The following is a 115,343-nucleotide window of genomic DNA, read 5'->3' on the forward strand; positions in this document are numbered from 1 at the left end:
TGGCCAGTCCCCGAAGGCCGAAACGACGCTCTTCAAGACGCCGTCCCAGCTCTTCAAACCAGCAGTGATCACGGCGAAGAACCTCAAGGCGGAGGTCGTCGACAAGGGGTTCGCGAGCGCCAAGGATCTGTGCGCCGATCGCTATGCCGAAGGGTGCAAGAAACTTGGCATCACGAACTGATCCGGCGCGGCGCCGGACGGGATCTGACTCGTGCCGGGTCGCTCCATACATCATGAGGTGTCCCTCCCATGACTGACCACCCTACAACACGGTCCAGGCCAGGCGAGTTGGTCCTGAGCCTGCGCGGTGTCTCGAAGCACTTCGGAGCGGTCTCTGCCCTGACGGACATCGAACTCGACGTGCATGCCGGTGAAGTTGTCGCCCTGGTGGGCGACAACGGGGCCGGGAAATCAACACTGGTGAAGGTGCTCGCCGGTGTCCATCAACCGACCACGGGCACGATCACCTTCGACGGCCAGGAGGTCACGCTGCCCGATCCGGGCGCGGCGCTCGATCTCGGCATTGCCACCGTGTTCCAGGATCTCGCGCTGTGTGAAAACCTCGATGTCGTCGCGAACATCTATCTCGGACGCGAGCTGAATCCGCTGCGTCTCGACGAGGTCGCGATGGAGGTGAAGGCCTGGACGCTGCTGAACGAGCTGTCTGCCCGCATACCTAGCGTGCGCGACGTGGTCGCCTCGCTGTCCGGTGGCCAGCGCCAGACCGTGGCGATCGCACGCTCGCTGCTACTGGACCCGAAGCTGATCATGCTCGACGAGCCGACGGCGGCACTGGGCGTGGCCCAGACCGCTGAAGTGCTAAACCTGATCGAGCGGGTGCGCGACCGCGGCCACGCGGTGATCATGATCAGCCACAACATGGAAGACGTCCGCGCGGTAGCGGATCGGATCGTGGTGCTACGGCTCGGCCGCAACAACGGCGTCTTCTATCCCGACTCTTCGAACGAGGAACTTGTGGCCGCGATCACCGGCGCCACCGAGAACGCCGTGTCGCGCCGCGCCGGCCGCCGTCAGGCCGAGCAGGGCGCCTGGACAAAGGAACGATCATGAGTAACAAAATGCAAGGTGCCCCCCATGAAACGCCAGGCGCGCCGCAGCCCTCTCCGCTGCTCGATCGCGGCGATGTCCGCGTCAAGCATGCCGCCGGAGTCGGCGGTACCGTTGCCGCCTTCGTCGAACGGGTGCGCTCGGGCGATCTGGGATCGCTTCCGGTCATCGCGGGCCTGATCATCATCTGGACCGTGTTCACCAGCCTGAACCCGGTGTTCCTCTCGGCCAACAACATGGTGAACCTGCTGTTCGACTGCTCAACGGTGGGCGTGATCTCGCTGGGCATAGTTTGCGTGCTGATGGTGGGGCAGATAGACCTGTCGGTAGGCTCGATGAGCGGCTTCGCTTCGGCCCTCGTAGGGATGCTCTGGGTCAATCTCGGCTGGCCGGTGCTGCTGGCCATCGTCGCTGCCGTCGCTGCCGGCGCGCTGGTCGGCGTCGTGTACGCGCTGCTGCTCAACCGCTTCGGCATGCCGAGCTTCGTCGCGACACTGGCCGGGCTGCTCGCGATCCTCGGGTTGCAGCTCTACGTCCTCGGCGCCAGCGGTTCGATCAACCTGCCCTACGACTCGGCGATGGTGAACCTCGGGCAACTCATCATCATCCCCGCCGTCGTTTCGTACCTCCTTGCGCTGGTGCCGGGCGCCGTGATGCTGGCGCTTGGACTGCGCACACGTGAACGCCGCCGCGCATCCAATCTCTCTGCGCCTTCGGTGGGCAGCCTGCTCGTGCGCAGCCTCGCCATCACCGTGTTGCTGGAGATCGTGGTGGCCTACCTCAACCAGGGACGAGGTGTTCCGCTGATGTTTGGTATCTTCCTCGGCCTCGCGGTCGCGATGGACTATGCGCTTAAGAGGACGCGCTGGGGCCGCTCGATGAACGCAGTCGGCGGCAATCGCGAGGCCGCGAGGCGGGCAGGCATCAATGTCGGCGCCATCTACACCAGCGCCTTTGTGCTGTGCGGCAGTCTCGCCGCACTTGGCGGCGTGCTAACTGCGGCACGACTCGCCTCGGCAAGCACGCAGGCCGGCACCGGCGACGTGAACCTGAACGCCATCGCAGCCGCCGTGATCGGCGGCACCAGCCTGTTCGGCGGTCACGGCAGCGCGTATTCAGCAGTACTGGGCATTATTGTGATCCAGTCGATTGCCAGCGGTTTGACGCTGCTGAACCTGTCGTCCTCGTTGCGCTTCATGATCACCGGCGCGGTGCTGGCGATCGCGGTGATCGTCGACTCGCTCGCCCGGCAGTCTCGCGTCTCGCACGGTCGCGCGTAATTCCAGTAATCCAGCAACCATCTTGCATGAGACCGGAGAGCAGCAAATGACTGACTTGATGAAGGGAAAGGTTGCCGCTATCACAGGTGCTGCATCGGGAATCGGCCTCGAATGCGCGCGCACACTGATCGCGGAAGGTGCGAAGGTCGTGCTGATCGATCGTGCCAGGGAGAGGCTTGAGAAATTGTGCGCAGAGTTGGGGGAGAACGCGTTGCCGCTCGTCGTGGATCTGCTGCAGCCGTCGGAGGTTTCGGGGATGCTGCCGAGAATCCTTGACCTTGCCGGCGGACTCGACATTTTCCACGCCAACGCTGGTGCGTACGTTGGCGGCGAAGTGCTGAATGGAGATCCCGACGAGTGGGATCGCATGCTGAACCTGAACGTCAACGCCGCGTTCCGATCGGTCCACGCTGTGTTGCCGCACATGGTCGCGCAGAAATCCGGCGACATCATCTTCACCAGTTCTGTCGCGGGCTTCGTCCCGGTTGTGTGGGAACCGATCTACACCGCCTCCAAATTCGCGGTACAGGCCTTCGTCCACACGCTTCGACGTCAAGTCTCCAAACATGGCGTGCGGGTCGGCGCAGTGGCCCCGGGTCCGGTCGTCACGGCGCTGCTCGACGACTGGCCAAAGGAGAAGATGGACGAGGCGCTCGCGTTGGGCAGCCTGATGCAGCCCAAGGAGGTCGCCGACGCGGTGCTCTTCATGCTGACGCGGCCACGCAACGTGACTATCCGTGACCTTGTGATCCTTCCGAATAGCGTTGATATCTGAAACGCGTGGCAGGGGAGGGCCGGGTGCACCCGGTCCCTGCGCCGAAGGGCATTGTCAAACAGTCGATCTTCCAACCACTTCACGAGATTCACCATGACCCTTGAGAAATTCCGCCTCGACGGCAAGCTTGCTCTGATCACCGGCGGCACGCGCGGCATTGGCCTGGCCATCGCGCACACCTTCGGCGAAGCGGGCGCGCGCCTCGTCATCAGCAGTCGCAGCCCGGTACCCGAAGCTGAACGTAGTCTGCGAGAGGCGGGATACGACGTCGATTTCATCGCGGCTGACCTGGAGCAGGAGCAGGCGCCCCAGCAACTGGTCGACGAGGTGCTCAAGCGCCACGGGCGCATCGACGTGCTGGTCAACAACGCGGGTGTGGCGATTCACGGTGACAGTGGCGACTTCGACGAAGCGCGCTGGCGTCGCATTATGAGCCTGAACCTCGACGCGGTGTTCCGCGGTTGCCGGGCCGTGCTCGCACCGATGCGAGCGCAAGGCGGCGGCGTGATTCTCAACGTAGGCTCTATCTCCGGCATCGTCTCCAACATTCCGCAGAACCAGGTCGCTTACAACAGTTCAAAGGCGGCCGTTCACATGATGACGAAGAGTCTGGCCAGCGAACTGGCAGCCGAGCATATTCGGGTGAACGCGGTGGCGCCCGGCTACATCGAAACCGACATGTCGCGCGGCGGCATTGAGAATGACGAATGGTTTGCCATCTGGCGCAACATGACCCCGATGGCGCGGGTCGGCCAGCCTGAAGAAGTCGCCGCAGCCGCGCTGTTCCTCTGCTCGCCGGCCGCCAGTTATGTGACCGGCGAAGTACTGGTCGTCGACGGCGGATATACGACGCGCTGAAATCTGCCGCCCTCATGCAAATAGATAGATTTCGGTTGCGCTTGACGCGGCTACCGTGCCGCTCGACGGCAAGCTGTTCTAGCACCACCAATATGTCGATCCATTTTTATCCACTCATCGTGAAGGGCGTCGTGATTCTCGTCGCTGTCCGCATTGATGTTCAAATGAAAAAGCGTCATGGCTAATTCGGAACTGCACAAGGCCGGCAAGACCGGCTACATCCTGACGATGGGGGAAATCCTTGTCGAGATTATGGCGGCCGGGCGCGGACAGTCCTTTCGGCGGCCCGGCACGCTCATCGGTCCATATGCCAGCGGTGCGCCCGCGATCTTCATCGATCAGGTAGCCCGCATAGGCTGTCGCTGCGCGATGATCGGATGCGTCGGCGACGACGACTTCGGCATCCTTAATGTGGAACGCCTGCGCGCGGACGGCGTCGATGTATCGGGCATTGCGGTCATCAAAACCGCGACGACCGGTAGCGCTTTCGTGACCTACCGGGAGGACGGTGAGCGTGACTTCATCTTCAATATTGCGAACAGTGCGTCAGGTCAGCTATCGGTTGACGACATTCGCGAGGACTTCCTGAACGACTGCAGACACTTCCATGTGATGGGGTCGTCGCTATTTTCGTTTCGCATCATCGAAGCGATGAAAAAAGCGATCGAGACGGTGAAGGGCCATGGCGGGACAGTCAGCTTTGATCCGAATGTCCGTAAAGAAATGCTACGTATCCCGGAAATGCGTGAAGCGCTCGATTTCGTTCTCGACTACACGGATGTGTTCCTGCCAAGTGGCCACGAAGTGACGTTGCTTGTAACGGCGGGTTCCGAGGCGGGAGCGATCGACGAGCTGCTCAAACGTGGTGTGCGCGAGGTGGTCGTCAAGCGCGGGAAGGATGGTTGTAGTTTCTACGACGGCACCAGCGAGACACATCTTCCTGCTTTCTCCGTCGAAGAGATTGATCCGACCGGTGCCGGTGACTGCTTCGGCGCGACGTACATCGCATGTCGCTCGCAGGGCATGGAAGCCGGGCAGGCGCTGCGCTACGCCTGTGCCAGTGGAGCAATGGCGGTGACCGTCATGGGGCCAATGGAGGGAACGGCGACACTCGCAGAGCTTGATGCGTTCATCGCAAGAACATCGGAGCACAATCATGCATAACGTCGTTGCACGGCTGGCCGGCCTGTCCGTCGATAGCGCCGCGGGTCAAACGTTGAAAGGCATCTACTCGATCTGCTCCGCGCATCCGTGGGTGCTTGGCGCCGCCATGAAGCAGGCGCTGGACGACGGCACGCCGCTGCTGATCGAGTCGACCTCGAACCAGGTCGATCAGTTTGGCGGGTACACGGGAATGAAGCCTGCGGATTTTGTACGCTTTGTCCATCTGATCGCGGACCGTGTCGGCTTCTCACGCGACCGTCTGATCCTCGGCGGAGATCATCTCGGACCGAATGCGTGGCGAGGCTTTTCCGCCGAAGAAGCGATGCAGCGGGCAGAGGCGTTGATCGACGCGTATGTCTCGGCTGGTTTCTCCAAGATCCATCTGGACACCAGCATGAGCTGCGGCGGCGACCCAGCGCGACTGTCGGATAGTGTCGTCGCGGAGCGCGCCTCACGTCTATGCGCTGTTGCGGAAACGGCGGCCTTGCGCGAAGGGAAAGCGACGAAGCCAGTTTATGTTATTGGCACCGAAGTCCCTGTGCCGGGGGGCGCCAGCGAAGAGCTGGAGAGTGTAGAGGTCACGCGCTGGGAAGCGGCTCTCGACACGGTCGCGGTTCATCGCGACGCGTGGCGTGAGCGGGGGCTTGATGAAGCGTGGGAGCGGGTGATCGCGCTGGTCGTTCAACCGGGTGTCGAGTTCGATCACACGAAGGTGATCGATTACAAGCCTGATCTCGCTACGAAGCTTTCCGACGTTCTCACACAACTACCGGGCATGGTCTTCGAGGCCCACTCGACTGACTATCAGAAGCCAGAAGCGCTCCGGCAACTCGTTCGCGACGGGTTCGGGATTCTGAAGGTAGGTCCGGGCGTGACTTTCGCGCTACGCGAAGCATTGTATGCGCTGGCAGACATTGAAGCTGAGGTCGTCGCGGAGAGAGAACGCTCAAAACTGCACGAAGTTGTCGAGGCAGTCATGCTCGCCAAACCCGGGAATTGGGAAAAGTACTACCACGGCGATGACAACGAGAAACGTCTGCTCCGTACTTACAGTTATAGCGATCGAGTGCGGTACTACTGGGCCGACCCCGAAGTCGAGGCCTCGGCCCAAAAACTGATCAATAATCTCGCGGCAATTTCGATTCCGGAAAATCTGCTGAGCCGGTATCTTCCCGTCCAATATTGGGAGCTGCGCCGCGGCGTTATCGACGGCTCTCCCATGAGCATCATTCAAAGCAAGGTAAGAGAAATCGTCGGGACGTACGCGTCGGCATGTCGCATTTGAGCCTGGAAGCACCCGGGCTCGGGCGGCTTGTCATCCAACGATGGATTATTTCTTCTTGTATAAGTAGTAGTACATATAAAAATTACGGACTATTACGTTGTGAACCGAGGAAAGGTTTTAATCCGTTTCCTTTTCGGTACGATTTTTTGACAGGAGACGTACATGCAACTCAAAGACAAGATTGCGATTGTGACGGGTGCGGCGGTCGGAATTGGCGAAGCAGTTGTACGCCGCTATCTGGATGAGGGTGCAAGGGTCGTTGTCGTTGACGTAAAACCACAGGCCGAGCTTGAAAACACGTATAGCGATGTACCCGCGGAGCGGATCGTGCTTATCCAGGCCGACGTCACGAAGCGTGAAGGTATCGAGGGAATTGTCCGCACGACTGTTGAGCGATTCGGGCGCGTCGACATTCTCTTTAACAATGCAGCGATTTTTGACATGCGCCCATTGTTGGAGGAATCGTGGGAGATATTCGACCGTGTCTTTGCGGTAAATGTGAAGGGCATGTTCTTTCTGATGCAACGCGTTGCGCGGCAGATGGTAGAGCAGGGAGGCGGCGGAAAAATTATCAATATGGCCTCGCAGGCTGGCCGTCGCGGTGAGGCACTGGTATCGCATTACTGCGCGAGCAAGGCTGCGGTGATCAGTTACACCCAGTCAGCAGCTTTGGCGCTCGCGCCGCATCGAATCAACGTGAATGGTATTGCGCCGGGCGTAATTGACACGCCGATGTGGAAGGACGTCGACGCGCTTTTTGCACGCTACGAAAACCGGCCGGTCGGCGAAAAGAAACGTCTTGTCGGAGAGGCTGTGCCCCTGGGCCGTATGGGTCGTCCGTCTGAGTTGACGGGTGCCGCAGTGTTCCTCGCGTCGGCGGACGCGGATTACATCACCGCCCAGACGCTCAACGTCGACGGGGGAAACTGGATGAGTTAACGGTCCCCGTCTTACGCTGCAAGCGTGGTGCAAAGGGCGCTCTCAATCTTTGGAGCGTGACCCGTCGAATCTGATCGCTCAGGTAACCAGGTAAACGCACGATCAAGGAACAATCATGGTCTTTAAGTCGAACACTACTTATGACTTTACAGATGCTGTCGTCGTAGTCACTGGCGCGGCGGCCGGAATTGGACGCAAGACCGCGGAGCTCTTCGCAGAGGCGGGCGCGACGTTGGCGCTCATTGACCGCTCTCAATCAGTGACAGAAGTGGCGTCAGGCCTGGGCTCAAAACATGCCGGCTGGATTGTTGATGTAAGTGATGCTGAGTCTGTAACTGCAGCTGCAAACGAAATTCTGACGCGATTTGGTCATGTGGACGTATTGGTCAATAACGCCGGTATCGGACCCCTGGCACCGGCGGAAACTTTTCCCCTCGAGACCTGGGATAAAACGATCGCTATTAACTTGACGGGATCATTTCTGATTGCGCGAGCGTTCGCGCCAGACATGCTCGCGCGCAAGAGCGGCAGGATTATTAACCTGGCGTCCCAAGCCGCTGTGATCGGCATCGAGGGGCATCTTGCCTACTGCGCAAGCAAAGCCGGAATTATCGGAATGACCAATTGCATGGCGCTCGAATGGGCACCTATGGGAGTCACGGTGAATGCGATTTCACCAACCGTGGTTGAGACTGAGCTAGGGCTAAGCGGATGGGCGGGGGAGACGGGAGAGCGTGCCCGAGCTGCAATTCCAACCCGTCGGTTTGCGAAACCCGCCGAGATAACTTCTGCAATCATGTATTTGGCCAGCACGGAAGCCGCCATGATAAACGGAGCAAACGTGATGGTTGACGGCGGTTACACCATCACTTAAGCCGGGCGTTCTACATGAATTTCCGTTCGTTTGTCTGGTGAGCCGGCTGGGATACTTCATTCGTGATTGAAGCTCTCTGTCCGATTTATGTGCTTGATAAGTTTTAAGGAGACGAAAATGAAAGCAAAGCTCTATCGTGGAGAGGGAATCCTGCGCACGTTATGCCGTTGTTTCACAATGACGGCGGCGATGTGTAGCGTCATGGGGGCATGCAGCGTTGCATACGCGACTACCATCACGGTCGGCGTTCCCAACAATAACGACCAGATTGAACTGAAGAAGCTGTCATCGGCTTTCGAGAAGGCTAACCCGGACATTCAATTGAAATGGGTGGTGCTCGAGGAGAATGTATTGCGTCAGCGCTTGACGACGGACATAACAACCAACGGTGGGCAGTTTGACGTCCTGGCAATCGGAACCTACGAAGCCCCTCTGTGGGGAAAACGTGGCTGGCTCGTTCCGTTAAAAGACTTACCGGCGGACTATGACGTCAACGACCTGTTCAAGACTGTGCGAGATGGCTTGTCCTATGACGACAAACTCTATGCGCTTCCATTCAATGCAGAAAGTTCGATGACGTTCTACCGCAAGGATCTGTTCGTGGCAAAGGGCCTGAAGATGCCCGATCAACCGACCTACGAACAGATCAAGGGATTTGCCGACAAACTGACTGACAGGAGCAATGGCGTATATGGCATTTGCCTTCGCGGCAAGGCGGGGTGGGGAGAAAACATGGCCTACGTCGGTACGCTCGTCAACACGTTCGGCGGCCGGTGGTTTGACGAGAAATGGCATGCACAGATCAATTCTCCTGAATGGAAGAGCGCAATCGGTTTCTATGTGAACCTTCTACAGAAAGATGGCGCTCCCGGTGCCAGCTCGAATGGCTTCAACGAGAATCTTTCATTAATGTCTAGTGGCAAGTGCGCCATCTGGGTCGATGCGACCTCAGCTGCCGGCATTCTCTACAACAAGAACGAATCTTCGGTGGCAGACAAAGTGGGATTTGCGGCAGCGCCAGTCCAGGCGACGCCTAAGGGTTCTCACTGGTTGTGGTCTTGGGCGCTCGCGATCCCGAAGACGTCAAGATCGCAAGACGCAGCGAAAAGATTTATTGAGTGGGCGACTTCAAAGGAATACATCAAGCTTGTCGGCGCCGATATTGGCTGGGCATCGCTCCCACCCGGTACCCGGCTCTCAACTTACCAGTTGCCTGAATACAAACAGGCCGCTCCGTTTTCAGACTTTGTGCGCAACGCGATCGAGACTGCGGATCCGGGTCATCCGACCGCGAAGCCTGTACCGTACACCGGTGTGCAATACGTCAGTATTCCTGAGTTCCAGTCGTTCGGCACGGTGGTCGGTCAGAGTATCTCCGGCGCGGTTGCTGGACAGTTGACGGTCGACCAGGCATTGGCAGCCGGTCAGGCCGCCGCGGACCGTGCGGTGAAACAGGCCGGGTACCAGAAGTAAAACAGGGATCAGCCACTGGAGAAATGCGGCACGCGCCGGCTGATACCCGTCAGTCGGCCGCGAGCTTTGTGAGCGGCGAAGTGCCGGTCGTTGACGGTCGGTATACTACTCGCTGAAAAGCACCGCCCTCGTACTGCGCAAGATCGCGAAGGGCTCAACTGCAACGGAGCATATTCGCGTGCCGAACAAGCAATCCCGACATCAACATGGATTCAACGGGCCTCGCGTGCGCGATCTCAATCGGGCACTCGTGCTCGAAGCCATCCGGCAGGACCCGGGCATCGGGCGCGCCGAGATCGCAGCGTCCACACGTCTGACCGCAGCGACGATCACCAATATCGTCGCGGCGTTGATCGCGGATGGCGCCGTCGAAGAGTCGGCTGAGCGTGAGGCACGGACCACGGGGCAGCCGGTGCGCCGTCTGCGCATCATCCCCGGCTATGCGGCCACGATCGGCCTGCACTTCGACCACGAGTTCGCGACCGGCGTGCTGGTCGACGTGGCCGGCAACGTGATCCATGAAGCGCGCAAACAACTGTCAATCGAGGACCCTGCCAGTGCGGTGCGTGTGCTCGCACGGCTGTACGACGACCTGCACGACCATCCGCAACGTGTCGGTAAGCTCCTTGGCGTGGGGGTTTCGGTGATGGGCGCGATCGATAACGTGCGCGGCCTCGTCTGCCAGTCGGCCGAATACCCCGCCTGGCGCGATTTCGGGTTTCGTGAGGCGTTGTCCCAGCATGTTGAGCATGAAATCCATATCGAGAACAATGGCACGGCCGCGGGTTTGGGCGAGTACTGGTTCGGCGATGGCCGGCGATTGGGCAGCTACATCCATGTCTTTATCGGCAACGGTTTGGGTGGCGCGTTGCTAATGAATCGCCGGGCGGTGCGCGGCCTCACCGGCAACGGCTGCGAGATTGGCCACGTCAATGCTCATAGAGAGGGCAAGCCTTGCTTCTGCGGTGCGCGCGGCTGTCTCGAAACCGTCGTGTCCTTGCGTGGGCTGGCTCACGCTCTCGGGCATGACCGGGTCGCCGAATTCGATCTCACGGCCTTTTATGCAAAGCACAGCGATGCTTTCGATCCGTGGGTCGAGCAGGCCGGCACCGACCTGGGCCGGGTGCTAGCTGGAGTATCCAACGTAGTCGACGTGTCCGACATCATCATTAACGGACTGCTACCGCCTGAGTTACTGCAGCGTCTGATCGAGCGCACGCGCGAGGTGGCGGCCGAGTACGAGATGAACGGTCGCCCGGGGCGCCTCGCTTTCCACCAGGGCCGCGCAAATAGAGAGATTTCGGCTGCGCTTGGCGCGGCCACCGTGCCGCTCTACGAAAATCTGTTCTAGCACCGCCAACAGGTCGATCAGGCTGCTGGTTGAACAGCCAGACGGCGAAGTCTCTGTCACCATGCTCGCCGGCGTTTGCCAGAAGGTCGAGCCGCTTTAGGGCGGCCCAACTGTACGCAAGAGCTTTGCGAGATGGTTGTTGCGCAAGCGAATGATCCGGGCGTTCGCGGCTGATGAGTGACGAACGTCCGGTCGCAAGGTGGTGGCAGACTGAAACGAGAGCGGACAACGCCATTGACAGCAAAGTGCGGCGAAGCAACCGTTTGAAAGCGGCATACTCACGTCACGAAAGCAGGCTCAGAATATCAACGTTGAAGCTCGCATCGAAAACCATTCCACCTAAACTCAGCGCAGCCGTCTAACCTGACTCGGCGTGACATTTCCGGCAAATCGATTGCCGACGATATTTTTGCTATTCAGTGGCGATGGCGCCTGCATCCTCGCAGGTGTAGCCCAGTGCTTCGGCGACCTCGGGACAGGTTACTTTGCCGAACGCGACATTCAGGCCGCGGCGCAGATGTTCGTCATCGGTAAGCGCCTTGCGCCAGCCCTGGTCGGCGATTTGCAGGACAAAGGGAAGCGTCGCGTTATTCAACGCATAAGTGGACGTGCGCGGCACACCGCCAGGCATGTTTGCGACACAGTAGTGTACGACTTCGCCAACTTTGTACGTGGGGTCAGCATGAGTCGTAGGCCTCGCGGTTTCGCAGCATCCTCCCTGGTCGATCGCGACATCGACGATGACGGAGCCGGGGCTCATCGCATCAACCATCTTGCGCGTGACGAGTTTGGGCGCAGCGGCGCCGGGCACGAGCACGCCACCGATCACGAGGTCGGCATCGAGTATGTGTCGTTCGATGTTGTCCTGATTCGAATACACGGTGATCACGCGTGCGCCCAGCAGCCGGTCCATGCGTCGCAGCGCATCGACATTGCGGTCGATTACGACGACCTGCGCACCCGTGCCGACAGCCATCTGCGCGGCATTGGTGCCGACCACGCCGGCGCCGAGGACCACAATCTTCGCGGAGGGCACGCCCGCCACGCCGCCAAGCAGGATGCCCTTGCCACCGTGCGCGCGTTCCAGGCTGAACGCGCCCGCCTGAATCGACATGCGGCCCGCAACCTCGGACATGGGCGCGAGCAGAGGCAGTCCGCCGCCGCGTTGCGTGACGGTCTCATAGGCGATGCAGACCGCGTTGCTTCGGACGAGATCGGCGCACTGCTCGGGGTCCGGCGCGAGGTGCAAATAGGTGAAGAGAATCTGTCCTCGGCGCAGCATCGCACGCTCGGGCGCCTGAGGTTCTTTCACCTTGACGATCATGTCGGCAGCGGCAAACACCGCTTCTGCGCTGGGCGCAACCTGCGCGCCCGCGGCCCGGTACGCGTCGTCCGTTGCGCCGATGCCTGCGCCAGCGCCTGTCTCGACGTCTACGCTGTGTCCGTGCGCGACGATCTCGCGCACGGAAGACGGCGTGAGACCGACACGATACTCATGATTCTTGATTTCCTTCGGAACGCCTACGTGCATATTGCCTCCTGTATGAGACTGCCGGTCTGCCGCGAAATGATCTGATTTCTCACACGCCCAGCACGAGCGGCGAGCGTTGGCGAGGGAGGCGTCGACGACGCTAACGCCCGCAGCGGGATCGCAAGAAACGACCGCCACCGCCTTCCCGATTTCATCTGTTGGCCACGCCATCGCCGGGTGCCTGGCCAGTAGCACGTTGTGACGAGTAGCATCGGAGCGGGATGCATGCGGGAATCGAGCGTGACGTAGGTGCTATATCCGGCTACTAGTGGTGATTTCCACAATACTATCGACGGTGTGCTAGAGGGAATGGCACTTACTTAAGCCCGAGCCCGAGGAGCGTGCCCATATTTTCGGACGCGCTCGCGTGCGATGTGACGAGGCTCTTTCAGCCATGGATAAGACTTCGGTCTTCGTTTGCGCATTCGTGGTTCGATGCGACCGGGGCGGTTCCCAACACGAGACTGCGCGATCAGCTTGAACAGGACACTCTGGTCGTGAGTTGCCGTCAGACCCCTGGCCAGCCATTCAGTCCATAGCTGCACGGCGTGCTTGAAACTCAGTGTTCTCGGATCGGTGGCGCAGTGGCTGGCGGCTTGGGCCATCAGCAGCCGAATCACGTTGTAGGCCAGCAGATGGACCCACATCTCCTTCTCGTTCATGTGGGCAGTCTGGCAATGCAGCACATCCATGCCCATCGTCGTCTTGATGTTACGTAGATCCAGTTCCACGTTCCAGCGCCTGGCATACAACTGCGAGAGGTCCTGTTTGCTGGTCTTGTGTGCATCAAGCATCGTGGTGACCAGCACCCGGTGATGCAGCCTGCATTCGCGCACCATCAGTTCATCGGGGAAGGCCTGGTACTGCTCACGCGTCATCCAGGCGGGGCACTGCCGGGGTTTGGGCCACGTCACAATGTGATCGCGCGTGCCCTGCGACTTGCCTCGCCGAAAGTCGGTGCGGCGCGCCCCATGCTGTTCCATCACGACATCCACTCCGGCGGCGATCATTGAGGCCATCAGAAAGTAGTGGCAGTACAAGGCATCGGCGACAATCACGTCACCTCGACGAAACGTGTTTTCCAGCATGCGAAACGCCGTCAGCTCCCCGCTGCCTTTGCCCGCGTAAGTTCCGACAGCCGCCTCCAGCACTGCGCCGCTTGCCAGACAGATCACCGCAACCAGATAGGCTAACGGAAATCCCACGCCTTCGGCCTGAGCACTGGACTGTGGGAAGCGCGCCTGGTTCGACGGCGTATCGGGCATCGAGATCCCGGTGCCGTCAACCAGCTTGACCGGGCGCCCGCGCCACTTCCAGGCCGGCTCGGCCTGCTCGTGCAGTTGACGCCCCGTCTCGCGCGCCAACTCCCGGACCATTGTCAGCGGCAGTCTCTGGCGAGCGCGGCAGTAGCCTCCCGTGCGCACGCTCGTGGGCCGCAGCCCGTCGGCAACTCGCTGCGCGGCCCACCCGTTGACTGCCTTCTGACAGGAGGCATCCTCTTCCAGCGCCTGGCGCATGAACATCGACAGCGTCACCGTCGGCGGATACAGCCGTTCTCGATGCGCTGGCAAATACGCTTCGGTGGCGGCCAATAGCTGCGGGCTCGTCAGTATGTTGAAGTAGTCCACAGACTGTGTCCTGCGCGCCCGGCTTTGAACTGTGCTTCGTGTTTGCCTATGATGACTTCGTGAATTACGATCCATGGTGGCTGATCCTTGGAATGAGACGGTGTTTGCCTGGTAACAACCATCCTATCAATCCTTCGATCAGCCGCCTCCCTTTCTCTTCAAGCACTTACCCCCGTCTTCTCCTCCATGCAGGCTTAAGTAAGTGCCATTCGTGCTAGAGGTTGTTAATGTAATTGTGGTGAATTTTGGTTGAAACGCCTGAATGAGGCGACATGTGTCCATCATCTTACATCGCAGGCCTAAGGGTTTATAACTAGTCCTGTCTCTTCCATGTCTCCCCTTTCGCATGCAACCTTATTGTTGCCGCATGTGCAACGCCAACTTGTTGTTCGAACTCAATCCGCTGCAGCCGGAGCACTCGGATCAGGTTCGCCTGTATCAGGCCTCAAACATTTTTGACCCCGTCTCACCAGCTCATCCGGGTATGGACGAAGGCGATCGAGTTCGAACACGCCTATCCTTTGCTGGGCAGGAGCACTTATGTCTACGTGACCAAGGCGTTGCAAGCCAGGACGGTACCCGACCAACACGGCTACGCACAGCGTATCTAGCGCGGTCCGAGCAAATACGCACTCACCATCCCCACAAGCTCTCGCTTCAGGATCGGCGTTCCCAGCGTCCCTCTATGCGCGGCATCATGAATGACACCCGCAACTGCAGACGAAAGAACTTGCGCGGTCATTCCAACTGATTCCCGCCCACGCCGCTTCCCCGTTGACACAACCATCGCCGTGTAGCAACCGAGATACTCCGTCTCGAACTTGTCGTGAGCGGACCTCAAACCGTCGACGTAGGGCGTCTCCTCAAGAAGCACGCGATGGAGTGCCGGATTGATGCTATGGACCCCGATCATGCCGTCGACCAGTTGCTCGACACGCCGTGCGAGCGTCATCGTCCCGTCGTCGATTGCGCGTAGTACCGCGAGAATTTCGTCGAAGTGGCGAGCCATGATGGCCTCCACCAACACGTCCTTATTTGGAAAGTATTGGTACAAAGAGCCAATGCTCACGCCGGCGACTTCAGCGACTTCGTTGGTCGTGAATCTAGCCCAGCCCCTGCGCCCCAAAACCTGAGCGCCTGCCGTGAGAATAGCCTCGACCGTAGCGCGCGCACGCGCTTGCCGCGGGGCTTTGCGCATCGTTAAAGCACGCGCGGGAATGCGAGTAGCCAAATCGCTGCCCTCAAGTGAATATGAGCCATATGCTCACATTATTCGACGCGCTTGACAACGACATGCACGCCCATCTCGCGAGGACGCTCCGATGACCGCCATACCTGGCACCTGTCGCGAAGTTCGATTGAAGGTCAGACCCGACGGTCTGCCCAGCGCAGGCAACTTCGACATCGTTTCGGTTCCGTTGCCGATACCCGTGGACGGCGAGGTGCTTGTCCGCAACCGCTACTTTCTCGTGTCGGCTTCACTGCGCATGATGATCAGCAAAGGGGCCGAAGATGTGGACGGTGTGCCTTTTCGGGCCCTGCGCGCGGGCGAGACACTCGCAGGGGAAGCGCTGGGCGAAATCGTTTCAGCGCCCGCAGGCAGTGGGTTCTCGCCAGGCGACCTGATTCTGCATTTTCGGGGCTGGCGCGAATACGCGACCGTGCCCATCGCACAATGCCGGCCGGTAGAGCCTGGCTTGCCGGACCCGGTCGGCTACCTGGGGCATGGATGGACGGCTTATGCAGCGCTCACGCGCGGCGTGCAGATCCGGCCTGACGACACGGTATTCGTTTCCAGTGCTGCGGGCGCGATCGGTTCAATGGCTGGACAGATCGCGCGATTGCTCGGTGCGGGCCGCGTTATCGGCAGTACCAGCTCCAAAGAAAAGGCAGCCCGTCTCGTGTCCGAGTTGGGATATGAAGCAGCGGTGTTCCGCGGCGCCACACCGATCGTCGAACAGCTTGCCGAGGTCGCACCCCAAGGTATCGATGTCGTCATCGATAACGTCGGAGGCGAACAGTTGCAGGCAGCCGTCGCCAACGCACGCGTCGGTGCCCGTGTCGTGATTCTCGGCGCGTTGTCGGGGCAATTGGCGACTCACGGCTCCGGCCGAACCGCGCCGCTCGAGTTGGATTCGATCCAGCTTCTTCGAAAGAAGATTACGTTGCGCGGGTACAGCGCAGACGATGATCCTCACATGCATGCGGAGTGGATCAATCGATTCGCCGAGTGGTTAAGAGCCGGCAGCATTCGTTTTCCGCACGAAATCATCGTAGGACTCGAATGTGCGCCTCAGGCCTTGGAACGAGTGATCAAGGGGGAATACTTTGGGACGGTGGTCGTGAAGTCTTAAGCTGCAGCCTTTCCAGATAGCGGAGACCTTAAAGGACCCAGCTGCATTGCAAAGCGCTGCGCGCATTCCAGTCCGAACGCCGTCGGCGCGACGCCGCGATCGTGCTGTACGTCGAAGCCCATTCGCCACGCGGCGATCCGCTTGCCGTAGCACGTGAGAGCATCGAGCGATTGCATCACAAAGACGATAACCGGCAATGTCTGGGCATAGAGCGATTCGGCCTCCTGCTCAAGTCCGTTAGCGAACGCCTGTTGTATTGCAACCTGCCAGTCGAATGTGTCCGGAGCAACGATCAATCCGGCACATCCTGCCCGCAGATTGTCGACGAGTTCCTGTCCGCCCCTGCCATTGAAGACCGGTAGCGTATGACCGAGCGCGCGCAGCCGTTCGACCGTGCGCTGAATCGTGGTCGCAGGTCCCTCGCCTTTAAGCAGGCGGAAATTCGGACATCGACTCGCAAGCGCCACGATCGATTCCGCCGACAAGCCGACGCCGAGGTATTCCGGCGCGTTCTGGATACCGACCGGGACGCGTGTGCGCTGCATCACCGCTGCAAAGAAGTCGAAGTAGAACGATTCCGACTTGTCGCGCATTGACGGCGGCTGAAGGATCAGCCACGAAGCGCCGCGCCCGACGGCATAATCAACCATGGCGACTTGCGCATCCACGGTATCGCCTGTGATCGTGACGACGAGCGGTACGCGTGCGGCAATATCTTCGCTTGCCCAGTCGATCAGTTGATGTTTCTCATCAAGTGATAGCCGATTTACCTCGGTCGCAAGACCGAGTATGACGATGCTTCGAGCGCCAGCCGCGATCGTCGCATTGATCTGCGTCCGTAGTGCTTCGCGATCCAGTTGGTTGCGGGCGTCGAAGTAGGCATAGAGAACAGGCCAGATTCCGCTCGGCGCAGAATGGGTGTCAGGTGTCATCGATATCATCCGCTACCAGGTGGGGTTCAATGCGAGTCGCGCGGCACGGGCGCGCCGCTCGATCCGACCAGGAAATCGAGATCGGCGCCCTGGTCCGCTTGCAGCACATGGTCGACGTAAAGCTTGTAGTAGCCGCGCGTGGGCGGCGCAGGCGGCTGCCACGCGGCGCGCCGGCGCGCGAGTTCTTCATCGGTGACATCCAGATGCAGACGGCGGGCGTCGACGTCGAGTTCGATCATGTCGCCGGTTTGCACGAACGCGAGCGGGCCGCCCGCAGCCGCTTCCGGCGATACATGCAGCACCACCGAGCCGTACGCCGTGCCGCTCATGCGGCCGTCGGAAATGCGCACCATGTCCGTGATGCCTTTTTGCAGCACCTTCTTCGGCAGCGGCATGTTGCCGACTTCCGCAAAACCCGGATAACCCTTCGGCCCCGCGCCCTTGAGCACCATGACGCAGTGCTCGTCGATGTCGAGGGAGTCGTCGTCGATCTTGGCGTGCAATTCCTCGATGTTCTCGAATACCACCGCACGCCCACGATGCTTCAGCAGATGCGGCGTTGCCGCCGACGGCTTGATCACCGCACCGTTCGGCGCCAGGTTGCCCTTGAGCACCGCAATGCCGGCCTTGGGCTTGAACGGTTCGGCAAACGTCGTGATGACCTTCTCGTCGTGATTCGGCGCGTTGCGCACGTTGTCCCAGATCGTCTTGCCGTTCACCGTCAGCGCCTCGCGATGCAGCAGGCCCTGTTCGCCAAGTTGCTTCAGCACGGCGGGTAGGCCGCCCGCATAGTAAAAATCTTCCATCAGGTATTCGCCCGACGGCTGCAGATTCACCAGACACGGCACGTTCGAACCGAGCTTCCCAGTCTTCGAGCGACAGCTCCACGCCGATGCGTTTGGCCAGCGCGATCAGATGGACGACCGCATTGGTCGAACCGCCGATCGCCGCATTCGTGCGGATCGCGTTTTCGAAGGCCTGGCGCGTGAGGATCTTGTCCATCGTCAGATCCTCGCGGACCATATCGACAATGCGCCGGCCCGCCAGATGCGCAAGCACCTGCCGGCGTGCGTCGACGGCGGGAATCGCCGCGTTGTGCGGCAAGCCCATGCCCAGCGATTCGACCATCGAGGCCATCGTCGACGCGGTGCCCATCGTCATGCAGTGGCCGCGCGAGCGGTTCATGCACGACTCGGCTTCGGTGAATTCTTCCTGCGTCATTGTGCCGGCACGCACTTCCTCGGACATCTGCCAGACGCCCGTACCGGAGCCGATGTTCTTGCCTCGAAAGCGGCCGTTGAGCATGGGGCCGCCCGACACGGCAAGCGCGGGCAGATTGCACGACGCCGCGCCCATCAGCAGCGCCGGGGTGGTCTTGTCGCAGCCGACCAGCAGAATCACGCCGTCCATCGGATTCCCGCGGATCGATTCTTCGACGTCCATCGAGGCGAGATTGCGGAACAGCATCGCGGTCGGGCGCAGATTCGACTCGCCGAGCGACATCACCGGAAACTCGAGCGGCAAACCGCCCGCTTCGTGAACGCCTTTTTTTACGTACTCGGCAAGCTCGCGAAAATGTGCGTTGCATGGCGTCAGTTCGGACCACGTATTGCAGATGCCGATCACCGGACGTCCGTCGAATTCGTCGTGCGGAATACCCTGATTCTTCATCCACGAACGGTGAATGAAACTGTCCTTATCGTTTCTGCCGAACCAGCTCTGCGAGCGAAGTTTGCGCATGTCGTCTCCTTCGGTGTTTGTCGGGTACTTTTTGACAACCAGTTAATTGACTATCCCTGCGAGCGAAGTACTCCGCCGCGACCCATTGCGTCAAGGTCGCGCCGCGTAGAAAGGAGTAGCCAGGTCATGGCGGCATGCGCTTCCGCGGGTTGTCGCCGGCGAATCGCTTCAAAGACGTTCCGGTGTAGCTGCAAGGACTCTTTCGGGGAGGCCGCATACTGACCCGTCACCCGGATCTCGGCGGCAAGCGCTGCCCGGATCGTCACGATCAATTGTCGTAAAACCCAGTTCCCGGTTGCATCGATGATTGAGGTGTGAAAAGACAGATCTGCATCGTGCCAACCTGGGCCGCGCGTTCCTTCGGCCTGAGCTCCCATTGAAGTGAGCGCAGCTTCTATCCGTTCGATATCCTGATCGTTTGCGCGTTGTGCGGCGAGCTCCGCGGCGCGAGGTTCAATAAGCAGACGTGCCTCGATCAGAGCCTGAAAAAATTCTACGTCCGCCACATACTTGACGGCTACGTCGAGCACGGTCGGGTCCAGCAGATTCCAGGCACTACGGGGCAGCACGCTGGCTCCCTTGCGTCGCCGCACTTCGATCAGGCCAAGGGACTGCAGCTTTTGCATGGCTTCCCGCGCCGCGGTTCGGCTGACCCCTCTTGCCTGAGCCAGTTCGATCTCGTTCGACAGGGAAGTGCCCGGCGCATGACGCCCGGACACGATCGATTCGATCAAATCGGCGACGATCGACTCATGAAGCTTCAACATTCTCCCTCTCCGAATCGATCAATAATTTAGTCTGACATATTTTACTGATGCCGGCCAATATTCACGAGAATGTCCAATATTTGCGAAAATATGACGTACATATAGGCTCGACAAGCAAGAGTTTGTTATACGCACTCGTCACACGTAAGACGTATATCGGATAGGGAATAGGGGCCACGGGGGAGAAATTCTCACTTCAGTTGCCGGCAGGCGCGCGGCTGCGCATCGCCTAGCACGGAGTGCGGTTTGTCGATTGGCAACGCATCACGATGGCCGATGGCCGACCTGGGCTGTCAGCCGATCACCGCATCCCGCTTTTAAACGCCACGCTGCCGTTCCTAGCTCGCGGCAGCCTCAGCGTCCTTTTCGACCAACACCTGATTGACCACATCCAGGAAAGCCTGCACGAGCCGCGCGGCCTTGCGCTCGGCGAGGCAGGCGACATGCGCGTGAGTCAACACCTGCTCGCCCTGGATCGTCAGCTTGCGCAGCCGCGAGTCGTCGACATGCTCGCGCTCCGACACCGCTGCTATTCCGAGCCCAAATATGACTGCTTCGCGCACGGCCTCCCGGCTACCCACTTCCAGCGCAAAGTTTGGCTCGATGTCGTGCTGGCGTAGTGCGTCTTCCAGCGCCTTGCGGGTGGTGGAGCCCGGCTCGCGCATGATCATGGGCTCGTCACGAAGTTCTTCCAGGCGGACGCTGCGCCGACGCGCCAGCGGATGCTTCGCTGGCACGATGATGACCAGCGGGTGTTGACGATAGGGCACGTAATGAAGCAGGGGGTTGGCGCCGTATTGCGCCAACACGGCGACGTCCGTTTCATACGACAACAGACCGCGTACGGTTTCCTCCGAGTTGCCGAGCCGGATCGATACGCGCAATCCCGGATAGCGAAGATGAAACGCCGCGACGATTTCCATTGCATGGAGTGGCCCGACCGCACCCACGTGGATGATTCCGGTGCTCAGACCCGCCGATTCCTTCAGAAAGTCGATTGCCTCCTGTTCGTTACCGAACATCCGCTGGGCAATCGCAAACAAGGTTTCCCCGGCCGCCGTCAGGATGATTCGACGGCCGCTGCGATGAAACAGCTCCACCCCGTAGCTTTCCTCCAGATCCCGCACCTGCGTTGTGACAGTCGGCTGACTGACGTGCAGCGCCCGCGCGGCGGCCGTGACACTGCCGTGCTTGCCGACGGCGTAGAACGAGCGCAATTGAGTGAGTCGCATAGATTGGTTGAATACATCGACAGAAATATTTGTATTTTTACTATACATCGATATTTCCCATAATTCATCCGTAACGACAGTTCACAAAACGAGGGGAGACGATGAACGGTGTCTTTTGGAATCCTGTAGAGGTGAATTTCGGTCCTGGCTGTATCGCGCGGCTACCCGAGATTCTCAATGGCCGCCGCGCCGTTGTTGTGACGTTTGCGGAGGCGGCGCAGATCGGCCTCGTGCAACGTGTGAGCGAGTTGTGCGGCGACAGCGTGGTCGCGGTAATCGACGACGTACAACCGAATCCGGACGTCACCCACCTCGCCGGGATGTACCGCGATTTCTGGCGAAAGCACGAGGATTGTCCGGTCGTGGTCGCGATCGGCGGCGGCAGTGTGCTCGACACGGCGAAAGCGCTGATGGTCGGAACACAAAGCAATGAGTTTGACGAACTACTGGCCTTGCTCGACACGGGCAAGCCGTTCACACCGCCGCGCGTGAAGTCGCTGATCACCGTGCCGACTACCGCAGGCACCGGCAGCGAAGTGACACCGTGGGCGACGATCTGGGACCGCACGATCAAGCAGCGCAAGTATTCGCTGCAGCTCCCGCAGACGTGGCCGGAAGCCGCGATCGTCGATCCGGATCTCACGCTGTCGCTGCCGCACTCGGTCACGGTGCAGAGTGGTCTCGATGCGCTATCGCACGCGCTCGAAGCTATCTGGAACGTCAATGCGAATCCGATTTCCGATGAATTCGCCGTGTCCGCTGCGCGCGACATGCTGGCCACGCTGCCGGCGCTCGTCGGGAATCTGCAGGACCGGAAGCTACGCGAACAGGCTTCGCTCGCAGCGCTCAAAGCCGGACTCGCGTTCTCGAATACGAAGACCGCACTAGCCCATTCCATTTCGTATGAGATGACGATTCATCACGGTCTGCCTCACGGCATCGCGTGTTCGTTCACGCTGCCCATGGTGCTGGATCTCGCGCTTGGAAAAAGCGCTGCGCGCGACGCCGTGCTCGCGAAAGTCTTTCCGTGCCCGCTGGCAAATGCGCGGGACTACCTGACCGGTTTCCTCGAAGCGTTGGGTGTGCAAACATCGTTCTCGAGCTACGGCGTCAGTGTTGAGGAGTCGGACAGGATGATTGCGCACGCACTCAGTGGGCCGCGCGGACGCAATTTCATCGCCGCAGCGGCCTGACGTTTTCGCAGCAGCGCGGCAAGGGGATCAGCATCACGCGACGGTGATAGAGGAGGAAAAGAGACATCCGGTTTCGTACCGGCGTATCTTGCAGCACAACAAAAGCCGCATGAACGGCAAGTGCCGAGGCAGCGGACGTCACACGACGTCACGGGCCCGGCAACTATCAGGAGACAAGCAATGGAAGCAGTGGATATTGCAGGAGGCCCGGCAGTCAGCGTCGACGCCAGGTCTGTGAAGTCGGTTGCCCTCGCCAGTCTGATCGGCACGACGGTCGAATGGTATGACTTTTTCCTCTACGGCACGATCACCGGACTCGTATTCGACAAGCTTTTCTTTCCGACGGGGAACGCATTCGTTTCCACCATGCTGGCCTATACGGTGTATGCGGTCGGCTTTGTCACCCGGCCGCTCGGCGGTGTGATCTTCGGCCATTTCGGCGACCGGTTCGGCCGCAAGCCATTGCTGGTGCTCACGCTTTCCATCATGGGCGTGTCCACGTTTCTGATCGGGATACTGCCAACCTATGCGTCGATCGGTATCTGGGCGCCGGCCTGTTTGCTCTTGTTGCGGCTGCTGCAGGGCATTGGGCTGGGCGGCGAGTGGGGCGGTGCAGTGCTGATGGCTTTCGAGTATGCACCTCGCAAACACCGCGGCCTGTACGCATCCTATCCGCAGATCGGGCTCGCAATCGGCCTGTGCCTGAGCAGTGGCGTGGTGGCCGCACTGACGACCTGGCTGACGCCGGATGCTTTCCTGCAATGGGGATGGCGGGCCGCCTTCATGGCCAGCATCCTGCTCGTTGCCGTGGGCATGTTTATCCGGTTGCGCATCGTCGAGACGCCCGCATTCACGAAGATTCGCGACACGCACGCGGTTGCGAAAGTACCGGCGCGCGAGGTATTCACCGATTACCGCAAGAACGTGTTCCTGGGTTGGGGCGCGCGCTATATCGACGGTGTGATTTTCAACGTGTATGCAGTGTTCGCGCTGAGCTACCTGATCGGCATCCATCACTATGCGAAGTCGGCGATCCTCGTGGCCGTGACGCTTGCCGCACTGGTGCTGATGTTCATGATTCCGGTCGCGTCGCGCCTGTCGGACCGGATCGGCCGCCGCAAGGTGTTCGGCTGGGGTGCGCTGGCCTGCGGCCTGAGCGCGTGGCCAGCCTTTGCGGTCTTTCATTACTCGACCAGTCTCACTGCCGTGACGGCCACCATCGTGATCGTACTCGGTGTGATCTACGCGTTCGTGTACGGGCCCGAGGCCGCGATGTTCTGCGAACTGTTCGATACGCGGGTGCGCTATAGCGGCATCTCCATCGTGTACCAGGTATCGGGCATTGTCTCCAGCTCGATCACACCGCTCATCGCAACAGCGCTGCTGCACTACGGCAATTTGCAGCCGTGGTGGATTGCCCTCTATATCGCGTGTGTTGGGTTGCTCAGCTCGGTTTGTACGTACTTCATCCGGCGCACATTCTGAACATCTGATCTACAGGGGACTCGAAAATGAACCCAGTTTCAACCATAGCAGTCAACGGTCGACGCTATCGCTTGCCGCATCGGCCGACGGTGATCGTCTGTGTCGACGGATGCGAATACGACTATCTGAATCGGGCAGCAGAAGCGGGCGCCACACCGTTCCTGCGCGAGCTGCTCGAAAACGGCACGGCGCTGCACGCGAAATGCGTGATGCCATCTTTCACCAACCCGAATAACCTCTCGATCGTGTGCGGCGCACCGCCGGCCGTGCACGGCATCTGCGGTAACTATTTCTACGACCGCGATGCCGACGAAGGCCGTGGCCGCGAAGTGCTGATGAACGATCCGCGCTATTTGCGGGCCGGCACCCTGCTGGCCGCCGCCGCCGAAGCCGGCTCCCGTGTCGCTGTGGTCACTGCGAAAGACAAGTTGCGCGCGCTGCTCGGCCATGGCCTGCGTGGAATCTGCCTGTCCGCGGAAAAGGCAAACGAGGCCACCGTCGAGGCGAACGGCATCGATCAGGTGCTGGAGCGCGTCGGCAAGCCGCTGCCCGAGGTATACAGCGCAGACCTCTCCGAATTCGTCTTCGCGACCGGCGTGTGGCTGCTTGAAAACGATCGCGTGGATCTGATGTATCTGTCGACGACCGACTACGTCCAGCACAAGTTTGCCCCGGGCACCGACGGCGCGAACGCGTTTTACGCGATGATGGACCGGTATCTGTTGCGCCTGCATGAACTGGGAGCCGTAATTGGCATCACTGCGGATCACGGGATGAACGCCAAGCACGATCCGAAGACGGGCGAGCCGAACATCATCTATCTGCAGGACCTGCTCGACGACTGGCTCGGACGCGGCGTCGAAGCGGGCGGTGTGCGCGTGATCCTGCCGATCACGGATCCGTATGTCCGCCACCACGGAGCGCTCGGCTCGTACGCGACGGTGTATCTGCCGGCCAATGACGACGGCGTTGAGTTGCGTAGGCGGCTGGCTGGATTGCCGCACATCGAGGCGGTGTTGACTCGCGAGGAAGCGTGCGCGCGCTTCGAACTACCACCCGACCGTGTGGGTGACCTCGTGGTCATCAGTGACCAATCCTATGTGCTCGGCAGCAGTGCCGCGGCGCACGATCTCTCGGGGCTGACCGTGCCGTTGCGCTCGCATGGCGGCTTGTCTGAGCAGACCGTGCCGCTGCTGTTCAACCGCGCGCTTGCCGGGCCGCTCGAAGGCCGGACCTTGAGGAATTTCGACGTATTCGATATCGCGTTGAACGAGCTTCAGGAACAACCTGCCCTTGCATCGCGTCCGGAGCAGCACGCATGAACCATATCGATCGGAAACCGCCGCAGTTTCGCGAAGAGGCGCTGCGCATCGACGGCAACAAGCTGACGCGCGACCGCGTGATCGAAGTGACCAATCCCTACACCGGAGATGTGGTGGGCACCGTGCCGAAGGCGTCGGTCGACGACGTGCGCCTCGCTTACGAGGTCGCGCTCCGATACCGGCCGACGCTGACGCGCTTCGAGCGCGCATCGATCCTCAACCGCGCTGCGGAACTCCTGCGCAGCCGGACTGAAGAGGCGGCCGCGCTCATTACGCTCGAATCGGGTCTGTGCCTGAAAGACTCGCGCTACGAGATCGGGCGCGTGGCGGATGTGTTCAATTTCTCCGCGAACGAGGCGTTGCGCGACGACGGCCAGGTGTTTTCGTGCGACCTCACGCCCCACGGAAAGAAGCGCCGCGTGATCACGCAGCGCGAACCGCTCCTCGGCGTCATTACGGCGATCACGCCGTTCAATCACCCGATGAACCAGGTGGCGCACAAGATCGCGCCGGCAATCGCCACCAACAACCGTACCGTGTTGAAGCCGTCCGAAAAGGTGCCGCTATCCGCGTACTACCTGGCGGATCTGCTATATGAAGCCGGGTTGCCGCCGCCGATGCTACAGGTCGTGACAGGCGATCCGGCCGAGATTGCCGACGAGCTGATCACGAACCCGAACGTCGCGCTCGTGACGTTCACGGGCGGCGTTGCCATCGGCAAATACATCGCCGAGCGGGCTGGCTATCGGCGCGTCGTGCTGGAGCTTGGCGGCAACGATCCGCTGATCGTGATGGACGACGCCGATCTCGAGCGCGCTTCCGATCTTGCCGTGCTCGGTTCGTACAAAAACTCTGGGCAACGCTGCACCGCGATCAAGCGGATTCTGGTGCAACGGACGGTGGCTGACCGCTTCACCGAACTCGTGGTCGAGAAGACCCGGGCGTGGAAGTGCGGAGACCCTGGTGATGCCAATAACGACATGGGGACGGTCATCGACGAAGCGGCCGCCGCACTGTTCGAAGCACGCGTGAACCAGGCCGTCGCGCAGGGCGCACGCTTGTTGATCGGCAACGAGCGGCAGGGCGCGCTCTTTCCGCCGACGGTGCTGGATCGCGTCACGCCTGCGATGGAGCTCGTTGCTCAGGAGACGTTCGGCCCGGTCTCGCCGATCATTGCATTCAACGATCTCGACGACGCCATCCGGATCGCCAACGGCACAGCGTATGGCCTGTCTTCGGGCGTCTGCACGGACAGTCTCGAGAACGTCACGCGGTTCGCGAATGAGCTCAATGTGGGAACGGTCAACGTTTGGGAAGTGCCCGGCTACCGCATCGAGTTGACACCGTTCGGCGGCATAAAAGATTCGGGGCTGGGCCATAAGGAGGGTGTCCAGGAGGCGATGAAGAGCTTCACAAACGTGAAGACCTTTACGTTGCCATGGGGCTGAAAACGGGGAGAACACGATGCCAGGCAACATCGAACTGATCTCGAGACTGCTGTTTGCCGCGATGCTGGGCGGCGTCATCGGTTTCGAGCGGGAACGGTTTGCATTTCCGGCCGGGCTGCGCACGCATATGTTGGTGTGCGTGGCGTCCTCGCTCGTCATGATCGTCTCGGCGTTCGGTTTCGAGGATACCCGCTCGATGCCGAACGTCGCCCTCGATCCATCGCGGGTAGCGGCGCAGGTCGTGTCGGGAATCGGTTTTCTCGGCGCCGGCGCAATCCTGCTGCGCGGCGAGGTAGTGCGAGGGCTGACAACAGCAGCGAGTGTCTGGGCCGTCGCGGGCATCGGGCTCGCGGCGGGTGGCGGACTCTACGTGCTGGCGCTGGCGGCAACGGCAATCATTCTGACGACACTCACGTGGGTCAAACCTGTCGCGCGCCAGTTGCGTACGAAGGGGCGACTGCGTCGGGAGCTTCGCCTTCAGGTCGATCGAGGGGCAATCACGCTACCGGTGCTGTGCCGCGTGTTTGGTGATGACGGGCCGCGTATCAGACAGATCAGCGTAAGCGCCGACGACGACAACGAACAGCATGAACTGATTACGATTTCGCTGTCGCGAATGTCTACCGACGAGTTCGTTGCCTATCGCAACATGCTCTGCGAGCTGATCGGCGTGCGTGAGGTTGAGGAGATTGAAGTGCACTGACCGGGAGATCGAAGTGCACTGAGGAGGAGTGGTCCATTGCGGAGACATGAGCACGCAGTGGGCAATCCGATGCTTACGCTGCGATCAGGTGTCGGCGCGCAGTAGGGCTCACTTACTGCATGATCCAGCTCGCCCCGTGTGCTGTCCGTATTCTTTCCTTGCGTTTCCCACTTTAGAAAAAAAGGCGCGAGCATGCGAGCAGATCCATCTGGCTTCACTCATTTTGAAAGCGGGCCTGCCTCGCAGGTTTCGTTTCATGCAGACAAGCGTTCCGGTGCGATTTCCCTCGTCAAGGATCGCGCGAATACCTTAGGTGCGCTCCGGATCGTTGCCAGGTTAATGGGCTCGATAGCGTTGACCATCGCGATGGCGGGGACGCTGACTGCATGTAACGGCGGCCCCACGACGAATCCTTCTACCGGGAACACGCCGGCAAACGATCCCCCGGCTCCAGGCAGCAATCAATCGACAGGACCCGTCGTAAGCCGCACGCTCGTCATCGATCTCGACGGCGCGACGTACAGTGCAGTGAAGGCCGGCATCGCGGCCGGCACATTGCCGAACCTCGCGAAGTTACAGATACAACTCGCGTACAGCGGTGGCATGTCGGGAACGCTCGGCCAGCAGCCAACGCTCGACACGCCAGGATGGGCAACGCTGCTGACCGGTACGTGGGCGGCGCGTCATCAAGTCATGTCGGACGCTCCTCGACAAACGCCGCACAGTGAAAGCGTATTCCAGATCGCCAAGGCGTCGAGCACCGGGCTGAACGGTGTTGCGGCTGCATCAAGCGGACTTGCCCAATTACTTTCGGCGGATCACAGCGCCGGATATCTGGACAGTCTTGCAGACTGCTCCGGAGACGCCACCGCCTCAGACTGCGTGACGAGCCAGGCAGTCCAGATGATCGACAACGGCTATACCACGATAGTCGCGCAGTATCACGCCGTGGAAGATGCCGCGATCGATTACGGACTCGGGGCGTCGCAATACTCGGACACGCTTACGCAACTGGATAAGTCTGTCGGCGCCCTCGTTGCCGAAACCGCGAAAGAACCGAACAGTCAGTGGCTCGTCGTGGTGACGGGCAATCACGGACTGAGCGCGAACAGTCAGGACGACGGATTGCCGCTCGTGCCCGAGTCGACCACCTTTATCGGCTTGAACCAGAGCGCCAACAACGGGTCAGGCACCAACAATGCGGCGGTACCCACTACGCTCAGCGGCCTCTATGCATTCCCCAGCATTGCGGACGTTACGCCGACTTTGCTGGCTTACCTGAACGAAGTGCCGAGCGCCACCAGTTATGCAATGGACGGCGGCGAACTGCTCGGCGTTCAGCCGGTGTCCCAACTGCTCGCCACGGTCAATAACAACAACTCGTCCAGCGCAAGCGTCGCGTTGAACTGGACGGCGCCGGCGAGCGGCACGATCTCCGTATTGCGCGACGGTCGAGTGATTGCTTCGAATCTACCGGCGGGAACGAAGACTTACACCGATAGCCAGCTTGCGCAGGAACTGACGGCGCAGGGAAGTTACCTGCTGAGCTATACGGTGCAGGCGGGCGCGGCGGCGAGCCCGGCTCTACGGTCGACGCTCACGCAGGTGTCGTTCGTGCCACCGGTTCCTCTTGCAACCACGCTCACAAACGGTCTCACCGTCTACTACCCGTTCGGCAGCACGTTGCCTCCGGTCGACCAGATCGGCCACAGCACGCTGGGACCGTACGCAGCCGACCTGCCTGCCGCAGCCGGTTCGATCGTGGCAGGTCCGCCCGGCAGTGACCACGGGCTGCTCGTGGATACCAACTATGTTGATAGCAACGGCTTCGAGGGCTACAAACTGACCCCTGCATCCGGATTCGACGTTGCACAAGGATCGGCGCCCCAATTCACGATCGGCTTCTGGTTCAAGGTGCAGTCATGTATCGCGTCGAACGACGTGCCGGTCATATCGAATAAAAACTATACAAGTGGCGGCAATGCCGGCATTGCGATCGGCCTGTTCGCGAGCAGCACCGCCAATCAATGTGGCATTGCATTCAACATGGGCTCGGGCGGTCCTCGTGCGGATGGTCCGACGAGCCCGTACACGCAGATTACCGTGGGCCAGTGGATTTACATCGCGCTCTCAGTCGACGGCGTAGCCAAGACGATGAGCATGTATGCGTTGGACCCGATGCTCGGCAAAGCCGAAATCCTTGGCAAGTCAACCGGCACAGTGGACCTGAGCAAGCTGTCGCCGTTTGGCCAATGGGGCGTCGGCGAAGACGGGACGGGCACGTATCTGATGAACAAATGCAACGGCACCGTGACGCCGCCCTACACGGCCGGCAAATGCGCCACCGCACCAACCTATCAGGAGATGTTCGGCGAGTTGGCCATGTGGAATCGCGCGCTGAGTCAGGCCGAAGTGGAGTCCATATTCCTGTCGCAGAAACCGCTGTCTACGCTGCTGCCCAGTCAAGGGGGTTGAAATGAGTGCGCTCCTGTTGCTCAAGCGGTATTGCGCCAGCGCGAGGCACGGTGTGGTTGCGATTGCTGCCGTTGCCTTCGGCGCGTGTCTGGTGATATCCGGCTGTGGTGATGGCGGATCGAGCAATCCGGCGTCGGCAGCCTCAAGCGGTCAACCCGCCAAACAAGCGGCGGACGGGAGCTCGGCACCGTTGGGCGCGGGCGGTGCCGCGAGCGCGGTGCCCATCGTGCTGATGCCCGCGAGCGGCCCGTGTGCGGCTTCGGGCACGACCGCGCTGCAATCGCCACTACTGAATTCGCAAATCGACTGCGCACCTTGAGGCAGGGCCGGCAAGGCCTTTATATCGTGATGACCCACTTCACTTCGAATCCGTCATGACCAGAATGAATCGCCGCACGTTTCTGCACACCGCCGCAGCCGGAGCCGCGCTCAGCGCGTTTCCTCCCGCTATCCAGCGCGCGCTCGCCATCCCGGCAAACAACGCGACTGGCACCATCAACGATGTGGAACACGTCGTCATCTTCATGCAGGAAAACCGGTCGTTCGACCATTACTTCGGCAACTTGCCGGGCGTGCGGGGCTACAGCGACCGCTTCACGATTCCGATGGCATCGGGCAATCCCGTTTGGGTTCAGCAGGGGACGTCGGGCACCGTTCAGCCCTATCACCTCGATCCCGCACTGGGAAATGGACTGTACGTGGGGGGTGTGCACACGTGGAGCGACCAGCAGGCCGGATGGGATGGCGGACGCATGTCGGCATGGCCGAAGGCGAAGAACATTGCTGCTTCGATGGGTTATCTGCAGCCCAATGACCTGTCGTTCCACTCGGCGCTCGCCAATGCGTTCACTCTGTGCGATGGGTACCACACGTCGACGCATACTGGCACTTTCCCGAACCGCATCTTTCTCTGGAGCGGCACGAACGGCGCGAACGTCGTCGGCCATGCGGTTACCAGCAACAACAGTTGGGGCTACACCGTTTCAGGCAACACCATCGGCTCGTCGAGTACGGGCCTGCCGTGGACCACGTATCCGGAACGTCTGCAAGCAGCAGGGATCAGCTGGAAGGTCTATCAAAACCCGACCAATAACAGCAACAACAATCAGTTGGGTGCGTTCGCGAGTTACCGCGCAGCGGTTGAAACCATGGCGGCGAAGGGCTATTCAGTCAACACGCCATACTCGTCATCGGTCATGGACCCGATTTCACCGCTGCTCAGGGGTGTTGGAAACACCATGCCGGATGGCGGTTATTTACAGGCTTTCGCGGATGACATCGCAGCGGGCACACTGCCGCAGGTCAGCTGGATAGTCGCGCCCGCAGCCTACAGTGAACATCCGATCTTGTCCGTTCCGAACCAGGGCGCCTGGTACATCCAGACTCTGCTCGACATGCTGACGGCCAACCCTGCTATCTGGAGCCGGACAGTCTTGCTCATCCCCTACGATGAAAACGATTGTTTCTTCGATCATGCTCCGCCGCCCGATCCGCCGTGGCGCAACAGCGACGGTACCTACCTTGGCAAGTCCACCGTCGATATATCGAGCGAACATTTCACGATGCCGCATCTGCCATTCGACGCCGACACGACCCCACCGGACGGGCGGCCCTTCGGCGCGGGGGTACGCACGCCGATGCTGGTTGTTTCGCCGTGGAGCGCCGGTGGGTGGGTCAATTCGCAGGTGTTTGATCACACGTCGACACTGCGCTTCCTCGAACAGCGATTCGGGGTAATCGAACAGAACATCAGTCCGTGGCGACGTACAGTATTCGGCGACCTCATGTCGTGCTTCAATTTCAGCAATCCCAACAGCGCCACGCCGACACTCGTTGCCGCGCCGACCAAAGCACAGGCTGACGCAACCTATTCGCAGCAGCAAGCCGCCGCCGGGGTACCTGTGCCCACCGTTGGATCGGTGCCGTTGCCCACGCAGCAACTGATGTCGCGGCCATCGCGCGCGCTGCCGTATCGGCTGCATACCAGCTCGAACGTTGATACGTCAGACGGACTGCTGTGGTTGACATTCAGCAACACGGGTACCCAGGGTGCAGTGTTCCACGTCTACGACAGGTTGAACCTTGCGAACTATCCACGCCGTTACACGGTGGAAGCGGGTAAGGAAATCTCTGATTCCTGGAACCTTGCCACTAACGCACCGGCAGGGCAGTACAGCTTGTGGGTGCTGGGTCCAAATGGCTATCACCGGCTGTTCGAGGGAAATGTCGCAACGGTGGCAAGTGGGCCGAACCCGGAAGTACGTGTCTGCTATGACCATGGCAATAACGCCGTCTATCTGACGATCATGAATGCCGGCAATGCGTCAGCGCAGGTGACCGTTACATCGAACGCGTATCGGATCGACGGTCCATGGGTGTATACGGTTGCTGCCGGGATGCAGGTGGAGCCGTACTGGACACTGTCGCAATCTGGTGGTTGGTACGACTTCACAGTCAGCGCCGGGAATCAGTTCGTGCGCCGGTTTGCAGGGCGTCTCGAAACAGGAAGCGATGGCATTAGCGATCCGGCGATGGGTGTTGCCTGACGCCTGGTTACTCGCGGCGCGCGGGAGATGCTGAGCGGATTGAATGCTGGCAACGACGTATAGCGATACTGACGACTGGAACCGTGTCTTCATTTCAGGGAACACTAGCGATTACAATGGCCAAGCCGTCGACGGCCCCCTGCTGCTTGCGTCTCATTGAATAATGTAGCCGCTACATTATTCAATTGTGATCGCATAAAACGAGACCGGAATTCAATGCAAAAAGATCAAATGAATCCATCGGAACGTATTGACCAGCTGATCGCAGAAATTGCAGACTGGCGTGGCAAGACGTTCGCCAGCGTCCGCAAGAGCATCCTTGAGGCCGACCCGGAGATCATCGAGGAATGGAAGTGGATGGGCAGCCCTGTATGGTCTCGCGATGGAATGATCGCGGTCGCCAACGCCCACAAGGGGAAGGTGAAGCTGACCTTTGCCCACGGCGCGGGCCTCCCGGATCCCGACAAACTCTTCAATGCGGGTCTCGAAGGCAACGCGAGACGAGCGATCGATTTTTTCGAGGGCGACAAGGTTAATGAGCGTGCTCTGAAAAATCTCGTCCGTGCCGCGATTGACTACAACCAGAAAAATTTGAAGAAGAATGTGTTTGCGAGTACTCGAGCGAAAGTCGCCGCGAAAGTACCCACAAGCAAAAAAGCATGAAGCGCACGCGCCAACCGCTGTCTAAATAGTTATAAACGCGCATCAAGCCGTGCAACGCGCCGCTTGATGCGCCGCTAGCTCAGCCGCTACAGCATTGCATCCTTCGGCAACTGTGCGTGTGCAAACGCTCGCACATGCGCCACGAACTTCTTCACCAGTAACGAAGGCGGCCGTTGCGATGGCAACAGCACGGAGAAGTCCGTGCCGATCACCGGCTCGAAGCGCCGGAAGACGATATCCGTGCCGCGATACTCAAGCGCCGCGACCGGATCGATAATCGCGATCCCCATACCCGCGGAGACAAAGGCGCAAATGCCCGCGGATGTCTGCGTTTCCACCATCAGCTTGCGCTCGACACCATGCGAGGCGAACAGCGCATCGATCTCATAGCGCGATTGCAAACCGCGCCAGTGAGACACGAACGGTTCGTTGCGCAAATCTTCCGGCACCAGGGTGGTTTTTGCGGCGAGTGGATGGGCTGCCGGCAGTGCGCAGACCATACGCGTTGACATTAATAGTTCGCCGTGCGCAGTCGGCATACTCAACGCGAGAATCACAAAACCGACGTCGCAGCGGTGCTCGACCACCATGTCGAGCACCGTGCGCGACGCATGCGAAGCGAGCGAAATCTCCACCCCCGTATGCATCGCGCTGAACTCGGCAATCGCGCGTGGCAAAAACGATAGCGCCAGCGCCGGCGCACTCGCGATCTGCAGCATGCCGCGCTGCGCTGCGCGAATCTCCTGCGCGGCGCGCTCGATCCGCTCCACGCCGACCAACGAACGTTGCACCTCCTCATGCAGTGCAAACGCCTCCGGCGTCGGCTGCAAACGTCCGTGCGTGCGGTCGAACAGCGCAAAACCGGTGCTCTCCTCCAGATCGCTGACGAGCCGTGTCACGGCGGGTTGCGATACATGCAGCATCGCCGCTGCGCGCGTGACGGTACGGCACACCATGACTGCATTGAACGCTTCCAACTGCCGGATCTTCATGAGGGCTGCCGCTCGAAATGTATAAGTGAATGTTATACGACACAGAAAAAATTCGATTTCACGCTGCTTTTTTTTCTCAATAAGCTAAGTCCACTGCTGGATTCGTGGCGTATTCGCGACACGGCATGACGATAACCTGGTGATATCCCTGATGGAGTTGGCGTGCTACGGGCGCCGCTGAGGAGAAAAAAATGGCTAGACGTTTGAGGTGGGTGCTAGGTGCGGTCGGTGGTCTGGTCGCCGGTTGCGCGTTGCCCGCGTTGGCGACGCCGACGCTGTATCTCGGCTCATACGGTGGGTCCACGCAAGACCTGTTTCAGAAAAAAATCATCCCGGCGTTCGAAGCCAATCACGACGTCAAGATTGTCTACGTGCCCGGCAACTCGACCGATACGCTCGCGAAGCTGCAGGCGCAAAAGTCGAAAGAGGAACTCGATGTCGTGCTGCTGGACGACGGCCCGATGTATCAGGCCACGCAATTCGGCTTCTGCGACAAACTGCAGGATGCGCCGGTCTACAAGGACCTGTACGACATCGGCAAGATGAACGCGAATGCGACGTCGGTGGGCGTAGTGGCGACCGGTCTCGTCTACAACACGGAAGCATTCAGGAAGGCCGGCCTGCCGAAACCGGATTCGTGGGAAGCGCTGACCGACAAACGCCTGCGCCAGAAGATCGCGATCCCGCCGATCAACAACACCTACGGCCTGCAAACCTTGCTCACCTACGCGCGGCTGCGCAAAGGCAGCGATCACAACATCGATCCAGGCATGACGGCGCTGGCGAAAGAAGTCGGCCCGAACGTGCTGGCATGGGAACCGTCACCGGGCAAGATGACGGAGATGTTCCAGAACGGTGACATTACGCTTGCTGTATGGGGCAGCGGTCGCGTCGCGGCGCTGAAGGCCACCGGCTTCCCGGTCGAATTCGTCTACCCGAAAGAGGGCTCCCCCGCGATGTTCACGGCGGTGTGTCCGGTCATCCATAGCGATGTGGCCGCGCTCTCGCAGCAGTTCATCCAGTTCCTGCTGACGCCTCAAGTACAGGCATGGCTCGCCGAAGGACAAGGCTGGGGTCCCGTCAACAAGAACACGAAGCTCACGCCGCAAGTTGCCGCGACCGTGCCGTACACGCCGGAGCAGATTGGCCGGCTGGTGAAGACCGACTGGACTTACGTCAACGAGAAGCGTTCTGACTGGACCAACCGCTGGAATCGCACCGTCGAACGGTAAGGCATAACACCATGAGCTTTCTTACTCTGGATGGCCTCGGCAAGGCTTACGGCGAATTCAATGCGGTGGACAGTATCAGCCTGTCGATCGAACGCGGCGAATTCGTTTCGCTGCTCGGTCCATCGGGCTGCGGCAAGACCACGACGCTGCAGATGGTCGCGGGTTTCGTCGACCCGACCCGTGGCCGCATTCTGCTGAACGGCGCCGATATCACGCGCGAGCGGCCGGAAAAGCGCGGCATGGGCATCGTGTTCCAGAGCTACGCGCTGTTTCCGCACATGACGGTCGGCAACAACGTCGGCTTTGGTCTCGAGATGCGCAACGTGACACGCGGCGAACGCGCCACGCGTGTTGCCGAAGTACTCGAGATGGTGCGGCTCACTGGCCTCGACAAGCGCTATCCGCGTGAACTGTCGGGTGGACAGCGGCAGCGAGTCGCGATTGCCCGTGCGCTGGCGATCCGTCCGCAAGTGCTGTTGCTGGACGAACCGATGTCGAATCTCGACGCGAAGCTGCGCGAAGACATGCACGTGGAACTGCGTGCGATCCAGAAGAAGCTCGGCATTACGACGATCCTCGTCACGCACGATCAGGTCGAAGCGATGACGATGAGCGACCGCATCGCGGTCATGCATGGCGGCCGCATCGTGCAAACCGGCTCGCCGTTCGATGCCTACGAAAAACCGGAGTCGGTGTTCGCTTCCGGTTTCCTCGGCAAGACGAACGCATTGCGCGGCACCGTCGAGCAGATGAACGACCGTTGCGCGGTGGTGCGAGTCGGCGCCAGCGTGATGAAGGTGCCGCATGGCGGCCGCCGCTTCGAGGGCGACGTGCAACTGTATGTGCGGCCCGAACGCGTGGCGCTGACCGATTCGTCCGCAGCCGATGCGGCGCTGCAAGGCCGCGTGACGACCTGTCTGTTCCTCGGCAACCACTGGATGCTGCAGATCGAGACGCCGCTTGGCACGGTGCGTGCGAGCCTGCCGAATCTCGGCACCACGCCGCCGCGCGAAGGCGAAACGGTGGGCGTGCACTGGCCCGACGACGCCATGCGTATTCTCGCGGAGACCGCCCATGGCTGATTCCTCGCATTCCCCACTGCCAGCGCCGGTTCAGGCCGCATCACGGTCGAACGCTGAGCGGGCCAACGCTGCGCCCTGGCTGCTCGCGGGTCCCGCACTGCTGCTGTTCTGCGGACTGTTGCTCGTGCCATTGCTGCTGACGGCCGTGCTGTCCTTCCACGCGTTCGACGGTACCCGAGGCGTGTTGCCGATCTTCACGCTGTCGAACTACGTGGAAGTGCTGAGCGACGGCTACTACCACGAGATCTTTCTACGCACGGGCGGTATGGCGCTCGCGGTGACACTGCTATGCGTGGTGCTCGGCGTACCGGAGACCATCATTCTCGCGCGCATGAAAAGCCCGTGGCGCTCGATCTTCCTGATTGTGATTCTGGGTCCGCTGCTGATTTCAGTGGTGGTGCGCACGCTCGGCTGGGCGATCCTGCTGGGCAATAACGGACTGCTCAACGACGCCTTGCAAGCGCTCGGCATCACCAGCGAACCGATCAAGCTGGTCTTCACGATGACCGGGGTGATCATTGGTCTCACGCACGTTCTGGTGCCGTTCATGGTGATCGCCGTATGGGCCACGCTGCAAAAACTCGATCTGCAAATCGAAAATGCCGCGCGTTCGCTGGGTGCGCAACCGTTCGCGGTGTTTCGCCGCGTGGTGTTGCCGCAGTTGCTGCCGGGCGTGCTGTCCGGTTCGATCATCGTGTTCGCGCTGGCGGCGTCCGCGTTCGCCACGCCGGCGCTGCTCGGTGGCCGCCGTCTGAAGGTCGCCGCCACCGCGGCCTACGACGAATTCCTCAACACGCTGAACTGGCCGCTCGGCGCGACCATCGCGGTGCTGCTGCTGATTGCGAATATCGTCATTATTCTGGGCTGCAATCGTTGGATCGAGCGCCGCTTCCGCGCGGTTTTCGAGGGCTGACGTCATGCGCAAAAACAACTGGCTCGCGCTGTGTTATCACACGCTCTTCGTGCTTTTCATCGTCGCACCGCTGCTGGTGGTGATCGCCGTGTCGTTCACCGACAAGGGCTATATTTCGATGCCCACCACCGGGCTGTCGCTGCGCTGGTTCCGCGCGATCGCTGACGCGCCGGACATTATCGACGCGTTCTGGCTCTCGCTGCGTCTCGGTCTCGCTTCGGCGAGCGTAGCAGTGCTGTTCGCGGTGCCAAGTGCGTTGGCACTGACGCGCTATCGTTTCCGCGGACGCGGTGCCTTGTCAGCATTCTTCCTGTCGCCGCTGATGATTCCGAACGTGGTGCTTGGCGTAGCGTTTCTGCGCTTCTTCAACACGGCGGGCATGTCGGGCTCGTTCTTCTGGCTCACGCTTACGCACGTCACGGTGATCTTCCCGTATGCGCTGCGTTTGACGCTGGCTGCGGCGACGGGCCTCGACCGTGACGCGGAACGCGCGGCGCTCTCGCTCGGCGCGAAACGCTTTACCACCTTTCGTCGCGTGATTCTGCCGATGATCCTCCCCGGCGTCGCGGCAGGCTGGATGCTCGCCTTTATCCAGAGCTTCGACGAATTGACGATGACCGTATTCGTTGCGACGCCCGGCACCACGACGCTGCCGGTGGCGATGTACAACCAGATCGCGCAAACCATCGATCCGCTCGTCGCTTCTGTGTCGACCGTGCTGATCGTCGGCACCGCGATTCTGATGGTGGTGATGGACCGCATTGTCGGCCTCGATCGCGTGCTGATCGGCAAAACCTGAAACAGATGATGAACTCTTCCGATGTACTGGTGATCGGTGGCGGCCTGGTGGGTACGGCCGTCGCCTATGGACTTGCCCGTGAGGGGCTGAAGGTCGGCGTACTCGACGAAGGCGACGACGCATTTCGGGCTTCTCGCGGCAACTTCGGCCTCGTGTGGGTACAGGGCAAAGGCTATGGCATGTCGCCGTACGCGACATGGACACGCGGTTCGGCGACCCGGTGGCCGATGCTGTGCGAATTCCTGCTCAACGAAACCGATATCGACGTGCAACTGCAGCAACCCGGCGGCTTCCATTTCTGCTTCAGCGAAACGGAATGGCAGGAACGCGCCGCGCGTCTGCAGGCAATCCGCGCCGATCTGAACGGCGACTATCCGTTCGAGATGATCGACCACGCCGAATTGAAACGACGGCTGCCCGGCATCGGCCCCCAGGTGATCGGCGCGAGCTATTCGCCAATGGATGGCCATGTGAATCCGCTCAAGTTGCTGCGCGCGTTGCATACCGCGTGCGGCAAATGGGGCGTGACGATGACCCCGGGCGTCCGCGCGCAGCGTATCGAACGCGATGGCAGCGGTTTTGTCGTCGACACGGGTGGGCAGCGTTTTCATGCGGGACGTGTGGTGCTGGCTGCGGGACTCGGCAATCGGGCCTTGGCGCAGCAAGTGGGCATTCACGCGCCGGTCGCGCCGAATCGCGGGCAGGTGCTGATCGCCGAGCGTGTCGCGCATTTCCTCGATTTCCCCACCACTTATGTGCGGCAGACCGACGAAGGCACCGTGCAGATCGGTGATTCGATGGAAGACGTCGGCTTCAACGACGGTGTGACCGCCGACGTCGTGAGTCACATCGCGTGGCGCGGCGTGCGCAGTTTCCCCGCGCTGGGCGAAGTGAAGCTGGTGCGTGCATGGGGTGCATTGCGCGTGATGAGCCCTGACGGCTTTCCGATTTATCAGCAATCGACCACTTGTCCAGGCGCGTACGTCGTGACCTGCCATAGCGGCGTCACGCTGGCGGCCGCACATGTACTACGCGTCGCGCCGTGGATTGCGAAAGACCTCGCGCCAGCCGGCATTGAACATTTCTCCGGCGAGCGCTTCTCGCAGACCGACAAGGTATTCACACATGGTCACTGACAGTCTTTTCAAGGTGCTGCCCGCAGAGGCCAACGGCGGCACAACCGGTACCGTCAGCATTTCGTTCGACGGAAAGGCACTCCGGGTACCACTCGGCGCGAGTGTTGCCGCAGCCTTGCTCGCGGCCGGGGTCGAGCGTTTTCGCACGACGCCGGTGAGCGGCGCGGCCCGCGCGCCGTATTGCATGATGGGCGTGTGCTTCGAATGCCTCGTCGAAATCGACGGCGTAGCGAACCGGCAGAGTTGTCTCGTGCCGGTGGCCGAGGGCATGACGATCCGTTCGCAACTCGGCATGCGTGAACTGAACGACTTCATTACGTTGGCAGGAGGCACGCGCGATGAACGCTAATTACGTCGATCTGGTGATCGTCGGCGCGGGGCCGGCGGGCATGACCGCCGCAACCGTCGCCGCGCAACGCGGTTTGAGCGTGACCGTGCTCGACGAACAGGGCGCGCCCGGCGGGCAAATCTATCGCGCGATCACGCAGGCCAATACGCGGCGTCTGAACATTCTCGGTCCGGACTATGCCGCGGGCAGTGAACTGGCACGCGCCTTTGCCGCGAGCGGTGCGAAGCACGAACGCGGCGCTTCGGTATGGCAGGTGACGGCTGAACGCAGCATCGATTACGTGCAGGACGGTGTGGTGAAGTCGTTGCAAGCCGGTTCGATCATTCTTTGCAGTGGCGCGATGGAGCGGCCGTTTCCGATTCTGGGCTGGACGCTGCCGGGCGTGCTGACGGCCGGCGCTGCGCAGATTCTGCTGAAGAGCGCCGAAGTCGTGCCGTCGCAACCGGTCGTGCTGGCGGGCTGCGGGCCACTGCTGTATCTGCTCGGCTGGCAGTATCTGCGCGCGGGTGTGCCAATCCGTGCCATCGTCGATACGACCACGAGTGCCGACTATCGTCGTGCACTTGCGCATCTGGGCGGCGCGCTGAAGGGTTGGCGGCAACTCGCGAAAGGGCTGAAGCTGATGCGCGCGTTGAAACGCGCCGGTGTGCCGTTTCACCAAGGTGCGACGGACCTCGCGCTCGAAGGCACGGACGCGCTCACCGCGGTCCGCTTCGCCGTCGACGGCAATGCGCAGCGCATTCCCGCCGAGGTCGTGCTGCTGCACCAGGGCGTTGTGCCGAATACGCAGATCAGCTGGTCGTTGCGCGCGCAACATAAGTGGGACGATGCCCAACTGTGCTGGGTACCCGTTACCGACGCATGGGGCGAACTCGACGTACCCGGCATCTATGTCGCGGGCGACAGCCGCGGCATTGGCGGCGCGCAGGCTGCAGCGGAACAGGGCCGCCTCGCGGCGCTGGAGGTCCTGCATCAGAGCGGCCGTATCGACCGCGTAACGCGTGACTCATTGGCCGCACCGGTGCAACGGGCATTGCGTGAGACGTTGCATATCCGTCCGTTTCTCGATGCGCTCTATCGGCCGAAGGATGCGAATCGTATTCCTGCGGACGAGGTCACCATTTGCCGCTGCGAGGAGGTGACGGCGGGACAGTTGCGAGACTTCGTGAAACTCGGCTGCCTTGGCCCGAATCAGGCGAAGTCGTTCGGCCGTTGCGGCATGGGGCCGTGTCAGGGCCGTCTTTGCGGACTGACGGTTACCGAGGTGATTGCGGATGCACGGGGCGTGTCGCCCGCCGAGGTCGGTTACTACCGCGTGCGTCCACCAATCAAGCCCGTCACGCTCGCTGAACTCGCGGCGGCGCACGACGAGGCGCTGCAGCGAGCGGCGCAACCGGCCGCTACGTCCGCCGAAGCCCACGACACTGCCACACGATGAACAGCGCGATCGCAACTGCGGGCGCCGATGTTGTGGTGATCGGCGGTGGCTTGCATGGCTTGTCGAGCGCGCTGCATCTGGCGCGGCGAGGCGCCAGCGTGGTCGTGCTGGAGAGCGACGTGTGCGGCCGCCATGCATCGGGTGTCAATGCGGGTGGCGTGCGGACGCTCGGACGTCACGATGCCGAGATTGCGCTGTCGCTGGCTTCGCGTGATCTGTGGTTCAGACTAGCCGAACTGATCGGCGACGATGCCGGTTTCGTGCCGTCCGGTCAGTTGAAAGTGGCCGAGACCGAGGCGGAACTGTCGGCGTGTCGTGCACGCGTCGCGCATCTGCAGACGCTCGGCTTCATGCATGAAGTCATGGTCGATGCCGGTACCGTTCGGGACCTCGTGCCGAGTCTTGCGCGCCACGTCATGGGCGGTGTCTGGGTCGAGCATGACGGTCACGCGTTGCCGTTTCGGGCGGTCACAGCATTTCGGCTGGCGGCGCAGCAAGCGGGCGTCGAGATTCATGAGCAGTGCGCGGTCCGCGAAATCGTGCACCGCGACGGGCAATGGGATATCGAAACAGCAAGCGGGCGGTGGCGCTCGCCGCACGTCGTCAACGCAGCAGGCGCGTGGGCCGGCGAATTCGCACGGCAAGCGGGCGAGCCGGTGCAGATTGAACCGCGCGGGTTGATGCTGATGGTGACACAGGCCGTGCCGCTTTTCGTCAAACCGGTGCTTGGCGCAACGGGACGCCCGCTGTCGTTCAAACAGTTCAGCAATGGCACGGTCGTGATCGGCGGTGCGCTCGAATGCACCGCTGATATGAGCGCACGGCAATGCGCCCTCGATTTTCCGCAGTTGGGCAAAAGTGCAGGCACAGTCACTGATCTGTTTCCGCACTTGCAGCATGTCGTGGTCAACCGTGCATGGGCCGGTATCGAAGGTTTCATGCCCGATGGCATTCCGGTGATTTCCCGCAGCAGCACGCATGACGGTCTTGTGCATGCGTTCGGTTTCTCCGCGCATGGATTCGAGCTTGGACCGGTTGTCGGCAGCGTGGTAGCCGAGCTGGTGTGCGATGGACGCAGCACGCACGACATCGACGCATTCCGGATTGGCCGCTTCACGGCAGCGCATGCCCAGTTCGAGACGCATTAGGTCTCTTCATTTTTTCAACCAACTCAAGAAATAGACAATGAGCGATATTCAACGTTTCGAAACCAATCCGCGCCTCTCGCGCATCGTGATTCATAACGGCACGGTGTACGTTGCCGGCCTGACGGCGACCTCGCGCGACGGCGACGCGAAGGCGCAAACCGAGGAGATTCTGAGCAAGCTGGACGGGCATCTTAAAACTGCGGGTACCGATAAAACGCGTCTGTTGTCCGTACAGATCTGGGTGGCCGATATCGCTCGCGATTTCGGTCCGATGAATGCCGCGTGGGAAGCCTGGGTGCCGGCCGATGCGACGCCGGCGCGTGCGACTTGCGAAGCTGCGTTGGCTTCGCCGGATATCCGCGTCGAAGTGATCGTGACCGCAGCGCTGTAAGCGTATGGCTTGAATTCTGTGGAGCGCGCGCTGGGGGTAGCGGTTGCGCGCTTTCTAATTTGATTGCAACGGCATTTTGCTAGCGAACTTTTCGCTGGGTCGATTACGTAAATAACCACAGACCAATTTGATCAGCTCTTCCTTGAGTATGGGCGAATCAAGTTCCCCGCTCCGGGCAGCGGCGTGAACCACGCCTTCGACAGCTGCAGCGAGCACTCGCCCGGCCATGTCGTCGCGTGCCTTATCGCGTGTCTTTGAACTTGATTCGATGACAGCGCGATAGCGACGCTGATATTCCCTTTCAAAGTCACTGGAATTCGAGCGTGAAGCCAGAGGGACTTCATCGAGCAGAATGCGGTGCAACACATGATTGACCGAGTGCACAGCAATGACACCATCAATCAGGCAAACGACACGTTCATCGAGCGTCTCCGGCTCGCTCCCTTCCCCCGCTATGGATAACGCATCAAGCACGGAGCCGAGATGGCGCTGACGAATCATCTCGGCGAGCGCGAGCTTGTCAGCGAAATATTGATAGAGCGATCCAACACTGACGCCAGCAACCGCGGCGACTTCGTTCGTCGTGAAATCCACCCAGCCCCGGGTCGCCAGAACGCGAATAGCCGCATCAATAATGGTGTCTACCATCACTCGGGAACGCTGCTGCCGCGGTGGTTTCCGCAAGATCGCCGGTTGTCGGGAAACGCGAGTATTCAAAATTGTGTCTCCGAGTCAGAATGCGAATAGCAACTCGCATAATACAGAGATCAACCCATCCCTCTACGAGAATCCACATGAGTGCGCAGACGCTTTTGATTTCCCTGTTCGAATACAAGGCATGGGCTGATCAAGGTCTCATTGCCGGGTTGACCCGACTTGGCACGTTATCGTCCGAGGTCGAGTACCGCACGGCAGTTGGCATCTTCAATCATGCCCATATTGTTGATCGTATTTTCGGTGCCAATCTTCAGTGCGAGAAGCACACCTATTCCAGGACCGATTCCGACGACGTACCGAACCTGGAAGATCTGTTCAACGCCATCAGGGACATGGATCGCTGGTATATCCAGTATGTTACGCACCTGCGCGATGCCGATCTCATGGAAGCGATCGCCTTTTCCTTCACGGACGGGACACCAGGGCGGATGTCGCGCGAGGAAATGCTCGGACACGTCATTACGCATGGCGGATACCATCGCGGTGAGATCGGGCAAATCCTTACCCAACTCACTGGGTCGTCACCACGTGACACCTTTACTGGCTTCCTTCACGAAGTGGACCCCGCACGCAGCCGTTGATCAGATAGACCCGGCCACGTGGTACAGGCTCATCCTGACACGCCGCCGTACTTACACGCTGCGTCTAATGGAGCTGTATGAGCGGCCGCTGCGCATTATCGTTCTGCTGTCGCAACAACTTACCCCTTAAACTCAACCGAAACAAACACCTTCTTACACGGCTCAACCACTTCCCACGTCCCCTTAAATCCAGCCGGAATTAAAAACCGGTCACCAGCCCGCACAGTCTTGCCCGTCCCATCCGCATCGCGAATCACGGACACGCCTTCAAGAATCTCGCAGTACTCACTCTCGGTGAAGTTCACTGTCCATTGACCGCAGGCGCCCTCCCAAATCCCCGCCGCAAGCTGCCCGCACGGACTGGCAAAATGCGTGTGAACCGCTTGCAAAGGATCGCCGGCAAGAACCGCTTCCGCCTTTGGCATGTACTCAACACTTTCCTTGGCAGGCTGTGCAAAATCTACGATGTTCAAAATGCTCATAATGGTTCGCATGCAAACAGAGTTAAAAATCAAGTCTTTAAAAAGGGCGTAGCGCACACACCCACTGCATGCGCCACGCTCGAAAGGAGACACCTACCCGCAGCAGACCACAACAGCTAAACCGAATTCAAGTCCCCGACTTCAACTGCGCCCACAGCCGGTTCTCAAGCCGCATGATCGGAGCAGGTTGCGGCCGCATCAGCGTCATTTTGTTCAGCACAGCCTCAGGCGGATACACATTCGCATCCTGCTCGATAGCCGGCGTCACAAACTGCCGCGCGACCCGATTCGCAGTCGGATAGAAAACTTCATTGGTAATCGCCGCACTCACCTTCGGATCTTCGATGTAGTTCATCCACTTCATCGCCGCTTCCGGATGCGGGGCATCTTTCGGAATTGCCATCACGTCCATCCAGATGAGACCCGCATCCTTGATGTTCGAGAACCGCACTTCGTACGAGCGCTTGGCTTCCGATGCGCGACGCCGTGCGATCCCAACGTCGCCGGAATAACCCAACGCCACGCAGATATCGTTGTTCGCCAGATCGTTGATATAGCCGGAGGAATTGAATTGCGTAATATACGGTCGCACTTTCTTCAGCATTTCATACGCTGCCTGGTAGTCGCCAGGATTAGTACTGTTCGGATCCTTGTGCATGTACTGAAGCGCAGCGGGGAAAACGTCCGCCGCCGCGTCGAGGAAAGACACGCCGCAGCTTTTCAGCTTCGAAAGATTCGCCGGGTCGAACACCAGCGACCAGCTATCGAGAGGCGCATCCGCGCCGAGTGCTTTTTTCACGGACTGGACGTTATAGCCGACACCGTCCGTGCCCCACGCCCAAGGCACGCCGTATTGATTGCCTGGATCCGCATCGGCAATCAGTTTCATCAAACCAGGATCGAGATTCGCGAGATTCGGCATTTTCGACTTGTCGATCTTCTGATATACACCGGCTTCGATCTGGCGCGCCATATAGCTCGATGTGGGCACCACGATGTCATACCCCGAGCTGCCTGCAAGCAGTTTCGCCTGCAGCGTGTCGTCGCTATCGTAGCTGTCGTATTTCACCGTGATGCCGGATTGTTTTTCGAAGCCGGAAATCGTGTCTTTGGCAATGTAGTCCGACCAGTTGTAGACATTGATCGTCGTGTCCGCTGCGTGTGCAGCGTTCATTGCGGTTAACGCGGTCAGCGAGCACAGCATCGCGCCGGTGAGCGAGAGAAGCTTGGCATGACGGATCTTCATTCGACTATCTCCTTGGTTTCAATCTTCAGTTTTCGCCGCAGCACGGGCACAGATACACGAGCGTGACGACCCGCACGTCCATATGTCTCGCACGAATACGGACGAGAAAGAGACGTGACGCCGCCTGCCACGGCGCAAGCGCACAGCAGAGCTAAAAGGAACGTAGATAGGCGAGCGCTATAGGCCGGCCAACGCTAGCAAGACAACTTGCAAAGCGCGGACAGGCAAATGCATTGCAGGCATTCAACCGCTAAAAGAACGGTCCATTGCATGCAACACTTGCTCGCGAAAAGAGAAGGGGACTAAGGCAGAAGGGACGCGATTTCGTCAGTTCGAACGCCAATGGCTGCGGGCGCTGCAATGACGTTGTGCCGGCGGACGGAGCGACGCGACAACACGGTATCGATGGACAGGGGGCGGGATGGCGAAGCGCAGTTGCTCCCCTGATGAGCGATCGAACAGCCGGACAGGAATGTTCTTTCCCGACCAGGCTGGTATCTCACCAATGGACCACGGACTTTCACGATGGAACCCGAAGCGACGTTGAGTAGAAGTCCTCGCTGATGCAGATCGACTGCGCTGCGAGAACCACCAAACTTCCGCCCTAGGATATATGAGCCATTATTTTCGTCAAAGGATTTTCTGACATTGCGCCGTCATAGTCGTTCACGGTGGAACGCGTTCATGCGAGCGCATGCTTCAACAAGCATGGCTCGCATCGAAATACGCAACGGCAGACAACGGCAGCGTTTTACTGACCGTCCATTGGCGCGGGTTGAACCGGAGTCGCAGCGGGTGCGGTAGCGCCGGTTTGCGACGACCCGTTCGCCGAAGAACCATAGCCGGTGTCATGCTGTGCGGCTACGCGCGCTTCAGCCGCCTGAATGTCCGCGGGGTAGGTAGAGTCAGTTGCAACGGCGGGGTTGTAGCCGGCCTGTTCAATCTGGACCAGTTGCGCCCGGACCTCAGCGCGGGTCAGCGGTTGCTCCGACTGTGCGAACGAAGCCACCGGGGCTGTGAGAACAACCACCAGTGCGACTGCTTTGATCAGTGATTTCATGACGCTTCCCTCCGAGAATTGTTTTATGGCGCCGCAACAGGTGTTCGGCGGCCTATGGAGGGATTCTAGGAAGCAGGTGATCCAGGGCAAACCCCTAAACGGGTAATTCAGTCTTGCAGCAAACGATAAGTCGGCGTTATGTAATGACCTTCGTAAGATATGAAAAATCGTTTCAGACTCCAGAACGTACGCCCACTCGATACGCCGTCACCTGCCGGTATGCGCTGCCCGGCCGTACGATGACCTGCTCCTGCGCAGCCATATTGACTTCGTTCGGAAAGCCGCCCGCTTCGAGGCAAAGTCCGGCGTGCGGCTGGTAGGCGATACCGTTGCGTCCCGGGTCGCCATTCAGCGAATTGCCGGTATAGAACTGTAAGCCATGCTGATCAGTCGACACGGTTAATTCGCGCCCGCTACCGGGGTCATATGCGCAAGCAACCCGCCGTACTTGCGGCGCGCGGTCGGCCGTCGTGGCGTCAGCCGTGTCGCGCAGCACATAGCAGTGATCGAAGCCGCCCGCCCTCGCGAGCTGCGCATGCGGCCAATCGAGCCGTGCGCCGATCGGCGCGCTCTGCCGGAAGTCGAACGCATTGCCTGCTACTTCGGCAAGCTCGCAAGGAATCATCGACGCATCGACTTCGAAGAACCGGTCGGCGTCGATCGACAACACATGTCCGCGAATGTCTGCACCCTGCCGGCCCGTCAGGTTGAAATAGGGATGGCTCGTCAGGTTGAGCGGCGTTGCTGCGTCCGTGATGGCTTCATAGGCGATCATCAAGGTGCCGTCGTCGTCGAGCGTGTAACGCACTTGCACCCTTACGTTGCCCGGAAAGCCGGCGTCGCCTTCGGGCGACTCCAGGCGCATGACCAACGCGCCGTTGTCTTCACTCACGTCCCATAGCGCGCGATGAAAACCCTGCGTGCCGCCATGCAGCAGATTCGCGCCTTCGTTGCGATCGAGCGTGTACTCGATGCCGTCGAGCGTGAAGCGCGCATCGGCAATGCGGTTTGCCCATCGGCCGATCAGTCCGCCCATGTAAGTTGTGGCCGCCATATATTCGGCGGGCGTGTCGTGGCCGAGCAGAATATCGCCGAGGCGACCCGCGCGGTCCGGTGCGTGCCACGAGACCAGCGTCGCGCCCAGGTCGCTGATGGCGACTTTCATGCCGTGCGCATTGCGCAGCGTGAAGAGCCGCACACGATCGCCGCCGGGCAGCGTGCCCCATGGCTCAGAAGAAAGAGGTGCAATGCTGATCATGTCGTCGGTGGGAATAGAAAATGAAAGGCATGCTCAGCCGGGCGCTGCCGTCGAATTCACACGGTCCTGGTATTCGCGCGGTGTACAGCCGAGTTCACGGCGAAACACCGCGTACATATATTGCAGCGACGTGAAGCCACAACGGATCGCGACCTCAGCGCTCGACGCATCGCGCCTGGCAAGCAGCGCTTTCGCGACATCGAGTTTGTGGCGCAGAATTTCCTGATGCACGGTGCACTGTCGTTCGCGTCGGAAGTACTCTTCGAGCGACGAACGCGATACACCCACATAATCGGCAACCTGTTCGGTGCGAATGCCCTGACACGCGTACTGGCGGATGAAGTGCCGTGCGCGCATCACATACGGGCTTGCCAGCGGCTGATGCTTCGTCGATTCGAGCACATTAATGCCGACTGGCGGCACGAGAATGCGCCTCCCGGGGAAACGCGCCCCGTGCAGCATCTGATGCAGCAAGTGAGCGGCCGTACGGCCCATTTCCTCAGTGCCTTGAATTACGGAGGAAAGCGGGATACGAGTCAACGTACGTGTGAGCGGGTCGTTGTCGATGCCGATGATCGCTACTTCTTCAGGCACGGGGATACCCGCGATTAAACAGGCTTGCAACAGATGCCGCGCGCGGGCGTCGGTCACGGCGATGATGCCGACTGGCTTCGGCAATTGGCTCAGCCACGCGGTGAGTTGCTCGGTTGCCTGATTCCATGAAGGTGCGCTGGTCGACAGGCCGCGGTAGATTTCGGTGCCGATCTGTTCGGCGCTGTGGCCGTCCGCGCTGCGCAGGTGAGCGAACGCCAGCTCACGTTGCTGCGCCCAGCGATTTTCCTGCGCTTGCGGAAGGCTATACAACGCGAAGTGCTCGAGTCCCGCGCCAATCAGATGCGTGTAGGCGAGCGAAACGAGCTTGGCGTTATCGGTTGCGATATAGGGTAAGTCCGGAGGGTAGTGCGCGGGATCTTCGAACGATGAACCAACCGCCACGACCGGCAACGGACAATCCCGCAGCGCTTCGCCCACAGCGGGATCGTCGAAATCCGCGATGATGCCGTCGCCATCGAAACGCTCGATACCCGTCAGCCGGCAGCGGAAATCTTCTTCGAGAAAGAGATCCCAGGCCACGCGCGTCGACAGCAGGTAATTGCCGATACCAGTGATGATCTCGCGGTCGTAGACCTTGTTCGCGTTGAACAGCAGCGCGATCCGGTGGGTCGTCTGTGGTGTTTGCGGACGGGTCATGGCAGTGAGCGTTGTGCGGATCGTTGGACTCGCAACGCTGTCGTCTCCTGTTTAGGTGCGCTTCGAAGGCAGCACTGTTTTTTAAGCGTCTGGTTATTCTAGGCCGCGAACCTCGCGCCCGTGTGAAACAAACGCATGGGCGGTAAGAAACATCAAGCACGCTGCGCAATTTCGCAATTGCCGATGCGTCGGGCAAGCGGCAGCATGGCGTCACCTTGTCGACCGGCGCGGCGACGTCGCGCGGGTTGCAGTGCAGCATGGGGTCTGAGTTAGCGCTAAAGCGCTAACTCAGACCGAAATACGGTGTATGGGACCGGACTAGTGCTAAAGCACCAACTCCGGTCGACACAGGAGACGCTGATGTCCTACTTCGAACACATTCCCGAGATCCGCTACGAAGGCCCGCAATCGGATAACCCGCTTGCGTACCGCCATTACGACAAGAGCAAACGCGTGCTCGGCAAGACACTCGAAGAACATCTGCGCATCGCAGTGTGCTACTGGCATACGTTCGTGTGGCCGGGCGTCGATATCTTCGGTCAAGGGACGTTTCGGCGTCCCTGGCAGCAAGCCGGCGACGCAATGGAGCGGGCACAGCAAAAGGCGGACTGCGCCTTCGAGTTTTTTTCGAAGCTCGGTACGCCGTATTACACGTTTCACGATACTGACGTCGCGCCGGAAGGCGACAGCCTGAAGACCTATAGCGAGAACTTCACGCGCATCTCCGATTATCTGGCGCGCAAGCAGCAGGATACTGGCATCAAACTCTTGTGGGGCACGGCCAATCTGTTCTCGCATCCGCGTTACGCGGCAGGCGCGGCGACCAGTCCCGATCCGGAGATTTTCGCGTTTGCCGCGACGCAGGTTCGTCACGCGCTCGACGCGACGCAACGGCTCGGCGGCGAGAATTATGTGTTGTGGGGCGGCCGTGAAGGCTATGACACGTTGCTCAATACCGATCTCGTTCGTGAACGCGACCAGCTCGCGCGTTTCCTGAACATGGTCGTCGAACACAAGCACAAGACCGGCTTCAAAGGTGCATTGCTGATCGAACCGAAGCCGCAGGAGCCAACCAAGCATCAGTACGACTACGACGTGGCGACCGTCCACGGTTTCCTGCTGCAGTACGGGCTGGAGAAGGAAATTCGCGTGAACATCGAGGCCAATCACGCGACGCTTGCCGGCCACTCGTTTCATCACGAAATCGCTACAGCGTATGCACTCGGTATTTTCGGCAGCGTCGACGCGAATCGCGGCGATCAGCAAAACGGCTGGGATACAGACCAGTTTCCGAACAGCGTCGAAGAACTGACGCTGGCCTTCTACGAAATTCTCAAGCATGGCGGCTTCACCACCGGCGGCATGAACTTTGACGCAAAAGTACGGCGGCAGAGCGTCGACGCGGACGATCTGTTTTTCGGCCACATCGGTGCAATTGATAACCTCGCGCTCGCTGTCGAACGTGCAGCGACGCTGATCGAAAATGACCGGCTCGAACAGTTCAAACGTCAGCGTTACGCGGGCTGGGAGTCGGAGTTCGGCCGCAAGATTCTGACAGGCGACTATTCGCTCTCAACGCTGGCCACGGATGCATTGACGCGTGACCTGAATCCACAGCATGCGAGCGGCCGGCAGGAGCAACTTGAAAACGTCGTGAATCAGGCGATTTATAGCAGGCGCTAAAAGAGCACCGCGAAGTAAAACCCGCAGGAAGGCGGGCAGCAATACATAAAAAATCGGGCGGCCACGCTGATCGCGCGAATCAGAAAAAGCTTTGGGTTGTCGCTTGTCCGGTTCTGTGGCTCGCAGCGCAGACCGTCCAATCCGGTATTCCGGCTATCAGAACAAGGAGTGAGACATGAAATTTGCAACGCGTCGTACTGTGCTGAGTTCGTTCGTGTGTGGAGCGGTGCTCGCCAGCCTGTCACTTGCGGCGCCGCTCGCGCATGCAAGCAAGGACCACCCGGAAATCGGGTTCTGTATCGACGATCTGCGTGTCGAACGCTGGTCGCGCGATCGTGACTATTTCGTTGCAGCAGCAGAAAAACTCGGCGCCAAGGTATCGGTGCAATCCGCCGATGCGAGTGAAGAGCGACAGATCGCACAAATCGAAAACCTGATCTCGCGTGGCGTGGACGTGATCGTGATCGTACCGTTCAATTCGAAGACACTCGGCAACGTGGTTGCCGAAGCCAAGAAGGCGGGCATCAAGGTCGTCTCGTATGACCGGCTGATTCTCGACGCCGATGTCGATGCCTATATCTCGTTCGACAACGAGAAGGTCGGAGAACTTCAGGCGCAAGGTGTCTACAACGCTCAACCGAAGGGCAACTATTTCCTCCTCGGTGGTGCGCCAACCGACAACAACGCGAAGATGCTGCGCGAAGGCCAGCTAAAAGTGTTGAAGCCGGCAATGGACAAGGGCGACATCAAGGTCGTCGGTCAGCAGTGGGTGCCGGAGTGGAGCGCATCGACGGCGCTGCGCATCGTTGAAGATGCACTTACGGCGAACAACAACAAGATCGACGCAATCGTTGCCTCGAACGATGGCACCGCGGGTGGCGCGATCCAGGCGCTCGCCGCACAACACATGGCTGGCAAAGTACCGGTGTCGGGGCAAGATGCCGATCTGGCGGCAGTGAAACGCGTGATCGCCGGCACGCAGACAATGACCGTGTACAAACCGCTGAAACTGATCGCAGGCGAAGCGGCGAAACTCTCTGTTGCGCTTGCGAGAGGCGAGAAGCCGGCCTTTAATGCGCAATACGACAACGGCAAGAAGAAGGTCGACACGGTGCTCCTGCAACCCACGTTGCTCACCAAGAGCAACGTCGACGTGGTCGTCAAGGACGGTTTCTATACCCAGGCCCAGCTCGCGAGCCAATGAGCGTAACGTGTGTGCGGTAAAAGCCGATGTGCCTGATATGCATCAGGCACGTCGGCTTCACTTCGCACCTTGCAGCGAGGCATAGCGAATGACGCAACCATTACTGACGATGCGCGGCATCGTCAAAGCGTTTTCCGGCGTGAAGGCGCTCGACGGCATCGACCTGACGGTGGCGCCCGGCGAGTGCGTGGGCTTGTGCGGCGAGAACGGCGCGGGCAAATCGACGCTGATGAAAGTGCTGTCCGGCGTCTATCCTCACGGCACCTGGGACGGCGAAATCATCTGGGAAGGCGAACCACTGAAAGCGGCGAGCATTAGGGACACCGAACGCGCCGGCATCATCATCATCCACCAGGAGCTGATGCTGGTGCCGGAACTCTCGGTTGCGGAGAATATCTTTCTCGGCAACGAAATCACGTTGCCCGGCGGCCGGATGAACTACGCTGCCATGTACCAGCGCGCGGATGAACTGCTGCGCGAACTCGGCATAAGCGGAATCAATTCGGCGCAACCGGTGATGAACTACGGCGGCGGCCACCAGCAGCTGATCGAGATCGCGAAAGCCCTGAATAAGCGCGCGAAACTGTTGATCCTCGATGAACCGTCGTCGTCGCTGACCGCAACCGAGATACATATTCTGCTGGACATTGTGCGCGATCTGAAGCGGCGGGGTGTCGCCTGTGTGTACATCTCGCACAAACTCGACGAAGTAGCGGCCGTGTGCGACACGATCAGCGTGATTCGCGACGGCCGCCACGTCGCGACCGAGCCCATGCGCGCGCTGACCACCGACCGCATCATCTCCCTGATGGTGGGCCGCGAGATCAAGAACCTGTTTCCGCGTGAACCGCATCCGATCGGCGACGTGATCTTCGAAGCGCGTCACGTGACCTGTTTCGATGTCACCAATCCGCGCCGCAAGCGGGTGAACGACGTGTCGTTTGCATTGCGACGCGGTGAGATTCTCGGCGTTGCCGGTTTGGTCGGCGCTGGGCGTACGGAGCTGATGCAGGCGATTTTCGGCGCGTATCCCGGTGTGAGCGAGGCAACCGTGGTGATGGAAGGCAAGCCGTTGAAAATTCGCGCGCCAGTCGATGCGATTCGCGCCGGTATCGGCCTGGTGCCTGAAGACCGCAAGCGCCACGGCATCGTGCCAGGTCTGAGCGTCGGTCACAACATCACGCTCGCTGTACTGCAACGCTTCGCGAAGGGTGGCCGGATCGATTCCGCTGCGGAACTCGACGCGATTCACACGGAGATGAAGCGCCTTTCAGTGCGCGCTGCGCATCCGATGCTCTCGATTGCGAGCCTGTCGGGCGGCAATCAGCAGAAGGCCGTGCTGACGCGCATGCTGTTGACCGACCCGAAGGTGCTGATCCTCGACGAACCGACTCGAGGGGTGGACGTCGGTGCGAAATACGAAATCTACAGACTGATTTTTCAACTGGCACAGCGTGGCATGTCGATCGTGATGGTGTCGTCCGAATTGCCCGAAGTGCTTGGCATCAGCGATCGCGTGCTGGTAATCGGCGAGGGCGAATTGCGAGGCGATTTCGTCAACGACGGCCTCACACAGGAGGATATTCTCAGCGCTGCAATCCGTCCCGTGCAACGATCCCAGAACCCAACCGCAGCGAGTGCCGCATGACTCCCGACGTCACTTCACAACCCGCCGAAGGTGCTGCGCCACGCGGCGCATTCGGTGGCCCGCAGCGTATTCAGCAATTGTTCGCGCGCTACAAGATTCTAGCGTTGCTGATCGCCGTGGCCGCGATCTGGATTTTCTTTTCCTTTCTGACGCACGGTGCGTTTGTGACACCGCGCAATCTGTCGAATCTGCTGCGGCAGATGTCGATTACCGGCATGCTCGCGTGCGGCATGGTGTTTGTGATCATTGCGGGTGAGATCGATCTGTCGGTCGGATCGTTGCTTGGCTTGCTCGGTGGCGTGGCGGCGATTCTCGACGTAAACCGGCATTGGCCGATCGGCGTCACCGTGCCCGTGGTGATGTTGCTCGGCATACTCGTGGGTATGTTCAACGGATGGTGGTCGACGTACCGGCGTGTGCCTTCGTTCATTGTCGGCCTCGGCGGCATGCTCGCGTATCGCGGCATTCTGCTCGGTGTCACGGGCGGTTCAACGATTGCGCCGGTCTCGGACAGTTTTGTGTTCGTCGGCCAGGGGTATCTGCCGCGCCTCGCGGGCGATACGCTTGCCGTGGTGCTGTTTGTCGTGCTGGCCTTCCTGACGGTGCGACAACGAAGCAATCGCGAGCGTTATAAGTTGAGAGTGGTGCCGATCTGGCAGGATGTCGTGAAGGTGGTCGGGGCGGGCGCGATTCTGGCCGCGTTTGTCGCGACACTTGATCGTTATGGCGGGATTCCGGTGCCGGTTCTGCTGCTGCTCGCGCTGCTGGGCATTTTCACGTGGATCGCGACACAGACCGTTTTCGGGCGGCGCATTTACGCCGTGGGTTCTAACCTGGAAGCGACGCGGCTCTCCGGTGTGAATACCAACCGTGTGAAGCTGGCTATCTTCGCGCTGATGGGACTGATGTGCGCGTTCGCCGGGATCATCAATACGGCGCGGCTCGCAGCCGGCTCACCGTCGGCAGGATCGATGGGGGAACTCGACGCGATTGCCGCGTGCTTTATCGGTGGGACTTCGATGCGCGGTGGTTCTGGCACGGTCTACGGGGCGCTGATCGGCGCACTGGTGATGGCGAGCCTGGATAACGGTATGTCGATGCTCGACGTCGACGCGTATTGGCAGATGATCGTGAAGGGCAGCATTCTTGTGCTAGCTGTGTGGATCGATGTCGTGTCGGGGTCGAATCGGCGGTGATGAAGCAAAGGTGCGTCAAGCGAATGCTGACGCACCGCCTGTGGCGCGCGCGGCTATACGTGGCGATCAATCGTCCCGTTCGTGAATAGCTGCGCCTGGGGCCCCCATTAGCAAAAATCCGCCACTTCCGCCGTTCAAGTCAGTTGCACTGCAGCGTGCCGCCACGCGCCGAATAACATTTAATAAACTGACACACAGCACGTGGTTGTCCTTTCCGCCAAGGGCCTCCGCTAGCGCCGCGCGTTGTGGCTGAACCCCTGGCTTTCAGTCCCCCACCCACTCTTCCGTCTTACTACTGTTCCGACGAAACAAATCTCAGCGCTCGCCCGCGCTTTTACAGCTTCCCCGCCACTGTGCAAGCTGATCGAGTCAAACGATGTTAAAGCGCAGAACCTTCCTGCTAGGTGGCGCCGGCGCGCTCGGTGCGTTGCTGGTCGGCTGGTCGGTGCTGCCGCCGGGTCAGCGGCTGACCACGTCCACGCCGCTGCCGGCTGAGGGCAATCAGGTCGCGCTCAACGGTTGGGTCAAAATCGCCGCCGACAACAGCGTCACGATCATGATGTGCAAAGCGGAAATGGGACAGGGTATCCACACCGGTCTCGCCATGCTGCTGGCCGAAGAACTCGACGCCGACTGGTCGCAGGTTCGCGTCGAAAACTCGCCGATCGATAAGATCTACAACAGCGTACAGAACATCGTGGACGATCTGCCGTTTCGTCCGGACGACGACAGTGCGGTCAAGCGCGCCACAGTCTGGATGACCCGCAAGCTGGTGCGCGACGCCGGCACGATGATGACAGGCGGTTCATCGAGCATGAACGATCTATGGACGCCAATGCGTGAAGCCGGCGCCTCGGCGCGTGCGATGTTGATCGGCGCGGCGGCCGGGCAATGGAAGGTGCCGCCGGGCGAATGTCGTACGGAAGGCGGCCACGTACTGCACGCTTCGGGCCATAAAGCGAGCTTCGGCGAACTATCTACGATGGCCGCACAGCAACCGTTGCCGCGCAAGGTCGTGCTGAAAGATCCTGCCGACTTCAAACTGATCGGCAAACCGATGCGACGCATCGAAGCCGCATCGAAAATCAATGGTACGGCGCGCTTCGGCATTGACGCGCTACCCGACGGTCTCATCTACGCGAGCGTGGTGATGTGCCCCACGTTAGGCGGTACGGTGGCGCATTTCGACGCCTCGCCTGCTGCAAACATGCCGGGTTTCATCAAGGCCTTCGCGTTGGCGCCATACGCCGGTGGCAGCGGTGCCGTAGCAGTCATCGCGGACAACCCCTTCCGCGCGATGAATGCGGTCAGTGCTATCAATGTGGTCTGGAATGACGGCGCCGCAGCCACGCTGTCGAGCGCGAGCGTGGACGCCAACCTCGCGAAAGCACTGGACGACAGCGACGGCCACGCCTATTACCATCGCGGCGATGTCGATGCTGCATTGAGCGGCGCGACGCGAACCCTCACTGCCGAGTACCACGCGCCGTACCTCGCGCATGGCGCGGTCGAGCCGGTGAATTGCACGGTGCAGGTCGCGGACGGCGCGGCCACCGTTTGGGTCTCAACGCAAATGCCCGCCCTGGCGCGGCAGCACGTCGCGAAAGTGCTGGATATCGATACCGACAAAGTCGACGTGCAGGCACAACTGCTTGGCGGTGCTTTCGGGCGCCGTCTCGAACTCGATTTCATTGCACAAGCCGCGGCGATTGCGCGCGAGGGCGGCGGTCGTCCGGTGCAAACAATCTGGTCGCGTGCGCAGGACTTCACCCACGATTTCTACCGTCCGGCGTGCGTGTCGCGACTGAAGGCCGGTTTCGACAAAGATAATAAGCTGGTCGCGTGGCATGCCACTTCAGCGAGTCAGGCGATCGTGCCGGAATCGCTCGTGCGCTACTACGGCATGCCGCGCATTCCCATCGACAAGACCACCTGTGAAGGCGCGTTCGATCAGCCCTACGAATGGCCCACCGCGCGCGTGGCACACAAGATCGTCGAATTGCCGGTGCCGGTTGGATTCTGGCGATCGGTCGGTCATTCGCATCAGGCGTTTTTCACGGAGGGTTTTACAGACGAACTCGCCGTAGCTATCACTCAGGATCCGATTACGTTTCGCGCGGCGCTGCTCGTACAGCATCCGCGTCATCTGGCGGTGTTAAGGCGCGTTGCGGCGTTATCGGATTGGGGGCATCCCATAGCGCGTGCCGCAGACGGCACCAAGCGGGCACGTGGCGTCGCGCTGCACGAGGCGTTCGGCAGTGTCGTCGCGCAGGTGGTGGAGGTATCGGTCGGTCCCAACAAACAGATCCGCGTGCATCGCGTGGTCTGCGTGATCGACTGTGGACTGCCGGTGAATCCAAACCTGATTCGTCAGCAGATGGAGAGCGGCATTGTCTTTGGCCTCTCGACAGCATTGCAGGACGAAATCACTATCAACGGCGGGCAGGTGACGCAGAAGAACTTCGTCGATTTCCCCGTCGTGCGGATGAACGATTGTCCGGTGATCGAAACCGACATCATGCCGAGCCAGATGCACCCGCAGGGCGTCGGCGAACTGGGCGTGCCGCCGGTCGCGCCGGCGGTGGCTAACGCAGTGTTCGCGCTGACCGGCCAGCGCTTGCGCGCGTTGCCGTTGAGGCTCGCATGAAACGCGTCGGACTGACGGAGAAAAGCATGGGATCGCTGAACATCAACGGCCGGGCGGTGGCCGTGCAAGCCGAACCGGATATGCCGCTCCTATGGGTGCTACGCTGCGACCTCGGCATGACCGGCACCAAGTTCGGCTGCGGCGTGGGCATTTGCGGCGCGTGCACGATCCATCTGGATGGCAAGGCGGGTCTCGCCTGCCAGACGCCTATGTCGAGCTTGCACTCGCAGAAGATCACGACCATCGAAGGCGTGCAGGGCGCCGAAGCGCAGGCGCTAAAGGCCGCGTGGATCGATCTTGACGTGGTGCAGTGCGGCTATTGCCAGAGCGCACAGCTAATGGCGGCCTGCGCATTGCTCAAGCAGAAGCCCAATCCTACCGATGCGGACATCGATGCGGCGATGTCCAACATTGTGTGCCGTTGCGGCACGTATCCGAGGGTGAGGGCCGCGATTCATCAGGCGGCCGCGAAACGGCGGCCCGCTTAGGGACGCTTAAGGCCGTCGCCGCACGTGTATAAGCCGCGCTCAGTTCGCCAGCATCTCCACGACCGCGACCACCACTGTGAAAACGCCGATGCAGCCGCCCAACGTGGCTGCGCCTTGCATGAAGTTCGACATACGTGCTCCCTAGCGTGTAGTTGAAGGCTCGTATTTAACCCGAATTGAAAGGTAAAAGAAAGCTTTTCAAAAATAACTTTGAACGCAGTGGGCGTCGTGCCCCTGCCCAGGATCTGTTGACATTCAAGCTAGCCGGACTTGATGCAATTGCGGAACGACCTGATGCTTTTATATTGGTAGCTAGTCTTCTTTGCGCGCCGTAGAGTTCGCGCCAGCATGGATGGAACGACTGGGAGTCTTTCAGGCTACCCGGGCGGCAGAACAATAAACAGGAGACACGCAGCATGGTTACGACAATTCTAAGCAGACTGCTAGGGTTAACGATCGGCGCGACCGTTGCCCTTACCGCGATCAGTGCTCAGGCAGGCGCGACCCTGGACCGGGTCATGAAGAACGGCAACATGGTGGTGGCGACGAGCGGCAAATGGCCTCCGCAAGCGTTCCTGAACGACAAACACGAATTCGACGGCTTCGATATCGACGTCGCGAAGGAAATCGCGCGCCGCCTTGGGGTCAAGGTGTCGTTCGATACGCCGCAGTTCAGTCTGATGACCGGCGGACATTGGCACGGCCGCTGGGACCTCTCGGTGCTTTCCGTGACGCCGACCAAACCGCGTGCCCAACTGCTTGATTTTCCCGCTGTCTATTACTACAGCCCCTACGTGTTCGTTGTAAATAAAGACTCGAAAGCCACGACACGTGCGGATCTGAACAACAAGATCATCGGCGTGGAAGCGGGTACCACTTCGGAAGACTACGTGCAGGGTCACCTTGAAATTGCAGGTCCCGATGTGCCCGCGTTCAAGTACATGTCGCAGAAACCGAAGGAAATAAAGACGTACACGGACTCGATGCTCCCTTATGACGACCTGCGACTCGGCGACGGCAAGCGTCTGGATGCCATCATCACGCCGGAGCAGACCGCGCTCGCGGCGATCAAGAGCGGCTATCCCGTGAAGATCGTTCCGGGTGACTACGCGTATCGTGAGCCTCTCGCCATCGTTGCCGACAAGGGCGACGCGGAATGGGACAAGAAGGTCGGCGACGTGGTCCATCAGATGAAACAGGATGGCACATTGACGAAAATAAGCATGAAGTGGTTCGGTCGCGATTACACACAATGAACGGTAGCGGCGGCTTGCGCCGCCGCACCGCCTGACCGACAGGAACAACAACGGGTGCGGCTCACAAGATGGCTTCTTACCTGGACACGTATTACACGCGAACCCTTCGAACCTTTGAGTCAAGACCGCCGCTAAGCGGAGCTAAAGAGGCCGACGTCTGCATCGTTGGCGCCGGTCTGGCAGGCATTACCGCTGCATTGGAATTGCTCCGGCGTGGCCGCTCGGTCATTCTGCTGGAGGCGCAACGCGTATCGTGGGGAGCGTCGGGGCGCAACGGTGGCGTCGTCAGCCCCGGGTATTCAACGAGCTTTGCTCGAATCGCCCAGCGCGCGGGCATCGACGATGCCAAATCCATCTACCGCATGTCGATAGAAGGCGTCGACATCGTGGCAAGCAATATTGCGCAACTCGATATCCGCGACGCACAGCAGGTTCACGGTGTGCTACGCGTGTCCCGTCATGAGAACGCCGCTGAAATGCGCGCCCATCAATCGTGGATGGCGCAAGAGTTTCAGTACGACCTTGCGTTCAAATCACATGAAGAAGTGCGCGAATCGCTCGTGTCGAGCAAATACCGTCAGGCGCTATACGACGGGCGCGCTTTCCACTTTCATCCGCTGAACTACGCGCGTGCGCTGGTTGCGGAGATCGATCGCCTGGGTGGGCAGGTATTCGAAGACTCGGAAGTCGTATCGTTCGACTCCACTTCAACCATCAAACGGCTGAAGACCGTTGGCGGCACCGTTAGCGCCCGTGACGTCGTCTTTACCTGCGGCGGCTATACCGGTGGCCTGGTTCCTGAACTGGCTCGCAGTTATCTGCCCATCTCGACCTATATGCTTTTGACCGAGCCGGCCAAAGAACAGATCGCCACAGCGATTCGCACGACGGCATCCGTGGGGGATAGCCGTCGAGCCAGCGATTATTACCGCCTGGTGGACGGCGGCGAGCGCATTCTGTGGGGCGGCATGATCACAACGCGCACGTCGGAGCCGGATCGTCTGGCCGAAATTCTGCGCAGGCGAATGGTCGATACCTATCCACAGTTGAGCGGCCTGAACGTGGCGATCGCGTGGTCCGGACGGATGTCGTATGCAAGACATCTGATGCCGCTTATTGGCCAATTACAAACGGGCGTGTGGTACTGCATGGGCTTCGGCGGCCACGGGATGAATACGACGGCAATTGGTGGGCGGCTGATAGCGCAAGGCATTACGGGTGAGACAGATCGATACAGAATATTCGAGCCTTTTGGCTTGCAATGGAACGGTGGCCCAGCCGGCACCGCGGCCGTTCAGCTCACATACTGGTATTACCAGCTAATGGATTTCATGCGAGAACGCGCAACATAAAAAGTGCGTCAGCTTCTCTGGAGACAGACATGTTTGCGGAAGACGTTGCAGGAGTCCCCAAGCGAAATGCGGGTGTCGTTCTGGCCTTGCTTGGCTTGTTACTGATCGTTGGCTATTACGCGGTGCACGTCGCGCCGGACTGGATTGCCGGTGCGACGCGCGGCTTCCCAGCGGTCGGCATGGATGCCGATCTACTCAGGAAGGTGATAGGCGGCGCCATGGCTGTCGCGAATTGTTATTTGCTGTTGCGTCTGTCGGTGCGGCTGCAGATCATCGTCGTGTGGATTGAACTGGCGCTGCTGGTAGTACTGTTTTTCTCCACATTCAACCTGAGCTTCGAGTTCATCGAGCGAAAAATCGGCTATTTGCTGATGCAGGGTGCGACGACGACGCTATACATCTCCGCAATCTCGATTGCGATTGCGTTTGTGCTGGCATTGATCGGTGCGCTTGCCAAACTGTCGTCGAATGGTATCGCGATCGGTATTGCGACGTTCTATACGTCGTTGTTTCGCGGCTTGCCGTTGCTGATGCAAATCTTCATTCTGTATCTGGGCTTGCCGCAGTTAGGTTACATCGTCAATCCGATACCTGCCGGCGTTGCTGCGTTGTCGCTCTGCTACGGCGCTTACATGACCGAGATTTTCCGGGCCGGCATTCAAAGCATTCCGAAAGGGCAATGGGACGCAGCCCGTGCGCTCGGCCTGAGTCACGGCATGATGATGCGACTGGTCATTCTGCCTCAGGCCTTGCGGATCATCATCCCGCCGACCGGGAATCAGTTTATCGCGATGCTTAAGGACAGTTCGCTGGTTTCTGTCGTCGGCGTATGGGAGTTGACGTACGTGGCGACTACCGAGGGGCAGCGTGAATTCCGACATATGGAAATGCTGATTACCGCAGCGCTGGTGTACTGGTTGCTGTCCATGATGCTGGAGGTGATCCAGTCCCGTATTGAACGCAGATACAGGAAATCTACGCGATGACGCTCGTTGCCGATCTTTCTCAAGGAAGCGGAATGGACGTTGCCCTGCACATCGAAGAGCCGGAATTCGTGTCTGGGTCACCGACGATCGAACTAGTCCAGGTGAACAAATGGTATGGCGCGATGCAGGTACTGCGCGATGTCAGCATGACCGTGGCGGAGGGCGAGCGTGTCGTTATCTGCGGCCCGTCGGGGTCGGGCAAGTCGACGTTGATTCGTTGCATAAACCGTTTGGAACGGCATCAGCAAGGCCGAATACTTGTCGACAACGTTGAGCTTACGGATGACGTGCGCACGCTTGGCGGGATCCGCCGCAAGCTCGGGATGGTGTTTCAGTCATTCAACCTGTTTCCGCATCTGACTGTGCTTGAGAACTGCGCTTTGGCGTCAATCCATGTCAAAAGGATGCCCAAAGCCGATGCTGAAGCTCTGGCGATGCATTATCTCGAGCGGGTGAGGATACCCGAGCAGGCTCGCAAGTATCCTGGGCAGTTATCCGGCGGTCAGCAGCAGCGTGTGGCCATTGCGCGGGCGCTTTGCATGGAGCCGAAGATTATGTTGTTTGATGAGCCTACGTCGGCCCTTGATCCGGAAATGATAAAAGAAGTTCTTGAAACCATGATTGGTTTGGCAGGTTCCGGCATGACTATGGTTTGCGTTACCCACGAGATGGGGTTCGCACGGCAAGTTGCCGATAGGGTTGTCTTCATGGACCACGGAGAGATAATCGAAAGCGGCACTCCACAGGACGTTTTTGACTATCCTCGCACGGAGCGGTTGAAGCAGTTTCTTTGCCAGGTGTTGCGGGCCGATTAGGGGCTGTTGGCATTCAAAACGTTGCCGCTCGCGGGCGTCGCAGCCCCCGGCGCCATCTGCGCATCCGTCTCCCACCCACCGCCAAGCGCGAGGAACAGGTTGACCTGATCGATCGCCACCTGGCCTTCCGCGGCCGCTACTTGAGACTTAGTCGAAGTCAGCGTGCGGGTCGCATCCAGATCCGAAATGAACGACTCGCGTCCGGCGCGATACAGCCGATGCGTTTCATCCGCCGACTCGGTGGCCGACTTCAACGCAGCACGCAACGCGTCGGCGCGGGCATAGTCGGACGCATAGGTCGCGAGGCTGGTTTCGGTTTCGCGCAACGCGGTCAGCACGACGCCGTCGAACTTTGCCAGCGCCACATTGCTCGACGCTTCCGCCTCGCGTACGCGGCCTCGTGCGCCATTGGTGGGGAAGGTCCAGCTGATCAGTGGACCGAAGGCCCAGCGCGCCGTCGGCGACGTGCCGAGGTCTTCCAGAATCCCCGTCAAACCCGCCGATGCACCGATGCTCACAGTCGGATACAACGCGCCCGTCGCGACGCCGATACGCGCTGTCGAAGCTGCCAGTTGACGCTCGGCTTCGCGCACGTCCGGACGGCGCTTGAGCAGCCCGGCGCCGTCGCCGACCGGAATCGGCTGACGGATCTGAGGCAGCGTGCTGCAAGCCAGTACCGCCGGCGGCAAATCGGACGGTGCGCGTGCGAGCAGCGCCGCTAGCCGGTATTGCGCGATCTGGCGACGCGCCGTGTAGCGCGGAATATCCGCCGCCAGGGTATCGACCTGAGTCTGGCCACGCGTCACGTCAGGCTGATTGCCTCGACCCGCGTCGCGCAATCGGCGCGACACGTCCACCCGCTGCTTCTGCAATGCCAGCGACTGCTGCGCGATCCTGAGTTCCTCGGCGGCCGAGCATTGGTCGACATAAGAGCGCACGACATCCGCGACCACTGTGATTCGCGCGAGATCGCCGGCCGCCTGCACGGATTCCGTATCCGCCGCCGCCGCTTCGACCCCACGCCGCAGCTTGCCAAACAGATCGATTTCGTACGAAATGCTGATACCGATGTCGCCTTCGTTAGCGACCGGCAGTTTGTTGAAAAGCAGATACTGCTCGGCCGATTCCTGCGCCCGTTCGACAGCCGCCGACGTTTTGCCGGAGAAGCCGCCCTGCGCCTGCGCAACACCCAGCGCTTCGCGCGACCGCGCGAGGTTAGCCGCTGCGACGCGCAAGTCTGTATTCGATTGCAGCGCTTCGTCGACGAGGCTGTTCAGCACCGGATCGTCATAGAGCTTCCACCAGACCGCGGGCACGTTCTGCCGCGTGGTCAGTTTGGCATCGGCGCCTTCGATCGGTGCATTGGCGAGGGGCGCGTTGACCAGCGCCTGCTTCGGCAGCGAGTAATTGGGGCCGACGTTCATGCAGCCGTTGAGCGCAACGGCTAACGGTAACAGTGGCAATAAGGGCAGGGCGCGCGACAGCTTCATTGCGAGGCGCCCGAAATAACTGCAGCAGATGCCGGTTGCGTAGCAGAAGCAGCCGAGGCAGCGGGAACGGCAGACGTAGCGGAAGCCGTGGCCGCCGTCGAAGCCGCTGACGCATCCACAACACCCGAAGCACCCGCAGCCGGATGCTTCTTGCCGTTCGGCGACAGATCGCGTACCGACACCGTCGCGGTGCGTCCGGCGATCATGCGGAAGTCGGAGGGGACCTCGTCGAGCGCCACCCGCACCGGAATCCGTTGCGCGAGCCGCACCCAGCTGAACGCCGGGTTCACATTCGGCAGCAGATTCGACCCTTGCGTGCGGTCGCGGTCTTCAATCCCCGCGACGATGCTTTGCACGTGCCCGCGCAGTATGTTCGGCTCGCCCATCACCTGGATATCGACCGCCTGGCCGATGTCGATGCCACGCATCTTGGTTTCTTCGAAATAACCGTCGACGCGGAACGAATGCATATCCACCACCGCCACCACCGCGCGACCCGCGGAGACGAACTCGCCGGTGCGCGGTGCGCGGTCGTTCAGATAACCGTCGACCGGGCTCACGATCGTGGTGCGTTGCAAATTCAGTTTGGCGGTATCGATTGCAACGTTCGCATCGGCGAGCGCGGCTTCCGCCGTTTCGACACGCGAGCGGCTTTCTTCGGCAACTTCCGCCGCGACGAGGTTGCCGAGCTGACGATTACGCGCGTCTTCGCGGCGCGCCTGATCGAGGGTGGCGCGGCGCTGCAGCGCGGTGGCCTGGGCCTGGCGCAATGCGAGGGCATAGCGGGCCTGATCGATCACGAACAGCACCTGGCCTTGCTTGACCTGCTGGTTGTCCACTACCTCGACCGATGAAATCAGCCCCGAGATATCCGGCGCGACCTGGATCACATCGGCGCGCACGTGCCCGTCGCGGGTCCACGGCGCGAACATGTAGTAAGCGACCAGTTTCCACAGCACGAAGGCTGCAACCACGACGACGATCAGGGTCAGCAGAATTTGACCGACGGAGAACCAGGTTTTTTTCACGTTATTAGTCTGTGCGAAACGACGACGACAAGGCCCAGCACCAGCACATAGATGCCGAGATCGAAGATGGAACGGTGCCAGACGAAGCGGTAAAAGCCGATGCGTGCGAGCACCGTGCGGATGGCCAGGTTGATCAGATAGGCGATCAACATCAGCACGAGCACGGCCGGCACGAACACGCCGAAGATATCGATTTCACCGATCATCGCGGGAACTGGCAAAGGGGGGGATTGGGTTGCGGAACGGGCGCATCAGGCAGCGGCCTCCGGTTCGGGCGGCGTGGGTGTGACTAGCGTGGCCGGAAACAGCGAAAGACGCAAGCCGACCAGCGCGTGCAGCGCCTCGCGCAATCGGCGTGCCGAAGTTTGCGAAGTCGCGCTTGGCGCGTCGGCATTGGCCAGCCCTTGGGCCGTGACGCGTGCCACCGCTGCGTCGATGGACGACATCAGGCTTTCAGGCACCGGCTGGCGCGCGCTCCGGTCGACGCAGGTTTCGAAGTATTGGCGCACGTCTTCGAGGACCTGGTCGATGGAAGCCGGCGCTTCGCCGCCGAGCTTGCGCGTCAGGCGGCGCAGATCGAGCGCGTTGAAGGCGATGCGCAGATCGCGAAAGCTTTCGATCGACGGATGGCGATGGTCGTCTGTTGCGGCAAGGCGGGGGATCAACTGCATCAGGCGGTCGAGCATGCGCGCGGCAAGATTGCGCGGGTCTTCGATTGTCCGTGTGGACGCGGTCAGCGCCACGTCGGCCCAGCTCGAGCGCAGCAGCCGCGAGGCCGCGAGTTCAGCGCCGAACGGGCGCGTCACGCGGGTCCACAGATAGGCATAGAGCAAGCCTGCGAGGCCGGCGAGATTGCTGTTCAGGAAGATCAGGAAGTCGGCCGAGTAAGCATCCTGAATGCTGATGAAGGTGGCGGTATTGACGGCCACCAGCACGGTCACCATATTGAACTGCGGACGCGGGATCAACGTGCCGACAAGGATGAACGGCGCGGCGAACAGGATGACCAGCATCGGGAAATCATGCACATGCGGCAGCACGGCGAACAGATAGATGCCAGCGGCCACCACGCTGACCGCCGTGGCGAGAAAGAACTTGAACACCATGGGCGCGGGCTCGTCGAGCGCGGCGAAGAAGCAGCAGGCGACCGCCGCCAGCGTCACCGCACTGGCGCCGTCCGCCCAGCCTGAACTGATCCACAGACCGCACGCGATGATGACCGCGGCGCCCGCGGACACCGTCGAAAATAGCATGATGCCGCGGTCGAAGAACCGCTCGGTGCCGCCCAGCCGCCAATGGCGAAAACGTGGCCGCCACGAGCCTTCTTCACGCGTGATGATGATGCGCAGCGAGCGGCAGTCCTGCCAGACGTCGATCACCTGTTTCATGCGCCACAGGGCGTTCGAAAGCAGCGCGCTGTCCCATTTCGCCAGCGCGACCGGCGGCGGCTGCATGGTTGCGATGCGCGCGCGCAGCGCGTCGGCGACGAGGTCGGGGCGATAGCCCTCGCTGGCCGGGGGAAGCGGCGCATTGAACCATTTGATGACATCGTTGAGCAACGCTTCGAGACCCTCGGGCCATGTCTGCCGGCCGCTGTTGTAGAGGGCGACCAGAGGATCCGCCAGCGCCGACATCATCGGCAGCAGTAACTGCATGCGCCCGCGCAGTTCGTGAGCACGGGCCAGGATGTCCAGCCGGGTGTGGTCGTAGGCAAGCTGGCTCAGCAGCAGTTCCAGCCCGTTAATCGTGGCTGCGATCCGCTGGCGAGCCCCCGAGATCGCCGCGCCCGCAATGCGCCCGGACAGCGTCTCAGTTGCGTAGAACGCGGCGTCGCGAAACCACGCGTCGGTTCGCTCGATGATGGTGGGCGCGAGGCGGCTAGGAAACAGCGAACTGCCGACGATGCTCGCGCACACGATGCCGAGCGTGATCTCCTCGGTGCGGCTGATCGCCAGATCGAACACGCCGCCTGGATTCGTCACTGAAGGCAGGGCGATGATCGGCATGGTGTAGGCCGCCAGCATGAAGACGTAGCTGCGCGCGGTACGGTCAGCCACTGCCAGATATAGCAGCGTGCCGGTCCACAACGCGACGACCACGCTGAACAGATAGGGCGATTCGACGAACGGCGGCACCAGCAGTACCGCGGCCGACGCGCCGAGCGCGGTGCCGAGCGCGCGATAAAGCGCCTTGGAGCGGGTCGCGCCGACAAACGGATTCGACACGATGTAGACGGTGGCCATCGCCCAGTACGGCCGCGGTAACTCGAGCGAGAGACCGATGTAGAGCGCGATCATCGCCGCGGCAAACGTCTTGACGGAGAACAGCCAGTCGCGGATGGAGGGATAGACCATAAACCGTTACTCGGAATCCCCGGCGTTATGTGGAGCTGCCTCGGCCGTAAAAGCGGCTAGCACCCGCAAGGTCGCCTCGAGATCGCTGCGCGAAATACCTTTCAAAGCTTGCGCACGCAGCGTAACGAGCTCTTCTTCCATTCTAGCGGTAACGGCGCGGCCCTCATCAGTGAGCACCACGGTCTTGGCGCGCCGGTCTTCGGGATCTTCGTCGCGACGCATCAGACCTGCCGCGCACAGTTGATCGAGCAGCCGCACGAGCGAGGGCCCTTCAATACCGACGTGATCGGCCAGCGTGACCTGCCGCACCGCTTCGCCGAGCCGGCTGGCGGTGAGGAGCGGCGTGGCGCACGCTTCGGAGACGTTAAAGGCCGCGAGCACGCCATGGCTCGTGCGCCGCCATTTTCTGGCGGCGACGACCAAGGTGCTGCTGACAGTGCGGCGCAAGGCATCGAGATTCGACATGGGCGGTATTGTATTTCTAAAATATTCGTTAGCAAACTATTGAATTGGAATTTTTTGTGAAGCATGCCTTCGCGGTTGAATGTCGCAAAGGCATGCGGCATTCAACCGCGAGCGCGCTCCTTCACCAGTTCGATAAAGCGGGTCGCCGCGTTATTGCGCAGTCCCGCAGGGTAAGCAAGATGTAGCGGCGCACTCAACTTCGAGGGACCCGTCAATGTGCAATACACGGTCCCCACCTGGTCGTAGCGTTGCATCGACGCCGGCACGAGCGTCACCCCCAACCCGGCTGCGACCAGATTAATCCCCGACACCATGCGCGGCACCTCGCGCGCAATCCGCGGTACGAAACCCGCCTGTCTGCAGGCCGCCAGAATATCCGCATACATACCGGGCGCCCCCGGTCGGCGCACCAGAATGAAATCTTCCTGCGCCAGCGCTTTCAACGACACCTGCGGTCGCTTCTTGCCTGCTCCTTTCAGCAACGCATGTCCGACCGGCAGCACTACCACCATCGGTTCGTCGAGCAGTAACTCGAACGCCACGCCTTCGCGCACATCGACCGGCTTGCGGAGAAACGCCGCCTGAATCTGTCCCGCCGCCAAACGCTCGATAATTTCCGCCGCGTTGAGCTCGGCAAGCTCCACGGCAACCTCGGGACACACCGCGCGAAAGGCCCGGATCGCCTCCGTCGTGAAGGGATGGAACGCCGCCGAACTGGTGAGGCCGATCGAGATCGTGCCGAGCTCGCCGCGCGCAATCCGGTGTGCCTTGTCCACCGACTGCTGCAGGTCCTGCAGCAAGCGTTGCGCGTCTTCCGCAAAGGATTGCCCCGCGGGCGTCAACGTAACGCCGCGCGGCATGCGTACAAACAGCTCGAAGCCGATCTCCTCTTCCAGCGTTCGAATCTGCTGCGAGAGCGGGGGTTGTTGCATTGCCAGCCGTTCGGCCGCACGTGTGAATTGACCTTCCTCGGCAACGGCCAGGAAGTAGCGCAAGTGGCGAAGCTCCATCGTCTTCTATCTCCTTGACCGTGTTCGGTGCTCTGCTCATTGCCATATTCTATAAATATGGATAGTGCCTAAAACAGGTATTTTACATTTACCACGCCCGATCCTACGATCTCGTCCATCGCATCGACCGAGGCCCGCGTTGCTCATGGCAAGCAGGCTCGAGTGCATGGCGACATAAAACAACATCGACAGGAGACGGCAGTGAAAAAACAATATGCGGTGGCCGCATTGGCCTTGGTGGGTAGCGCGGGTGCGCATGCGCAGGCATCGGTCACGCTGTACGGTTTGATCGACACGAACATCGAATTCCTTAACCACGCGGGCGCAAGTGGCGGCTCTCTGGTCCGGGAAAATTCCGGCGGACTGAGCAATTCGCGCTTTGGTTTTCGTGGTACTGAAGATCTGGGTGGCGGCAATAAGGCGTTTTTCATTCTCGAAGCGGGCTTTAACGGCAACGACGGCACCAACGCAACTGCCGGCGTGCTGTTCAATCGGACTGCGGCCGTCGGGGTGTCGAATGATGCGTTCGGCGCGTTGTCGGCGGGCTTGCAGTACACGGCGATGTACGACACGTTGATCAAATACGATCCGATGGTGTTCGGCCAGCAGTACACATGGATGCCGACCACCGGTTCCGTGGACGGTTTTTCGTTCAAGGCGCGCGTGAACAACTCGGTCAAGTATGTGGGCCGTTTCGGCGGATTGACGGCGACGGCGGATTACAGTTTCGGCGGCACGGCCGACTCGTTTCAAAGCAGCGCGGCATACGGCGGCGCGCTTGATTACGATGCCGGCAGCTTTGCCGCGGCGGTGGCCTACGATTATCGCAACGGCGCCATCAATTCGACCGGCTTGTGGACCAAGTCGCGTAACTGGAGCGCCTCGGCGCGCCAGCAGATCGGCGACGTAACCATCATGGGCGGCTACGAGCACTATCTGTACAACCCGACCAAGGGCAAGACGGTGTCGTCGGCGTTGTGGTTCGGCGGGGTCCGCTATCTTGTCCTGCCGTATTTCCGCGTGACCGCCGCCGCGTATTACCAGAGCAACAAGGCGGATAACGTGTCGAACTCGTTGATGGGCGTGCTCGGTGCGGACTATATTCTCTCGAAGCGAACCGACGTGTACGCAACCGTTGCCTATGCCGCTTCCACGCGCTATGCCAACGGCCAGTACACGCCAGTCGGCTTGACGAGCGACACCGCATTCGGTCCGAACCAGACGGGCGTGACGCTCGGCATCCGGCATCGGTTCTGAGTTTTTGAGCTTTTAAACGACGGATTTGACGATGCGCCGCGTTCAAGACAGTGCACGGCTATCAGGAGCAAGTTGCATGACATTCAAACTTTCACGACGTTTGGCGATGGGGTGCGCGGCAGCGGGCCCCGCCGTGCTGGCATTGTTCACGCAACCGGCATTCGCGGTGCATGCCTACGAATCCCATCTGAAACCGGTGGCGGCGATCTCGGATACACGGTTCACGATCGACACGCCGCAAGGGCAAGCTGAATTTCCGCTGTACCTGTCAAAAGATTGGAACGTCGCGCAACCGCAGGTGACGCGTGCGGTGATCGTGATTCACGGCAAGCTGCGCAACGCAGACGTGTACTTTCGCACCGCGCAGAATGCACGTGATGCCGCTCACGCGGACGCCGACAGCACGCTCCTGATCGCGCCGCAATTCCTCGCCACGCTCGACTTGCGCGTGCATGACGAACCGGCCGATCTCTTGCGCTGGACAGGCGACGCGTGGATGGGCGGTGAAGCGGCGCGGGCGCCGTCGCCCATCAGTTCGTACACGGTGCTGGACGCGATTGTTACGCGTCTCGCGGATCGCAAGCTGTTTCCGAATCTGCGGCACGTGGTGTTTGCTGGACATTCGGGTGGCGGACAGGTCGTGCAGCGTTACGCTGTGGCGGCGCGTAACATCGACGTGCTGACTCAGGAAGGTATCGACGTGCGCTATGTGGTGGCGAGCCCATCGACCTATGCGTATTTCGACGCGCAACGGCCGAATGCACAAGGTGTGGCGACGCCGTTCGACGCCGCTCAATGCGCCGACTTTAATCAATGGAAATACGGCATGGACAATCGGCCGCCGTACCTCGACGATCGCTCGCCGGCGCAACTCGAAGCGACTTATGCGTCGCGCCGCATTGACTATCTGGTCGGCGGGGCGGATGACGATCCGCAGCAAAGCGCGCTCGATAAAAGCTGTGCGGCCGAAGCGCAAGGTCCGCAGCGTGTTGCGCGTGCAGAAGCGTATTACCGGTACATCCAGTCGCGTCATCCGGAAGGCCTGAAGCAGAGCTTTCATATCGTGCCGGGCGTTGGCCACAACGGCGCGCGCATGCTGACGTCGGTTTGCGCATTGTCGGCGATGTTCGATACCAAAGGATGTGAGCAATGAGCGAGGCGAGCCTGAACCAGCGTGACGGTGCCGCGTCCGCCACGGAGGCATCGAACGGCTTGAGCCCGTCGATGGTGCGGCGCGCGATCTTCGCCTCGGTACTCGGCAACGGACTCGAGTGGTTCGATTTTCTGATCTACGGCTACTTCGCAAAGATCATCGCGCAGGTGTTCTTTCCCGGCGGTGGTGGCTTCGTGTCGATCATGCTGACGCTCGCCACGTTCGCTGTCGGTTTTATCGTGCGTCCGATCGGCGGCATTCTGCTCGGCATCTATGCGGACCGGGCAGGGCGGCGCAAAGCGCTCTCGCTGCTCATCATCTCGATGGCGGCGAGCACGCTGTTGATGGGCCTCACACCGGGTTACGCCAGCATTGGTATCGCGGCGCCTTTGCTGGTGGTGTTCGCGCGGCTGTTGCAAGGGCTCTCGGTGGGCGGGCAGTTCGCGACAGCTTCGGCGATGCTGGTCGAGTACGCACCGCCGCACAAGAAAATGTTTTATGGCAGCTTCAACATGTCGGCGCAGGCGTTCGCGCTGCTGCTTTCGTCTGGTGTCGGTTATCTGCTGACCACGCAACTCACGCACGAGCAACTGGTGGCGTGGGGCTGGCGTCTACCGTTTCTGTTCGGCGCGCTGGCGGGACCGTTCGGCTTCTACATCCGGCATCGCGTGGCCGAGTCGCCAGAGTTCGAGCGTTTGCTCGATCAGAAGGACAAGCCGCCGCGCGTGACGGTGCGTCAGTTCTTCCGCGACAACGGCGACGCGGCGATCTGTGCGATGGGCGTGATCATCATCGGCGCGGCGACCAACTATGTGTGGCACTCGTATCTGTCGGTGTACGTCGAGCGGCAGTTGCATTTGCCGCTGTCCACCGCGCTGCTCGGGGCATTCGTATCGGGCGTGCTGAATCTGTTCCTGTTTCCGCTATCCGGCAAGCTTGCCGATCGTTATGGCGCATACCGCCTGTTCTATCCAATCGTGATCGCGTGGATGGTGTGCGTGTATCCGCTCTATCACTTCGTGGTGACGAATCCGACGCCGGGGCATCTGTTCATTGCGCAGATGGTCGCGACGGTGTTCCTCGCCGCCATGTCCGGTGCACATCCCGGCATGCTCGCGACGCTGTTTCCGGTGCGTAGCCGTTCGGCGGGCGTGGCGCTGTCTTACAACATTGCGGTGACGCTGTTCGGCGGCATGGCGCCGCTCACTATCACCGGTTTGACGCACCTGACCGGCAGCAGTTTGACGCCGGCCTTCTATCTGATTTTTGCCGGTTTCGTGTCGCTCGCGATGGTGTATTTCACGCGCTCGGGGCGCGAGCCGGGCGGCGCAACGGCGCAGTTCGTCACGCGTTAGACGCATCTCGCCAGACTCATTAGATTAACCAGAGCTTATTGCATGACCCAGCCTTTGATTACAGACGACGAACGCGCGCCGAATGAACGTCCGGTCGCCGTCGTCGCCAGCCGGCACTTTAGTGTCGAAACGCATGCGGGAAGCGGCACCGTGCCAGTGTTCGCGAATGGCGACTGGCTTGCGCCGACGCGTGAGGTCAAGCGCGCGGTGATCCTGATTCACGGACGCTTGCGCAATGCGGACTCGTACTTCGATCTGGCGGAGCGCGCGTGCGCGCTGGCGGGTGGCGATGCCGCCGATACGCTGCTGATCGTGCCGCAATTTCTCGCGAGTGCCGACCTCAGCGCGCATGCGCTGCCGCCGTCCACGCTGCATTGGGAATGGACTAGCTGGATGGGCGGCGAAAACGCCGAGGGTCCGGCGCCGATCAGTTCATTCGATGTACTCGACGCCATTCTGCAGACACTGGCGTCGCGCGAGCAGTTTGCGTCGCTGAGCGAGGTGGTGATCGCCGGGCATTCGGGCGGCGGCCAGGTGGTGCAGCGTTATGCCGTGGTGGCGCAGGGTGAGGCGCCCCTCGTCGCGCGCGGAATCGCACTGCGCTATGTGGTCGCGAATCCTTCCTCGTATGTGTACTTCGATGCAATGCGGCCGACTGCGTCCGGCGAGTTCGAGGCTTTCGATGCGACGGTCTGTCCGTCGTTTAATCGCTGGAAGTATGGACTCGAGGATTTGCCGGCCTATGCTTCGCGTAGAGAGGGCGCTGGTTCCGCTGACGCGCTCGAATCGCGCTATGCGCATCGCGAAGTCACCGTGCTGCTCGGCGGCGCGGATTGCGATCCGCAGCATCCTGCACTCGATCGTTCATGCGCTGCGCAGACCCAGGGCGAGCATCGGCTGGCGCGTGGCCTGGCTTATGCGCGCTATATGGCGTCCAGGCATCCGGAAGGATCGGCGAAGCATCGTACGTTTGTGATCGACGGCGTTGGGCACGATGCGAAGGGGATTTTTGGGTCGACGCCTGGGCTGGCCGCGTTATTTGGAGACGCTTCCTGACGGTTCCGGCGCGCCATGGGCACGAACCGTGCTACCACGCTAGAGCCACCTTTCGAAGGACCGCGCCGACATGAACAAGACCATCATGCTTACTGCAGCGATTGCCGCTGTGTCGCTGAGCGCCTTGCTGCCATGCAGCGCGAATGCCGACGATGCGCCTAGCCCGTGCGCGTCGCTCAAACGGATCGTCGCGGCGGCGCCGGACGGTTTGGCCTCGCTCACACCGGACGACGGCAAAGGCGTTGCACAACCCTACGGCGATGACGCGCAATGTTTGGCGAGCCGTGGCAGCTACCAATGCACGTGGACGCCGCACCATGACGCCGGTTCGAGCGCGGATGCGCTGCAGGCCGTCGCGGCGGACATCGCTTCGTGTCTGCCAGACGCCACGCACGACCAGAATTCGCCTGGACGTCAGCACTTTTATCTCGGCACACGCGCCAGGCGGACCGATATCACGTTGACGCGAGCCGGTTCGAACAAGCTGAGGTTGGTCGTCTCAGGCAAGTGAGCGGGCGCATGAGTTTTGAATCGGCTGTCTGCGCGCGGCAAACGTTGCGGTCACCGTTACTGTGACGCCGGCCACCATGTCCAGCCGCGTCGCGAGCGTCGCAACTGGACCGTCGAGAGCGGCGCGATCTCGATGCGCGAAAACACGGCGGGCGATGCCGCGAGCGCACATACGAGGGCGGCCCGGATCACTGGCGCGTGCGTGATGGCGACCACATTTTGCGTATCGCGTGGTCCTTCGCTCGACGCATCGTCTAGCGTATCGAGCCACAGTCCTACACGCTTCACGAGTTGACTGAATGACTCGCCGCCATGCGCGGCAGCGTCGGGATCGTATGTCCATGCGCCGAGGTCCTGTGGCGCCTCGACCGCGAGATCAGCGAGGCGGCGGCCATGCCATAGGCCGTAGTCCAGATCCGCCAGTCCCTTGTGGACCGCGGCACTGAGACCCAAGGCCGACGCCGTATCGCGCGCACAGACGGCAGGGCTGACAAAAACCGCCGCGTCGTCCGGAATCGACAGGCGCGCCCGCGCGGCACCTGCTTCGGCGAGGCCGCGTGCATCGAGCGGATCGTCGGCGGGAAAGCGGGCCGCACGCATCGCCGCGGTCGATGCGTGGCTGATCAGTAACAGCCGTATGTCCATTCAGTTCATTCCCATAAAGGCCAGCCCAAGGCGGGACGCATGCAGCCATGCTTTGCGTTGCCGAGAGGCAAAGTTTAGCGCGTAGAATAGCGGCACTGCGAAGCACGGAAGCCGGTGAGAGCCCGGCGCGGTCGCGCCACTGTAATCGGCATTCACGAGCCGAAAGCCAGACCTGAGCTTCGCACCATCCCTTTTCGATCGACTATCGGGGCGCGTTACCCCCAGGAGATGTCCATTATGTCCAACGCTGTTTTCGATCCCGCGGCTCAGCCTGTCGCCCAACCCACACCGATTCCGCTGCGTGAACTGCTGCCTTGGGTCGTGTTCGGCGGCTTGCTGCTGTTGCTCGCGATTTATTTCGTTGGTGCGGAAGAAGGCGCCACCTCGCTGGTGCCTGGCATGTATGTGCATGAATTCGTGCACGACGGCCGCCATCTGCTCGGCTTTCCCTGCCACTAACGGAGTCGAACATGGTTGGTAAATTGTTGGTACGCGGGATGCTTGCAGGCATCGCCGCGGGATTGCTCACGTTCGGCTTCGCCAGATTGGTGGGCGAGCCTCAAGTCGATCAGGCGATCTCCTTCGAGGAAAAGGCCGATGCCGCCAAAGGCGAAGCGCCGGAACCCGAACTGGTGAGCCGCGATACGCAAGCGGGGCTCGGGCTGCTGACGGGTGTGGTGACGTATGGCGCAGCGTTCGGTGGACTGTTCTCGCTGGTGTTCGCGTTTGCGTACGGCCGCGTCGGCGCACTGAGTGCGCGCGCGTTGTCCGCATGGCTGGCGCTTGGCGCGTTTATCGCGTTGGTGATCGTCCCGAACATCAAATATCCGGCGAATCCACCCTCGGTGGGCGACCCCGAGACGATCGGGACGCGCACCGGTTTGTTCTTCCTGATGATCGCGATCTCGCTAGTCGCACTGGTGTTCTCGCTGAAGGTGCGGCGCCGTGCGGCGCTGAAGCTGGGCGCGTGGAATGGCTCGATCGTGGCTGGCGTGGTGTTTGTCGTGATCATTGCTGCCGTGCAACTGTCGATGCCGACGATCAACGAAGTGCCGGCAGCTTTCCCGGCGGTGCTGTTGTGGAAATTCCGCGTCGCGGCAATCGGAATGCAGGTGATTATGTGGACGACCATTGGGCTGCTGTTCGGCGCCCTGGTTGAGCGGAGCAAACTGTTGGCTCCCGCGACCGGTAGCGCGACGAAGTCCGCTTACCTTTGATGGCATAACACGGGCGCAACCGTCGTGACGGTTGCGCCGACGTGCAGCGCGCAAGAATATAAATACATCAAGCACTTGGCGCGTTTGGCAGGATGTTATCCACAGGCTTATGGACAAAGTCTGTGGATAAAGTTATCCCGCGTCGCACAAGGTCTACAAACATCTGTTCCGTTTGAATTCAACAACTTAGTTGTTGGCGCACGGCCTCCGGTTGTCCGTATCATCGGGACACGGCAGGTGTTTTGTGGGGAATATCGTGGGGAAAATCGTTCGCAATCAATCAGCAAAGGGTCGCTCCTTAAACTCGGCGCCGCCGATCATGACCGCGTCGTGAACGACGGCACCGGCCTGTCTGGCCGGGTGCATGCCGGAGCGAAGGGAATCAGCGTCCGCTATCGCTACCGCTTCGAGGGTGAGTCCCGGGAAATGCCACTTGGAGCGTGGCCGCGCGTGGCGCTCGCCGCAATCCGGCTGAAGCTTGATGAAACGAAACTGCGTGTACAACGCGGTGGCGACCCGGCCAGCGCAGGCTGGTCGCGGACAAGCTGAAAGTCGAGAAGGCGCAGGTTGTACGGCAACAGCAGGAACTGGTCGAACGGGAGCGTGAGCATGCGGAATCACAACTGACCGTGAAGGCCATGTTCGAAGCGTGGCATCCCGAGGCAATGGTGGACAATACACCGGACGGGGCCAGAGGTGTTCGTCGGATATTCGAGCTGCACCTGTTGCCGGGTTCTGGCGATACGCGGGTTGCTGATATCACGCCAGGCGACATTCGCAGGCAGTCCGCACGCTCATCGACGCAGGGAAAATCTCGACCGGCATATCGCTGCACATGTACGCCAATGCGATGTTCGTGTGGGCGGCCAGGCGCAAGCCCTGGAGGCTGCTTTTTGAGGTGAACCCGGTTGAGGACGTGGACATCGAGCGCATGCTGCCTGCGGATTATCAGGACTGGTGCGAGCGTGTTCTCGAAGATGGCGAGATCATTGAGTCGCGCAACCGCTTTCAGGTCATCCGTAACGCGTGGGATTTTCATACCGGGCCTCGTCGTGGGAATATCGCCAGGCCAATCCCGCGCGAACATGAACTGGCCGTCTGGATCACGCTGGCAACACTTGTGCGTATCAATGAAATCTGCGCCGCACAGTGGCGGGCACACATCAACTTCGAAAAGCCACGTGGTTTATCCCGGCGTCGCAGTCGAAGAACCGCAGGGCGTTCACGCCCGAGTTCACGACGCTCAAGAAACTGGAGTGCGACGTGTGCGATGCGCTGGCACGTGCATGGTCGGGTGAAGTCCTGGTGCGGGACTCCGCGTTCGCGGATTACGTCAGGGCGCAGGCCGAGGAACGCTGCGGCACCGACTGGCCGATGTCGCATGTCAATTGGGAGCGCGCGGCGGAAGAAGCGCGTCTGGACTGGTTCCACGTCGAATTCGACGGCGTGAAGTATTGGGTTTTGCCGAGGGGAATGTGTGATGCACAGAATCCCGGTCATTTCGTAGCGCAGTGCACAGTCACGGCCAGCGCAAGGACGACACCGAACGGTGTCTGAGGGAGAAAGTCATGTACACGATGACGCTACGCGAGCAGGCGGACGTGCTCGCACGCATTACGGCCACTGCGCCGCACGACACGACGCACAGTGCTGCCATCGAGGCCGCGCGGGCGAACCGCGCGACTGCACTTCAGGTGATGGAGATTCACCGCTGTCTGCAGCGCTGGGCCGACATCGGCAAGGGGAATGCGCGCGATGAGGCGCGGCGTGCGCTCGCCCAGGTGGATGATGATGGTCAGGGAGTACGGTGGTACGGGACGGGAGACGGGAAGCCGTAACCCTATCATCAACGCATCAATATTTATCGGGGTGACTTCGGTCACCCTTTTGCTTTTCGGATCAATCCTATGGCTGGTCCGCGTGCGTCGCTCATACAGTAGTCCGGCGTCTCTCGATGCCGTCTATCCCAAAGCCCTCGTCAACGATCCCCCGTTGATGCTTGGCTGTTCGCCCGCTCCAGCTACGTGATATCCCGGTAGTGCTCTATAGGAAAAGTACGATTTTGTGGGATGTGTTGCATTGGTTCGCATTTTGACAAACGTTGACGGATTGTCGGCGTGATGTCCGATATTTTACGGGGCGTTACCAATCCGTAAAATGACGTAGAAGAATGAACCGGAAGACATACAGGCTGGTATACAGCCGACTGAGAGGAATGCTTGTAGCCGTCGAGGAAACCGCCACGGCCACGGGCAAGGAAGCGGGACAGACTTCGGTACGCAGCAGAAAATCACAGGGTGTGATTTTTTCCCTGCGCCAGATCGCGCTGGCTGCGCTCGCGCTCCTTGGCGCGCTGCCGTCGCTGTCGGGCGCACAGATCGTTCCAGGTGGCACCCACGCACCGTCCGTCATCCAGACACAGAACGGGCTGGATCAGGTGAACATCAACCGGCCCTCCGGTGCTGGCGTGTCGATGAACACCTACGGCCAGTTCGACGTGCAGTCAAAAGGCGCGATCCTGAATAACTCGCCGACCATCGTGCAGACGCAGCAGGCTGGCATGATTAACGGCAATCCGAACTTCGGCCCGGGTCAGTCGGCACGGGTCATCGTCAATCAGGTCAACAGCAGCGCGGCGAGCCAGATCAACGGACATCTTGAGGTTGCAGGCCAGCGCGCGGAGGTTGTCATCGCGAACGGAAGCGGGATTTCCGTGAACGGCGGCGGCTTTATCAATACGTCGCGGGCGATCCTGACGACGGGCACGCCGAACTTCGCTCCGGATGGCTCCCTCACAGGCTTTAACGTGACGGGCGGCAACATCATCATCCAGGGCGCGGGACTCAACGCAGGCGATACCGACCAGGTTGACCTGCTATCGCGCGCCGTGCAGGCGAACGCCGCAATCTACGCGAAGAACCTGAATGTCGTGACCGGTGCGAACAGCATCAACCATGACACGCTCAATGCAACACCGATTGCGGGTGACGGTCCGGCTCCGGGTGTTTCCATCGACGTCAGCCAGCTTGGTGGCATGTACGCGAACAGGATCGTTCTCGTCGGCACGGAAAATGGCGTTGGTGTCTCAAATAAAGGGGTTCTTGCGGCACAGGCGGGTGACCTGGTACTGAGCACCAATGGGCTGCTGACGCTCGCTGGCCAGACCAATGCGAGCGGCAACATGGCGCTCTCTGCAGCAGGCGGCGTCGACAACAGCGGCACGACCTACGCGCAGCAGAGCGTCACGGCGAGTACGTCCGGTGCGCTCACGAATAGCGGCGTGCTCGCGGCGCAGCAGAACACGACGCTCAATGCGGGCAGCGTGGCTTCGACCGGCACGCTTGGCGCGGGCGTGAACGGTGACGGCAGTCTGGCGCAGGCGGGTAACCTGTCGGTGACGGCGGGCGGCACATTGACCGCGACCGGGCGCAATGCGGCGGGCGGCAGTGCGTCGCTGAACGGCGCGTCGGTCAATCTCGCAGGCAGCAGTACCTCGGCCAACGGTGCGCTGGCACTCACCGCCAGCAGCGGTGACCTGAACCTGACAGGTGCGACAACGACGGCGGGCGGCGCGCTGGACACGCGCGCCTCCGGGACGCTCACGAACGACGGCGGTGTACTGTCCTCGGGCGGTCCTCAGACTGTCACGGCGGGCGCACTGTCCAACCGCAATGGGCTGATTGTTTCGGACAGTACGCTCAACGTCGCGGCAACAAGTGACTTACAGAACCAGGGCGGCACACTGCAGGCAGCGGGCGCGCTGTCTGTCGATGCCGGTTCGCTCGACAATACGGGCGGGCATATCACTTCGCTGAACGCGGACGGCCTGATGCTGACCGTGACCGGCGCGCTGAACAATGGCGCGGGCGGTGCGATCGGCGGCAATGGCAACGTCACCGTGCAGGCCGGACAGATCGCGAACGCCGGTTCGATCACGGCGGTGCAGTCGCTGATCGCCCGCGCCGTGCAGACGCTGTTCAACGGCGGCATGCTGGCCGCGAATGTCAACGTCAACCTGTCCGCAGGTTCGACGCTCACCAACGCGAACACCATCGCGGCGGGTCATCTTGTGACACTGACGACAGCGACCTTCGACAACAGCCACGGCAACCTTGGCGCGGACCAGCTCGCGCTGCATGCGGCGAACCTTGTCAACCACGGCGGCAGCATCACGCAAACCGGAACCGGCGCGACGACCGTCGATGTAACCGGCACGCTCGACAATTCGGGCGGCACGCTCCAGACCAACAGCGACAGTCTCGCGCTTGGTCCCGCTGTGCTTGTGAATGACAACGGCACCATCGCCAGTTCGGGCACGGGCACGCTGTCGGTCAATGCCGGTACGCTTTCAAACAACGGCGGCACGATTGCGACGAATGGCGCGCTCGATGTCCGTTCGGGCGCGGCGTCGAACCGGGGCGGCATGCTGGCCGCGCAGACGGGCGCGACGCTCCACGTTGCCTCACTGGACAACCGCGCGGGCGGCTACGTCGGCGCGCAGACCGTCTCGGTGACCGACACGGGTGCACTGAACAACGCGGGCGGCACAATCCAGGCGGACGACACGCTGTCGGTCTCCGCGCAGTCGGTTGCGAATGATGGCGGTTCCATCGCGAACGGGGGCACCGGTACAACGACGGTCGCTACCAGCGGCGCGGTCACGAACACGGCCAATGGCCTGATTGGCGGTAACGGCGACGTGTCGGTGTCGGGTGGCAGCATCGGCAATGCGGGCGGCACCATCACGGCAGGCGGCGCGGCAATGGTGCAGTCCGCCAGCACGCTCGACAACCGGGCGGGCCTGATCCAGGGCAGCGGCAATGTGTCGGCGTCGGCGCAGGGCGCAATCGACAATACGGGCGGACAGATCGAGGCGGATGGTGCGTCCGCAACGCTGGCAGTCACAGGCGCATCGCTCGACAACACGGGCGGCCGCATCGCGAACACCGGCTCGGGTATGACGACAGTCAGCGCGGCCACCATCACCAACAGCAATACAGGCGGCGTCGTGGGTGCGGGCACCATCGGCGGCAACGGTGACGTGACGGTGAGCGCGGGTACGCTGTCGAACAAGAATGGCGCGCAGGTCGTGTCCGGCCACGACCTGACGCTGAATATCGCGCAGCTTGCGGATAACACCAACGGTTCACTTTCAGGCGCGAACAATGTCACGCTCAACGGCCCGAATGCGGGTGTCATCAATGCGGGTGGCTCGATCCACGGCAATGGTGCGATTGCGCTGAATGCGGCTTCGCTCGACAACACGTCTGGCCGCATTGGCAATGACACGGGCAGCGGCGGCTCGGTGTCCGTCAATGCCGGCACGCTGGCAAACCAGAATGGCGCAATCGGCAGCGATCAGAATCTGAGTGTCACGACCAACCAGCTTACAGGTGATGGCAGGATCATTGCTGGGAACGACGGTGCGGTCACGGTCAACGGCGACTACACGCTCGACGGCAGCAACCAGATTCAGGCTAACCACGACCTGACTTTCACGACAGCGGGCAGCTTCACGAACCAGGGCACGCTCGGCGCGGTGAACGCGCTGACGGTGAATGCCGTGAGCGTGGATAACCAGGCAGGCGCGGACCTGAACTCGTCGACCACGACGGTCAATGCGGCGAACGCGATCACCAACGAAGGTCGCATCGAAGGCGATACCGTTGCGACAAACAGCGGGTCGCTGGTCAACACGGCAGCGATCATCGGCAACACGGTCACGCTGAACGCCAGCCATTCCATCGCCAACACCGGCGCCGCCGCTGTGATGGCCGCTGCTTCTCAACTGAACCTGTATTCGCCTGGCGATATCTCCAATACGGGCGGCGCGAACCTCTTCAGCCTGGGCGACATCAACATCGCGGCAGACGCCACCCGCGATGCCAATGGACTGCTCGCGAACCGCAGCAACTCCGTCACCAACGACCAGTCCACCATCGAGGCGCAAGGCAACATCGAGGTCGCCACGCAGACGCTGACCAACACACGCCCCGCGCCCACGGTGGAGACTGTGACCACCGACGTTGATACGGTCCACCAGACCAAGCGCAGCAGGTACATGGCGTGTACGACGACAAATGCCGACAAGAGTTACTGTACGCAGGCCATGTGGGACGATGGCTATATTGCGCCGGTCAACGCGACCTTCTCCGTTTCGCAGATTGTGACCGAGACAGTCGGCCCTGATGCGACCGACCGGATGCTGGTCCTGAACGTCAACGGCCAGCAGCAGACGATCTACTACAACACGCTGACGACCAACGCTGACGGCACGATCACCGTCAGCTATTGGGACGGCTACGATCCGAACGTCAACTATGATCCTGGCACCGAATACGCATCGCGCAACGACGCCCATAAGGGCTATCAGCGCGTCGAGATCGCCCGCGACACGACGACCACCACACAGCAGGACCAGGTAACGGGATCGCAGGCAAAACAGGCGCAGATCATGGCGGGCGGCAACATGATGCTCGCCAACGTCGGCACGCTGAACAACGCATACAGTGCAATTGGCGCGGGCGGCTCGATCCAGATCGGCAGCGCCGAGGCGGACGGCAATGTGGCGAGCGGCAACTACGGTGGCACGCTCGTCAACAACATCGGCCAGACGCTCTACCAGTACCAGAAGCAGGACATCGTTTCGACCTACGCCTGGAACGAGAACATTTCGCGCGATGTCGGCACGGTAGTTGAGCCGTCGATTGTCCTGTCACCCGTCGCTATTGGTGGCACGGGCGGCACTATCATCGCGAACAATTCGGTGCAGATCAGCGCGACCGGCATCAACAACACGAACGTGGCGGCGGCAAACTCCGCGACCGGCGCGACCGGTGGCACACTTGGCGCGAACGGCACCGTGGGCGGTATCACGGGCAGCGGTGCGCAGACCGTCAACCTCGCCACCGGCCAGACGCAGACCATAAACGCGCCGCAGTCCATCGCGGGACCCAGTGGCGCACTCAGTATCACGCTGCCGTCGAGCGGCCTGTACACGTTCAACACGGCACCCGGCGCGTCGTACCTGGTGGTCACCGATCCGCGACTGACCAGCTACACGAGTTTCATTTCGAGCGACTACATGCTGGGCGCGCTCGGACTCGCCCCGTCGAAGACCATCAAGCGGCTCGGTGACGGCGTGTACGAAGAACAGATGGTGCGCAACCAGATCACGCAACTCACGGGGCGCGTCTATCTTCAGGGCTACACGAGCAACGAGGACGAGTACCGCGCGCTGATGAACAACGGCGTGAATGTTGCGAAGGAATTCAGCCTCGAACCGGGCATGGCACTGACCGCCGCGCAGATGGATGCGCTTACGAGCGATATCGTCTGGCTGGTCAGCCAGACGATATCGCTGCCGGATGGCACGACGCAAACGGTGCTGGCACCGGTTGTCTATCTGGCGCAGACACATGCGAACGACCTGCAGCCAACCGGCGCGCTGATTGCCGCCGATGATGTCGAGATTCACGCTACGGGCAGCGCGACCAACTCAGGCGTCATCAAGGGCGGTACGCAGACCGTTGTCAGTGCGACCAATATCCTGAACCGGGGTGGCTCGATTGGCAGCAGCACGGACAACGGCACGACGGTAGTTTCGGCTACGAATGATGTTGTCAACGCGTCGGGACGGATCACGGGCAACCGTGTGGCTGTGCTCGCCGGTCATGACATCGTGAACACGACGCTCGTGGATACGGTGGGCGTCAGCTCGGCGGTGGGTAACAGCAAGGTCAGCCAGAGTCTGCTCGGCGCGCAGGGCACGATTGCATCGACGGGCGACCTGCTGGTGGTGGCGGGCAATGACCTGGCCGTTCACGGCGCGAGTATCGCCGCGGGCGGTAACGCGCAGATCGCGGCGGGTCATGACATTACCGTGGATACCGTGCAGTCGGACACGTCGCAGTCGGTGACGAAGAATGCTGACCACCATTGGGAAGCGTCCAGCACGATCAACCAGACCGGTGCGATCACGGCTGGCGGCAGTCTCGCGATGCAGAGCGGTAACGATACGACGCTCAAGGGCGCGACGCTCAGCGCGGGCGGCGATATGGCGGTGGTCGCGGGCGGCAACCTGACGGCGACGACCGTTATCAACACGGCCACCTACAACAACGTCGCAACTGACGACAAAACCCGCAAGCAGTCCGACCGGAGCTACGATGAACAGGCAGTCGGTACGAGCATTTCCGCAGGCGGCAATGCAACGCTCGCGGCCCTGAGCGCCGATCCCACGAAGGGCAACGTCACGCTCACCGGTTCGTCGCTGGCGGCGGGCAGCGGCGCGGCGACGATTGCAGCCACGGGCGACGTGACCCTCAATGAAGGCCGCGAGGAACATGATTCGTACTCGGCCACCGAATCGAAGCGCGGCAGCTTCGTGCATGGCTCGACCACCGATACGATACAGAACACGCAGGCGAACATCGGCGTTGGCAGTACCGTGTCCGGCGATACGGTCACGGTCAGCGCGGGCCGCGACCTGAATGTCAAAGGTTCGACCATCGCGGGCACCAACGACGTGAATCTGGCTGCGGCAGGCAACGTGAACATCACGACCTCGCAGGACACGCAGAGCACATCGAGCTACTACCAGAAGCACGCGTCCGGTCTTGGCACGGGCGGTGGGATCGGCATTTCGGTGGGCAGCAGGACGCAGACTGACACGGCCAACACCACGCAGGTAACGAACACGGGCAGCACGGTCGGGTCGCTGAATGGCAGTCTGAACATCACCGCAGGCAGGGACCTGCATGTAACGGGTAGTGATCTGGTTGCCGCGCAGAATGTCACGGGCACCGGCGCGAACGTCACGATTGACTCTGCCGTCGATACGATGCACCACGACGAGACGCACGAGGTCAAACAGAGCGGCTTTACGCTTGCGATCAAGGCTCCGGTGATTGATGCGGTGTCCAACACGGTAGACCAGGCGCACGCAGCGAGCCGCAGCCAGGATGATCGCGCAGCGGCATTGCACGGGATGGCGGCGGCGAGCGGTGCAATTGATTCGGTCGGCGCGGCTGGCGCTGCGCTGGGCGAACTTGCCAACGGACAGACGCCATCAGCGAAGGTCGAACTCAGTTATGGCAGCAGTCACAGCAAGAGCACGTACACCGAGGACAGCACGACCAGTCGCGGGTCAAGTGTCACGGCGGGCGGCACGGCCGCGTTCGTGGCGACCGGCGGGGGTGACAACGCGGGCACGCCGGGAAGCGGCAACCTGACGATTGCAGGGTCGAACGTGAACGCGAATGACGTGATCCTGGCGGCAAGGAATCAGGTCAATCTCGTGAACACGACGGATACTGACTCGACGCGCAGCAGCAACGAATCCAGCAGCGCGAGCGTGGGTATCTCCTATGGCACGCAGGGCTTCGGTGTCGATGCGGCGATGTCGAAGGCGCACGGCAATGGCAACAGTGATGCCGCCATGCAGAACAATACGCATGTGACGGCGGCCAGCACCGCGACGATCATTTCGGGTGGCGACACCAACATCATCGGATCGAACGTCAATGGTCGCCAGGTGAACGCCGATGTCGGCGGCAACCTGAACATCGCCAGCGTGCAGGACACCATGTCGAGCAGCGCGCATCAGGAAAGCACGGGTGGTGGTTTTGCGATCAGCCAGGGCGGCGGCAGCGCGAGCTTCAGTCACACCAACGCGAACGCCAGTGGCAGCTACGCGGGCGTGAACGAACAGGCTGGCATCCAGGCGGGCGACAGTGGGTTCAATATCAACGTGCATGGGAACACGGATCTCAAGGGTTCGGTGATCGCGAGCGATGCGGATGCGTCGAAGAACAACCTGTCTACGGGGACGCTGACTTTCAGTGATATCCAGAACCAGTCCAGCTACGACGCGCACTCGGGTGGTTTCAGTGCAGGCGTGACGACCGGCGACGGCGGCGCGAACGACAGCACACACGGCCCGGGTTCGACGGCGAACGGGCCTAATGCAGGCGGCGGTGCGCCGATGTTGAGCCAGGACGACAGCGGCAGCGACAGCGCAACCACGCGTAGCGGCATCAGTGCTGGCACCATCAGCGTCACCGATGCAGCCAGCCAGACGCAGGGCATCGCGAGCCTGAACCGGGACACGTCGAACACGAACGGCACGGTCGCCAAACTGCCGGACGTGAACAATCTGCTTGACCGCCAGGCGGACATGATGGCGGCGGCAAGCGCTGCCGGTGAAGCGGTCTCGCGGCGCATCGGGGATTATGCCGATAAGCAGGCCACGGCAACGGGTGATCCTGAGTGGGCCGAAGGTGGTAAATATCGTGCAGCGATGCAGGCCGCAGGCGCGGCGCTCGTGACCGGCCTTGCGGGCGGCAACGCGCTCGGCGGCGCGGCGGGCGCGGGGATCGCGTCAATTGCAGCGGGTGAGCTGAATCAACTGAGCGGCGCAATTGCGGGTTCGGACCCGACCGGCAATTCAGATATGAATAAGGCGCTCGGCAACATCGTCGCGAACGCGCTTGCTACCGGCGCGGGTGCGGCTGTCGGCGGCAATGCGGGGGCTTTCTCAGGCTACAACGTGGACCGCTACAACCGGCAGTTGCACCCCGACGAATACGCAATGGCGAAGAAGGATGCGAAGGTCGTTGCAAAGCAGCTCGGTATCAGTGAACAGGAAGCGGAAGGCCGGATCGTTGCGGAACTGCAGCGCAACTCGGACCAGCAGACATCGGACGCATCGGGGGGCGTGCATGACTATGAGGTTCGCGCGATCATCGGATGCCAGAACCTGAACTGCGACGGCTATAAGACCGATCCGCAATACGCAAACCACGACTACAACAGCCAGTACATTGCAGGTAATCAGCAAGCCTATGACGCAGGACAGAGCCAGCTCAACAAGGGCGTCACCTATAACGATTTGGTGAAGAATAACGTCAAGAACAATCCAGTTAGCACAGCCATCGCTGGCGCGGGCATGATTGCAGTCGGCGGCGTAGTGGCGGGTGGAGTCGCCTCCACCGGTGCCATGATGGGCGGCGCTTCGCTAGGTAGCGGCGTTAACGCCCTCGTTCAAGCGATGTATAACAACGGTCAGATCAATTGGCTTGACGTCGCGACAGCCGGTGTTACAGGGGCGGTCAGCTTTGGGACAGGCTTACTGCCCGGTGTCCTTATCAACACTGGGGGCGCGTTGGCTGGGTCGGCCATCAAAGGTGACAACCCGAACATGAACATGGCAGGCGCGGCTGCTGGAGCGGTTGCGGGCTATGCTGTCGGTGGAAAAATTGAGGGTAGTTTGACGAACACAATTAATCCTTGGTATCGCCCAGAGTGGGTTGACATTGGCATGGGTGTGTCGAAGTTTGTTGCGCCTAGCGTGATACCGTCAATGTTTGGGACTGCGGGCGCAAACCTGACCTCCGAGACCGTTAGTGCTGGCGTCGGAAACATCCCCTCGTACCTACCGAAGAAAAAATGAGCCCTCGATTCGAGAGAGACGTGAAAGCGTTTCTGAGTTATCTATTGACCTTTTTAGTTGGCCTCGCGATCTTGGCCGCTTTTGAAGAACTGATCGTGATGCCTTTCATAGCTTGGCTTAAAGGATATCCAGGGTACTTCTGGCCTCCCATGAGCAGAGTCTACGCAGCGTGCAAATTCGTTCCGTTGGCCTCGCTTCTTTGTGCCGTCATAGCTTGGGTTTTTGAACGCAAACGTATCGGCTGGTAGTCAGCACTAGATTCAATCAACTATGCAAATCAGAAAGAGGCTGGCGGCGCTGCCGCTCACAGCCCTGATATCGCTCGCGTCGAACGCGCAGCATGCGCCGACGCCAGCCGATGAAGCCGCTGCCGCACGGGCCAACGCCGGGCAGAACCAGCAGATCCAGCAGCAGCGCGACGCACAGCAGCGCGACGCGACCGTGCAGGCACCCGCCGTGCGTTCGACCCTCCCCACATTCGAGGGCTATCCGCTGTTGCCGGTTGAGACGCCATGCTTCCGCATCGGCAGGTTTGCGCTCGATGTCCCGACGACTCTGCCCGATGCCGTGCGCAGCAGGGGCGCGTCGGCCCTATCACTGGACCCGTTCGCCTTCGCACGTGAATGGCTCGATCACTACAGGGGCCAGTGCGTCGGCAAGTCCGGCATTGACACGCTAACCAAAGGGCTGCAGCAGGCCATCCTGAGCCGTGGATACGTGACTACGCGCGTGCTCGTCCCGCAGCAGGACCTGTCCAGCGGCACGCTGGCATTTGCGCTCGTTCCTGGCGTCGTCCACCAGCTCCGCTTTGCGGACCCTGAGACACGAGGCACCCTTAAATCCGCATTCCCAGCCCGTGATGGCGACCTGCTGGACCTGCGCGATCTTGAGCAGGGTCTGGAGCAGATGAAGCGGGTCGCGTCGCAGGACGTGGACATGAAGATCGAACCGACCGACACACCGGGCGAAAGCGATGTCGTCGTGACCGTGAAGCGTTCGAAGCCCTGGAGCTTTGTCGCATCCGTCGATAACTCGGGCACGGACGCGACCGGCAAGTGGCAGGGCAACGTGAGCCTCGGCATCGACAATCCGCTCGGCCTGAACGACGTGTTCACTCTCGGTGCAAACCAGGACCTGTCGTTCGGCAACAAGTCGCTCGGCTCGCACGGGTTCAACGGCTCGTATTCCGTGCCGTGGGGGTACTGGACGGCCACGCTGTCCGGCAACACCAACACCTATTACCAGAACATTGCGGGCGTGAACCAGACGTTCGTGTCCAGCGGCAATTCGCAGGCCGCCGCACTCAGGCTCGCGCGCGTACTGAGCCGCAGCAAGACCGATGTGTTCGGCGTGGAGTTCCAGCTATCGAAGCGCTTCGGTGAGAGCTTCATTGACGACACCGACATTCCGCAGCAGCGGCGCAACAACACGTTCATCGAAGCGGGCCTGACCGACCGGCACTACTTCGGCGCGTCGCAGTTCGACGGCACACTTGCGTACCGCCAGGGTGTCGGCGGATTCGGTGCGACAGCCGACCCGTACCCTGATGGCCCCACGTACCGCTACCACATGGCAGTCCTCGACGCGAACCTGTCGGTGCCGTTTGCCATCGCGCAACAGAACTTCCGCTACGTGACGACGGTTCACGGACAGTTCACCAACGACACGCTGTTCTATCTGGACGATCTGACCATCGGCAGCCGCTACACGGTGCGCGGTTTCGACGGCGAAACCATGCTGGCGGCGGAGAAAGGCTTCTACTGGCGCAACGAGCTGCAATGGCACATCGGCCAGACCGGACAGACGGTGTATGCGGGGATCGACTATGGGCGCGTGTTCGGACCGAACACGGCGTTTCTGGCCGGAACACAACTGGCTGGCGCGGTGATCGGCATCCGCGGTGGTCTGCCTGCACACTTTGTGGGTCTCTCCTATGACCTGTTCGTCGGGACGCCGGTCTACAAACCCAGCGGCTTCCCGACCTCGCGTGTGACGGTTGGCTTGCAGATGACCGCACAATTCTGAGGAATCCTGTTATGGTCAATCATCCCTACAAACGCCGGGGCCTCCTGGGTACCCGCAAACCGGACACGACCGGGTTCAACGAACACGGACCGACCTGCAGATCCCGGAGTACGGCACTGGCAAACGGCTGCGCTTTGCGCTGTTCATGGCACGCGATAGGGAGGTGGGCAGCCGCCACGACGAGGCGACCAGTCCCGACAGTGAGTGCCGCGTGGAATATGAACGGCATGAGACGCCCAGGCCGGACTGGAAAGCGCCTCGACAGCCTCCGGTCGCGGCGCAGCCCGTCGTCGTGACGCGCAAACGGCGCTGGTCCGTGCCGGAGTTGCCCGATTCCGGCAACGACGAAGGGTGATCCACCGCACGACGCAGTTCTGGCGTGCCGTGGGGGAACGCGAGGGACGTCGCACACTCGACGTGCACCGCAGCATCGACAACTCACCTGTTCGGACTTTAGACAAGTCACTTGTCTTGTTGGTCGGCGTTAAGGGTCGCCGTTAGCTTGAGTCTCAAACGAGACACATGTCTAATATGTAGGACAGTCCTTCTCTGGGGGACGAAGGTTTCGCCGCACCGCAGCGTGTGGGGAAACGTGGGGGGAATGGATGTTTGAGGGCGCGAGGGGGAAGAAATTTCCCCCACACGCCGCCCGGAGAGCCTTATGCGGAGCGGCTGTTTATCACAGGGTGTGATTTGTCCACAGCTTTATGGACATTTTCTGTGGACAAGTTCTCCGGTGGCATAACGATATGCGAATCGCTTGGTTGCCCGAAGCCGGGGCACATCCGACACTCACTCCAATCTCAAGCAAATCGAGCCTGGAGCCATGTCGAACACATCAAGCCTGCGCCCATCATGGGCCACACACTTCACGGCACTTCTGCTGCTCGCCGCATCGGCGATAACGACGACAACGGCAGTAGCCGCGCCACCTTCGGGCGATCCGATCCTGATAGGTGTCAGCGGCCCGCTGACCGGCCAGAACGCTCAGTACGGCGCGCAATGGAAGGCTGGCTTCGATCTTGCATTGGATGAGATCAACAGCCATAACGGCATCAACGGCCGCCCGCTGAATTACGTCTTCGAGGACAGCCAGAGCGACCCACGCCAATCCATCACGATCGCGCAGAAATTCGTCAACGATCCGCGCATCCTGATCGAACTCGGTGACTTCTCCAGCCCGGCTTCCATGGCCGCCTCGCCGATTTATCAGCATGCCGGCCTTGTGCAACTCGGCTTCACCAACTCGCATCCTGACTTCACCAAAGGTGGCGATTACATCTGGAGCCCGTCGGTCAGTCAGGCCGACGCGCAGCCGCTGCTCGCCGACCTCGCCGTGAAAACGCTCGGCCTCAAGCGCATTGCCGTGCTCTATCTGAACACCGATTGGGGGCGCACCAGCAAAGACGTCTTCGTCAAAGCCGCCAATGAACGTGGCGCGCAAGTCGTTGCGGCCGAGGGCTATCAGTCGGCCGAGAAAGATTTCCGCGCGACGTTGGTGCGCGTGAGCGCGGCGAATCCGGACGGCATCGTGCTGATCTCGTACTACTCCGACGGCGCGCAGATCGCCCGTCAGGCGCGGACGAGCGGCATCAACCTGCCGATCGCCGCGGCCAGTTCCGTGTATTCGCCGAAATTCCTCGAACTGGGTGGCGAGGCCGTCAATGGCGTGGCGACCAATACCAGCTTCTTTCCCGGTGAATCCGGGCCTGAAGTGCAGAGCTTCGTCAAACGCTTCGAAGCGAAATACCATCGCGAGCCGGACGCGTTCAACGCCTATGCGTACGACGCCGTCATCATTGCCGCCTACGCGCTGCGTGCCGGTGGACCTGATCGCAAAGCCGTGCGTGATGCGCTACCGAAGCTGCATGATATTCCGAGCGTCGTGTTCGGCAAGGCTAACTTTGATCCGGCGACGCGCCGTGTGATCGGCGTGAAAAACATCAACGTGGTGGTGAAGAACGACAAGTGGACCTTGCTTGAGAGCAAGGCAACGGTGGCGCAGAAATAGACATCCTATCGTCCGCTGAGCTATCCGATCATTCACGACATTTGCGCCATGAGCCTTTTACTCGATCACATTGTTATTCGCGTCCATGACCTGACGCAGACCATTGAAGATTTCACAGCGCTCGGTTTCACCGTGCAGCAAGGCGGCACCCATGCCGATGGCGTGACACATAACGCGCTGATCGGTTTCGCCGATGGCAGTTACATCGAGCTGATCGCTTTCTTGCAGGCGGCGCCGCAGCGTCGCTGGTGGGATGTGGGGCAGCGTCACGGCGATGGTTTTGTCGATTACGCGTTGTTGCCGTCGAGCGTGGGCGCCGTGATCGACGCCGCGCAAGGGCGTGGGTTGCAATACGACGGTCCGCAGGCGGGTGGGCGTGTGCGTCCGGATGGCGCGCGGCTCGAGTGGCAGACCGGCCGGCCGCGGACCAGTGATTTGCCATTCCTGTGCGGGGATATCACGCCGCGTGATCTGCGTGTGGCTGAAGGCGCGGTGCGTGAGCATACGAACGGCGTGCGAGGGGTGGCGAGTCTGACGGTCGCCGTGGAGGATCTGGGGGCGAGCTTGCAGCGGTATGGGGCGTTGCTCGGTGTGAGTGAGCGGGAAACGCGGGCGGTGGCTTTGCCGGGGCTGGGAGCGGTGTCGGCGACGGTATCGGTTGGGGATACGTCTGTTGTGTTGTTAAGCCCTGTGCATGTTGATGCCGCGAGCGTCACCACAGAGGGCGCGGCGTTGCGCCGGCAACTCGCCACGCGTGGGGAAGGGGTGTTTGGTGTTGCGCTGCGCGCTGATGGTCATGCGAAGTCGCGGGTGCTTGACCGTAATCGCACGCATGGCGCGTGGTTTGAGATCGCGGCGGGGTGATGGCGGCGCTGTGCGGCGCGCAGTGTAAAGGAATGTATTCGCATCAACGGCTTGGGACAGTTGTGGGGGTGTTATCCACAGCCTCCTTGCAAACATTTTCTGTGGACAAGTTCACAAGCGCAACAATCCCCCGACCGGTATAGGCAAACAAAATCAAAACCCATCGCCGCCTAAGCGCTCCTACCCCGGAGCGCCCAATTGAATACCCGCCGCGTTTCGGCGGCCGGCTGCATCAACCGATCAAACAACTGAACGACGGCGCCATCTAGCTGAGCCAGTGCCGGTGCCTTCGCTGGATCGACATCAACGGCAGCAGTCGCCGACACACGCTCATCCAGCTCGCCAGGTGCAGAGCCCTCCGCCCCACCGCCATACCGCGCGATCAGCGAATCCAGCCGTGTCACAATCGATTCCACATGCCCCGCGCCGACATCTACTGCACTGAGCGCCGCATTTGCCGATGACTCATCTTGCCGCGAAGCATCACTCAACACCCGCGCCCAGTGCAAACAACACAGCAGCGAACCGGTGGCAAGTTCGACGCCGGGATTCCACACCACCACTCGCTGCGTCTGCAGCGGTTTCAGCGCGATCCGCAGATCATGCCAGGTGCGATCGAGTTTGCGCATGGCCGGGGCCGTCCCGGGCGTTTGAGCAGCGGAGCCTGCTTGTCGCACTACCTCGCGCAGTGCGACAAGCACAGCCCCAAGCCTTGCCTCAACATGCCGGGTCGCCGCAAGCGGCATCATCAAAATCGCGACCGCAAACGACACGAGACAACCGACCAGCACTTCTTCGATCCGCAACTCAACCAGCGGTCCCATCGCGAAGCCTAATTCGCCATACACGAGCCCAACGAGCACGGTAATGAAAAACACACCGGGGGCATACGCACTCAGGATGTAGTAAGCCCAACCGAACACGCACAGCACCATCGCAGCCACGAGCAGCAGGGGCGAGTCGTGCAGCGGGGCAACCAGCAGCACGCTGACTAGCGCGCCCGCCAGCGTCCCGGCGAGGCGTTGCGCGCCGCGATAAATCGTGTCAGCACGTGACCGTGTACCGAGAAACACCACGAACGTGGTGATGACTGCCCAGAACCAGCGCTCAGGAGACAGCGAGTGGCCAATCAGCATCGCGAGAAAAGCCGCGGTCGTGGCGCGCGTGGCGGGCAGCCAGCAGAGCTTTGCGCGCAAATCGGCAAACCGTTGCGCCAAGGAAATTGCGCTCGCATCGTCAGCTAGCAACGGCGAAGCGCGCTGCCCATGGCCGCGATGCGCAATCTCCTTGAGCCGGGCAATCGCGTGACGCAGCACGTCGGCACTTGCTTGCGGCGCGCCGCTATGTGCTGGCGCGGAAGCAAACGCATGCTGCCCAGCCGCGACTTCCACTTCGACAATTCGCTCGCGAATCGTCTCGGCATCCGGCGGATTCAGCAACGCCAGTTGTTCTTCAAGCGAGAGCGCGGCTTCGTTCAACGCTGAAAGATTCACTGCGCCCGGTGCGGCAAGTACACGCGATGCGCGCAACGTCACCGTGTGAATGGCGAGCCGGAAACTGACAGCCGCCCGCATCGGCACGATCACGCGGCCGACCAGCGCGACCATCAGCGGGCCGGATACGGACAGCAAGAGCGATTGCGCAAGATGGAAGGACGAAGGATGCAGGTACAGCCCAAGATAGAAACACACCACGCCCAGCATCGCGCAACCTAGCGCGCGCGGACCGCATGCCTGGACCAGCATGCCGACGAACATCACGATCAGAAAACCCGCATCGCCGGCGAGCGGATAACGGCTGAGTATGCCCGCGGCAGCGAAGCACGCGCAGGCGCAGAGATAAAGACAGAATAGTGTGCCGAACCACGCCGGCCGCCTCGCGTCGCGCACGAACAGGGGCGCCACCATCGCAAAGAGGATGCTGGGTGCGGCGAGGGTAATCGGTTGGTGATGAAAGACGGTCCACGTGATGCTGGCAATGCCGGTTAGCAGGCAGGCAAGCGCAACGCGCAGCGCGGTATGAAGACGCACGAGTCCCGGATCCGTAACCAGCAGGCGGTCGGCGACGCGCGAAAACGCGGCAGCAATCATGATCGATGATATCCAGGCTAAATGGCCGCCACCGGCTTTTGGCCGATTGCGACAAGGCGGGCATGCGAGCCCGCCAGCTTCGTATCGTCGGAAGGGGCCGCCATGCCGGGATCACCGGTTGAAAGCCCCGTCCGACGACGGGCGATAACACTCGAACAGCCACGCTGGACGCGCTGCAAAGGGTGGCGCAGCGTGTCCGGCGGGTTCGGGTTTTCCCGAATGATACCGATTCAAAATTACCGTTGTCGAATTTTTGCGGCGGCGCAGCAGCGGCGCGGACGGGAGCGTGTGGCGTGTGGCGTGCGGCGTCCAACGGCCAGGCGTGCTGCACCGGTAAGGATGAAAGCCGCGCAGGATCCGTCCGTGGCTTGGCGGCGCGTCCCTCGAGGCCCGGCTGGCGCCGCGTCGAACTGAATCAAGTCGCGTCGTGAAATATCACTCCGAGCGTGTGCCGGTGGCCCGACCGCAGGCGGCTCACGCCATGTCGCAGATTCACGCGATACACGCCGCGCGTGCCTTGCACCGGCCGGTGATGGACCGCAAACACCACCGCGTCGCCCTTGCCGAGAGGCACGACTTCCGTGCGCGACTGCATCCGCGGACGCTGCTCCGTCATCACGAACTCGCCACCCGTGAAATCCTGGCCGGGCTCGGACAGCAGAATCGCGACCTGAAGCGGGAAGACGTGCTCGCCGTATAGATCCTGATGCAGGCAGTTGAAATCGTCCTTGGCGTATTGAAGAAGCAGGGGCGTCGGACGCAACTGACCGGCGGCGTGGCAGCGCTCGACGAATTCGTGGTGCGTGGCTGGATAACGGACATCGATATTCATCGCTTCATTCCAGCGATTCGCGACTGGCGCGAGGCGCGGGTAAAGTTCCATGCGCAATTGCGCAACCAGCTGCGGCAGCGGATAAGCAAAGTACTTGTATTCACCGCGGCCAAAACCATGCCGCGCCATCACGACGCGGCTGCGATACAGGTCTTCGCGTGGATAGAGCGCGGACAGCGCGTCGCATTCCTGCGCACGGAGCAGATTGGGCAGCATCATGCAGCCGTAGCTGTTCAGTTCTTCTTCGACATCGAACCAGTCGATTGCGTCGACACGTCGCGTAAGCGAGCCGGTGACGGTGCCGGAGTCTGCCTCCGATACCTCGGGGTGTTTCAGTTTGCGCGCGAATCCCAGTTCCAGTTCCAACTCCGTCGAGTGCGAGTGCCTATCCTTCGCGACCGTATTCATGAGTATTCTCCGTAAGGCGATTCATCGAACGATGACTGAGTGTAAGCACGCGCCGAAGGCCACGCACTCCGACTCTTGCTCTTCAATTCCCGCCTCATTATGGCCACGCCGCTTGCACCCGCCGCACGGGCGTGTGGGGCGTCTTAAGCAAAAGAAAAGGCTCGATTCGAAAATGCAAACTTCGCGAAATGTGCCGCGAGGTTCATAGTAGGGTCCTATTTAGCCCCATAAACGCATTCGGAGATTTTGCCCATGTTTGCCTCCGCAGAGAAACTCGACGACTGGCTCAACAAAGAAACGGTGGCTGAAGATGACATCACCGCTTTTCCGCTGACGGCAATGGCCGCCACCCTGGACCGGGAAGAACGTGGCGATACGGTGCCACCGCTCTGGCACTGGCTGTACTTTCTGCCGATTGGGCCGCTGTCCGATGCCGGTCTGGACGGTCATCCGAAGCGCGGTGACTTTCTGCCGCCGGTGCCGCTACCGCGCCGCATGTGGGCCGGTGGCCGCCTGACGTTCCACGCGCCGCTCAAAGTCGGCGAGCATGCGAAACGCACGTCGACCATCGCCAATATCGAAGACAAGACTGGCCGCTCGGGCCGCCTCGTGTTCGTGACCGTGCAGCACGCGATCGAAGCCGGCGGCGAACTGAAGCTCGAAGAAGAGCACGACATTGTCTACCGCGACGCGCCGCAAGAGGGTGGCCGCCCGCCGCAATCGGCGCCAGCGCCGGAGGGCGAAACGTGGCGCCGCACCGTCGATGCGGATGCCGTGATGTTGTTCCGCTACTCCGCGTTGACCTTCAACAGTCATCGCATCCATTACGACTATCCGTACGTGACCGAGGTGGAAGGCTATCCCGGTTTGATCGTGCACGGCCCGTTGATCGCGACGCTTCTGGTCGATCTGGTGCGCCGTGAGCAACCGGATGCAACGCTGCAAAGCTTCGCGTTCAAGGCGGTGCGGCCGACTTTCGCTGGGCAGCCTTTCACGGTATGTGGCAAACCTTTTGCCGACGGGAAGACCATTGACCTGTGGGCCAAAGACCACGAAGGTTATCTGACCATGCGTGGTACGGCGGCGCTCGGCTGAGCTTCAGGAGCTTTGATTATGTGAATCACGCGGCAGATTCGTTTCCGGATATTCGCGAAATGGCGCGCGATCCATGCCAGCACTTTTTCGGCGAGTATTTTCGCGAGATCGACGAAACCCGCGGCTATCCAAAAGAATTCGTCGATGCACTTCTCAAAGCCGGCTGGTATCCCACCGGCGGTCAACCCGATTGCTTCCCATACTCCGTCATCGTAGCTGGCTTTGCCTTCGGCGGATTCGGGAGGCTCTGCTGTGGCGCGTTCTGCCTGGTCGCTTCGGCCGTTGCGTCAACCAGTTGCAATGCGCTGCCCTGCACCTCGATCTTCACTGGATCAGTCTTCTTCCACAGCTTTTTGGGAACGACCAGCTTCCAGGTCGAATCCATGCCAGCATTCCGGAAAAACGCGACGACGCCGACATACTCCGCGTTGCTGTTCATCGGTTCGCTGATGCTTGCGCTGGCGTCTGGGCGTAGCACTACGTCCGTTGTTGCCAGCAGGTCTGCCTTAAGCGCCTCGACGTCATTCGTTTGCAGTTGCATATAGCCAAGTTGCTTGAATGTTTGCGGCGTTTTCAGTTGATAGATCCGCACCACGGTCGACAACGATTGCCCGGCGCCGTTTGGGTTTAATGACGACCGGCTGACAAGATCGACATTCATCATCTTGACCTGCGTTGTGAACGCCCATTTCGCTGCATCCACCGTGCTGTCTTTCATAGCCTGTCCTACTCCGCAACCTGCGATGGCAAAGATGGCCAACGCCGCGGTGCCGATTCGAAGTACTCGCATCATTCTGTTGATCCTTTTTCGTGTTCCGCGATTCGTGAATCGCTGTATCAGTGCGTTCGGTGCTGTTGAGCAGGACATCGGGCGCTGCCTCCTGTCCACACGCCCAGTTGCACTCGCGTAACCGGGCAAGGCTGCTCCGGAATGCGAGGCTGTGGTAGTTGGGTCGTGTAACCGAGGCTGACCTGATCCGAATTCAGCGCCTGTGCGGGCATCAATTCGGGACTCACATGCATTTCGAGTTGTGCTCGCGCTTCGTAACCCAGGTAAAAACGAAGCAGCGCCATTACCTCACTATGATTTTCCCGACCCGGCATCAACCCGAGTACCGACTCGCGTGTTTGCGGTCTGATGACGATCCGCACCGCGTTGGCGCAATCGTAAAAGCCATGGCCAAGCAGGCATGCCTCACCGAGCGGAGTCTGCGGGTAACCTGCCGCGCTGATCCACACCGGGTAGAACTCCTCCACGGTAATTCGCGCATCCGGCACCGCGTGTTGCAACACGCCAATCAGACCTTCGGCCGTGCGCGTCTTCTGGCTTGCGAGTCCCAGCATCGACAGCAGCTTGCGCGTGCTCACGACAGGAGGAAGGTCTTGTGGAACGACCCCGGCGAGTTCAGGTGAAGTGATGCCGAGGCCGGCGAAGCTCAGCAGATAGCGCGAAATTTCATCTGCTCCGTTTTTCCTGAAACCAGCGGGATACCGATACTTGCGCCACACACGGTAATACTGCGTGAGCACCCGATGATGGAAAATGTCGAGGAATGCCGACATCGATTCAGCCCCCTCGCGATTTTGCGCAATCTCGTCGACAAAGTACGACGGCATACGGGCGTCGACACCGTACAGTCCAAGAAAAGTCGTGCGTATGTCGGGAGGTATCGCGGGATTATCAAGGTCGTATTCAACCGCATCGATTTCGCGGTTTGGAAAACCGAGTCGAGCACGCGAGCGAAAGCGAACCGGCTCAGACCCCGGCGAATCGGTCGTGCCGATGGGCGGCTGATCGGGTGCGGCAAGTTCGATCAGCTCGCAGAAGCGGAAGAAATTCATTTGCGTCGCGTCGGCGAGCAGTGCAGGCAGCAGCGGCCGGTCGGCGTAGTTAGTCAATTCCAACGCGAGCGCTTGCTTCGCTCCCCTGCGTTGCGGGCCGTTCAAAACGGTGCCCCTTCGCCTTTCGTATCAGGCCATTCGATTCTGCGGCCAGTTGGCTGTGACACGACCACCAGCTTCGTGAACAGGTTCAAAGTCGCGTACAGCGCAAGAAAGCGGTTCAGCATCCCGCTGAACAGTTCGATATCGCCGTCGCCGGCGAATGCGGCGCTGTCGAGTGTCACCTCGATCTCGACGCCACGTTGCAACCCGCCCTTGACAGGTTTTTGAAGCAGTCGGTGTTGTACGTCGGTGATCGCGTCAATTTTGCGCTTGTTCAGCTCACCGTCGGTCCAGTCATACAGGGCAAGACTCCCGCGCAAGATCTCCGCGTTTAGCAGCGACAGGTAGTTCGGCGCCAGATGTGACAGCACGCGCCATTGAAAACGGTCGCCGGCCGGTGGATGCACGGGCAGAGTCGGCGCGGTCAGGTTGCGCACCGCGCCGATATTGGTGAAGCCACCGCGCATACGGTTGATGCCTGCGTCGCGCAAGCCTTTTCGCGGCAACATGCCATTCGTGCCGGTGACGGATAGCGATAGCGTTTCCTGCGGTAGCGTGTCCTGGTGTTCCCACGCGTGGCCGCCCAGGACGATCCAGGTGTCGAAGCGGCCGGATGGGCCGCGTCGCGTACGCGTATGGAAATACCGTTCCGGCATTTCATGGCGCAGCATGCCGCCGCGATGACGGAACGCGGCGAATGGCGCATATTCGAAGCGCTGGCCAGTATCCGCCTCGAAACCTCGCACGTTATCGACCGAATACACGTCGACGTGATCGCCCCGTTGTTCAATCGCGTGTACACGATATTCCGTCTCATGCTGCGATGCCGTAATCGGATCCGCTTCGAGCGCGAAGAGATTGATGATCGGTGTGCAGTAGAGGCGCACGTTGTCGGCGGAGAAGCGCATGTCGTCCGGATACGGTTTCGCCAGTACCACTTCGACGTCGAAGTATTCAGCGGCCTGAGGGATCATCTGCATGTCGAGACCGAGGAGGTCTACGAACATGAATTTTTCCGGGAAGGTGAAATATTCAAGCAGCAGTTGGTAACCGCCAAACGCGTTATCGGCTTTTGGCCATAGGCGCTCATCTGCTGCAAATCCAGCAGCCTTGAAATGCAGCCCTGGCATCGGTTGCGGCGTACCCGGCCGGTCCTCCGGATAGCCCGGCACGCGCACGTGCACTGCCAGCGGATCCGCTGTTAGGGCGGCGTACAGCGCGAGCGCCACGGGCCTGTCGGCATTTAGAAAGAGCCGCAGACGCGGCACCTCCAGTTGTTCTCGTCTCGCCTGGGGCTGCACTTCCAGCCGCAAGCGCAACACGGAGCGGCCATCTTCCCTTGCGTATGCGTTCGCTTCGACGAGGCGTAAGGGGTAGAGGTCGACTGTTTGAGTTGTCCGGTAAATGCACTCGACGCCGTTGTCACCGATTCCAGAAGGAAGTCCCCGCGGGATCGGAGCGGACATTACCTCGAGTCCTGGCGCAAGTGTTTCATGCTTTTGCAGCGCTCCACTTTCTGGACTCAATTCAAGAATCGACAATGACGGAATCATCCGCAGATAGTGCGGCCACAGCATGCTGACGAGACCTTCTGTCAGTTCGGGCAATTCGTCGTCGAGCTTGTGGCGCAGGCGGCCCATCAGAAACGCGAATCCTTCGAATAATCGCTCGACGTGCGGATCGCGCTCGCCGATGTTATCGATGTTGAGCATGCGTGCGCGATCTGGAAACGCGCGTGCGAACTCCTTGCCCGCCTCGCGCAAATAGCGCATTTCCGTTTCATAGTAGCGGAGGATTTCGTTATCTCTGGTCGGATTGTTCATCAGCGGAATCTTTGGTCTTTGGTGGCGCCCGTGTTGACTCAGGCGAGCGTCACTGCGCGGGCTGGATCGATCGCAGTCAGTTCACCCGTCAGTACTTCGATGCGCTGCGCGAGTGTGTTTTTGTCCGCGTCCTTGCGGTTCATGCGGATTTTCAGAAGACGTAATAGGTGCTGCTTGGTTTCGAAGGCCAGCGATGGTTCCCAGATGGCAAGCTGGAAGCGCTGCACAGCGGCGTCGAGCATCGAGAGCAGGCGCAGTGCCGTATCGGGTCGCTCGGCGCGCTCAGCCACCCGGGCCATGACCAGGTGCCGCACGAAGTGGTCGCGTTCGCCCTCCTGCGCGGGCAAACGTTGCAACCATGAGAAGGCAGCGTCGAGTCCCTGCTGTGCAGCCAGATCCACGGCCTGGGCTTCGGTTTCTGCCCAATCGGTACCGGCCGATGAAACCGTCACCGGCGCAACGGTCTCGCCTCGTTCGACATTGCGCACTGTTGCATAACGAGCGATCCATTCGAGCGTGGCTTCGTCGGCGAAGAGTGAGCCGTCGGAGAACGCGAGGCGGTCAAGGCCCGGCAGACGTTCAAGCATGAGCGCGCAGTCGGTCGCAAGCAGATCCCGGACCTGGGCATATTCGCGGGCCGCCTGTTCCTGGGCACTGAATGCGTAATATTGCAGGTCCAGCCAGAAGTGATTCGCGCCCTCCGCGAACGCCGCCTCGACCCGGTCGAGTAGTTCCGGCCACTGCTTCTGCAGCATTAGCCGTTTGAGATGCGCGCGCAACTCGGCACGCGGCGGGACCAGCCGCGTCGTGCCGCCCACCTCGTGCGGCGGCACGTCGGTCAGCGTATCCCATCGCACGCAGCGCATCAGACGGTAGGCCGCCAGATAACCTTGCGGCTGCTCGCGGAGAAACTGCGCCATCTGACGGGCGCGATCAAGCAGATCGCGGGTCGACGTCACTTCGCTCGCTGCGGGCAAGGCGGCTGCGGGTAGGACCGCCTCTGACGGCATATCGCGATTCATATTCGCCGATGACAGCGGTGTCTCTACGCGTCCTTCGAACCGGCGGAGCAGCGGGTGCAGTTCTGGTCGCGCGGCTTCGGGCCATTGCGCTGCGCGTTCCGTGATCAGCGCGAGCGCCGACAGCGTGCGCTCAAGTAGCGTGTCGGTGAGTCCTTGCACCCGGTCGAGCCGGTCCACGAAAGTGCTACCCGCGAGCCATTCAAATGCAGCCTTGCGGGTTTCGGCGCGGACCGGCAGCAAGGTATCGCCGAAACGGTCGACCAGCGCCGAAAGCAGTTCGAACCCCGAAGCAACGCCTTCCGCGCCGTCACGACGCATGCGCCCGTAAACGTAGTAGACGGCGAGGCGCACGTCCTTGGCGTTGTGCTTGAGCAAACGCTCAGCAGTGTCGGCGATCAGCGTATCGTCGACGTCGGACAGCTTCGCAACTTCATCCTTGATGGCGAGGAAGTCGTCATCGTAATTGGGATCGGCGCCGGTCGGAGCGGCATCACTGATGGGCCGCAGCCAGTCGTCCCAGCGCCCTTGGGTGGACCGTGCGAGATCTGATGGTGCGCGCGTGCCGAATAGCGCGCTGAGAAGGTTTGTGAACATGACAGTCAGTGGTAGGCCGGTTTGAATTTCATAGGGGTCTCGGCCCGGCGGGCAGTGGGGTTTCGGCATGCTTCGCCGCGTCGAGCATCGCTTTTGGCAATGGCGGCGGCCCATCAGCCTGCGCGGTCTTCTTTGCGCCTCGCGCGGCGGCTGGACTCCTGCCCGCAAAGATGCGCGTCGGCAGCACGAAGCCCCTGAGCGCAAGCAGCTCGAGCGGACCGCTGGCGACGTCCGTGCGCATCAGGTAACTCAACGGCCAGGTGAGGTCGACCGAAGCCGGTGTCAGTGGCGCCTGGGCCGTCAGAGGGGTGCTGCCCTGCGCGTCGTCATCCGCTTGGTTATCCGCCGTCTCGCTCGTGCCGGTTGTCGTCGCGGCGCTGGTCGAAGCCGGCGCTAAGGCGGGCCGGTTCGCCTGCACCGGCTTCAGCGGCTTCGAGTCCGGGGCGCCTTGCCACGTCAACTGGTAGGTTGCGCTGTCGATCGGTTCGACCCGTGCGCGCTCCAGCATCCGCACCAACCCCCAGCGGCCGCCGAACTCGAAGTTCTTGCTGGTGCCTGCCTTTTCGGTTTGCCATTGCAGCCGGGTACCGAGGTCCTGCGGATTGTTGGACGGCCACGTCAGCGCCTGCCACGTTTCCTGCTGGTTGTAGTAGTGCAGCTTCTGGCCGTCCAGCGTGAGCAGGGTGTCGGTTACGCCCGGTGTCGGCACGGGCTTGAACTCGAACCGGTATTGCGGCTCGCCTTGCGAAAGCAGATGCCCGGCAATGCGCTGCAGCGTGTTCACCGCTTTCAGGAACGCCGGATCGAAGGCTAGCGCCTGACTACCGGTGGTCGCCGGCACCCATTGATCGCCCTGCAGTTCCAGCACGCCCGCCAGTTGGGAACTCAGGAAGGCACCGATCAGACCGCCCTGCGGGCGCAGGAAGCGCGCGAGCTCCGGCAGCGATGCATCGTTGTCGGTGTTGGCGAACGGATAGCGACCCGCGAATGAGCGGTTCCATGTCGTCACGATGGTTTGTCGCCACGCATCGTTGAGACTCGCCTGCGCAGGGAGCAAAACCGTCTGGGTTGCCTGGGTGACAGGCCGTACGAACAGCGCATCGCCCATACCTGCCCACTGTGCACCGAGGCTCGCTGCGATCAGTTGCGCGTAGGTCTGCGTGTCGGCCAATTCCGAGCCTTTGCCCTGGAACAGCGACTGGGCGACCTGCCTTGCCTGCGAATCGGCATCGGGGCTATCACTGATCTGCTGCAGCTTCAGGCGCAACGTGGTGATCCGTTCCATGAAGCGTTGCAGGCTGAGGTCGCTGTTTGCCGTAGCGCTGGCACTACCCTGCGCTACCAGACGCAGCACCGGGCCGAACGACGCGCCGAGTGGTCCTGCGGGGTCAGGTTTCGCCGTCTCTGGCGCTTCGGTCTTGCTGCCGAATATGTTCTGCGCCTTCGTCACCAGCGTGTCCGACAACGATTCCCTCAACGCGCCCGCGCCGCCCTGATACTCGATCGATTTCATCAGTGCGATCACGGGTGACTGACGAGCGTCGGCCATCAGTTTCAGCTGTTCGATCGCGGACGGCAGCGTTGTTGAAGGTTCCCATTGCAGGGTGTTCATGAAACTCTGCCAGTGATCCGCATAATCGGCGAAGTAGCGTTTTTCCAATTCCGCTTTCAACGCGTCAGGTGATTGAGCCGGTGCCTGCGGCTGGCCATTCTGAGCTGCCCGGATGTTCTGCCCATCGGTGAGCACCCAGTCGTTCGCGACCTCGCTGCGCTTCGCGGCATCATCGATTACTGACGCGATGGAGCCTTCATAGGCCTGGCGGGTGAACACGCCGGGGACCGTGACCGTCGAGTGGATAAGACCACGTGTGTCGGTGCCGGCCGTGAGCGAAGCAAGAGTCTGGTTACCGTATTTGTTGCCTACCGTATTCAGGACGCCCTGGTAAATCGTGTCTTCGGAATTCTTCACGCCGATCACGGCGAGTAGTGTCTGCCGCGAGGCGTCGATCAGATCCGCACGTGGCTGGATGTGCCAGTCTTCGTGCGTCTTCAGGTGTTGCGCGTAGAAGTCCAGCAGACGTTCGGACAGATCGAGTTTCTCGCCGGTCGGCAAGTTTGCATCCGTGTTCCAGTAATGGGGGAGCAGAGGGGCGATGAAGGCGGCGTCGGCGCGGCTGGGAGCGGCCATCATGAGATACGTCTTTAGCGTCTGGTGGCCGTCGAGCGCAAGCCGGCTGGTCTGGTCATCGAGTTGCGTCGTCTGCATCTGACTGAGGTCGACCAGTTGTGCTTCGAGGTTCTGCTGGACTGGTGTGATCAACAGCCGCTTGCTCGCTTGCGCGTAGGCGGGCCATAGAGCGGCGAGCACCTCGGTGTCGTGGTTCAGGCCGAAGCGGGACAGGAGCGGTGTGTGTTGCTGTGTGCGACGTTCGTACAGGTCGATCTGCTGTTGCAGCGCGACCAGTGCGCGCAAGCTTGATGCGGAATTGGGCGCCGTGGTCACCGTCCCGGCCGCCTGACTGGCGACGCGCAGGTCGTGCGCGTTCGACATCCCCGACGCAAGCATGCCGGCGGTCCATACGCCGATTGCAATCAGGGCGGCGGTGGAGAATACGGTCACGGGGTGCCAGCCGATGCGGCGGGCTGGTTCACGGCGGGCTGCTTCGCCCAGGTACCGCCAGAGTGGCAGGTCTGCGCTGGTCGGGCCGTGCTGCTTCGCTCCGGCGATCGGCATAGGGTGAGGTGCGAAGAAGACACCACTGGCCGGCTGGTGGCGGTGCCGGTTGGCCAGGCTGGCGATCCATCCTGCCAGCGGCGCGCTGCGTGTGTCGAGGCGCTCGGAGAGTTTCCCCGCGTAGTCGTCGTGACTGTTGTGGCTGAGTTGCGCGACGCTGCGATCGGCGAGGCGGTTGCGCACCGCGAGCAGGGCGGCTTCGACTAACTGTGCATTGGCCGCACGTGGGAATTCGCAGCCGATGACAGGGGTGGTGCCGCTCGTGACACTATCGGTCTGCGCGACGTCGAGCACGTAGATCGGTGCGGACCAGTGCAGTGCTGCGGCGATGCCTGCGAGCGTCACGCCGTAGGCGTTGGTGCCGCGGCGTTGTGTGGACAGGTCAGCGGCGCCGTCGAGGGTTAGCACGATCGCGTCGACGGGGCGGTGACGGCGCAGCTTGTACAGTTGTCTGAGCCAGGCCGCATCCGGTTGCTCATCGACGTCGGTTCTGCTCCACAGCAAGACGATATCCTGCGTGACCAACCATCTATGCCCGGTCAGCTCGGGCAACAACCGGCCGATCGCGGCGTCGTCACCCGTCAGCAGCAGCCACGGCAGGCGATAACGCCAGCGCCAGCCGAAATGGGTGCGAAGCTCGGCACGTAGTTCACGTAGCCCCGCGTCGTGCTTTGATTGCTCGCCGACCGTTTGCTCGGGTGAATGGGCTCCGGTCTCCTTTTGGAACACCGCGCCGATGGCCCGGAATGCTCCCATGCGCGAACAAAACAGCGTGAGCATTAGCGTGGCCGCAAGAACGCCGAGAATCCACAGTGAGGCGGTTTTCTGGTCTTCAAGGAGAGGCGTGCGCACCCAGCTGCCCTTGAACCAGACAAAGGTCAGCGCGACCAGGGCAAGCACGATGATCACCAGTGCGATGCCCCAAACCCCAATCGGGTTGACTTTCGACGCAGGTGGATCGATATGCTGCAGACGAACGAGATCCTTGATGTTATTCGGCTTCGGTTGGATCTTCATGTGTGATTTGCGGATGCGCGTACAAAACCGCGGATTGCACGGTCTGTGTTTGGTTGATGATGAGTTGCGGACCGGCCGTACCGGACTCAATGGCAGCGACGATAGCGAGCCAGCCAGCAGCAGAGCCGGCGTGACCGATGGTCCGGTCTGGAAAATGTTGCGCGTCCGCGCCGGCTATGCCCGTTAGCGACGCGTCGCCGAACGCGTGTGCAAGATCCGCGTCGCGATTGGCGGCAATGCCGCTGATCCACGCATGACGGACATCCTCTGCAACGACCTTGCCCCATAGCGCGGCCATCGGCAGGCTCTCGTCCAGCTTGTCCAGTGTCGTTGCCACCGGGCGATGCAACGTGCCGACAGCCGGTCCGATCGATGCATTCGCGCACAGCAGAACCGCGACGCCACCTTCCGTGCTGCCCGCGGGCGGCGCGTCGTGCCATTCAGCGGCGATCACAAGGAGCGGTCGTTGCTCGCGGGCATCAAGCCATGCATCGGCCAGCATCAGGCCGTCGTCTGCCGATGTGACGCTGCACTCCAGCGGTGGGAAGCGGAGACGGGCTAGTGCCTCGCGTACTTGCTGAACGCGAGATGACGCGTTATCGGGGCGGGCGGTGACGAGCCGCACGACAGGCGTGGACTGCGGTCCCGACTGCGACAACATTTGCACCGTATTTGCGAGGGGAGACAGTACCTGCTGGATCACCAGACTGAACCCGTCCGGTTTGGCGCGAGCGGCTTCTGGCAGAAAGGTCGTTGCAGTTGCTTCCGCTTCGGCGACTGTTCCGCCTTGATCGAAGTCTGGCTCAGGAATGGCAGTTGGCTCGATATCCGGCAAGCGTGTATGGAGAATATGTCCGGCACCGTTGCGCGGTTTTTGGGCTGTCATGATCGACTGGCCCGCGATGATCGTGGGCACTAGCGCCTTGCCGTCCAGGGGAAAATGGTACGCATACCCCAGCACATAAAGCGGTTGTTGAGCATAGGCGACGCGTTCGCGCAGCCAGTTCTGCCGATGCTGGTTGCGATACAGCGCGTGCAGGTATGCCGTCTCATAGCCAGTACGGGCGACGCCGAGCAGCAGAGCGAACAATGCGTTTGGTGCGCCGACAACACATAGCCAGAACCACGCGCCTTGGGTTGGCGTGTGCGCGGGCCACAGTAGCAACGCGGCGCACGCGCCAATTGCGAAGCACAGCGCCCAGATACCCAGCCATGGCAGAAAGCGCGGACCGTGCGCCGGATAGGCACTCGGCTGGCCGCCGCGTGTGAGATCGACGGGCATGCTCAGGCGATGTTCATATTTTCAACGGACGAGATCAGCCGGCAGCCACACGCGCACCGATGATGATGCAGCGCGATCGGCAAGCCCTTATCGGTCACGAACGGGTGGCCTTCGGCGATCACCGTTTTACCGTGTTGGTCGCAGATCGCCGAGTCTCCTTTGCGGGCGACGAAACGGCCACCAAAATCCATATCAAATGAGCCGCTTGTGACGCGGCCGCCGTTTTCCAGTGCGTCGCCGACGCGGATGAGGTTTTGCACACTTATTCCTCGTTGAAGTGGATGGACTTGATCATTTGCATGAAGATGTCGTAGCTGAAACCCTCCGCCAGGTTTGCGGTTCTCCTGCGAAGCAAGCATGTGCTTGTGAGTTCTCCCGACATTTTTTCATTGCCGATGAGCAGGTGCACGCAGCGGTTCTTTGGCGCGTAGGTCTTGCAATAGTCGTTGTTGCGGCGACTACTCGCCTTCCCATAGACTTCCTCAGCAATCCAACCGTGCCAGTTGGCTCCGGAAATTGGCGTTATTACGGTCCGAAGGAGGTTGTGGCATCCATTGCCGAAACTGTATTGGGGTAGAAGCCGAACATCGCTGCCAGTTTGCTCGAACGCAGTATCGTGGCCGCTACCTGTTGCGAGCCAGTCATCGATTCCCGTAGGGTGTATGCCCATAGAGATATACCTGCTTGTCCGTTCCGGATCGTTTGGATAGCGTGAGTAATCGATGCCTAACGAGGTGCCGCGGTCCTCTTTATAGGAGCCTGTACAGCCAAGCTTGATTTCCTCGTCATACCAATTTTTTTGAGAGGGATAGAGCAGACTGAGTCCGCAGCGCTTGACGTCGTCAACTTGCAAGGGCTTCATTGGTGCGACGAGATCTGTGTAATTAGCACTCTGAGATGCAGATGGAAGGTTATGGGGGAGCGCCGGACGGATGAGAATAACCTGTAGCGATCCTACAAGACACCAGACAAACAAACTTCGAACAAATTTCACCGTAGTTATCCTGGATATGTTTGCTCGGAACTTCATGGAGAGCAGCTATTTCGATTCAAATAATCGAGAGCATGATGCGTCATCAACCAATACGCGTTGATTCTTCGATACGTCCCACACTCCCGGGTACGCATCGTCTGAGCAGTTCATCGCGGCAGTCGGCGCTACAAACCGTCCGTCCGGCGAGATGATTGCCGACCCAGCGTCGCCGGACCCGTTGAAAGCGCGCCTACGCTGCTCGGAAAGCTTCCGTCCGGGTACATATGCCCCGTTCAGCGTAATAAGATTCTTAGAGCTACCGAGGCGCGCAACAGTGGCTAGGTAAAGGAATGGTTGGACATTTACAAAATCAAGTGCGACGTAGAGACCCTTGCTCAGATTTACGTCCGCCAGAACGCCAACTCTAGTTGGAATCGAGGATATGTGTATCGGTACGGCCGCATTGCAGTTTGCTAGCGATTTGATGGGTACATATCCTCGCCCCGATACGATCAGTGCTGTCTTGTCGAAACTTTCGACGGCAAATCGCGGCGCCTGGTCCAGCTGGCAGGTGCGTGATTGACCATTCGCAGAGATCCTTACGGTGTTTCCGGTTACGCTAAAATTCTCATCGGCTGACGCCGAAAGCACGTAGCTGCCGAGAAGGAGAGGCAGCACTAGCCAATGGTTTTTTTTCATATCACACCAGTATTTCTTTTGCGGCACGCGTGAACAGTAATCTCCCAGCGTCGTTTAGATAACCGCCGTTGATTGCATACGTGACGGCTCGCGAAATGAGCCGTTCAGCTTGCCGTTCGGAAGGCGTAACCGCAACGCGGGGAGGATCTCGGTCTATCTCGCTAGCGACACGTGGTCGGTTAAATCTCAAATAGAATCCTCCGCTGTCAACGCAATTCTCAGGCAAGGCTACCCGCTCTGGATCCCCAATTTGCGCTGGCCGCTTCGTCATTGCTGCTCTATTGTGGGAAATGAATGCCGGATCGGTCCACCATGACTTGGAGAATGTGACAGTTGAGATCCAACCACGGAACACCCAATAGTCAGCATAGTTACTTCGGCCGGTTAACTGTTTGAATCCGCGGCCGCGGAACTTCTGGGCATCCTCGCGATCGCAATTGCCATTTTTCCAGTCATACGAGCCGGTAATGCGTACGCCAGCGCTATTGAATTTCGCGGATCGAAACCATGCGTCGTCTTCTGTAGGGAGTTTCCCATACCAGTGTCCGATGCTTGTTTCCAGCAACAGAGACGCAGGATTTCTGACCGTTCCATGAAAGCCGTTCGCGTCGAGATATCCACGCATGCTTGTTTCTTGCATCAGAGTCAGCCATGCACTCTCTACAGCGCCTTGCCCTAAGAAATGTGCTTGTCTTATAGGTGTTGTAAGACCGTACTTTCGCAGCGCGAAATTCAGAGGAATCAAATATATCGATCGTAGTTCCGAGGGACGCGGAATTTGGGTGTGGCTATAGTTCCGGTCAGCGTAAATTCTCTCGAATTCAGCGATGCTCAACCAGCCGCATTTCCTGAAATGCCGAATAAAAGCAGTCGGATGAAAGTACCAAAGCTTCCCGCCAGCAGGCAACCCCGTGTGATCCCAGAACTGAAATGACTTCAGCAGGTTAAGGAATTTCGTGTAGCCCGCGGCGTTACCGTCGTAGAACTCGTCCGGGTCTTTCAACTTCCGGTAACGTTCCTCGTTGTGCGTGCTGTCCCATTCACTCGGCGCTTCACACACGAACCCACGCAATTGCTCGCGCACACCGTCCGTTGCCTTCACATAGCGGACCAGTGCATCTTCTTTCTGGTACTCCTCAGTCAGCGCAGCTTCCTGTGGCGTCTCATGTTCCTTCGCGTCCTTCAGGATTTTCTTCAAGGTGTCGATATCGCACAGCCCGTCCGCATCGAATGGTCCGTTACCCTCGCTGATTTTCTTCCAGCCCTTGAAGAACGGAAAATCCGCATCAGACAACTTCAGCACGGCGCGATTGTTAACGTCGATGTAGCCCTTCCGGCCCGTAGCAAAGGCAACCTGCGCCCAGGTAGCACGTGCCGCTTCCGGCAGCGTGGTCGGCGTACCAAGAATGCGCCCGAAGCGCAGCAGTTCATACCCGTCGCTCGGACAGGTCGCATACAGCGCGGTTGCCCGTTTGTAGAGGTCGTATTCGTAGTTCGGCTCGCGGAGCGGCTGCTCAGTTAGCAATTCGAGCCGGCTACCGCCCGCATCTCGCCAGACCTTTGTGAACTTTTCCCCTTTGTGAAACCAGACCTCGACGTACAGCGTGTCGGAATTCTGTCCCGCGTCCAGTTGTTCGAAGGGGATGCCGTGAAGCTTCTTATTGGCATCCGTACCCGGCGGCAGCGGCAGAAACTGCTGCTGTGGCGGAATGACGTAGTAACTGCTACCCCAGTAGTCGGTCGTGGTAGGTGTGACGACCTGTTCGTGGCCCAGTTGGGTAGCACCAAAATACGCGTCGAAATCCGGCTTCGTCATGAAGATTTCGAAGTGCAGGTGCAACTGGCCGTGGCATCGCCCGGCCAGGCCGAGGATGTCCTTCCGATAGATCTTTCGACCGCCGCCGGCCTGAGCTGAAGCGACAGCCGGCGGATGCATATTGGGTCCAGGTGACGCCGTTCGCAGGAACGACGGCAACACGTCCGTGTGAAAACCATGGTCGTTATAGCCATCGAGTTCCAGCAGATGCATGTAGAGCGAATAGAACGTCAGCTTGCGTCCTTCGCCTGTGTCGGTCGTGTGTTTGAGCAGCACAAAGCCGGCATTGCTGTCCGGCGCGCCGCCACCGCCGTCGAAAGCATGCTGGCACACCCGATAGGCTACGACTTCGCCGTCTGCAATCGCGCGAACTTTCTCATTCTGCAATCTCGGCGCCAGATGCATGCCGGGATGCCAGCGGCGATCGAACGCTATGGGATAAATACCGTGGGCCAATTCAAATTTGTCAACCGCATCCATCATCGGATCGATCGCGTCCGGATCGCTGGAGCTGATGCCAGCTTCGGGCAGAAATGGTGGGCTAATAATCATCGGTACTGGCGCGTCATTTTGTAGAAATCTGGTTCGTCATGCACATCTCTCTTCAACTCCGCTCATTGGCTCGCAGTTGCTGCGCTGGCTGCGGCACTTGCCGGCAGCGGTGCGTCGACGAACTCGACAGATTCGAGGATTGCCTTGATCTTCCACAGTTGATTGCGTTTAGGCCGGGCAAGCCATACGACGGGAGTATCCCCACACAGCGCGTACGCGTTGTGTATCAGACAGAAATGGAAAACTCGCGCCCGGCTTTTCTCATCGCCGGTTGTGTCATCTGCGGTATATGCTCTTCCGATCCAATTCTTTCCTTTTAGTTTAATTGTCCGGAAGCGTGCCTTCTCGTCAAAGGGTACGAATTCGGGGCCACCGACTGGCCCGTAATTTAGGCAGCGACCGTCGGCATACCTTGCGTTCAATGCAACTGTTAGCCGTTTTTCGGTGGCGTCAATGCAGAAAAGACTAAAACCATCATTTAGCGCGGCCATTGGGCCTGTGAGCGGTAGGTAATATGAACCCTGTTGCGGTGGCGAGCTATCCGGATGCGGCACGTCGAAATCCCCACCGAACATATTCGTGATTCTGAAGCGACATGGGCCGACGGTATGCTCCACAGAAACTGCCGTTGTGGTTGTGGTTGCGCTCGCCGCCGACACAACATGCTTGGCCTTCGCGCCACTGAAACACGTCAATGCGACAAGCCCGGCTATGCATAAGGAAGCGCTCTTTATCTTCAACTGAGTACTCCTGTGTCTCACCCATGACTGATAGTCTGCGGCATGCCCTGTGCCACGACAGATCGTGCTGATAATCATCGTCATTAGCGTGTAAAGCTGTAAAAATCCGACGCCTTGAAGTCGCTCTGCGGCAGAACGGGCGTCGGAGTACCAAAACTTTGAGGACCCTCGAACCTGAACGAAGCCGCCTTAATCCGGAAGTCGCCCGGACAAATGATTTCAACGTTGCCGTTTTCGATCTTGATACAGGCCCCACCACTCGTCACGACAGCTTTGCTGCGGCCGGCGATCAGGACGTCCTCATTCGCACTGGCAATGTGAAGTTGCTTCGACGCGAACAGATCCAGCGCGTCGTTCTGCGCCTGAATTTCCAACTTGCCCTTGGTCGCAAAAAGCTTCAGTCCAAGCTTATGTGCACACAGCGAGATCAATTCGCCAGCGGCCAGCGTGAAACGCTTCACGGCGCTGACGTCCACGTGCCTGCCCGCCGTCAACATCACGTTTTCGCCGGCAGCCTGCTGGATAGAGCGCGGCGTGACGAGCGCGACACCGGCTGGAGCGCTGGCGATGAGGCCGGCATCCTTCAGCTTGTCCAGCGCATCCTTCAAGCTGGCCTGCGTTGATTTGTCGGCCGGCTCCGCGTTGGCCGCAGTCGTGGCATCCACAAGACCCACAACATGTGAGAGTGCAATTTGTAGCTGCGTGAGCGCCGCCTGCATGTCCAGTTGCTGTCCCCCCGCGCCGGGCTGATCGTCCGCCGAGATAAACATGCCCTTGCCCGCACGGATTGCCCCCCAACCCGATGTGCGCAGCTCGAAGCCCTCGCCGCGCTTCTGGCGTTTGCCGTTGACAATGTGTCCCAAGGTCAGCTGACTTTTGCCCGAATGTTCGGTAGAAAGCTTGACGTGTTCCTCACTCTTCCAGTCTTCAAACTGGAGCTTGTTGTCGCTCTGCGTGCGGATTACATTGCGCGAAAGCCACCTATCCTGATTCGTAATCAGATCCACGGCCTGGCTGTGGTGGTGAAACGCCGAGATATACGGCTTGTCGGGATCGCCATCGCGGCATTCGATCACCGCTTCCGTGCCGTCCAGCGCCGGGAAGTGGAACCCGGTCTGCAAGGCGCCTGCGAACGGCTTCGCGAGGCGCAGCGGCACGCTCTCGCCACCCGGATTCCATTCGTCGAAATCAAGGTCGAAACGCACTGTGTAGTAGCCTTGCTGGGTCAGATACGCGTACTTGTACTGCCCTGGAGAACTCACCCTTGCGCTCAGGGTGCCAGTGATCCTCGGCCACCTGTGGTCTTCGAGCTTCAGGCGGAAACGCCGGTCCGACGGGATCGCCCGGAAGGTATTGCTGTAGGCCTCGTCACGCGCGCCACGGTGCGTCACTTCGATGACCACCTGGCCCTTGGGCGCATCCTCCAAGGGCACTTCTTGCGGGGCATCCGGCAGATCCTTGTCCATGCGCAGGATCCGCGCCGGCCGCAGGTCCAGCACATTGCTTCCGCCTTCGTAGGCTATCTGCCAGGCGATCGCCGCCTCGTGGCGCAACTGCGCTTCCCACTTCGCACCGTCCTGGTCCAGGTGGTGTGTTCCGTAGATGTATGGCTGACCATAGGTAGTCGTGTCCTTGCTGGCCACATTCGCTTCGGCCCTGAACCGCTCCCACGCCCGGTCCGGGTTGTAGTCGGCCACTACGAACGACTGCGGTACCGTCTGCGCATGGGTCTGAAGGGCGAACACAGCCTCGACACCGGCCTCCAGACCCGCCGACTCGCGGTACGGCACTTTCAGTTCGGGGACGTAAAGGTAGTGGTCGATGTCATCAGCGAAAACCACCACGTCGCCGTGCTCGCCCTCAGTGATATAGCAATAGATGCCTTCTTTCTGCATCAGCATCTGGACATAGGCGAGGTCCGCCATCTGGTACTGCATCCGGAACTTGTGCTGCGGATACTGGCGACGCAGTTTGAAAACAAACTGATGACCCTTGAAGTCGTGCCGCCGCAGGATCGCCTCGATGATCTCCGGCGCGGTCTGATACTGGTAAATGCGGCTGGTGCGCACGAGTGTCAGTCGCGCGATATGCGCCTCGACGACGATCTCATAGCTGCTGAAATCCTTCGTCGTCTTTGTCTTCGAGAAGCGGGTAATGCAGCCGGAGAACTTCCGTGGCGCAGCATCCTCGCGGACGATCGAAAACACTGCGTCCTTGCCGAGGTAGTCTGACCTTGACAGGCGGTCCTGGTGCGTAAGGATGATCGTGATCCGGTACGGCTCGCCCATACGCTCAGTCGCCTCGAACGACACAACCGACAGGTCCTTTGCGTTCGCCGTGCCCGGCACGTCGACGAAGTACGGCTGTCGTCCGGTGATTGCCATACTCTGATTTTCGTAAGTTCCGATTTTCTTGAGCAGATCCGCCATCGTCGCATCTCCGTTTCATCGCAACCGACGGGACAAAGCGTGCGGTTTGTCTATGTCGATTCGATGCCTGTGTTTGGGGTCAGGAAGGTAAACATTTTTCGCAGTCCTGTGAACTGACTTGAACGCTTTTGTTGAATTTTGACAAAAACCATACTTTTCCTACAGGAAAATCTACAGATCTCGTGATATCAATTGCGACTTGGATTGGTAGTACTGATCGTTACTTAAAACCAAAAGGACTCGAAGATGAGTAACAGCTTCCAGAATGAAGTGCCGAAAGCTCGCATCAACCTGAAACTCGACCTGCACACAGGAGGCGCGCAGAAGAAGGTCGAGCTACCGCTCAAGCTGCTGGTGATGGGTGACTACAGCAACGGTCAGGACGGGCGGGCGCTCGCCGAGCGCACCAAGGTTGACATCAACAAGAACAACTTCAATTCGGTGCTGGCGGACTACAACCCGAAGGCGAGGATTGCGGTCGAGAACACGCTTGCCAGTGACGGTTCCGAACTGCCGGTCGTTCTCGACTTCAGATCGATGGACGATTTCAAACCGGACGCGGTCGCAGCCAAGGTACCTGAACTACGCGGGCTGATGGCCGCCCGTAACCTGCTGCGCGATCTCAAGTCGAACCTGCTTGACAACGCGATGTTCCGCCGCGAACTCGAAAAGATTCTCAAGGACCCGGCTTTGTCCGAGCGCCTTCGCAACGATCTGCAGAAGATCGGTGAGGCAGCGCCGTCCGCTCCGCAGTCTGCCCAATAACCGCCCGGTCACTGAGGAGTTTTGCACCATGGCAAAAAACGAAACACGGCTTCATCAATCAACCGGGTCGGACACCGTTGTCCTCGAGGCCAAAAGCGTCTACGAGTCTCTTTGCGAAAAAATCAACCTGACACCGGTCACCTCAACACGCCCGTTCGAGTCATTCCAGAACGCGGACGGGCTCGCAGAGTCGTCGCTGG

The 115,343-nt window shown here is 60.6% G+C and carries 92 protein-coding genes, 2 pseudogenes and 1 riboswitch (2 of these 95 only partly in view); of the genes and pseudogenes, 59 read left to right on the forward strand and 35 right to left on the reverse strand.

All coding sequences use genetic code 11. From position 1 onward, the window contains the following. The 11 genes from ACUN0E_RS07175 to ACUN0E_RS07225 all read left to right on the forward strand — a co-directional run. A protein-coding gene (locus ACUN0E_RS07175; RefSeq protein ID WP_445566094.1) for an ABC transporter substrate-binding protein crosses the window boundary here: on the forward strand, positions 1 to 181 show its 3' end. Its footprint begins 878 nt before the window's first position; the window shows 181 of its 1,059 coding nt (coding positions 879-1,059); its start codon lies off the left edge, out of view; its stop codon occupies positions 179 to 181. 68 nt (positions 182 to 249) lie between these two features. Then, positions 250 to 1,071, forward strand: a complete 822-nt coding sequence (locus ACUN0E_RS07180) for an ATP-binding cassette domain-containing protein (RefSeq protein ID WP_445566095.1) — start codon at positions 250 to 252, stop codon at positions 1,069 to 1,071. Beyond that, positions 1,068 to 2,348, forward strand: a complete 1,281-nt coding sequence (locus ACUN0E_RS07185) for a sugar ABC transporter permease (protein ID WP_445566096.1) — start codon at positions 1,068 to 1,070, stop codon at positions 2,346 to 2,348. The genes ACUN0E_RS07180 and ACUN0E_RS07185 overlap by 4 nt, the downstream gene beginning before the upstream one ends. Before the next feature lie 46 nt (positions 2,349 to 2,394). Continuing rightward, positions 2,395 to 3,123, forward strand: a complete 729-nt coding sequence (locus tag ACUN0E_RS07190; RefSeq protein ID WP_445566097.1) for an SDR family oxidoreductase — start codon at positions 2,395 to 2,397, stop codon at positions 3,121 to 3,123. Positions 3,124 to 3,216: 93 nt separating this feature from the next. Beyond that, positions 3,217 to 3,981, forward strand: a complete 765-nt coding sequence (locus ACUN0E_RS07195) for an SDR family NAD(P)-dependent oxidoreductase (protein ID WP_445566098.1) — start codon at positions 3,217 to 3,219, stop codon at positions 3,979 to 3,981. 177 nt (positions 3,982 to 4,158) lie between these two features. Next, positions 4,159 to 5,145, forward strand: a complete 987-nt coding sequence (locus ACUN0E_RS07200) for a tagatose kinase (RefSeq protein WP_445566099.1) — start codon at positions 4,159 to 4,161, stop codon at positions 5,143 to 5,145. A gap of 52 nt (positions 5,146 to 5,197) precedes the next feature. Beyond that, positions 5,198 to 6,430, forward strand: coding sequence for a D-tagatose-bisphosphate aldolase, class II, non-catalytic subunit (locus ACUN0E_RS07205; RefSeq protein ID WP_445566100.1), 1,233 nt, complete (start codon positions 5,198 to 5,200; stop codon positions 6,428 to 6,430). A gap of 162 nt (positions 6,431 to 6,592) precedes the next feature. Next, the gene (locus ACUN0E_RS07210) at positions 6,593 to 7,369 is read left to right on the forward strand and encodes an L-iditol 2-dehydrogenase (RefSeq protein WP_445566101.1); all 777 of its coding nucleotides are present in this window, start codon (positions 6,593 to 6,595) and stop codon (positions 7,367 to 7,369) included. 115 nt (positions 7,370 to 7,484) lie between these two features. Then, a complete protein-coding gene (locus ACUN0E_RS07215) occupies positions 7,485 to 8,243 on the forward strand; it encodes a GolD/DthD family dehydrogenase (RefSeq protein WP_445566102.1) in 759 nt (252 codons plus the stop codon). A gap of 201 nt (positions 8,244 to 8,444) precedes the next feature. Beyond that, the gene (locus tag ACUN0E_RS07220) at positions 8,445 to 9,716 is read left to right on the forward strand and encodes an ABC transporter substrate-binding protein (protein WP_445570391.1); all 1,272 of its coding nucleotides are present in this window, start codon (positions 8,445 to 8,447) and stop codon (positions 9,714 to 9,716) included. 226 nt (positions 9,717 to 9,942) lie between these two features. Continuing rightward, positions 9,943 to 11,067: an ROK family transcriptional regulator gene (locus ACUN0E_RS07225; RefSeq protein ID WP_445566103.1), complete on the forward strand. Its 1,125-nt coding sequence runs from the start codon at positions 9,943 to 9,945 to the stop codon at positions 11,065 to 11,067. A 412-nt stretch (positions 11,068 to 11,479) separates the two neighbouring features. Here ACUN0E_RS07225 and ald read toward each other — a convergent pair whose 3' ends face one another. The 4 genes and pseudogenes from ald to ACUN0E_RS07245 all read right to left on the reverse strand — a co-directional run. Then, a complete protein-coding gene (gene ald, locus ACUN0E_RS07230) occupies positions 11,480 to 12,598 on the reverse strand; it encodes an alanine dehydrogenase (RefSeq protein WP_445566104.1) in 1,119 nt (372 codons plus the stop codon). 320 nt (positions 12,599 to 12,918) lie between these two features. Continuing rightward, positions 12,919 to 14,301: an IS4 family transposase gene (locus ACUN0E_RS07235; protein ID WP_445566105.1), complete on the reverse strand. Its 1,383-nt coding sequence runs from the start codon at positions 14,299 to 14,301 to the stop codon at positions 12,919 to 12,921. Between the two features lie 532 nt (positions 14,302 to 14,833). Next, the gene (locus tag ACUN0E_RS07240; protein WP_408510331.1) at positions 14,834 to 15,235 is read right to left on the reverse strand and encodes a hypothetical protein; all 402 of its coding nucleotides are present in this window, start codon (positions 15,233 to 15,235) and stop codon (positions 14,834 to 14,836) included. A gap of 12 nt (positions 15,236 to 15,247) precedes the next feature. Further along, a pseudogene (locus ACUN0E_RS07245) lies at positions 15,248 to 15,424 on the reverse strand (helix-turn-helix domain-containing protein); the annotation flags it as partial. A 124-nt stretch (positions 15,425 to 15,548) separates the two neighbouring features. On the opposite strand from ACUN0E_RS07245, the gene ACUN0E_RS07250 reads away from it, so the two are divergent. Next, on the forward strand, positions 15,549 to 16,580 hold the full coding sequence (locus ACUN0E_RS07250) for an MDR family NADP-dependent oxidoreductase (protein WP_445566106.1): 1,032 nt from the start codon (positions 15,549 to 15,551) through the stop codon (positions 16,578 to 16,580). Here ACUN0E_RS07250 and ACUN0E_RS07255 read toward each other — a convergent pair. The 4 genes and pseudogenes from ACUN0E_RS07255 to ACUN0E_RS07270 form a co-directional block, all read right to left on the reverse strand. Next, on the reverse strand, positions 16,577 to 17,512 hold the full coding sequence (locus tag ACUN0E_RS07255) for a dihydrodipicolinate synthase family protein (RefSeq protein ID WP_445566107.1): 936 nt from the start codon (positions 17,510 to 17,512) through the stop codon (positions 16,577 to 16,579). The genes ACUN0E_RS07250 and ACUN0E_RS07255 overlap by 4 nt on opposite strands. 26 nt (positions 17,513 to 17,538) lie before the next feature. Next, positions 17,539 to 19,252 (reverse strand): annotated as a pseudogene (locus ACUN0E_RS07260) (IlvD/Edd family dehydratase). A gap of 50 nt (positions 19,253 to 19,302) precedes the next feature. Further along, positions 19,303 to 20,019, reverse strand: coding sequence for a FadR/GntR family transcriptional regulator (locus ACUN0E_RS07265; protein ID WP_445566108.1), 717 nt, complete (start codon positions 20,017 to 20,019; stop codon positions 19,303 to 19,305). Between the two features lie 338 nt (positions 20,020 to 20,357). Then, positions 20,358 to 21,251 (reverse strand): LysR substrate-binding domain-containing protein, encoded by an 894-nt coding sequence (locus tag ACUN0E_RS07270; protein ID WP_408484962.1) that lies wholly within the window; start codon positions 21,249 to 21,251, stop codon positions 20,358 to 20,360. Between the two features lie 101 nt (positions 21,252 to 21,352). On the opposite strand from ACUN0E_RS07270, the gene psrA reads away from it, so the two are divergent. The 9 genes from psrA to ACUN0E_RS07315 all read left to right on the forward strand — a co-directional run bounded on the left by psrA (position 21,353) and on the right by ACUN0E_RS07315 (position 33,086). Next, the gene (gene psrA, locus ACUN0E_RS07275; RefSeq protein WP_408238692.1) at positions 21,353 to 22,444 is read left to right on the forward strand and encodes an iron-containing alcohol dehydrogenase PsrA; all 1,092 of its coding nucleotides are present in this window, start codon (positions 21,353 to 21,355) and stop codon (positions 22,442 to 22,444) included. Between the two features lie 180 nt (positions 22,445 to 22,624). Further along, positions 22,625 to 23,929: an MFS transporter gene (locus tag ACUN0E_RS07280; RefSeq protein WP_445566109.1), complete on the forward strand. Its 1,305-nt coding sequence runs from the start codon at positions 22,625 to 22,627 to the stop codon at positions 23,927 to 23,929. 26 nt (positions 23,930 to 23,955) lie between these two features. Beyond that, a complete protein-coding gene (gene phnA, locus ACUN0E_RS07285) occupies positions 23,956 to 25,251 on the forward strand; it encodes a phosphonoacetate hydrolase (RefSeq protein ID WP_408520745.1) in 1,296 nt (431 codons plus the stop codon). Further along, positions 25,248 to 26,699, forward strand: coding sequence for a phosphonoacetaldehyde dehydrogenase (phnY, locus tag ACUN0E_RS07290; RefSeq protein WP_445566110.1), 1,452 nt, complete (start codon positions 25,248 to 25,250; stop codon positions 26,697 to 26,699). Before phnA ends, phnY begins: the two co-directional genes overlap by 4 nt. Positions 26,700 to 26,715: 16 nt before the next feature. Then, complete coding sequence (locus ACUN0E_RS07295; protein ID WP_408520743.1) at positions 26,716 to 27,402, forward strand: MgtC/SapB family protein; 687 nt, start codon at positions 26,716 to 26,718, stop codon at positions 27,400 to 27,402. A 192-nt stretch (positions 27,403 to 27,594) separates the two neighbouring features. Then, complete coding sequence (locus tag ACUN0E_RS07300) at positions 27,595 to 29,877, forward strand: alkaline phosphatase family protein (RefSeq protein WP_445566111.1); 2,283 nt, start codon at positions 27,595 to 27,597, stop codon at positions 29,875 to 29,877. A 1-nt stretch (position 29,878) separates the two neighbouring features. After that, entirely contained in the window at positions 29,879 to 30,196 is a 318-nt protein-coding gene (locus ACUN0E_RS07305; RefSeq protein ID WP_408238674.1) for a hypothetical protein, read from the forward strand. Between the two features lie 55 nt (positions 30,197 to 30,251). Further along, entirely contained in the window at positions 30,252 to 32,423 is a 2,172-nt protein-coding gene (locus ACUN0E_RS07310) for a phosphocholine-specific phospholipase C (RefSeq protein WP_408238671.1), read from the forward strand. Between the two features lie 231 nt (positions 32,424 to 32,654). Beyond that, positions 32,655 to 33,086 (forward strand): DUF1801 domain-containing protein, encoded by a 432-nt coding sequence (locus ACUN0E_RS07315; protein ID WP_445570392.1) that lies wholly within the window; start codon positions 32,655 to 32,657, stop codon positions 33,084 to 33,086. A gap of 86 nt (positions 33,087 to 33,172) precedes the next feature. Here ACUN0E_RS07315 and ACUN0E_RS07320 read toward each other — a convergent pair whose 3' ends face one another. Next, positions 33,173 to 34,078 carry a LysR substrate-binding domain-containing protein gene (locus ACUN0E_RS07320; protein ID WP_408238668.1) on the reverse strand — a complete coding sequence of 302 codons (906 nt, stop codon included), beginning with the start codon at positions 34,076 to 34,078 and terminating at the stop codon, positions 33,173 to 33,175. Positions 34,079 to 34,269: 191 nt separating this feature from the next. On the opposite strand from ACUN0E_RS07320, the gene ACUN0E_RS07325 reads away from it, so the two are divergent. From ACUN0E_RS07325 to ACUN0E_RS07365, 9 genes are read left to right on the forward strand one after another with little or no spacing between them, the layout of a single operon-like run. Continuing rightward, positions 34,270 to 35,310: an ABC transporter substrate-binding protein gene (locus ACUN0E_RS07325; protein ID WP_445566112.1), complete on the forward strand. Its 1,041-nt coding sequence runs from the start codon at positions 34,270 to 34,272 to the stop codon at positions 35,308 to 35,310. 11 nt (positions 35,311 to 35,321) lie between these two features. Continuing rightward, complete coding sequence (locus tag ACUN0E_RS07330) at positions 35,322 to 36,392, forward strand: ABC transporter ATP-binding protein (protein WP_445566113.1); 1,071 nt, start codon at positions 35,322 to 35,324, stop codon at positions 36,390 to 36,392. After that, a complete protein-coding gene (locus tag ACUN0E_RS07335; protein WP_445566114.1) occupies positions 36,385 to 37,305 on the forward strand; it encodes an ABC transporter permease in 921 nt (306 codons plus the stop codon). Before ACUN0E_RS07330 ends, ACUN0E_RS07335 begins: the two co-directional genes overlap by 8 nt. Before the next feature lie 4 nt (positions 37,306 to 37,309). Further along, positions 37,310 to 38,104: an ABC transporter permease gene (locus ACUN0E_RS07340; protein WP_445566115.1), complete on the forward strand. Its 795-nt coding sequence runs from the start codon at positions 37,310 to 37,312 to the stop codon at positions 38,102 to 38,104. 8 nt (positions 38,105 to 38,112) lie between these two features. Next, positions 38,113 to 39,240 (forward strand): NAD(P)/FAD-dependent oxidoreductase, encoded by a 1,128-nt coding sequence (locus ACUN0E_RS07345; RefSeq protein WP_445570393.1) that lies wholly within the window; start codon positions 38,113 to 38,115, stop codon positions 39,238 to 39,240. After that, a complete protein-coding gene (locus ACUN0E_RS07350) occupies positions 39,230 to 39,589 on the forward strand; it encodes a (2Fe-2S)-binding protein (RefSeq protein WP_408238653.1) in 360 nt (119 codons plus the stop codon). Before ACUN0E_RS07345 ends, ACUN0E_RS07350 begins: the two co-directional genes overlap by 11 nt. Continuing rightward, positions 39,579 to 41,027 (forward strand): FAD-dependent oxidoreductase, encoded by a 1,449-nt coding sequence (locus ACUN0E_RS07355; RefSeq protein ID WP_445566116.1) that lies wholly within the window; start codon positions 39,579 to 39,581, stop codon positions 41,025 to 41,027. Before ACUN0E_RS07350 ends, ACUN0E_RS07355 begins: the two co-directional genes overlap by 11 nt. Continuing rightward, positions 41,024 to 42,175, forward strand: a complete 1,152-nt coding sequence (locus tag ACUN0E_RS07360; RefSeq protein ID WP_445566117.1) for an NAD(P)/FAD-dependent oxidoreductase — start codon at positions 41,024 to 41,026, stop codon at positions 42,173 to 42,175. Before ACUN0E_RS07355 ends, ACUN0E_RS07360 begins: the two co-directional genes overlap by 4 nt. 37 nt (positions 42,176 to 42,212) lie before the next feature. Next, positions 42,213 to 42,566, forward strand: a complete 354-nt coding sequence (locus ACUN0E_RS07365) for a RidA family protein (protein ID WP_408207899.1) — start codon at positions 42,213 to 42,215, stop codon at positions 42,564 to 42,566. A gap of 54 nt (positions 42,567 to 42,620) precedes the next feature. Here ACUN0E_RS07365 and ACUN0E_RS07370 read toward each other — a convergent pair whose 3' ends face one another. Further along, positions 42,621 to 43,214, reverse strand: a complete 594-nt coding sequence (locus ACUN0E_RS07370) for a TetR/AcrR family transcriptional regulator (protein WP_408238644.1) — start codon at positions 43,212 to 43,214, stop codon at positions 42,621 to 42,623. A gap of 146 nt (positions 43,215 to 43,360) precedes the next feature. Between ACUN0E_RS07370 and ACUN0E_RS07375 the strand changes: the two genes are divergently transcribed. After that, positions 43,361 to 43,864, forward strand: a complete 504-nt coding sequence (locus ACUN0E_RS07375) for a DinB family protein (protein WP_445566118.1) — start codon at positions 43,361 to 43,363, stop codon at positions 43,862 to 43,864. A 119-nt stretch (positions 43,865 to 43,983) separates the two neighbouring features. Here the strand turns inward: ACUN0E_RS07375 and ACUN0E_RS07380 are convergent, their stop codons facing one another. The 5 genes from ACUN0E_RS07380 to ACUN0E_RS07400 all read right to left on the reverse strand — a co-directional run bounded on the left by ACUN0E_RS07380 (position 43,984) and on the right by ACUN0E_RS07400 (position 49,161). Then, positions 43,984 to 44,403: a cupin domain-containing protein gene (locus ACUN0E_RS07380; protein ID WP_445566119.1), complete on the reverse strand. Its 420-nt coding sequence runs from the start codon at positions 44,401 to 44,403 to the stop codon at positions 43,984 to 43,986. Between the two features lie 70 nt (positions 44,404 to 44,473). Further along, the gene (locus ACUN0E_RS07385; RefSeq protein ID WP_408238716.1) at positions 44,474 to 45,550 is read right to left on the reverse strand and encodes a polyamine ABC transporter substrate-binding protein; all 1,077 of its coding nucleotides are present in this window, start codon (positions 45,548 to 45,550) and stop codon (positions 44,474 to 44,476) included. Positions 45,551 to 46,343: 793 nt separating this feature from the next. Then, complete coding sequence (locus tag ACUN0E_RS07390) at positions 46,344 to 46,652, reverse strand: DUF4148 domain-containing protein (protein WP_445566120.1); 309 nt, start codon at positions 46,650 to 46,652, stop codon at positions 46,344 to 46,346. A gap of 172 nt (positions 46,653 to 46,824) precedes the next feature. Further along, positions 46,825 to 47,910 (reverse strand): aldose epimerase family protein, encoded by a 1,086-nt coding sequence (locus ACUN0E_RS07395; RefSeq protein WP_445566121.1) that lies wholly within the window; start codon positions 47,908 to 47,910, stop codon positions 46,825 to 46,827. Between the two features lie 33 nt (positions 47,911 to 47,943). Continuing rightward, positions 47,944 to 49,161, reverse strand: coding sequence for a XylR family transcriptional regulator (locus tag ACUN0E_RS07400; protein ID WP_408238629.1), 1,218 nt, complete (start codon positions 49,159 to 49,161; stop codon positions 47,944 to 47,946). A 360-nt stretch (positions 49,162 to 49,521) separates the two neighbouring features. On the opposite strand from ACUN0E_RS07400, the gene xylA reads away from it, so the two are divergent. The 10 genes from xylA to ACUN0E_RS07450 all read left to right on the forward strand — a co-directional run bounded on the left by xylA (position 49,522) and on the right by ACUN0E_RS07450 (position 62,436). After that, positions 49,522 to 50,844: a xylose isomerase gene (gene xylA / locus ACUN0E_RS07405; RefSeq protein WP_445566122.1), complete on the forward strand. Its 1,323-nt coding sequence runs from the start codon at positions 49,522 to 49,524 to the stop codon at positions 50,842 to 50,844. Between the two features lie 175 nt (positions 50,845 to 51,019). Then, entirely contained in the window at positions 51,020 to 52,048 is a 1,029-nt protein-coding gene (xylF, locus tag ACUN0E_RS07410) for a D-xylose ABC transporter substrate-binding protein (protein ID WP_408238623.1), read from the forward strand. An 88-nt stretch (positions 52,049 to 52,136) separates the two neighbouring features. Continuing rightward, a complete protein-coding gene (gene xylG, locus ACUN0E_RS07415; RefSeq protein WP_445566123.1) occupies positions 52,137 to 53,696 on the forward strand; it encodes a D-xylose ABC transporter ATP-binding protein in 1,560 nt (519 codons plus the stop codon). Beyond that, complete coding sequence (locus tag ACUN0E_RS07420) at positions 53,693 to 54,892, forward strand: sugar ABC transporter permease (RefSeq protein ID WP_445566124.1); 1,200 nt, start codon at positions 53,693 to 53,695, stop codon at positions 54,890 to 54,892. Before xylG ends, ACUN0E_RS07420 begins: the two co-directional genes overlap by 4 nt. Positions 54,893 to 55,268: 376 nt before the next feature. Continuing rightward, positions 55,269 to 57,539, forward strand: coding sequence for a molybdopterin cofactor-binding domain-containing protein (locus tag ACUN0E_RS07425; RefSeq protein WP_445566125.1), 2,271 nt, complete (start codon positions 55,269 to 55,271; stop codon positions 57,537 to 57,539). A 26-nt stretch (positions 57,540 to 57,565) separates the two neighbouring features. Then, on the forward strand, positions 57,566 to 58,027 hold the full coding sequence (locus ACUN0E_RS07430; protein ID WP_115778595.1) for a (2Fe-2S)-binding protein: 462 nt from the start codon (positions 57,566 to 57,568) through the stop codon (positions 58,025 to 58,027). 416 nt (positions 58,028 to 58,443) lie between these two features. Further along, positions 58,444 to 59,283, forward strand: a complete 840-nt coding sequence (locus ACUN0E_RS07435) for a transporter substrate-binding domain-containing protein (RefSeq protein ID WP_445566126.1) — start codon at positions 58,444 to 58,446, stop codon at positions 59,281 to 59,283. 68 nt (positions 59,284 to 59,351) lie between these two features. Next, complete coding sequence (locus ACUN0E_RS07440; RefSeq protein WP_445566127.1) at positions 59,352 to 60,635, forward strand: NAD(P)/FAD-dependent oxidoreductase; 1,284 nt, start codon at positions 59,352 to 59,354, stop codon at positions 60,633 to 60,635. 29 nt (positions 60,636 to 60,664) lie between these two features. Then, a complete protein-coding gene (locus ACUN0E_RS07445) occupies positions 60,665 to 61,621 on the forward strand; it encodes an amino acid ABC transporter permease (RefSeq protein ID WP_445566128.1) in 957 nt (318 codons plus the stop codon). Between the two features lie 32 nt (positions 61,622 to 61,653). Further along, the gene (locus ACUN0E_RS07450; RefSeq protein ID WP_445570394.1) at positions 61,654 to 62,436 is read left to right on the forward strand and encodes an amino acid ABC transporter ATP-binding protein; all 783 of its coding nucleotides are present in this window, start codon (positions 61,654 to 61,656) and stop codon (positions 62,434 to 62,436) included. Here ACUN0E_RS07450 and ACUN0E_RS07455 read toward each other — a convergent pair. The 6 genes from ACUN0E_RS07455 to ACUN0E_RS07480 form a co-directional block, all read right to left on the reverse strand. Next, a complete protein-coding gene (locus tag ACUN0E_RS07455) occupies positions 62,433 to 63,926 on the reverse strand; it encodes an efflux transporter outer membrane subunit (protein WP_445566129.1) in 1,494 nt (497 codons plus the stop codon). The genes ACUN0E_RS07450 and ACUN0E_RS07455 overlap by 4 nt on opposite strands. Then, entirely contained in the window at positions 63,923 to 64,954 is a 1,032-nt protein-coding gene (locus ACUN0E_RS07460) for an efflux RND transporter periplasmic adaptor subunit (protein WP_408238596.1), read from the reverse strand. Before ACUN0E_RS07460 ends, ACUN0E_RS07455 begins: the two co-directional genes overlap by 4 nt. Continuing rightward, positions 64,951 to 65,160 carry a DUF1656 domain-containing protein gene (locus tag ACUN0E_RS07465; RefSeq protein ID WP_445566130.1) on the reverse strand — a complete coding sequence of 70 codons (210 nt, stop codon included), beginning with the start codon at positions 65,158 to 65,160 and terminating at the stop codon, positions 64,951 to 64,953. The genes ACUN0E_RS07460 and ACUN0E_RS07465 overlap by 4 nt, the downstream gene beginning before the upstream one ends. A 45-nt stretch (positions 65,161 to 65,205) precedes the next feature. Further along, positions 65,206 to 67,308 carry an FUSC family protein gene (locus ACUN0E_RS07470; protein ID WP_445566131.1) on the reverse strand — a complete coding sequence of 701 codons (2,103 nt, stop codon included), beginning with the start codon at positions 67,306 to 67,308 and terminating at the stop codon, positions 65,206 to 65,208. A gap of 6 nt (positions 67,309 to 67,314) precedes the next feature. Next, positions 67,315 to 67,773 (reverse strand): MarR family winged helix-turn-helix transcriptional regulator, encoded by a 459-nt coding sequence (locus tag ACUN0E_RS07475; protein ID WP_408339813.1) that lies wholly within the window; start codon positions 67,771 to 67,773, stop codon positions 67,315 to 67,317. Between the two features lie 101 nt (positions 67,774 to 67,874). Beyond that, positions 67,875 to 68,783, reverse strand: a complete 909-nt coding sequence (locus ACUN0E_RS07480) for a LysR family transcriptional regulator (protein WP_408339811.1) — start codon at positions 68,781 to 68,783, stop codon at positions 67,875 to 67,877. A gap of 201 nt (positions 68,784 to 68,984) precedes the next feature. On the opposite strand from ACUN0E_RS07480, the gene ACUN0E_RS07485 reads away from it, so the two are divergent. From ACUN0E_RS07485 to ACUN0E_RS07505, 5 genes are all read left to right on the forward strand, one after another. Beyond that, positions 68,985 to 70,040, forward strand: a complete 1,056-nt coding sequence (locus ACUN0E_RS07485) for a porin (RefSeq protein ID WP_445566132.1) — start codon at positions 68,985 to 68,987, stop codon at positions 70,038 to 70,040. Positions 70,041 to 70,116: 76 nt separating this feature from the next. Beyond that, entirely contained in the window at positions 70,117 to 71,193 is a 1,077-nt protein-coding gene (locus ACUN0E_RS07490) for an alpha/beta hydrolase (RefSeq protein ID WP_445566133.1), read from the forward strand. Then, the gene (locus ACUN0E_RS07495; RefSeq protein ID WP_445566134.1) at positions 71,190 to 72,548 is read left to right on the forward strand and encodes an MFS transporter; all 1,359 of its coding nucleotides are present in this window, start codon (positions 71,190 to 71,192) and stop codon (positions 72,546 to 72,548) included. Before ACUN0E_RS07490 ends, ACUN0E_RS07495 begins: the two co-directional genes overlap by 4 nt. 42 nt (positions 72,549 to 72,590) lie before the next feature. Further along, on the forward strand, positions 72,591 to 73,604 hold the full coding sequence (locus ACUN0E_RS07500; RefSeq protein ID WP_445566135.1) for an alpha/beta hydrolase: 1,014 nt from the start codon (positions 72,591 to 72,593) through the stop codon (positions 73,602 to 73,604). A 70-nt stretch (positions 73,605 to 73,674) separates the two neighbouring features. Continuing rightward, positions 73,675 to 74,115 carry a hypothetical protein gene (locus ACUN0E_RS07505; RefSeq protein WP_445566136.1) on the forward strand — a complete coding sequence of 147 codons (441 nt, stop codon included), beginning with the start codon at positions 73,675 to 73,677 and terminating at the stop codon, positions 74,113 to 74,115. Between the two features lie 56 nt (positions 74,116 to 74,171). On the opposite strand, the gene ACUN0E_RS07510 is transcribed toward ACUN0E_RS07505, so the two are convergent. Further along, positions 74,172 to 74,759, reverse strand: coding sequence for a histidine phosphatase family protein (locus ACUN0E_RS07510; RefSeq protein WP_445566137.1), 588 nt, complete (start codon positions 74,757 to 74,759; stop codon positions 74,172 to 74,174). 96 nt (positions 74,760 to 74,855) lie between these two features. Beyond that, positions 74,856 to 74,943: riboswitch (adenosylcobalamin (AdoCbl) riboswitch) on the forward strand. A 53-nt stretch (positions 74,944 to 74,996) separates the two neighbouring features. On the opposite strand from ACUN0E_RS07510, the gene ACUN0E_RS07515 reads away from it, so the two are divergent. The 10 genes from ACUN0E_RS07515 to ACUN0E_RS07560 all read left to right on the forward strand — a co-directional run bounded on the left by ACUN0E_RS07515 (position 74,997) and on the right by ACUN0E_RS07560 (position 92,328). Next, positions 74,997 to 75,218, forward strand: coding sequence for a CbtB domain-containing protein (locus ACUN0E_RS07515; RefSeq protein WP_445566138.1), 222 nt, complete (start codon positions 74,997 to 74,999; stop codon positions 75,216 to 75,218). Between the two features lie 11 nt (positions 75,219 to 75,229). Next, positions 75,230 to 75,976, forward strand: coding sequence for a CbtA family protein (locus ACUN0E_RS07520; protein WP_445566139.1), 747 nt, complete (start codon positions 75,230 to 75,232; stop codon positions 75,974 to 75,976). Positions 75,977 to 76,000: 24 nt separating this feature from the next. Next, positions 76,001 to 76,525, forward strand: coding sequence for an Arm DNA-binding domain-containing protein (locus ACUN0E_RS07525; protein ID WP_445566140.1), 525 nt, complete (start codon positions 76,001 to 76,003; stop codon positions 76,523 to 76,525). A 600-nt stretch (positions 76,526 to 77,125) separates the two neighbouring features. Beyond that, positions 77,126 to 77,533 (forward strand): hypothetical protein, encoded by a 408-nt coding sequence (locus ACUN0E_RS07530; RefSeq protein ID WP_445566141.1) that lies wholly within the window; start codon positions 77,126 to 77,128, stop codon positions 77,531 to 77,533. Between the two features lie 11 nt (positions 77,534 to 77,544). Further along, entirely contained in the window at positions 77,545 to 77,814 is a 270-nt protein-coding gene (locus ACUN0E_RS07535) for a hypothetical protein (RefSeq protein WP_445566142.1), read from the forward strand. Between the two features lie 332 nt (positions 77,815 to 78,146). Beyond that, positions 78,147 to 87,428, forward strand: a complete 9,282-nt coding sequence (locus tag ACUN0E_RS07540) for a hemagglutinin repeat-containing protein (protein WP_445566143.1) — start codon at positions 78,147 to 78,149, stop codon at positions 87,426 to 87,428. 270 nt (positions 87,429 to 87,698) lie between these two features. Further along, on the forward strand, positions 87,699 to 89,453 hold the full coding sequence (locus ACUN0E_RS07545) for a ShlB/FhaC/HecB family hemolysin secretion/activation protein (RefSeq protein ID WP_445566144.1): 1,755 nt from the start codon (positions 87,699 to 87,701) through the stop codon (positions 89,451 to 89,453). Positions 89,454 to 89,598: 145 nt separating this feature from the next. After that, positions 89,599 to 89,808 carry a hypothetical protein gene (locus ACUN0E_RS07550; protein WP_445566145.1) on the forward strand — a complete coding sequence of 70 codons (210 nt, stop codon included), beginning with the start codon at positions 89,599 to 89,601 and terminating at the stop codon, positions 89,806 to 89,808. Between the two features lie 471 nt (positions 89,809 to 90,279). Further along, the gene (locus tag ACUN0E_RS07555) at positions 90,280 to 91,464 is read left to right on the forward strand and encodes an ABC transporter substrate-binding protein (RefSeq protein ID WP_445566146.1); all 1,185 of its coding nucleotides are present in this window, start codon (positions 90,280 to 90,282) and stop codon (positions 91,462 to 91,464) included. Between the two features lie 48 nt (positions 91,465 to 91,512). Next, positions 91,513 to 92,328 carry a VOC family protein gene (locus ACUN0E_RS07560; protein ID WP_445566147.1) on the forward strand — a complete coding sequence of 272 codons (816 nt, stop codon included), beginning with the start codon at positions 91,513 to 91,515 and terminating at the stop codon, positions 92,326 to 92,328. A 170-nt stretch (positions 92,329 to 92,498) separates the two neighbouring features. Here ACUN0E_RS07560 and ACUN0E_RS07565 read toward each other — a convergent pair whose 3' ends face one another. Next, positions 92,499 to 94,418, reverse strand: coding sequence for an FUSC family protein (locus tag ACUN0E_RS07565; protein ID WP_445566148.1), 1,920 nt, complete (start codon positions 94,416 to 94,418; stop codon positions 92,499 to 92,501). A 415-nt stretch (positions 94,419 to 94,833) separates the two neighbouring features. Beyond that, on the reverse strand, positions 94,834 to 95,658 hold the full coding sequence (locus ACUN0E_RS07570; RefSeq protein ID WP_445566149.1) for a 2OG-Fe(II) oxygenase: 825 nt from the start codon (positions 95,656 to 95,658) through the stop codon (positions 94,834 to 94,836). Positions 95,659 to 95,910: 252 nt separating this feature from the next. Here ACUN0E_RS07570 and ACUN0E_RS07575 point away from each other — a divergent pair, with 252 nt between their 5' ends. Then, the gene (locus tag ACUN0E_RS07575) at positions 95,911 to 96,753 is read left to right on the forward strand and encodes an FAS1-like dehydratase domain-containing protein (protein WP_445566150.1); all 843 of its coding nucleotides are present in this window, start codon (positions 95,911 to 95,913) and stop codon (positions 96,751 to 96,753) included. Positions 96,754 to 96,934: 181 nt separating this feature from the next. Here the strand turns inward: ACUN0E_RS07575 and tssJ are convergent, their stop codons facing one another. The 11 genes from tssJ to ACUN0E_RS07630 all read right to left on the reverse strand — a co-directional run bounded on the left by tssJ (position 96,935) and on the right by ACUN0E_RS07630 (position 114,378). Next, positions 96,935 to 97,546: a type VI secretion system lipoprotein TssJ gene (gene tssJ, locus ACUN0E_RS07580; protein WP_445570395.1), complete on the reverse strand. Its 612-nt coding sequence runs from the start codon at positions 97,544 to 97,546 to the stop codon at positions 96,935 to 96,937. 44 nt (positions 97,547 to 97,590) lie between these two features. Then, positions 97,591 to 98,595 carry a type VI secretion system baseplate subunit TssG gene (gene tssG / locus ACUN0E_RS07585; protein ID WP_445570396.1) on the reverse strand — a complete coding sequence of 335 codons (1,005 nt, stop codon included), beginning with the start codon at positions 98,593 to 98,595 and terminating at the stop codon, positions 97,591 to 97,593. 101 nt (positions 98,596 to 98,696) lie between these two features. Beyond that, positions 98,697 to 100,520, reverse strand: coding sequence for a type VI secretion system baseplate subunit TssF (tssF, locus tag ACUN0E_RS07590; RefSeq protein ID WP_445566151.1), 1,824 nt, complete (start codon positions 100,518 to 100,520; stop codon positions 98,697 to 98,699). A 38-nt stretch (positions 100,521 to 100,558) separates the two neighbouring features. After that, positions 100,559 to 102,136, reverse strand: coding sequence for a type VI secretion system protein TssA (tssA, locus tag ACUN0E_RS07595; RefSeq protein WP_445566152.1), 1,578 nt, complete (start codon positions 102,134 to 102,136; stop codon positions 100,559 to 100,561). 28 nt (positions 102,137 to 102,164) lie between these two features. Further along, positions 102,165 to 105,887 (reverse strand): ImcF-related family protein, encoded by a 3,723-nt coding sequence (locus ACUN0E_RS07600; protein WP_445566153.1) that lies wholly within the window; start codon positions 105,885 to 105,887, stop codon positions 102,165 to 102,167. Then, entirely contained in the window at positions 105,862 to 107,169 is a 1,308-nt protein-coding gene (locus ACUN0E_RS07605; protein WP_445566154.1) for a hypothetical protein, read from the reverse strand. The genes ACUN0E_RS07600 and ACUN0E_RS07605 overlap by 26 nt, the downstream gene beginning before the upstream one ends. Before the next feature lie 2 nt (positions 107,170 to 107,171). Then, positions 107,172 to 107,429, reverse strand: coding sequence for a PAAR domain-containing protein (locus ACUN0E_RS07610; RefSeq protein WP_445566155.1), 258 nt, complete (start codon positions 107,427 to 107,429; stop codon positions 107,172 to 107,174). 2 nt (positions 107,430 to 107,431) lie between these two features. Then, the gene (locus ACUN0E_RS07615) at positions 107,432 to 108,163 is read right to left on the reverse strand and encodes a hypothetical protein (RefSeq protein WP_445566156.1); all 732 of its coding nucleotides are present in this window, start codon (positions 108,161 to 108,163) and stop codon (positions 107,432 to 107,434) included. Positions 108,164 to 108,842: 679 nt separating this feature from the next. Then, positions 108,843 to 111,209 carry a peptidase M23 gene (locus tag ACUN0E_RS07620; RefSeq protein ID WP_445566157.1) on the reverse strand — a complete coding sequence of 789 codons (2,367 nt, stop codon included), beginning with the start codon at positions 111,207 to 111,209 and terminating at the stop codon, positions 108,843 to 108,845. A gap of 62 nt (positions 111,210 to 111,271) precedes the next feature. After that, a complete protein-coding gene (locus tag ACUN0E_RS07625; RefSeq protein WP_445566158.1) occupies positions 111,272 to 111,949 on the reverse strand; it encodes a hypothetical protein in 678 nt (225 codons plus the stop codon). An 83-nt stretch (positions 111,950 to 112,032) separates the two neighbouring features. Beyond that, positions 112,033 to 114,378 carry a type VI secretion system Vgr family protein gene (locus ACUN0E_RS07630; RefSeq protein WP_445566159.1) on the reverse strand — a complete coding sequence of 782 codons (2,346 nt, stop codon included), beginning with the start codon at positions 114,376 to 114,378 and terminating at the stop codon, positions 112,033 to 112,035. Positions 114,379 to 114,624: 246 nt separating this feature from the next. Here ACUN0E_RS07630 and tssB point away from each other — a divergent pair, with 246 nt between their 5' ends. Continuing rightward, positions 114,625 to 115,143 carry a type VI secretion system contractile sheath small subunit gene (gene tssB / locus ACUN0E_RS07635; RefSeq protein WP_445566160.1) on the forward strand — a complete coding sequence of 173 codons (519 nt, stop codon included), beginning with the start codon at positions 114,625 to 114,627 and terminating at the stop codon, positions 115,141 to 115,143. Between the two features lie 28 nt (positions 115,144 to 115,171). Beyond that, positions 115,172 to 115,343, forward strand: the 5' portion of a protein-coding gene (gene tssC, locus ACUN0E_RS07640; RefSeq protein WP_445566161.1) for a type VI secretion system contractile sheath large subunit. 1,370 nt of this gene lie beyond the right edge of the window; 172 of the gene's 1,542 nt are visible here — the first part of the coding sequence; the start codon lies at positions 115,172 to 115,174; the stop codon falls past the right edge of the window.

The sequence above is a fragment of the Paraburkholderia sp. D1E genome (assembly GCF_052682275.1).

Coding starts and splice junctions, on each gene's coding strand:
- ACUN0E_RS07335 (WP_445566114.1), top strand. CDS start 36,385: ATGGCTGATTCCTCGCATTCCCCACTGCCAGCGCCGGTTCAGGCCGCA.
- ACUN0E_RS07425 (WP_445566125.1), top strand. CDS start 55,269: ATGTTAAAGCGCAGAACCTTCCTGCTAGGTGGCGCCGGCGCGCTCGGT.
- phnA (WP_408520745.1), top strand. CDS start 23,956: ATGAACCCAGTTTCAACCATAGCAGTCAACGGTCGACGCTATCGCTTG.
- ACUN0E_RS07605 (WP_445566154.1), bottom strand. CDS start 107,169: ATGCCCGTCGATCTCACACGCGGCGGCCAGCCGAGTGCCTATCCGGCG.
- ACUN0E_RS07450 (WP_445570394.1), top strand. CDS start 61,654: ATGGACGTTGCCCTGCACATCGAAGAGCCGGAATTCGTGTCTGGGTCA.
- ACUN0E_RS07560 (WP_445566147.1), top strand. CDS start 91,513: ATGAGCCTTTTACTCGATCACATTGTTATTCGCGTCCATGACCTGACG.
- ACUN0E_RS07330 (WP_445566113.1), top strand. CDS start 35,322: ATGAGCTTTCTTACTCTGGATGGCCTCGGCAAGGCTTACGGCGAATTC.
- ACUN0E_RS07360 (WP_445566117.1), top strand. CDS start 41,024: ATGAACAGCGCGATCGCAACTGCGGGCGCCGATGTTGTGGTGATCGGC.
- ACUN0E_RS07235 (WP_445566105.1), bottom strand. CDS start 14,301: ATGGATCGTAATTCACGAAGTCATCATAGGCAAACACGAAGCACAGTT.
- ACUN0E_RS07420 (WP_445566124.1), top strand. CDS start 53,693: ATGACTCCCGACGTCACTTCACAACCCGCCGAAGGTGCTGCGCCACGC.
- tssA (WP_445566152.1), bottom strand. CDS start 102,136: ATGTTCACAAACCTTCTCAGCGCGCTATTCGGCACGCGCGCACCATCA.
- ACUN0E_RS07180 (WP_445566095.1), top strand. CDS start 250: ATGACTGACCACCCTACAACACGGTCCAGGCCAGGCGAGTTGGTCCTG.
- ACUN0E_RS07455 (WP_445566129.1), bottom strand. CDS start 63,926: ATGAAGCTGTCGCGCGCCCTGCCCTTATTGCCACTGTTACCGTTAGCC.
- ACUN0E_RS07185 (WP_445566096.1), top strand. CDS start 1,068: ATGAGTAACAAAATGCAAGGTGCCCCCCATGAAACGCCAGGCGCGCCG.
- ACUN0E_RS07300 (WP_445566111.1), top strand. CDS start 27,595: ATGCGAGCAGATCCATCTGGCTTCACTCATTTTGAAAGCGGGCCTGCC.
- psrA (WP_408238692.1), top strand. CDS start 21,353: ATGAACGGTGTCTTTTGGAATCCTGTAGAGGTGAATTTCGGTCCTGGC.
- phnY (WP_445566110.1), top strand. CDS start 25,248: ATGAACCATATCGATCGGAAACCGCCGCAGTTTCGCGAAGAGGCGCTG.
- ACUN0E_RS07465 (WP_445566130.1), bottom strand. CDS start 65,160: ATGATCGGTGAAATCGATATCTTCGGCGTGTTCGTGCCGGCCGTGCTC.
- ACUN0E_RS07400 (WP_408238629.1), bottom strand. CDS start 49,161: ATGACCCGTCCGCAAACACCACAGACGACCCACCGGATCGCGCTGCTG.
- ACUN0E_RS07515 (WP_445566138.1), top strand. CDS start 74,997: ATGTCCAACGCTGTTTTCGATCCCGCGGCTCAGCCTGTCGCCCAACCC.
- ACUN0E_RS07215 (WP_445566102.1), top strand. CDS start 7,485: ATGGTCTTTAAGTCGAACACTACTTATGACTTTACAGATGCTGTCGTC.
- ACUN0E_RS07365 (WP_408207899.1), top strand. CDS start 42,213: ATGAGCGATATTCAACGTTTCGAAACCAATCCGCGCCTCTCGCGCATC.
- ACUN0E_RS07370 (WP_408238644.1), bottom strand. CDS start 43,214: ATGGTAGACACCATTATTGATGCGGCTATTCGCGTTCTGGCGACCCGG.
- ACUN0E_RS07490 (WP_445566133.1), top strand. CDS start 70,117: ATGACATTCAAACTTTCACGACGTTTGGCGATGGGGTGCGCGGCAGCG.
- ACUN0E_RS07305 (WP_408238674.1), top strand. CDS start 29,879: ATGAGTGCGCTCCTGTTGCTCAAGCGGTATTGCGCCAGCGCGAGGCAC.
- ACUN0E_RS07430 (WP_115778595.1), top strand. CDS start 57,566: ATGGGATCGCTGAACATCAACGGCCGGGCGGTGGCCGTGCAAGCCGAA.
- ACUN0E_RS07555 (WP_445566146.1), top strand. CDS start 90,280: ATGTCGAACACATCAAGCCTGCGCCCATCATGGGCCACACACTTCACG.
- ACUN0E_RS07340 (WP_445566115.1), top strand. CDS start 37,310: ATGCGCAAAAACAACTGGCTCGCGCTGTGTTATCACACGCTCTTCGTG.
- ACUN0E_RS07545 (WP_445566144.1), top strand. CDS start 87,699: ATGCAAATCAGAAAGAGGCTGGCGGCGCTGCCGCTCACAGCCCTGATA.
- xylF (WP_408238623.1), top strand. CDS start 51,020: ATGAAATTTGCAACGCGTCGTACTGTGCTGAGTTCGTTCGTGTGTGGA.
- ACUN0E_RS07210 (WP_445566101.1), top strand. CDS start 6,593: ATGCAACTCAAAGACAAGATTGCGATTGTGACGGGTGCGGCGGTCGGA.
- ACUN0E_RS07325 (WP_445566112.1), top strand. CDS start 34,270: ATGGCTAGACGTTTGAGGTGGGTGCTAGGTGCGGTCGGTGGTCTGGTC.
- ACUN0E_RS07375 (WP_445566118.1), top strand. CDS start 43,361: ATGAGTGCGCAGACGCTTTTGATTTCCCTGTTCGAATACAAGGCATGG.
- ACUN0E_RS07350 (WP_408238653.1), top strand. CDS start 39,230: ATGGTCACTGACAGTCTTTTCAAGGTGCTGCCCGCAGAGGCCAACGGC.
- ACUN0E_RS07475 (WP_408339813.1), bottom strand. CDS start 67,773: ATGTCGAATCTCGATGCCTTGCGCCGCACTGTCAGCAGCACCTTGGTC.
- ACUN0E_RS07265 (WP_445566108.1), bottom strand. CDS start 20,019: ATGTTGAAGCTTCATGAGTCGATCGTCGCCGATTTGATCGAATCGATC.
- ACUN0E_RS07495 (WP_445566134.1), top strand. CDS start 71,190: ATGAGCGAGGCGAGCCTGAACCAGCGTGACGGTGCCGCGTCCGCCACG.
- ACUN0E_RS07440 (WP_445566127.1), top strand. CDS start 59,352: ATGGCTTCTTACCTGGACACGTATTACACGCGAACCCTTCGAACCTTT.
- ACUN0E_RS07445 (WP_445566128.1), top strand. CDS start 60,665: ATGTTTGCGGAAGACGTTGCAGGAGTCCCCAAGCGAAATGCGGGTGTC.
- xylG (WP_445566123.1), top strand. CDS start 52,137: ATGACGCAACCATTACTGACGATGCGCGGCATCGTCAAAGCGTTTTCC.
- ACUN0E_RS07540 (WP_445566143.1), top strand. CDS start 78,147: ATGAACCGGAAGACATACAGGCTGGTATACAGCCGACTGAGAGGAATG.
- ACUN0E_RS07200 (WP_445566099.1), top strand. CDS start 4,159: ATGGCTAATTCGGAACTGCACAAGGCCGGCAAGACCGGCTACATCCTG.
- ACUN0E_RS07575 (WP_445566150.1), top strand. CDS start 95,911: ATGTTTGCCTCCGCAGAGAAACTCGACGACTGGCTCAACAAAGAAACG.
- tssF (WP_445566151.1), bottom strand. CDS start 100,520: ATGAACAATCCGACCAGAGATAACGAAATCCTCCGCTACTATGAAACG.
- ACUN0E_RS07320 (WP_408238668.1), bottom strand. CDS start 34,078: ATGAAGATCCGGCAGTTGGAAGCGTTCAATGCAGTCATGGTGTGCCGT.
- ACUN0E_RS07500 (WP_445566135.1), top strand. CDS start 72,591: ATGACCCAGCCTTTGATTACAGACGACGAACGCGCGCCGAATGAACGT.
- ACUN0E_RS07630 (WP_445566159.1), bottom strand. CDS start 114,378: ATGGCGGATCTGCTCAAGAAAATCGGAACTTACGAAAATCAGAGTATG.
- ACUN0E_RS07295 (WP_408520743.1), top strand. CDS start 26,716: ATGCCAGGCAACATCGAACTGATCTCGAGACTGCTGTTTGCCGCGATG.
- ACUN0E_RS07510 (WP_445566137.1), bottom strand. CDS start 74,759: ATGGACATACGGCTGTTACTGATCAGCCACGCATCGACCGCGGCGATG.
- ACUN0E_RS07190 (WP_445566097.1), top strand. CDS start 2,395: ATGACTGACTTGATGAAGGGAAAGGTTGCCGCTATCACAGGTGCTGCA.
- ACUN0E_RS07195 (WP_445566098.1), top strand. CDS start 3,217: ATGACCCTTGAGAAATTCCGCCTCGACGGCAAGCTTGCTCTGATCACC.
- ACUN0E_RS07550 (WP_445566145.1), top strand. CDS start 89,599: ATGGCACGCGATAGGGAGGTGGGCAGCCGCCACGACGAGGCGACCAGT.
- ACUN0E_RS07250 (WP_445566106.1), top strand. CDS start 15,549: ATGACCGCCATACCTGGCACCTGTCGCGAAGTTCGATTGAAGGTCAGA.
- ACUN0E_RS07395 (WP_445566121.1), bottom strand. CDS start 47,910: ATGATCAGCATTGCACCTCTTTCTTCTGAGCCATGGGGCACGCTGCCC.
- ACUN0E_RS07220 (WP_445570391.1), top strand. CDS start 8,445: ATGGGGGCATGCAGCGTTGCATACGCGACTACCATCACGGTCGGCGTT.
- xylA (WP_445566122.1), top strand. CDS start 49,522: ATGTCCTACTTCGAACACATTCCCGAGATCCGCTACGAAGGCCCGCAA.
- ACUN0E_RS07355 (WP_445566116.1), top strand. CDS start 39,579: ATGAACGCTAATTACGTCGATCTGGTGATCGTCGGCGCGGGGCCGGCG.
- ACUN0E_RS07570 (WP_445566149.1), bottom strand. CDS start 95,658: ATGAATACGGTCGCGAAGGATAGGCACTCGCACTCGACGGAGTTGGAA.
- ACUN0E_RS07600 (WP_445566153.1), bottom strand. CDS start 105,887: ATGAAGATCCAACCGAAGCCGAATAACATCAAGGATCTCGTTCGTCTG.
- ACUN0E_RS07565 (WP_445566148.1), bottom strand. CDS start 94,418: ATGATTGCTGCCGCGTTTTCGCGCGTCGCCGACCGCCTGCTGGTTACG.
- ACUN0E_RS07435 (WP_445566126.1), top strand. CDS start 58,444: ATGGTTACGACAATTCTAAGCAGACTGCTAGGGTTAACGATCGGCGCG.
- ACUN0E_RS07255 (WP_445566107.1), bottom strand. CDS start 17,512: ATGACACCTGACACCCATTCTGCGCCGAGCGGAATCTGGCCTGTTCTC.
- ACUN0E_RS07385 (WP_408238716.1), bottom strand. CDS start 45,550: ATGCTGTGCTCGCTGACCGCGTTAACCGCAATGAACGCTGCACACGCA.
- ACUN0E_RS07470 (WP_445566131.1), bottom strand. CDS start 67,308: ATGGTCTATCCCTCCATCCGCGACTGGCTGTTCTCCGTCAAGACGTTT.
- ACUN0E_RS07270 (WP_408484962.1), bottom strand. CDS start 21,251: ATGCGACTCACTCAATTGCGCTCGTTCTACGCCGTCGGCAAGCACGGC.
- ACUN0E_RS07620 (WP_445566157.1), bottom strand. CDS start 111,209: ATGATTATTAGCCCACCATTTCTGCCCGAAGCTGGCATCAGCTCCAGC.
- ACUN0E_RS07280 (WP_445566109.1), top strand. CDS start 22,625: ATGGAAGCAGTGGATATTGCAGGAGGCCCGGCAGTCAGCGTCGACGCC.
- ACUN0E_RS07315 (WP_445570392.1), top strand. CDS start 32,655: ATGAATCCATCGGAACGTATTGACCAGCTGATCGCAGAAATTGCAGAC.
- ACUN0E_RS07390 (WP_445566120.1), bottom strand. CDS start 46,652: ATGAAATCACTGATCAAAGCAGTCGCACTGGTGGTTGTTCTCACAGCC.
- ACUN0E_RS07520 (WP_445566139.1), top strand. CDS start 75,230: ATGGTTGGTAAATTGTTGGTACGCGGGATGCTTGCAGGCATCGCCGCG.
- ACUN0E_RS07345 (WP_445570393.1), top strand. CDS start 38,113: ATGAACTCTTCCGATGTACTGGTGATCGGTGGCGGCCTGGTGGGTACG.
- ACUN0E_RS07535 (WP_445566142.1), top strand. CDS start 77,545: ATGTACACGATGACGCTACGCGAGCAGGCGGACGTGCTCGCACGCATT.
- tssJ (WP_445570395.1), bottom strand. CDS start 97,546: ATGATGCGAGTACTTCGAATCGGCACCGCGGCGTTGGCCATCTTTGCC.
- ACUN0E_RS07505 (WP_445566136.1), top strand. CDS start 73,675: ATGAACAAGACCATCATGCTTACTGCAGCGATTGCCGCTGTGTCGCTG.
- ACUN0E_RS07480 (WP_408339811.1), bottom strand. CDS start 68,783: ATGGAGCTTCGCCACTTGCGCTACTTCCTGGCCGTTGCCGAGGAAGGT.
- tssB (WP_445566160.1), top strand. CDS start 114,625: ATGAGTAACAGCTTCCAGAATGAAGTGCCGAAAGCTCGCATCAACCTG.
- tssG (WP_445570396.1), bottom strand. CDS start 98,595: ATGAATTTCTTCCGCTTCTGCGAGCTGATCGAACTTGCCGCACCCGAT.
- ACUN0E_RS07240 (WP_408510331.1), bottom strand. CDS start 15,235: ATGGCTCGCCACTTCGACGAAATTCTCGCGGTACTACGCGCAATCGAC.
- ACUN0E_RS07310 (WP_408238671.1), top strand. CDS start 30,252: ATGACCAGAATGAATCGCCGCACGTTTCTGCACACCGCCGCAGCCGGA.
- ald (WP_445566104.1), bottom strand. CDS start 12,598: ATGCACGTAGGCGTTCCGAAGGAAATCAAGAATCATGAGTATCGTGTC.